The 113,944-nt window shown below is 66.7% G+C and carries 95 protein-coding genes, 4 tRNA genes and 10 pseudogenes (2 of these 109 cut by a window edge); 41 read left to right on the top strand and 68 right to left on the bottom strand.

From position 1 onward, the window contains the following. Positions 1–535, bottom strand: the start of a protein-coding gene (glgC, locus tag F1643_RS04815; protein WP_194911295.1) for a glucose-1-phosphate adenylyltransferase. It extends 737 nt beyond the left edge of the window; the window shows 535 of its 1,272 coding nt (coding positions 1–535); its start codon is at positions 533–535; the stop codon falls past the left edge of the window. A 647-nt stretch (positions 536–1,182) separates the two neighbouring features. Here glgC and F1643_RS04820 point away from each other — a divergent pair. The 3 genes from F1643_RS04820 (at position 1,183) to F1643_RS04830 (ending at position 4,244) form a co-directional block, all read left to right on the top strand. Next, positions 1,183–2,499 (top strand): ammonium transporter, encoded by a 1,317-nt coding sequence (locus F1643_RS04820; protein ID WP_194911297.1) that lies wholly within the window; start codon positions 1,183–1,185, stop codon positions 2,497–2,499. A gap of 201 nt (positions 2,500–2,700) precedes the next feature. After that, the gene (locus F1643_RS04825; RefSeq protein WP_194911299.1) at positions 2,701–3,558 is read left to right on the top strand and encodes a pirin family protein; all 858 of its coding nucleotides are present in this window, start codon (positions 2,701–2,703) and stop codon (positions 3,556–3,558) included. Between the two features lie 140 nt (positions 3,559–3,698). Further along, positions 3,699–4,244, top strand: coding sequence for a hypothetical protein (locus F1643_RS04830; protein WP_194911302.1), 546 nt, complete (start codon positions 3,699–3,701; stop codon positions 4,242–4,244). Between the two features lie 21 nt (positions 4,245–4,265). On the opposite strand, the gene F1643_RS04835 is transcribed toward F1643_RS04830, so the two are convergent. Beyond that, positions 4,266–4,649: a hypothetical protein gene (locus F1643_RS04835; protein WP_194911304.1), complete on the bottom strand. Its 384-nt coding sequence runs from the start codon at positions 4,647–4,649 to the stop codon at positions 4,266–4,268. A gap of 370 nt (positions 4,650–5,019) precedes the next feature. Between F1643_RS04835 and F1643_RS04840 the strand changes: the two genes are divergently transcribed. Then, positions 5,020–8,040, top strand: coding sequence for a GGDEF domain-containing phosphodiesterase (locus tag F1643_RS04840; RefSeq protein WP_194911315.1), 3,021 nt, complete (start codon positions 5,020–5,022; stop codon positions 8,038–8,040). 114 nt (positions 8,041–8,154) lie between these two features. On the opposite strand, the gene F1643_RS04845 is transcribed toward F1643_RS04840, so the two are convergent. Then, positions 8,155–8,571 (bottom strand): hypothetical protein, encoded by a 417-nt coding sequence (locus tag F1643_RS04845; RefSeq protein ID WP_194911318.1) that lies wholly within the window; start codon positions 8,569–8,571, stop codon positions 8,155–8,157. Positions 8,572–8,687: 116 nt separating this feature from the next. Next, positions 8,688–9,602 (bottom strand): pseudouridine-5'-phosphate glycosidase, encoded by a 915-nt coding sequence (locus F1643_RS04850; RefSeq protein WP_194911320.1) that lies wholly within the window; start codon positions 9,600–9,602, stop codon positions 8,688–8,690. Between the two features lie 52 nt (positions 9,603–9,654). Between F1643_RS04850 and F1643_RS04855 the strand changes: the two genes are divergently transcribed. Both F1643_RS04855 and F1643_RS04860 read left to right on the top strand, forming a co-directional pair. Continuing rightward, positions 9,655–10,746, top strand: a complete 1,092-nt coding sequence (locus F1643_RS04855; RefSeq protein ID WP_194911322.1) for a ligase-associated DNA damage response exonuclease — start codon at positions 9,655–9,657, stop codon at positions 10,744–10,746. After that, complete coding sequence (locus F1643_RS04860; RefSeq protein ID WP_194911324.1) at positions 10,743–12,344, top strand: cisplatin damage response ATP-dependent DNA ligase; 1,602 nt, start codon at positions 10,743–10,745, stop codon at positions 12,342–12,344. The genes F1643_RS04855 and F1643_RS04860 overlap by 4 nt, the downstream gene beginning before the upstream one ends. 225 nt (positions 12,345–12,569) lie before the next feature. Here the strand turns inward: F1643_RS04860 and F1643_RS04865 are convergent, their stop codons facing one another. The 3 genes from F1643_RS04865 to F1643_RS04875 all read right to left on the bottom strand — a co-directional run bounded on the left by F1643_RS04865 (position 12,570) and on the right by F1643_RS04875 (position 15,129). After that, complete coding sequence (locus F1643_RS04865) at positions 12,570–13,202, bottom strand: 2OG-Fe(II) oxygenase (protein ID WP_194911326.1); 633 nt, start codon at positions 13,200–13,202, stop codon at positions 12,570–12,572. Between the two features lie 79 nt (positions 13,203–13,281). Beyond that, positions 13,282–13,977: a 2OG-Fe(II) oxygenase gene (locus F1643_RS04870; protein ID WP_255542428.1), complete on the bottom strand. Its 696-nt coding sequence runs from the start codon at positions 13,975–13,977 to the stop codon at positions 13,282–13,284. Positions 13,978–14,151: 174 nt separating this feature from the next. Continuing rightward, positions 14,152–15,129 (bottom strand): mitochondrial fission ELM1 family protein, encoded by a 978-nt coding sequence (locus tag F1643_RS04875; RefSeq protein WP_194911328.1) that lies wholly within the window; start codon positions 15,127–15,129, stop codon positions 14,152–14,154. A gap of 151 nt (positions 15,130–15,280) precedes the next feature. On the opposite strand from F1643_RS04875, the gene F1643_RS04880 reads away from it, so the two are divergent. Further along, positions 15,281–15,850: an Lrp/AsnC family transcriptional regulator gene (locus tag F1643_RS04880; protein ID WP_149228206.1), complete on the top strand. Its 570-nt coding sequence runs from the start codon at positions 15,281–15,283 to the stop codon at positions 15,848–15,850. Between the two features lie 22 nt (positions 15,851–15,872). On the opposite strand, the gene F1643_RS22305 is transcribed toward F1643_RS04880, so the two are convergent. The 3 genes and pseudogenes from F1643_RS22305 to F1643_RS22315 form a co-directional block, all read right to left on the bottom strand. Further along, positions 15,873–16,511: a chromate transporter gene (locus tag F1643_RS22305; protein WP_370540484.1), complete on the bottom strand. Its 639-nt coding sequence runs from the start codon at positions 16,509–16,511 to the stop codon at positions 15,873–15,875. A 197-nt stretch (positions 16,512–16,708) separates the two neighbouring features. Next, positions 16,709–16,900: pseudogene (locus tag F1643_RS24455) on the bottom strand (chromate transporter); the annotation flags it as partial. Positions 16,901–16,922: 22 nt separating this feature from the next. Then, a pseudogene (locus F1643_RS22315) lies at positions 16,923–17,306 on the bottom strand (chromate transporter); the annotation flags it as partial. An 83-nt stretch (positions 17,307–17,389) separates the two neighbouring features. On the opposite strand from F1643_RS22315, the gene F1643_RS04890 reads away from it, so the two are divergent. Next, the gene (locus tag F1643_RS04890) at positions 17,390–18,319 is read left to right on the top strand and encodes a dienelactone hydrolase family protein (protein WP_255542429.1); all 930 of its coding nucleotides are present in this window, start codon (positions 17,390–17,392) and stop codon (positions 18,317–18,319) included. Between the two features lie 182 nt (positions 18,320–18,501). On the opposite strand, the gene greA is transcribed toward F1643_RS04890, so the two are convergent. Together greA and carB are read right to left on the bottom strand one after the other, a co-directional pair. Continuing rightward, positions 18,502–18,975, bottom strand: a complete 474-nt coding sequence (greA, locus tag F1643_RS04895) for a transcription elongation factor GreA (RefSeq protein WP_063633617.1) — start codon at positions 18,973–18,975, stop codon at positions 18,502–18,504. A 96-nt stretch (positions 18,976–19,071) separates the two neighbouring features. After that, a pseudogene (gene carB / locus F1643_RS04900) lies at positions 19,072–22,155 on the bottom strand (carbamoyl-phosphate synthase large subunit). 425 nt (positions 22,156–22,580) lie between these two features. Here carB and F1643_RS04905 point away from each other — a divergent pair. The 5 genes from F1643_RS04905 to F1643_RS04925 all read left to right on the top strand — a co-directional run bounded on the left by F1643_RS04905 (position 22,581) and on the right by F1643_RS04925 (position 25,642). Then, positions 22,581–23,408, top strand: a complete 828-nt coding sequence (locus F1643_RS04905; protein WP_194911330.1) for a hypothetical protein — start codon at positions 22,581–22,583, stop codon at positions 23,406–23,408. A gap of 11 nt (positions 23,409–23,419) precedes the next feature. Next, positions 23,420–23,791 (top strand): hypothetical protein, encoded by a 372-nt coding sequence (locus F1643_RS04910; RefSeq protein WP_194911331.1) that lies wholly within the window; start codon positions 23,420–23,422, stop codon positions 23,789–23,791. A gap of 162 nt (positions 23,792–23,953) precedes the next feature. Then, entirely contained in the window at positions 23,954–24,652 is a 699-nt protein-coding gene (locus tag F1643_RS04915; RefSeq protein ID WP_206692343.1) for a polymorphic toxin type 44 domain-containing protein, read from the top strand. Continuing rightward, positions 24,652–25,080, top strand: a complete 429-nt coding sequence (locus F1643_RS04920) for a DUF5412 family protein (protein ID WP_206692344.1) — start codon at positions 24,652–24,654, stop codon at positions 25,078–25,080. Before F1643_RS04915 ends, F1643_RS04920 begins: the two co-directional genes overlap by 1 nt. A gap of 175 nt (positions 25,081–25,255) precedes the next feature. Next, positions 25,256–25,642 carry a DUF5412 family protein gene (locus F1643_RS04925; protein WP_370540485.1) on the top strand — a complete coding sequence of 129 codons (387 nt, stop codon included), beginning with the start codon at positions 25,256–25,258 and terminating at the stop codon, positions 25,640–25,642. A gap of 122 nt (positions 25,643–25,764) precedes the next feature. Here F1643_RS04925 and F1643_RS04930 read toward each other — a convergent pair whose 3' ends face one another. The 5 genes from F1643_RS04930 to F1643_RS04950 form a co-directional block, all read right to left on the bottom strand. Then, positions 25,765–26,382 (bottom strand): NapC/NirT family cytochrome c, encoded by a 618-nt coding sequence (locus F1643_RS04930; RefSeq protein WP_194911353.1) that lies wholly within the window; start codon positions 26,380–26,382, stop codon positions 25,765–25,767. Beyond that, positions 26,379–26,903: a nitrate reductase cytochrome c-type subunit gene (locus tag F1643_RS04935; protein ID WP_194911355.1), complete on the bottom strand. Its 525-nt coding sequence runs from the start codon at positions 26,901–26,903 to the stop codon at positions 26,379–26,381. Before F1643_RS04935 ends, F1643_RS04930 begins: the two co-directional genes overlap by 4 nt. Before the next feature lie 14 nt (positions 26,904–26,917). Beyond that, on the bottom strand, positions 26,918–29,419 hold the full coding sequence (gene napA / locus F1643_RS04940; RefSeq protein ID WP_194911357.1) for a nitrate reductase catalytic subunit NapA: 2,502 nt from the start codon (positions 29,417–29,419) through the stop codon (positions 26,918–26,920). A 71-nt stretch (positions 29,420–29,490) separates the two neighbouring features. Beyond that, positions 29,491–29,757: a chaperone NapD gene (locus F1643_RS04945; RefSeq protein WP_014246630.1), complete on the bottom strand. Its 267-nt coding sequence runs from the start codon at positions 29,755–29,757 to the stop codon at positions 29,491–29,493. 10 nt (positions 29,758–29,767) lie between these two features. Then, positions 29,768–29,962: a periplasmic nitrate reductase, NapE protein gene (locus F1643_RS04950; protein ID WP_014246631.1), complete on the bottom strand. Its 195-nt coding sequence runs from the start codon at positions 29,960–29,962 to the stop codon at positions 29,768–29,770. 258 nt (positions 29,963–30,220) lie between these two features. Here F1643_RS04950 and F1643_RS04955 point away from each other — a divergent pair, with 258 nt between their 5' ends. Beyond that, a complete protein-coding gene (locus F1643_RS04955; RefSeq protein ID WP_194911359.1) occupies positions 30,221–30,964 on the top strand; it encodes an MgtC/SapB family protein in 744 nt (247 codons plus the stop codon). Positions 30,965–31,044: 80 nt separating this feature from the next. Beyond that, positions 31,045–33,171: a sensor histidine kinase gene (locus F1643_RS04960; RefSeq protein ID WP_194911362.1), complete on the top strand. Its 2,127-nt coding sequence runs from the start codon at positions 31,045–31,047 to the stop codon at positions 33,169–33,171. Here F1643_RS04960 and F1643_RS04965 read toward each other — a convergent pair. The 7 genes from F1643_RS04965 to msrA all read right to left on the bottom strand — a co-directional run bounded on the left by F1643_RS04965 (position 33,165) and on the right by msrA (position 38,475). Beyond that, positions 33,165–33,779 carry a pyridoxamine 5'-phosphate oxidase family protein gene (locus F1643_RS04965; protein ID WP_194911364.1) on the bottom strand — a complete coding sequence of 205 codons (615 nt, stop codon included), beginning with the start codon at positions 33,777–33,779 and terminating at the stop codon, positions 33,165–33,167. The genes F1643_RS04960 and F1643_RS04965 overlap by 7 nt on opposite strands. Then, on the bottom strand, positions 33,776–34,276 hold the full coding sequence (locus F1643_RS04970) for a DinB family protein (RefSeq protein ID WP_194911366.1): 501 nt from the start codon (positions 34,274–34,276) through the stop codon (positions 33,776–33,778). The genes F1643_RS04965 and F1643_RS04970 overlap by 4 nt, the downstream gene beginning before the upstream one ends. Before the next feature lie 216 nt (positions 34,277–34,492). Continuing rightward, positions 34,493–34,915, bottom strand: a complete 423-nt coding sequence (locus F1643_RS04975) for a hypothetical protein (protein ID WP_194911369.1) — start codon at positions 34,913–34,915, stop codon at positions 34,493–34,495. Further along, positions 34,821–35,174 carry a hypothetical protein gene (locus tag F1643_RS21650; protein WP_206692345.1) on the bottom strand — a complete coding sequence of 118 codons (354 nt, stop codon included), beginning with the start codon at positions 35,172–35,174 and terminating at the stop codon, positions 34,821–34,823. Before F1643_RS21650 ends, F1643_RS04975 begins: the two co-directional genes overlap by 95 nt. A 6-nt stretch (positions 35,175–35,180) precedes the next feature. After that, positions 35,181–37,109 carry a DNA translocase FtsK gene (locus F1643_RS04980; RefSeq protein ID WP_194911371.1) on the bottom strand — a complete coding sequence of 643 codons (1,929 nt, stop codon included), beginning with the start codon at positions 37,107–37,109 and terminating at the stop codon, positions 35,181–35,183. Next, complete coding sequence (locus F1643_RS04985) at positions 37,106–37,651, bottom strand: hypothetical protein (protein ID WP_194911373.1); 546 nt, start codon at positions 37,649–37,651, stop codon at positions 37,106–37,108. Before F1643_RS04985 ends, F1643_RS04980 begins: the two co-directional genes overlap by 4 nt. Before the next feature lie 182 nt (positions 37,652–37,833). Further along, complete coding sequence (msrA, locus tag F1643_RS04990) at positions 37,834–38,475, bottom strand: peptide-methionine (S)-S-oxide reductase MsrA (protein ID WP_194911658.1); 642 nt, start codon at positions 38,473–38,475, stop codon at positions 37,834–37,836. Positions 38,476–38,641: 166 nt separating this feature from the next. Between msrA and F1643_RS04995 the strand changes: the two genes are divergently transcribed. Beyond that, entirely contained in the window at positions 38,642–39,103 is a 462-nt protein-coding gene (locus F1643_RS04995) for a hypothetical protein (RefSeq protein WP_194911375.1), read from the top strand. A 13-nt stretch (positions 39,104–39,116) separates the two neighbouring features. On the opposite strand, the gene F1643_RS22320 is transcribed toward F1643_RS04995, so the two are convergent. The 9 genes and pseudogenes from F1643_RS22320 to F1643_RS05030 form a co-directional block, all read right to left on the bottom strand. Next, on the bottom strand, positions 39,117–39,437 hold the full coding sequence (locus tag F1643_RS22320; protein ID WP_370540486.1) for a TrmH family RNA methyltransferase: 321 nt from the start codon (positions 39,435–39,437) through the stop codon (positions 39,117–39,119). A 67-nt stretch (positions 39,438–39,504) separates the two neighbouring features. Continuing rightward, positions 39,505–39,981, bottom strand: a pseudogene (locus tag F1643_RS24460) (TrmH family RNA methyltransferase); the annotation flags it as partial. A gap of 33 nt (positions 39,982–40,014) precedes the next feature. Next, positions 40,015–40,593: a YqaA family protein gene (locus F1643_RS05005; protein ID WP_149228185.1), complete on the bottom strand. Its 579-nt coding sequence runs from the start codon at positions 40,591–40,593 to the stop codon at positions 40,015–40,017. 195 nt (positions 40,594–40,788) lie between these two features. Continuing rightward, a complete protein-coding gene (locus F1643_RS05010; protein ID WP_255542430.1) occupies positions 40,789–41,235 on the bottom strand; it encodes a YgjV family protein in 447 nt (148 codons plus the stop codon). Between the two features lie 434 nt (positions 41,236–41,669). Continuing rightward, positions 41,670–42,062 carry a winged helix-turn-helix domain-containing protein gene (locus tag F1643_RS05015; RefSeq protein ID WP_194911377.1) on the bottom strand — a complete coding sequence of 131 codons (393 nt, stop codon included), beginning with the start codon at positions 42,060–42,062 and terminating at the stop codon, positions 41,670–41,672. 171 nt (positions 42,063–42,233) lie between these two features. Beyond that, positions 42,234–42,767: a glucokinase gene (locus F1643_RS24465; RefSeq protein ID WP_370540473.1), complete on the bottom strand. Its 534-nt coding sequence runs from the start codon at positions 42,765–42,767 to the stop codon at positions 42,234–42,236. After that, positions 42,676–43,203, bottom strand: a complete 528-nt coding sequence (locus F1643_RS24470; protein ID WP_370540474.1) for a glucokinase — start codon at positions 43,201–43,203, stop codon at positions 42,676–42,678. The genes F1643_RS24465 and F1643_RS24470 overlap by 92 nt, the downstream gene beginning before the upstream one ends. Before the next feature lie 90 nt (positions 43,204–43,293). Beyond that, a complete protein-coding gene (gene otsA / locus F1643_RS05025; protein WP_370540475.1) occupies positions 43,294–44,652 on the bottom strand; it encodes an alpha,alpha-trehalose-phosphate synthase (UDP-forming) in 1,359 nt (452 codons plus the stop codon). 584 nt (positions 44,653–45,236) lie between these two features. Next, positions 45,237–46,166: pseudogene (locus F1643_RS05030) on the bottom strand (N-formylglutamate amidohydrolase); the annotation flags it as partial. Positions 46,167–46,349: 183 nt separating this feature from the next. Between F1643_RS05030 and F1643_RS05035 the strand changes: the two are divergent. Then, positions 46,350–46,424: transfer RNA gene (locus F1643_RS05035), tRNA-Val, on the top strand. 59 nt (positions 46,425–46,483) lie between these two features. Here F1643_RS05035 and F1643_RS05040 read toward each other — a convergent pair. From F1643_RS05040 to F1643_RS05055, 4 genes are all read right to left on the bottom strand, one after another. After that, on the bottom strand, positions 46,484–47,125 hold the full coding sequence (locus F1643_RS05040) for a hypothetical protein (protein WP_194911379.1): 642 nt from the start codon (positions 47,123–47,125) through the stop codon (positions 46,484–46,486). Next, positions 47,112–47,942, bottom strand: coding sequence for a hypothetical protein (locus F1643_RS05045; RefSeq protein ID WP_194911382.1), 831 nt, complete (start codon positions 47,940–47,942; stop codon positions 47,112–47,114). Before F1643_RS05045 ends, F1643_RS05040 begins: the two co-directional genes overlap by 14 nt. 183 nt (positions 47,943–48,125) lie before the next feature. Continuing rightward, positions 48,126–48,201 (bottom strand) — tRNA-Ala (locus tag F1643_RS05050). A gap of 160 nt (positions 48,202–48,361) precedes the next feature. Then, complete coding sequence (locus F1643_RS05055) at positions 48,362–48,751, bottom strand: TIGR02300 family protein (protein WP_149228175.1); 390 nt, start codon at positions 48,749–48,751, stop codon at positions 48,362–48,364. Positions 48,752–49,145: 394 nt separating this feature from the next. Here F1643_RS05055 and aroA point away from each other — a divergent pair, with 394 nt between their 5' ends. The 3 genes from aroA (at position 49,146) to rpsA (ending at position 53,119) form a co-directional block, all read left to right on the top strand. Continuing rightward, positions 49,146–50,534, top strand: a complete 1,389-nt coding sequence (aroA, locus tag F1643_RS05060; protein ID WP_194911389.1) for a 3-phosphoshikimate 1-carboxyvinyltransferase — start codon at positions 49,146–49,148, stop codon at positions 50,532–50,534. A 4-nt stretch (positions 50,535–50,538) separates the two neighbouring features. Then, positions 50,539–51,237 carry a (d)CMP kinase gene (cmk, locus tag F1643_RS05065; RefSeq protein ID WP_194911391.1) on the top strand — a complete coding sequence of 233 codons (699 nt, stop codon included), beginning with the start codon at positions 50,539–50,541 and terminating at the stop codon, positions 51,235–51,237. Between the two features lie 175 nt (positions 51,238–51,412). Continuing rightward, on the top strand, positions 51,413–53,119 hold the full coding sequence (gene rpsA, locus F1643_RS05070) for a 30S ribosomal protein S1 (protein ID WP_014246655.1): 1,707 nt from the start codon (positions 51,413–51,415) through the stop codon (positions 53,117–53,119). Positions 53,120–53,240: 121 nt separating this feature from the next. Here rpsA and F1643_RS05075 read toward each other — a convergent pair whose 3' ends face one another. Next, positions 53,241–53,693, bottom strand: a complete 453-nt coding sequence (locus F1643_RS05075; RefSeq protein WP_194911393.1) for a PRC-barrel domain-containing protein — start codon at positions 53,691–53,693, stop codon at positions 53,241–53,243. 750 nt (positions 53,694–54,443) lie between these two features. On the opposite strand from F1643_RS05075, the gene F1643_RS05080 reads away from it, so the two are divergent. The 5 genes from F1643_RS05080 to F1643_RS05100 all read left to right on the top strand — a co-directional run bounded on the left by F1643_RS05080 (position 54,444) and on the right by F1643_RS05100 (position 66,022). Further along, entirely contained in the window at positions 54,444–58,184 is a 3,741-nt protein-coding gene (locus F1643_RS05080; protein ID WP_194911396.1) for a vitamin B12-dependent ribonucleotide reductase, read from the top strand. 261 nt (positions 58,185–58,445) lie between these two features. Further along, positions 58,446–60,707: a bifunctional diguanylate cyclase/phosphodiesterase gene (locus F1643_RS05085; RefSeq protein WP_194911406.1), complete on the top strand. Its 2,262-nt coding sequence runs from the start codon at positions 58,446–58,448 to the stop codon at positions 60,705–60,707. Positions 60,708–61,062: 355 nt separating this feature from the next. Further along, the gene (gene ppdK, locus F1643_RS05090) at positions 61,063–63,756 is read left to right on the top strand and encodes a pyruvate, phosphate dikinase (RefSeq protein WP_194911416.1); all 2,694 of its coding nucleotides are present in this window, start codon (positions 61,063–61,065) and stop codon (positions 63,754–63,756) included. Positions 63,757–64,266: 510 nt separating this feature from the next. Beyond that, positions 64,267–64,923 carry a hypothetical protein gene (locus F1643_RS05095; RefSeq protein ID WP_194911418.1) on the top strand — a complete coding sequence of 219 codons (657 nt, stop codon included), beginning with the start codon at positions 64,267–64,269 and terminating at the stop codon, positions 64,921–64,923. 16 nt (positions 64,924–64,939) lie between these two features. Beyond that, complete coding sequence (locus tag F1643_RS05100) at positions 64,940–66,022, top strand: XRE family transcriptional regulator (protein ID WP_255542446.1); 1,083 nt, start codon at positions 64,940–64,942, stop codon at positions 66,020–66,022. Positions 66,023–66,203: 181 nt separating this feature from the next. Here the strand turns inward: F1643_RS05100 and F1643_RS05105 are convergent, their stop codons facing one another. From F1643_RS05105 to hrpB, 4 genes are all read right to left on the bottom strand, one after another. After that, a complete protein-coding gene (locus F1643_RS05105) occupies positions 66,204–66,377 on the bottom strand; it encodes an antitoxin (RefSeq protein WP_194911429.1) in 174 nt (57 codons plus the stop codon). A gap of 262 nt (positions 66,378–66,639) precedes the next feature. Next, a complete protein-coding gene (locus F1643_RS22330) occupies positions 66,640–66,870 on the bottom strand; it encodes a helix-turn-helix domain-containing protein (protein WP_255542431.1) in 231 nt (76 codons plus the stop codon). A 162-nt stretch (positions 66,871–67,032) separates the two neighbouring features. Continuing rightward, on the bottom strand, positions 67,033–67,395 hold the full coding sequence (locus tag F1643_RS05115) for a DUF6516 family protein (RefSeq protein ID WP_370540476.1): 363 nt from the start codon (positions 67,393–67,395) through the stop codon (positions 67,033–67,035). A gap of 244 nt (positions 67,396–67,639) precedes the next feature. Beyond that, positions 67,640–70,210, bottom strand: coding sequence for an ATP-dependent helicase HrpB (gene hrpB, locus F1643_RS05120; RefSeq protein ID WP_194911440.1), 2,571 nt, complete (start codon positions 70,208–70,210; stop codon positions 67,640–67,642). Between the two features lie 177 nt (positions 70,211–70,387). On the opposite strand from hrpB, the gene F1643_RS05125 reads away from it, so the two are divergent. Then, on the top strand, positions 70,388–70,861 hold the full coding sequence (locus F1643_RS05125) for a ferritin family protein (RefSeq protein WP_194911447.1): 474 nt from the start codon (positions 70,388–70,390) through the stop codon (positions 70,859–70,861). 42 nt (positions 70,862–70,903) lie between these two features. Here the strand turns inward: F1643_RS05125 and F1643_RS05130 are convergent, their stop codons facing one another. The 5 genes from F1643_RS05130 to F1643_RS05145 form a co-directional block, all read right to left on the bottom strand. Beyond that, entirely contained in the window at positions 70,904–71,116 is a 213-nt protein-coding gene (locus tag F1643_RS05130) for a hypothetical protein (protein WP_194911450.1), read from the bottom strand. A 55-nt stretch (positions 71,117–71,171) separates the two neighbouring features. Then, positions 71,172–71,783: a PP2C family protein-serine/threonine phosphatase gene (locus tag F1643_RS22335; protein WP_370540487.1), complete on the bottom strand. Its 612-nt coding sequence runs from the start codon at positions 71,781–71,783 to the stop codon at positions 71,172–71,174. Next, the gene (locus F1643_RS05135) at positions 71,690–72,394 is read right to left on the bottom strand and encodes a PleD family two-component system response regulator (RefSeq protein ID WP_194911452.1); all 705 of its coding nucleotides are present in this window, start codon (positions 72,392–72,394) and stop codon (positions 71,690–71,692) included. Before F1643_RS05135 ends, F1643_RS22335 begins: the two co-directional genes overlap by 94 nt. Positions 72,395–72,416: 22 nt before the next feature. Then, positions 72,417–72,722: an STAS domain-containing protein gene (locus F1643_RS05140; RefSeq protein WP_194911454.1), complete on the bottom strand. Its 306-nt coding sequence runs from the start codon at positions 72,720–72,722 to the stop codon at positions 72,417–72,419. 187 nt (positions 72,723–72,909) lie between these two features. Continuing rightward, complete coding sequence (locus tag F1643_RS05145) at positions 72,910–73,944, bottom strand: hypothetical protein (RefSeq protein ID WP_194911456.1); 1,035 nt, start codon at positions 73,942–73,944, stop codon at positions 72,910–72,912. 275 nt (positions 73,945–74,219) lie between these two features. Here F1643_RS05145 and F1643_RS05150 point away from each other — a divergent pair, with 275 nt between their 5' ends. After that, positions 74,220–74,639 carry an HRDC domain-containing protein gene (locus F1643_RS05150; protein ID WP_194911466.1) on the top strand — a complete coding sequence of 140 codons (420 nt, stop codon included), beginning with the start codon at positions 74,220–74,222 and terminating at the stop codon, positions 74,637–74,639. Positions 74,640–74,829: 190 nt separating this feature from the next. Then, positions 74,830–75,045, top strand: coding sequence for a hypothetical protein (locus F1643_RS05155; RefSeq protein ID WP_194911469.1), 216 nt, complete (start codon positions 74,830–74,832; stop codon positions 75,043–75,045). A 159-nt stretch (positions 75,046–75,204) separates the two neighbouring features. Here F1643_RS05155 and frc read toward each other — a convergent pair. The 8 genes and pseudogenes from frc to mdh all read right to left on the bottom strand — a co-directional run bounded on the left by frc (position 75,205) and on the right by mdh (position 86,275). Next, positions 75,205–76,456: pseudogene (frc, locus tag F1643_RS05160) on the bottom strand (formyl-CoA transferase). Positions 76,457–76,664: 208 nt separating this feature from the next. Next, entirely contained in the window at positions 76,665–77,126 is a 462-nt protein-coding gene (locus F1643_RS05165; RefSeq protein ID WP_194911471.1) for a PAS domain S-box protein, read from the bottom strand. A gap of 483 nt (positions 77,127–77,609) precedes the next feature. Continuing rightward, complete coding sequence (locus F1643_RS05170; RefSeq protein ID WP_194911474.1) at positions 77,610–78,335, bottom strand: hypothetical protein; 726 nt, start codon at positions 78,333–78,335, stop codon at positions 77,610–77,612. 219 nt (positions 78,336–78,554) lie between these two features. After that, positions 78,555–79,816, bottom strand: a pseudogene (gene odhB / locus F1643_RS05175) (2-oxoglutarate dehydrogenase complex dihydrolipoyllysine-residue succinyltransferase). A gap of 40 nt (positions 79,817–79,856) precedes the next feature. Continuing rightward, positions 79,857–82,808, bottom strand: a complete 2,952-nt coding sequence (locus F1643_RS05180) for a 2-oxoglutarate dehydrogenase E1 component (protein WP_194911484.1) — start codon at positions 82,806–82,808, stop codon at positions 79,857–79,859. A 291-nt stretch (positions 82,809–83,099) separates the two neighbouring features. Next, a pseudogene (sucD, locus tag F1643_RS05185) lies at positions 83,100–83,974 on the bottom strand (succinate--CoA ligase subunit alpha). Position 83,975: 1 nt separating this feature from the next. Further along, positions 83,976–85,174: pseudogene (gene sucC / locus F1643_RS05190) on the bottom strand (ADP-forming succinate--CoA ligase subunit beta). A gap of 131 nt (positions 85,175–85,305) precedes the next feature. Then, positions 85,306–86,275: pseudogene (mdh, locus tag F1643_RS05195) on the bottom strand (malate dehydrogenase). 270 nt (positions 86,276–86,545) lie between these two features. Here mdh and F1643_RS05200 point away from each other — a divergent pair. Then, a complete protein-coding gene (locus F1643_RS05200; protein ID WP_194911486.1) occupies positions 86,546–87,040 on the top strand; it encodes a hypothetical protein in 495 nt (164 codons plus the stop codon). 241 nt (positions 87,041–87,281) lie between these two features. Here the strand turns inward: F1643_RS05200 and F1643_RS05205 are convergent, their stop codons facing one another. Then, positions 87,282–88,412: a DUF2336 domain-containing protein gene (locus tag F1643_RS05205; protein WP_206692346.1), complete on the bottom strand. Its 1,131-nt coding sequence runs from the start codon at positions 88,410–88,412 to the stop codon at positions 87,282–87,284. 585 nt (positions 88,413–88,997) lie between these two features. After that, a complete protein-coding gene (locus F1643_RS05210) occupies positions 88,998–90,566 on the bottom strand; it encodes a lysine--tRNA ligase (protein WP_194911488.1) in 1,569 nt (522 codons plus the stop codon). 182 nt (positions 90,567–90,748) lie between these two features. Between F1643_RS05210 and F1643_RS05215 the strand changes: the two genes are divergently transcribed. Continuing rightward, positions 90,749–91,072: a multidrug efflux SMR transporter gene (locus F1643_RS05215; protein ID WP_194911491.1), complete on the top strand. Its 324-nt coding sequence runs from the start codon at positions 90,749–90,751 to the stop codon at positions 91,070–91,072. Here F1643_RS05215 and F1643_RS05220 read toward each other — a convergent pair. The 3 genes from F1643_RS05220 to secA form a co-directional block, all read right to left on the bottom strand. After that, the gene (locus F1643_RS05220; RefSeq protein ID WP_370540477.1) at positions 91,069–93,699 is read right to left on the bottom strand and encodes an EAL domain-containing protein; all 2,631 of its coding nucleotides are present in this window, start codon (positions 93,697–93,699) and stop codon (positions 91,069–91,071) included. The two genes, F1643_RS05215 and F1643_RS05220, sit on opposite strands and share 4 nt — an antisense overlap. 327 nt (positions 93,700–94,026) lie before the next feature. Then, a complete protein-coding gene (gene mscL, locus F1643_RS05225; protein ID WP_194911661.1) occupies positions 94,027–94,482 on the bottom strand; it encodes a large conductance mechanosensitive channel protein MscL in 456 nt (151 codons plus the stop codon). Between the two features lie 245 nt (positions 94,483–94,727). Next, positions 94,728–97,463 carry a preprotein translocase subunit SecA gene (gene secA / locus F1643_RS05230; RefSeq protein ID WP_194911500.1) on the bottom strand — a complete coding sequence of 912 codons (2,736 nt, stop codon included), beginning with the start codon at positions 97,461–97,463 and terminating at the stop codon, positions 94,728–94,730. Positions 97,464–97,933: 470 nt separating this feature from the next. On the opposite strand from secA, the gene F1643_RS05235 reads away from it, so the two are divergent. The 8 genes from F1643_RS05235 to F1643_RS05270 all read left to right on the top strand — a co-directional run bounded on the left by F1643_RS05235 (position 97,934) and on the right by F1643_RS05270 (position 106,631). Then, positions 97,934–98,911, top strand: coding sequence for a peptidylprolyl isomerase (locus F1643_RS05235; protein ID WP_194911502.1), 978 nt, complete (start codon positions 97,934–97,936; stop codon positions 98,909–98,911). A 212-nt stretch (positions 98,912–99,123) separates the two neighbouring features. Beyond that, on the top strand, positions 99,124–100,362 hold the full coding sequence (gene argJ, locus F1643_RS05240) for a bifunctional glutamate N-acetyltransferase/amino-acid acetyltransferase ArgJ (RefSeq protein WP_194911504.1): 1,239 nt from the start codon (positions 99,124–99,126) through the stop codon (positions 100,360–100,362). 19 nt (positions 100,363–100,381) lie between these two features. Then, positions 100,382–100,825 carry a (deoxy)nucleoside triphosphate pyrophosphohydrolase gene (locus tag F1643_RS05245; protein ID WP_063633716.1) on the top strand — a complete coding sequence of 148 codons (444 nt, stop codon included), beginning with the start codon at positions 100,382–100,384 and terminating at the stop codon, positions 100,823–100,825. Between the two features lie 410 nt (positions 100,826–101,235). Then, complete coding sequence (recQ, locus tag F1643_RS05250) at positions 101,236–103,164, top strand: DNA helicase RecQ (RefSeq protein ID WP_194911507.1); 1,929 nt, start codon at positions 101,236–101,238, stop codon at positions 103,162–103,164. Positions 103,165–103,267: 103 nt separating this feature from the next. Beyond that, positions 103,268–103,342 (top strand) — tRNA-Thr (locus F1643_RS05255). 196 nt (positions 103,343–103,538) lie between these two features. After that, positions 103,539–104,078, top strand: coding sequence for an ImmA/IrrE family metallo-endopeptidase (locus F1643_RS05260; protein WP_206692347.1), 540 nt, complete (start codon positions 103,539–103,541; stop codon positions 104,076–104,078). A gap of 18 nt (positions 104,079–104,096) precedes the next feature. Continuing rightward, entirely contained in the window at positions 104,097–105,221 is a 1,125-nt protein-coding gene (locus tag F1643_RS05265; RefSeq protein ID WP_194911510.1) for a hypothetical protein, read from the top strand. 102 nt (positions 105,222–105,323) lie between these two features. Next, complete coding sequence (locus F1643_RS05270; protein ID WP_194911513.1) at positions 105,324–106,631, top strand: IS701 family transposase; 1,308 nt, start codon at positions 105,324–105,326, stop codon at positions 106,629–106,631. A 189-nt stretch (positions 106,632–106,820) separates the two neighbouring features. Here F1643_RS05270 and map read toward each other — a convergent pair whose 3' ends face one another. Together map and sfsA are read right to left on the bottom strand one after the other, a co-directional pair. Continuing rightward, positions 106,821–107,630 (bottom strand): type I methionyl aminopeptidase, encoded by an 810-nt coding sequence (gene map / locus F1643_RS05275; protein ID WP_194911515.1) that lies wholly within the window; start codon positions 107,628–107,630, stop codon positions 106,821–106,823. Positions 107,631–107,686: 56 nt separating this feature from the next. Continuing rightward, on the bottom strand, positions 107,687–108,424 hold the full coding sequence (gene sfsA / locus F1643_RS05280; protein WP_194911665.1) for a DNA/RNA nuclease SfsA: 738 nt from the start codon (positions 108,422–108,424) through the stop codon (positions 107,687–107,689). Positions 108,425–108,490: 66 nt separating this feature from the next. On the opposite strand from sfsA, the gene F1643_RS05285 reads away from it, so the two are divergent. Both F1643_RS05285 and F1643_RS05290 read left to right on the top strand, forming a co-directional pair. Next, a complete protein-coding gene (locus tag F1643_RS05285; protein WP_194911518.1) occupies positions 108,491–109,291 on the top strand; it encodes a molybdopterin-binding protein in 801 nt (266 codons plus the stop codon). 107 nt (positions 109,292–109,398) lie between these two features. After that, the gene (locus tag F1643_RS05290) at positions 109,399–109,644 is read left to right on the top strand and encodes a hypothetical protein (RefSeq protein WP_194911520.1); all 246 of its coding nucleotides are present in this window, start codon (positions 109,399–109,401) and stop codon (positions 109,642–109,644) included. A gap of 46 nt (positions 109,645–109,690) precedes the next feature. On the opposite strand, the gene F1643_RS05295 is transcribed toward F1643_RS05290, so the two are convergent. Continuing rightward, positions 109,691–109,870: a hypothetical protein gene (locus F1643_RS05295; protein WP_014246704.1), complete on the bottom strand. Its 180-nt coding sequence runs from the start codon at positions 109,868–109,870 to the stop codon at positions 109,691–109,693. A 254-nt stretch (positions 109,871–110,124) separates the two neighbouring features. Here F1643_RS05295 and F1643_RS05300 point away from each other — a divergent pair. Next, positions 110,125–110,209: transfer RNA gene (locus F1643_RS05300), tRNA-Leu, on the top strand. A gap of 190 nt (positions 110,210–110,399) precedes the next feature. On the opposite strand, the gene F1643_RS05305 is transcribed toward F1643_RS05300, so the two are convergent. The 5 genes in view from F1643_RS05305 to F1643_RS05325 are tightly spaced (at most 9 nt apart) and all read right to left on the bottom strand, a layout consistent with a single transcriptional unit that may run on beyond the window. Then, the gene (locus F1643_RS05305) at positions 110,400–110,906 is read right to left on the bottom strand and encodes a hypothetical protein (protein ID WP_194911522.1); all 507 of its coding nucleotides are present in this window, start codon (positions 110,904–110,906) and stop codon (positions 110,400–110,402) included. Positions 110,907–110,915: 9 nt separating this feature from the next. Beyond that, positions 110,916–112,532: a terminase TerL endonuclease subunit gene (locus F1643_RS05310; protein WP_206692348.1), complete on the bottom strand. Its 1,617-nt coding sequence runs from the start codon at positions 112,530–112,532 to the stop codon at positions 110,916–110,918. Beyond that, on the bottom strand, positions 112,504–112,908 hold the full coding sequence (locus F1643_RS05315; protein ID WP_194911526.1) for a phage terminase small subunit P27 family: 405 nt from the start codon (positions 112,906–112,908) through the stop codon (positions 112,504–112,506). The genes F1643_RS05310 and F1643_RS05315 overlap by 29 nt, the downstream gene beginning before the upstream one ends. After that, a complete protein-coding gene (locus tag F1643_RS24475; protein ID WP_194911528.1) occupies positions 112,905–113,363 on the bottom strand; it encodes an HNH endonuclease in 459 nt (152 codons plus the stop codon). The genes F1643_RS05315 and F1643_RS24475 overlap by 4 nt, the downstream gene beginning before the upstream one ends. 4 nt (positions 113,364–113,367) lie before the next feature. Further along, positions 113,368–113,944, bottom strand: the 3' portion of a protein-coding gene (locus tag F1643_RS05325) for a hypothetical protein (RefSeq protein WP_194911530.1). It continues 47 nt past the right edge of the window; only the last 577 of its 624 coding nucleotides appear in the window; the start codon falls outside the window, past its right edge — the gene reads right to left on this strand; it ends in the stop codon at positions 113,368–113,370.

Genomic DNA, 113,944 nt, shown 5'->3' on the forward strand with positions numbered 1-113,944 from the left:
CGTCGATGTGCATCACGCCGAAGCCGCTCGCCTGTTCGCGCGGAACCGCGATGCAGGGGACGGTGACGTCGGCCTTGCGGTCGATGTGGTCGAGCAGCAGCGCGCCGTAATCCATCTTGTAGATGTGGTCGCCGGCCAGGATCAGGACATATTCCGGCTCGTGGTCGCGCAGGATGTCCAGGTTCTGGTACACGGCGTCGGCGGTGCCCTGGTACCACTCCGTCTCGCTGACGCGCTGCTGGGCCGGCAGCAGGTCGCAGAACTCGTTCATCTCGCCGCGGAAGACGTTCCAGCCGCGCTGGAGGTGGCGCAGAAGGCTGTGCGACTTGTACTGCGTCAGCACGCCGATGCGGCGGAAGCCGGAATTGACGCAGTTGGACAGCGCGAAGTCGATGATGCGGTACTTGCCGCCGAAATAGGTCGCCGGCTTCGCCCGCCGGTCGGTCAGCTGCTTCAGACGGCTTCCGCGCCCGCCGGCCAGCACCAGCGCCACCGCACGTCGCGGTGCGAGGCGCAGATCGCGTTTGTCGAGCATGGCCGTTACCCCCTTTGTCTTTTTCTTGCGGCCGCTCGGCTGCGGCCTTCCCGATGGAGGCGTTGACGGTGCCACATCTCGCCGCCATGTCCAATAGGCCCGGCGGCGGGTTCGCCTCGGCCTACCCGCCGGATCGCCCGCCCGCCCGCCTAGGCGGAAAGAGGGGCACGCCGTTCGGACTGGATGGAAGAGGTAGAAGGGCTGCCCCATTCCCGCCGCCCACGCGGCAGTGACCGCCGCGTGGGCCGCTTTCTGCACAATTTTTGACCAACTGCCGGAATGACAGCCAGATGGCTGCGCCAAAGCTGCGCATCCGGCCCTTCCATTCGGTCGAAAGCCCGAAAATTGCGGCGGAATGTCGGCTCCGACATCTGCCCATTTCCTGTGCAAACCCACCTTGCGACTCGTAGGGGGGTGCCCGTTCGGGGGTCCTGCGCCGGGACAACCCTGACGATTCCAAGCCGTTTTGGACTGGCACGCTTCTTGTAACGATGGAGGCGTCCTCGGTCCCGTCCGCCGCCCCGTCTTTGCCGGGGACGGGGCGACCGGGACGGGGTCGCCCCAGTGCGGCGTTTGCGCGCGGAATGCCTCCGGTGCCGCGCCGGCCATGCAGGGGTGGGAGCGATTTTGGAGAAAGAGGAGCCTCGATGAACCGTCTGTTCCTTCTGGCCGCACCGATGTTGGCGGTTGCTCTGGGCGCGGTCGGCATGCCGGCCGCAGCCCTTGCCCAGGACGCGGCTGCGGCCGCCCCGGCACCGACGCTCAGCGCGGGCGACACCGCCTGGATGCTGACGGCGACGGCGCTGGTGCTGTTCATGACCATTCCGGGCCTGGCCCTGTTCTACGGCGGCATGGTCCGCAAGAAGAACGTCCTGGCCACGGTGATGCAGAGCTTCGCGATCTGCTGCCTCGTGTCGATCCTCTGGGTCGTGGTGGGCTACAGCCTGGCCTTCAGCGAAGGCAGCCCCTATGTCGGCGGCCTCGGCAAGGCCCTGCTGGCCGGCGTGACCAAGGACAGCCTGTCCGGCGTGATCCCGGAAGCGGTCTTCATCGTCTTCCAGATGACCTTCGCCATCATCACCCCGGCCCTGATCACCGGCGCCTTCGCCGACCGCATGAAGTTCTCCTCCATGCTGGTCTTCACCGCCCTGTGGTCGGTCGTCATCTACGCGCCGATCACCCACTGGGTCTGGGGTCCGGGCGGCTATCTGATGGGTGACGGCGTGCTGGACTATGCCGGCGGCACCGTGGTGCACATCAACGCGGGCGTGGCCGGTCTTGTCGCGGCGCTGGTGCTCGGCAAGCGCAAGGGCTACCCGAACGAGAACTTCGCCCCGCACAACCTGGTCCTGAGCCTGGTCGGCGCGGCCATGCTGTGGGTTGGCTGGTTCGGCTTCAACGCCGGTTCGGCGCTGGCCGCCGACGGCCGTGCGGGCATGGCCATGCTGGTCACGCAGATCGCCGCCGCCTCCGCCGCCCTGGCCTGGATGTTCGCGGAGTGGGTCCTGAAGGGCAAGCCGTCGGTCCTCGGCATCATCTCCGGCGCCGTCGGCGGTCTGGTCGCCATCACCCCGGCCTCCGGCTTCGTCGGCCCGATGGGCGCGCTGGTCATCGGCGTGGTCGCCGGCGTGGTCTGCTACTGGGGCGCCACCGGCCTGAAGCGCGCTCTCGGCTATGACGACTCGCTGGACGCCTTCGGCGTGCACGGCATCGGCGGCATCGTCGGCGCCGTCCTGACCGGCGTCTTCGCCCAGGAAGCCATCGGCGGCACCGCCGGCCTGCTGGAAGGCAACGGCGGTCAGGTCCTCACCCAGGTCTACGGCATCGTCGCCACCATCGTCTACTCGGGCATCGGGTCCTTCGTCCTGCTGAAGGTCATCGACGTGGTGATGGGCCTGCGTGTGGACGAGGATGTGGAGCGCGACGGTCTCGACCTCGCCCTGCACGGCGAAAGCATCCACTAAGAACCCTCCCTTTCCCACGGGTCTCTTCGAAAGGGCCGCCGGACCTCCCGGCGGCCTTTTTCGCGTGCGGGTTCGGGAGTGTCGCCCGGTGATTGTTGCGCCGGCGGAAACGCAGTGGCGCGGGCGGGCCGGCTTCACGGCGGTGCCGCGGCGGACTACCTCTGGTCCATCGACAGCGCTCTTCTTTCGGGAGTCCCCGCCATGTCCACCCAGTCCGCCACCCCCGGTGTCCGTCCGGTCCTCGCCGCCATGGAGGGCATGGCCACCTCCGACGGCGCCGGGGTCAGCATGACCCGCATGCTGGGCACGCCCCGCCTGCGCACGCTCGACCCCTTCCTGATGCTGGACCTGTTCGGGTCCGACCGGCCGACCGACTATCTGGCGGGCTTCCCCGACCATCCCCACCGCGGCTTCGAGACGGTCACCTACATGCTGGCCGGCCGCATGCGCCATGCCGACAACCACGGCCATGAGGGCGTGATCGAGACCGGCGGCGTGCAGTGGATGACCGCCGGCCGCGGCCTGATCCACTCGGAGATGCCGGAGCAGGCCGAGGGGCTGATGCGCGGCTTCCAGCTGTGGATCAACCTGCCGGCCCGGCTGAAGATGACAGAGCCGCGTTACCAGGAGTTTCCGGCCTCCTCCATCCCGGTGGAGCGGCGCGAGGACGGCGCCACCGTCACCGTGATCGCCGGCGACACCGCCCGCGGCACCGCCGGGCCGGTGCGGGCCGAGGCGACCGCCGCGCGCTATTTCGACGTTGCTTTGCCGGCGTCCGCCGCCTTCGTGGAGCCGCTGCCGGCCGGCCACACCGCCTTCCTCGTGCTGTTCGAAGGCACGCTGGACGTCGGCGGCGAAGGACTGCTGTCGGGACCGCGGGTGATCGTTCTGGGCGACGGCGAGCGGGTGGAGGCGACCGCCGGACCCGAGGGGGCGCGCTTCCTGCTGCTGGCCGGCGAGCCGATCGGCGAACCCATCGCCTGGGGCGGTCCCTTCGTCATGAACACGCGCGAAGAGGTGATGCAGGCCTTCCGCGACTTCGAGGAAGGGCGCATCTGATGTGCATCTGACCGCCGGATGCCGCGCGCCTGCCCGTCCTTCGGGGCCGGCGCGCGGCATCTCGTGCCTTGCACCCCCGCCATCCCCGGTTATCATGGCGCATTCAGTGTTAATACGAACGATGTCGGGGAGCCGGGGCGATGCGTGCAAAGGGTCTGATGGGTGGCTTCAGGGCGGTTGTCGCCACGGGACTTCTGGCGCTGTCGCTAGCCGGGGGGATCTTTGCCTCCACACCGGCGGCGGCCGTGGACTTCTCCAAGGCGGCGGCCGATTTCGGGCCGGAGGGCGCCTGGACCAACCAGTGCGACATCGACCGGATGACCGACAGCAAGACCTGCCGGCTGATGATCTATCGCCTGTTCGACGACGGGAAGGATGTCGGCTTCATCGCGCTCAGCGTCATCCCGACCGGCAACGACTTCCACCTGTTCCTGACCACCAGCCAGGGGCTGGTCGACCGCTGCGCCATCCGCGTCGACCGCCAGCCGCGCATCGAATCGCATGTCGCGACGCTGAACATGTGCATGTTCCCGAACTTCGTGTCCGGCCGCGTCGCCGACCAGTTCCGCAACGGCTCGACCATCCTGGTCCGCGTCAGCTCGCCGCGCCTGGGCAAGCGCGACATCGATTTCCCGCTGAACGGCTTCTCCCGCACCTTCGAGGAGATGCAGCGCAGCCTGCAGTGAGCGGGGCTGCGCCGCGCCCTCTCACCCCGGCAGCCGTTCGCCGGTCACGCCCAGCACCTTCACCGCCAGACCGCGCGGAGTCGACACGCTGTCGGGCAGGATGTCGCCCGGCGTCGTCGACAGCCGCAGGATCGCCGGATAGCTCTCCGCCCGCGCGAACAGGCCCTGGGCCAATTCCGCCGGCAGATCGTCCAGCACGTCCAGCCGGCCGATCAGCAGCCCGTGGCTCTTGGCGTGGACGCTGCGCAGGGCGTGGCCGCCGTCCTCGTAGGTCTTGCGGCTGATCGACAGCATCGTTTCCGCCAACTCGTCGAAAAGCCGGGCTTCATCGGGGCCGGGGTTTTCGACCGACGGCGTATAGGGCAGGGGCGCCTGGGGCTGGGGCTTGGCGGTGGCGGCTGACACGGACGGAGTCTCCCGGATGGGGAAAGAACGGGTGTGGCCGGAAGAACAGCCGCGGTCGTCCCCCGTTCCGCCACTCCGGTTCCGCAGCGGTGCGCCGATACCGGAGCAGGAGTCTTTCTCCATGAGTTCAGAATGATGATCATTGCGAAACATAAAGATCACAAATATCAGTGCGCACTTGGTGCGTGATGAGTCTGAGAAGAGTCCAATCAAAAATAGCAATTAACCATTACAATGCGGGTTCGCTCTATCGAAGATCTGTGGTGCCCGGATGATGGCTGCGCCTATCCTTTGGTAACGAAGAACCGTCACCATCCGGCGGCGTCACGGCCGACGGAGCGCGTTGCGGGGAGTCGATCGAGGGGTTCCCATGACCGGTTGGCCCGTTACCTGGATTCGCGGCTGCGCCCTGCTGCTGATGCTGCTGGGGATGGCCGCCTCGTCCCTGCCGGTGGCGGGGCGGGCGACGGCGCCGAACCGGACCGTGCTGGTGCTGCATTCATACCACCAGGGCTACGAATGGACCGACCATCAGGCTGCCGGCATCGCCAAGGAACTGGCGGCCTCGGCGCCCAACGCGATCACGATCCCCTATCACCTGGATTGGAAGCGCTTTCCGGATGCAAGCGGGCTTGAGCGGTTGCGGGCGCTGATCGGCCATCGGCACCCCAGAGGCACAGTCGACGCCATCATCGCCACCGACGACGCCGCGCTGGCCTTCGCGGTCGATTTGCGGCGGGAGATTCATGGGCCGGTGCCGCTGGTGCATGGCGGCGTGATCGGCGCCTCGGCCCGCCTGCTGACGGAGGGCGAATCGAATGTGATCGGGGTGACCGAAGCCAAGGACGTCGAAGGCACGCTGCGCATGGCGATGGCGGCCAATCCCGGACTGCGCCGCCTGTTCATCCTGCGCGACCACACGGAGTCGGGAACGGCACTGGACCTGGAGATCGATGCCCTTGCCGCCGCCGGCCGCCTTCCCGCCGGGCTGGAGCGGCAGATCCTGCCCGACCTGCCCTTCGCCCGGCTGGAGGAGCGGCTGGCGACCCTGCCGCCGGACAGCGCCGTGCTGCTGGGAACCTACGCGACCGACCGCGACGGTCTGGTCCTGCCGCCCGAGCAGTTCCTGGAACTGATGAGCGAGAAGAGCAGCGCGCCGATCTACGGCCTGCAGGAGTATCTGCTGGGCCGCGGCATCGCCGGCGGCAGCCTGCTGAGCGCGCTGGAGCACGGACGCGCGGTCGGTGCGGTGGCCGCGGCGATCGTGAACGGCAGATCCATCGCCTCCCTGCCGGCGGAGCGGCCGGAATCCGTCGTCCGGGCGATGGATTACCGGCAGGTGGAGCGCCATCGACTCGATCTGTCGCGGGTGGGGCCGCTCGACCGGTTGGTCAACAAGCCCTTCTCCTTCCTGGAGAGCTACCGCTGGCTGGTGGTGACGGTCGGCATCGTCATCGTGGTGCTGACGGTCATGGTGCTGGTCCTGTCCTTCGCGCTGCGCCAGCGCCGGGCGGCCGAGGCGGCCCTGCTGCAGAGCAATCTGGCGCTCAGCCAGTCGCGCCGGGATCTGCAGGCGAGGCTGGAGGAACTGACCGCCAGCAAGGAGGCTCTGCGCGAACGCGAAAGGCGGATGCGGCTGGTGGCGGAGGCGTCGCGCGACATCATCTGGACCTGGGACATCGAGGCCGACCGCCGCGTTCTGTCCGGCCGGGTGGTCGAACTGCTGGGCGTGGACTCCCTCAGCATCGATTCGCTGGCGGCCTGGTTCGACCGCATCCACGTGGAAGACCGTGACCAGGCGGAGGAGGCGCTGCGGCGCCACCTGTCCGGCGAGCTGCCGGAATACCGGACGGAATACCGGGTCCGCCACCGCGACGGCAGCTACCTGTGGCTCTACGCCACCGGCAAGGCTCTGTTCGACGACCAGGGCAAGCCGGTGATGATGGCCGGATCCTACACCGACATCACGGCGGAGAAGCGGCAGCAGGACTGGCTGGACCATCTGGCCCATTTCGATCCGCTGACCGGCCTGCCGAACAGGCTGACGCTGGAACAGCATGTCGACCGGCTGATCGCCGACGACAAGGCTTCCGGCCACGCCCGGCCGCTGGCTCTGCTGTTCCTCGACATGGACAATTTCAAGTTCATCAACGACAGCTTCGGCCACAAGGCGGGCGACGAGCTGTTGATGGCGCTCGGCCTGCGCGTCCGCCGGGGAGTGGGGGAGGGGCCGTTCATCGCCAGGCTGGGCGGCGACGAGTTCGTCGTGGTGGTTCATGGCAGCGAGGCCGGCGAACCGGCCGACATGGCGCAGCGGCTGGAACAGGCGCTGGCCGCCCCCTTCCTGGTCGAAGGGCAGCATTTCTTCGTCACCTGCAGCGTCGGGATCGCCCGCTACCCCTGGGACGGACGTTGCTTCGACGATCTGCTGCAGAACGCCGACACCGCCATGTACCGGGCCAAGGACAGCGGGCGCGGGCGCATCTGCACCTTCACCCCCGACATGAACCGCCGGGTGGTGGAGCGTGTGCGGCTGCTCAGCCGGGCGCGGCTGGCCTTCGACCGCCAGTCCTTCAGCCTGCAGTACCAGCCGCAGGTGGCGACGGCCGACGGCCGGATCCACGGCTTCGAGGCGCTGATCCGCTGGACCGATGCGGAGCTGGGGCCGGTTTCCCCCGACCGCTTCATTCCGGTGTGCGAGGATTCGGGCCTGATCGTCCCGCTCGGCCTGTGGGTGCTGGAGACCGCCTGCGTCGAGGCGGTGGGGCCGGCCCTCCGCGGCATCGGAAGCATCACGATGAGCGTCAACATGTCGGCGGTGCAGCTTGCGCAGAACGACTTCGTGCCGCGGGTGCTGGAGGTGCTGGAGCGCACCGGACTGCCGCCGAACCGGCTGGAGCTGGAAATCACCGAGTCGCAGATGATCGGATCGCTGGACGCCGCCATCGACAAGCTGAACGCGCTGCGGCAGGCCGGGGTGCACATCGCACTGGACGATTTCGGCACCGGCTATTCGTCGCTGACCTATCTGCGGACCTTGCCGATCAGCACGCTGAAACTCGACAAGGCCTTCATCGACGATGTCCATCGCCGCTCCGACGCGCGCAGCATGGTGTCGTCCATCTCGCGCATCGCCCATGACCTGAGCCGCAGCGTGGTGGCGGAGGGGGTGGAGGAACTGGCCCAGTGGGAGGCGCTGTCGCGGATGGGCTGCGACCTGATCCAGGGCTATTTCGTCAGCCGGCCGCTGCCGGCCGACCGCATCGACGGCTTCCTGGCCGCCTGGGAGGAGCGGCGGGCGTCATTGCCCATCGTCTCCCGCGACGACGTGGTGGTCGGGATGTCCTGCGCCGGGACGAACCGGCAGCAGAACAGCCGGGAGCCGGTTTGACCGGAGGCTGAGCGTCGTCTTGCCGGCCGATGTTCGCCAACGGAAATCGCCCCGCAGGAGGACTGCGGGGCGATTTTCCCGAAAGCGGGGCTTGTCTGGCCGGATCGTCCGGGATCAGTGCCGGGTGCGGGCCGGGGTGACGTAGACGCCGTCCCAATCGACGCCGAACAGGGCGTCGTCGCCGGCCTCTTCGACCAGATCGTCGTACTCGTGGGCTTCGATCAGCCCGAAGATGGACGCGGTGCCGGAGGCGTCCAGATCGCAGGTCACCACATGGCCGTTCACCTCGACCGAGGTGAAGAACACTTCCGGCAGCTCCATGCTGTCCAGGTCGGCGGTGACGGCGCTCTCGATCTCGTGGATGGTGCGGGAGGAGAGGGAGACCCGGAGCTTCGCCGCCTGGGAGGCCCAGACGATGCGCTTCACGTGGGCCGGCTCCTTCATCTCCGCGACGCCCGGCGCCTCGTCGCCTTGGCCGGCCATCGCGATCATCCGGGAAACCAGGGTCGAGGTGCTGCTGGGTGCGCGCATGAAAGCCTCCGCTCGTTCGATGACGACAGATTTGCGCGCAGGCGGTTAACGGGGTCTTAAGCCGGAACCGCGGCTAAAGCCTTACCTCCGCTGAGGTATGGCCTATCCATTCGGTTCTAGGGAGTGGCGAGGGCGGCGGCGACCCCGGCCGCGACCCGCGCATTGTTGCGGATCAGCGCGACGTTGGCGGTCAGGCTGCGCCCGCCGGTGATGCGCTCCAGCGCCGCCAGCAGATGGGGAGTGATGTCCTTTCCCTTGATTTCCTTGGCTTCCGCGTCGGCCAGCGCCTGGGCGACGGCGGCTTCCATGGCGTCGGCGTCCAGCTCGTCGGCGGGCGGGATCGGGTTCGCCAGCAGCACGCCGCCGTCCAGGCCAAGATGCCATTTCGCGCGCAGGATGTCCGCCACCGCGGTCACGTTGTCACAGCGATGATCGACGGGCAGGCCGCTGCGGCGGCTGTAGAAGGCCGGGAATTCGTGCGTGCCGAAGCCCAGCACCGGGACTCCGCGGGTCTCCAGCACCTCCAGCGTCTTGGGCAGGTCGAGGATCGACTTGGCTCCGGCGCAGACCACGCAGACCGACGTGCGCGCCAGCTCGTCGAGGTCGGCGGAGATGTCGAAGCTGGACTCCGCCCCGCGGTGGACGCCGCCGATGCCGCCGGTGGCGAAGACGGATATGCCGGCCAACCGCGCCCCGATCATCGTCGCCGCCACCGTGGTCGCCCCCAGCGCCCGGGTCGCGATGGCGACGGGCAGATCGCGCCGGCTCAGCTTGCGCACGGCATGGCCGCCGGTCGCCAGCCGCTCCAGCGCCTCGTCGTCCAGGCCGATTCGGATGCGCCCGTCCATCACCGCGATGGTGGCGGGGATCGCCCCGGCGGCCCGCACCTCCGCCTCCAGCGCGCGGGCGGTCTCCAGGTTGCGGGGGTAGGGCATGCCGTGGGAGATCACCGTCGATTCCAGCGCCACCACCGGGCGCTTTCCGGCAAGCGCGTCGGCGACCTCGGGGGTGGGCAGCAGGATCGGGTGCATGCGCTGTGTCTCCGCTGTTGGGGGCCGGTTGGAGCGCCCTATATTAGGACGCATGTCCGCTGCACACCAATCCAATCAGGCTGGGTCCAATCCAGATCGTCCGCACCCCGACAGGTGGATCAAGGTCCTTCCCGAGGGGCTCTATGTCGAGCCGGGAGGCTTCTACATCGACCCGGTGCGTCCGGTGGAGCGCGCGGTCGTCACCCACGGCCATTCCGACCATGCGAGGCCGGGCAACCGCCATGTGCTGGCGACTCCGGGCACGCTCGCCATCATGCGCCAGCGGATGGGCGCAGGCGTGGGGGGAAGCCTGCAAGCGCTGGAGTATGGCGAGGAGTTGACCATCGGCGACGTCAGGGTGCGGCTGGTGCCGGCCGGCCATGTGCTGGGCAGCGCCCAGGTGGTGCTGGAGCATGCCGGGTCGCGGGTCGTCGTGTCGGGCGACTACAAGCGCCGCCTCGACCGCACCTGCGCCCCGTTCGAGCCGGTGCCATGCGACGTCTTCGTCACCGAGGCGACCTTCGGCCTGCCGGTGTTCCGCCACCCGCCGGATCTGGGCGAGGTGGGGAAGCTGCTGCATTCGATGGCGCTGTTCCCCGAGCGCAGCCATGTCGTCGGCGTCTATGCGCTGGGCAAATGCCAGCGGCTGATCACGCTGCTGCGGGCGGCGGGGTATGACCGGCCCATCTGGCTGCATGGCGCGCTGGAGCCGCTGTGCCGGCTCTATGGCGAATGGGGAGTGGAGTTGGGGGAGCTGCGGCCGGCCACGGTGGCGGCGAAGGAGGACTTGAAGGGCGCCCTGGTGCTGGCCCCGCCGGCAGCGGTGGCCGACCGCTGGGCGCGGCGGCTGGCCGATCCGGTGGTGGCGGTGGCGTCGGGATGGATGCGGGTGCGCCAGCGCGCCCGCCAGCGCGGGGTGGAGTTGCCGCTGGTCATCTCCGACCATGCCGACTGGGACGAGCTGTGCCGGACGCTGGAGGATGTCGGCGCGCCGGAAGTCTGGGTGACCCATGGCCGCGAGGAGGCGCTGGTCCATTACGCCACCAGCCGCGGCATCCGCGCCCGCGCGCTGGCCCTGATCGGCTTCGAGGATGAGGATTCGGAAGGGATTTCGGAGAAGGCCGGGGAAGGAGAGGCGCCGTGAACCGCTTTGCCGCGCTGATCGACGCGCTGGTCTTCATGCCGTCGCGCAACGGCAAGATCCGCCTGCTGGTCGAGCATTTCGCCACTGCGCCCGACCCCGAGCGCGGCTGGGCGCTGGCGGCGCTGACCGGGGCCCTGAGCTTCCGCGAGGCCAAGCCGGCGGCAATCCGCGAACTGGCGGCGACGCGGGTCGATCCGGAGCTGCTGGCGCTGTCCTACGACTATGTCGGCGATCTGGCGGAGACGGTGGCGCTGATCTGGCCGGAGCGGCCCGCCATTTGGGCCGAACGCGCCAACAGCCTGCCGCCCAGCCTGGACGAGGTGGTTGAGGGATTGCAGGCCGCCAAGCGCGGGCAGGTGATGGGGCTGGTGGAGGGCTGGCTCGACACGCTCGACTCGTCGGGGCGTTTTGCCCTGCTGAAGCTGATCACCGGGGCGCTGCGCATCGGAGTGTCGGCGCGGCTCGCCAAGACGGCACTGGCGGAATGGGGCAAGGCGGCCCGGCCGGAGGTGAGCGTGGATGACGTGGAGGAGGTCTGGCACGGGCTGACCGCACCCTATACGGAGCTGTTCGCCTGGCTGGAGGGGCGGGCGGAGCAGCCGGCCAGCGGGTCCGGCGCCGGGTTCCGGCCGATGATGCTGTCCCACCCGCTGGAGGAGGAGGACCGCGCCGCGCTCGACCCCGCCGCCTATGCCGCCGAATGGAAATGGGACGGCATCCGCGTGCAGCTGGTGGCGCGCGGCGGAGAGCGGCGGCTCTACAGCCGCACCGGCGACGACGTGTCCGGCGCCTTTCCCGACATCGTCGATCACTTGAGCTTCGACGCGGTGCTGGACGGCGAGCTGCTGGTGGCGCGCGACGGGGTGGTGGCGCCCTTCAACGATCTGCAGCAGCGCCTCAACCGCAAGACGGTGACGGCGCAGATGCTGCGCGACGGGCCGGCCTGGGTGCGGCTCTACGACATCCTGTTCGACGGCGGGGAGGATTTGCGCGGCCTGTCCTTCGTCGAACGCCGCGCCCGGCTGGAGCGCTGGTTCGGGGCGGTGCAGCCGCGGCGGATGGATCTGTCGCCGCTGGTGCCGTTCGGCGGCTGGGACGAGCTGGTGGCGATGCGCGAGGGCGCGCGGGAGAACGGCATCGAGGGGCTGATGCTGAAGCGGCGCGACAGCGCCTATCTGGCCGGGCGGCCGAAGGGGCCGTGGTTCAAGTGGAAGCGCGGGGCGCTGACGCTCGACACCGTGATGATGTACGCCCAGCGCGGCCATGGGAAGCGGTCGAGCTATTATTCCGACTACACCTTCGGCGTCTGGCGCGGCGAGGAGCTGGTGCCGGTCGGCAAGGCCTATTCCGGCTTCACCGATGCCGAGCTGATCGAACTGGACCGCTGGGTGCGCAACCACACCACCCGCCGCTACGGCCCGGTGCGCGAGGTGGAGGCCGGGCTGGTGCTGGAGGTCGCCTTCGACAGCGTGCATCCGTCCAACCGGCACAAGAGCGGGCTGGCGATGCGCTTCCCGCGCGTCCACCGCATCCGCTGGGACAAGCCGGCGCAGGAGGCGGACAGGCTGGAGACGCTGGCGGCGATGGTGGTGGGGTGAGGGTGGATTCTAGGGGGCGTTAGACCCCCACCTAACCTCCCCCGCCGGGCGGGGGAGGGACTGCCGCCGCTCCGCCGGTTAAGCACCTACCCCCTCCCCCGCCCAGCTTTCGCACAAAGCTTTGCTTTGTGCTGACGCGGCAGGCGGACCGTAGGTCCGCTGAGAGCGGGGGAGGGTTGGGGTGGGGGCATTCAGCGGGCGCTCAACAGTCAGAAACAGCCCCCCTCAATACCCCTTCGCCTGTCCGCCGAAGACGCCCTTGGCCCAGGCGCCGATGCGGTGGCGCCACTGTTCGTGCCAGATGTAGACGCTACCCTTGACCCAGTTCATCTGGATCGCGCGGCGCTGGCCTTCGAAGGGATAATGGCCGTGCCAGGAGGTGTCGCTGCGGCGGAAGCACATCAGGGTGCCTTCCTCCGGCGGGACCTCGGCGGCGTAATCCTCCAGGTTTTCGGAGCGCAGGATGCGCAGGCGCCCGCCGGTGGCCTCCCAGGGCGGGTTCATGTAGATCAGCACCGTGACGACCTTGCTGGCCGAATCCGGGTGGATCTTGCCGTCGGTCGGCCGGCACATGCCGCGCGCCGTGAACATCGTCGGATAGTCCGACAGGTCGAGCCCGAACTTGTCGGAAAACGCTTTGCAGACCTCCGGCCCCTTCAGTTCGGCGATCAGCCGGTCGAAGCTCGGCCCCTGGGGGAAGACGCCCAGCGGGATGGAGCCGGGCTTGTCGACCTTGGGATAGTCGCGGTGCAGATCCTCGAGAAATTCCCGCTTCACGAAGCCGGGAACGCACAGGAAGTCGTAGGGGTCATGCTGCAGAGGGGTGGCGCGGAACTTGTCCAGATCGAGCATGGACATGGGTAGAGAACTCCCAACGAGCGTGCCGATGGTGGCATTGCCCCCCAAAAACCGGCGTCACTTAAACACGACGGAAGTTTTATGCAATAGGTTTGTCAGGGAAGCAGAGTTCCTGCCGCGCCCGCCATTCGGGGCCGACATAGTTGACGATGATCGACTTGCGCACGCCGTCGATCGGACGTTTCTCGAACCCATGCCAGGTATTGCTTGCGGGGATGAAGATCAGGCCTTCATTGAAGGCGTAGGGCGCGCGGGCGACCACCGTCCGCGTCTCGTCCAGCACGTCGGTGCCCCAGTGCGAGCAGTTCGGACCCTTCGAGAGATAGATCAGCATCGTGAACTTCTTGACGCCGATGTCGGTGTGCGGCTCCAGCCAGAAGCCGTCGGTGTCCTGGCAATATTCGATGCGCAGGCTGGTGCCGGACAGGTCGACGTTGCAGGTGCGCTGGATCGCCTCCACCACCGGACGGCCCTGGAAAGCCTGGGCGACCGTCTCGCACACCGCGTATTTCGCCCGGTTCTCTTCCCCGAAATAGGTGCGCGACGCGTTGTTGGTCTCGCGCTTGCCGTAGGTGTCGGATACCCGCGGCGGCCCCCAGGGCAGGTCGGCGATGGCGTCGGCGGCGTCCTCCGGCAGGGCTTCGGACAGCAGCCAATGCTTGTACGGCGTCTCGGACAGCCGGCTGCGCTCCAGGCAGCGCAGGAAGGAGGCCGAAACGGTGTCGGCGGTGGTGGTCGTGGCGAGCGTGTCGGCGGCGGTCATGGCGGTAGTCATGGCGGCGATTGATCCGGAAGGAAGGACGGCCCCCGACCGGCCTGACGGAGGGCGGTCGGTTTGCCAGCGCTTATGGCATGGTCCGTCCCCGAACTCCGCAGGCAAAGGATCGCGCCGAAGGGGTGCGCGCATTGGTCGCGCCGCCCCATCTTGCCGCCGCACTCCGCCGGCCCGTTACGCCAGACCGTGCCGCTTCCTGTGCGCGGGCAGGCGGCGCATCACCTCCTCGGCGACGATCCGCGTCTCGTCCATCGGCTGATAGGTCCAATGGTCGAGCGAGCCGTCGAAGGGCCGGGTGATGCCGTCCTGGTACAGGCCGTCATGGAAGGCACGGAACTTGGGCGACCCGCCATCCAGCTCGATCACATAGACCGGCTTGCCGGTCGAACAGGCCTCCGACGTCATCGACACGCTGTCGCAGGTCACCACCACCGCGTCGGCGAGGCCGAGATAGGCGAAATAGGGATTCTCGCCGGTGCCGTCCCACACCTCCGCCGGCAGGCCGGACAGGCGGGCGCGCAGGATCGCCTCGTTGTCGGCGCCGGTGCGGCGCGACGGGGTGACCATCAGCCCGGCGCCGTGGGTGCGCGTCAGGTTGGCCAGCCGCTCGGCCACGTCGCCCATGATGGTGGGCGTCAGGCGGTAGACGCCGTTGTCGCCGCCGATCAGCACGGCGATGCGCGGATGCGGCAGATGGGCCAGACGCGGGGCGAAGCGTTCGGCCGCGCCGGCCAGGATGGCGGGCGTCACCCGGTGCAGCGCGCCGCGCGTCACCAGCACGTTGTCGGCGCGCAGCTTGTCGTGGCGCGGCACGACGACCAGATCGAAATGCCGCGGGTTCATCACCGGATCCTGGATCTGGACGGTGAAGGTCCGCCCGCGCGACTGGCGGCGCACCGCCAGCGAGACGGCGATGGACTGCCGGCCGGTGCCGATCAGGAGGTCGGGCCAGGGCGGCTCCACCGGATCGCCCTTGGGGCCGGCGGCGAAGCGGTTGCCGATGCGCCAGTAGGGGGTCAGCTGGCGCCAGGGGGTGCGCAGGCGGACACGCTTGATCACCGGCGTCAGGCCCAGCGCCTCGGCCAGCCCGATGCACTGGTTTTCCATGCCGGCCTTGCCGTCCGACACGACCCAGCAGGTCAAGGATTGCATGAGAGCTCGGATCGTTGGGCTGCGGAGGGGATTGCGGCGAAATGACCGCTATCCGGGTTGCTCGCCCTTGCGGGGGTTTCGGTCTTGGCGTAGACACCATGCCCGTGTAATATCCTTTCTCCAAATCATCCCCGGAGCGACCGAGTAAACCATGCGGCGGGTCAAACTCGACCGAATTGACCGTCGGATTCTGCGCGATCTGCAGAACGACGGCCGGATGACCAACGTGGAGCTTGCCCGACGTGCCGGCATCTCCGCTCCGCCCTGCCTGCGCCGCGTCCGCGCGCTGGAGGAGGCGGGATTCATCCGTGGCTATCACGCCGACGTCAACCCCGATGCACTGGGGTTCGGCGTCACGGTGTTCGCCCAGGTCGGCCTCAGCAGCCAGGCCGAAGCGGACCTAAAGAAATTCGAGGAGCTCGTCAACAGCTGGCCGCTCGTGCGTGAGTGCAACATGCTGGCCGGCGAATATGACTTCGTGCTGAAGATCGTGGCGGAGGACTGGGACGACTACCAGCGCTTCCTGACGACCAAGCTGACGTCGGCGCCCAACGTCGCCCATGTGAAGTCGGCCTTGTCGATCCGCACCAGCAAGCACACCCCCGGCGTTCCCATCGACGTCGATTCGCCCGACATCCCGGAAGGGACCGAGGACGACGAGGACGAGGATTTCGTCGAGGACGAGGCCGAGACGCCGCCCGCCCGCGCCACCCGGCGCTGAACGGGCAAGGCGTCAAGGCCTTCTACAGGGAAGATGCGGCGAGCGCCTGGAGCAGGCCCGCCGCGGCTCCCCCCAGGACCACCCAGTGGATCGCCACGCCGCGCCGGGTCAGGGCGTAGAGCGCGGCCAGCATGATCGTCCAGGCCCAGATCAGGCTTCCCGTGCCGTGCTGCCCGTCCGGCAGCAGCACCGCCATCCCCAGATAGACGCCCAGGTTCAGGATCACCCCCACCACCGCCGCGGCGATGGCGGCCAGCGCCCCCGCGGCCAGACGGTTGTGGATCAGCCGCTCCACATAGGGGGCTCCGGCGAAGATGAACAGGAAGCAGGGCAGGAAGGTGACGTAGGTCGTCAGCGCCGCCCCCAGCGTTCCCGCCACCTCCGGCGACAGCGCGCCCGGCCGGTTCCAGCCGGCGAAGAAGCCGACATACTGCGTCACCAGGATCAGCGGCCCCGGCGTCGTCTCGGCCAGGGCCAGCCCGTCGACCATCTCGCGCGGGTCGAGCCAGCCATAGGACTCCACCGCCTGCCCGGCGATGTAGGGCAGCACGGCATAGGCGCCGCCGAAGGTGACGAAGGCCGCCTTGGTGAACAGCGCCGCGATGCCGCGCCAGGGATCGGTTCCGAAGGCCAGCAGCACCGCCCCACCGGCACCGCCCACAGCAGGACGAACAGCGTCGCCAGGACCAGCAGCCGGCCGGGCTTGGGCGCCGGCTCCGCCGCGTCTTCCATGGCATCGCCGTCCGCCACCGGATGCGGGTGGGCGAACCAGTGGCGGCCGGTCCGCGCCGCGACGCCGCCGACCACCGCCGCGGCGCCGATGACCAGCGGGAAGGGCAGGTTCAGCGCGAACAGGGCGAGGAAGGCAGCGCCGGCCATCGCCACCGCTGCCGGTCCCTTCAGCGTGCGGCGGCCCATCCGCCAGACCGCGGCGACGATGATCGCCACCACCGCCGGCTTGATGCCGTCGAACAGCGCGCCGACCAGCCCGGTGTCGCCATGGGCGGCGGCGATCCAGGACAGGGCCAGCAGGACAAGGGCGCCCGGCAGAACGAAACAGCCCGCCCGCCACCAGCCCGCCGCGCACCCCGTGCAGCCGCCAGCCGATGTAGGTGGCGAGCTGCTGCGCCTCCGGTCCCGGCAGCAGCATGCAGAAGTTCAGCGCGTGCAGGAATCGCGTCTGGTCGATCCAGCGGCGGCGGTCGACCAGCTCGCTCTGCATCATGGCGATCTGCCCGGCCGGTCCGCCGAAGCTGGTCAGCCCCAGCCGCAGCCAGTAGAGGCAGAAGGCGCCGAAGGCAGGGATCGCGGCCGACGGCGGCGGAGCGGGCGGGGAAGCGGGCGGGGGCGGGGCGGGGACGTCGGTCATGGGGCCGCAGCCTAGCGCAAACGGGACCGCAACGCAGTGTCCACCATCGGGCAGGGCAGCCGCCGGAGACAATTGAGGGGCGGGCATGGCCTTCCGCGGCGCCGGGGTCTAATATTGCAACCGCGAGCGCCGCCGCCGTGGCCGGCGCAGGGTGTCGGGGACGCAGGAGAATGAAGGCTTCCACCCGCGGTCGCGCGGCTGTGTTGGGTGCGGCGCTGTGTGCCGGCATCGGGGTGCTCGCCGCCGGGAGTTTGACCGTTGCGGGGCCGGTCCAGGCCGCGGTCGGCGTGCACGCCGAGGAGATCGTCCGCTTTCCGTCCACCGATGGCGACCTGACCGGCGGGGCGCCGACGATGCTGAGCGGCCGGCTCCTGCGTCCTTCGGGCACCGGCCCGCATCCGGCGGTGGTCATGCTGCACGGCTGCGGCGGCCTCTATGCCCGCAACGGCCGGGTGTCGCCGCGCCACGTCTGGTGGGCGACCCACCTGCAGCGCCAGGGCTACGAGGTGCTGATGGTCGACAGTTTCGGCCCGCGCGACGTGGACGAGGTCTGCACCACAGCGCTGAAGGACCGCACCGTCCGCGCCACGGTGGAGCGCAAGCGCGACGCCTGGGGCGCGCTGGCCTTCCTGCGCAAGCGGCCGGAGGTGGACCATGACCGCATCGGCCTGATCGGCTGGTCGCAGGGGGCGGGCACGGTGCTGGCCGCCTACGGCGCCGGTGAAGACGGGCCGGCGGGATCGGAAGCCGGTGGTTTCCGCGCCGCCGTGGCCTTCTATCCCGGTTGCCGGGCGCCGCTGAGCGACGAGGACTGGCAGCCCGACGGTCCGCTTCTGCTGCTGGTCGGCGACAAGGACGACTGGACCCCGCCGCAGAACTGCGTCGAATTGTCCGGGCGCGAGGGGCGTGAAGGAGCGGATGGAACTGGTGGTCTATCCGACGCCTACCACGGCTTCGACGCGCCCGACGCCCCGGTGCGCAAGCGCAAGGACCTCGCCACCGCACCCGATGGAACCGCCCATGTCGGCACGAACGAAGACGCCCGCTCGGATGCGATCCGGCGGGTGACGGAGTTCTTCAGGGATAAGCTGCGGGGGTGAGGGGGGCTTTGATCGCCCTCTCCCGCCCCGGGAGAGGGAGGGGACCCGCCGCGAAGCGGTGGGGAGGGTGAGGGGTGATCCAAGAAACCAAAAGCATATGGTTCCTTGGACTACCCCTCACCCTTCCCATGCTGCGCATGGGCCCCTTCCCTCTCCCGGGGCGGGAGAGGGAGAGTAAAAAATCAGCGGAACTCGACCGAAACGATCTCGTACAGCTTGGAGCCGCCGGGGGTGGAGACCTCCACGCTGTCGCCGACGGACTTGTTGATCAGGGCGCGGGCCAGCGGCGCCTGGATCGACAGCAGGCGGTTCTTGATGTCGCTCTCGTCCTGGCCGACGATCTGGTAGGTCGTCTCCTCGTCCGTATCCTGGTCGGCGAGCGTCACGGTCGCACCGAACTTCACGGTGTTGCCCGTCAGCTTGGCCGGGTCGATGACCTCGGCACGGCTGATCTTGTCCTCAAGCTCCAGCACGCGGCCTTCGATGAAGCTCTGACGTTCGCGCGCCGCGTGATACTCGGCGTTTTCCGAAAGGTCGCCATGTTCGCGGGCTTCCGCGATGGCTTTGATGACCGCCGGGCGTTCGGTGATCTTAAGGTGCTTCAATTCCTCCTGGAGGCGGTTGAAGCCCGCCGCTGTCATCGGAACTTTTTCCATGTTCGGTCCATCACCGCTTGCAGTCGTTCGACCTGTCCAAAGCGACATCAAGGACGAAGACGGCGCGGAGGAGGTCCGCCGCGCCGTCGTCCGTCCTTAATACGATCCGCTAAGGTACGACTGCAACGGGGCGACTTCAAGGCTGCCGTTCCGAAGTGCGGCAATCGCTTCCACCGCCGCGCGTGCGCCCGCCACGGTGGTGTAATACGGAATGTTGTAGGTCAGCGCAGTGCGGCGCAGGCTGAAGCTGTCGGACAGCGCCTGGGCGCCTTCCGTGGTGTTGATGACCAGATGCACGTCGCCGTTGATCATGGCATCGACGATGTGCGGCTGGCCTTCGACCACCTTGTTGATGGTTTCCGCCGGGACGCCGGCATCGCTCAGCACCTTGGCGGTGCCCGACGTGGCGAGGATGCGGAAGCCCATGTCGTGCAGCTTCTGGCAGATCACCGCCAGCGCCGGCTTGTCGCGGTCCTTGACCGAGACGAAGACGCTGCCCTTGACCGGCAGGGTGACGCCGGCGCCGAGCTGCGCCTTGGCGAAGGCGAGCGCGAAGTTGTGGTCGAGGCCATGACCTCGCCCGTCGACTTCATCTCCGGCCCCAGCACGATGTCGACGCCGGGGAAGCGGGCGAAGGGGAAGACCGCTTCCTTGACCGCGGTGTGCGGCGGGGGTCGGGCCGTTCAGGGTGAAGGCGGACAGCTTCTCGCCGGCCATGACGCGGGCGGCGATCTTGGCGATGGCGGTGCCGGTGGCCTTGGCGACGAAGGGCACCGTGCGGCTGGCGCGCGGGTTGACCTCCAGGATGTAGACGGTGCCGTCCTTGACCGCGAACTGCACGTTCATCAGCCCGACCACTTCAGCGCATGGGCGAGCGCGTCCGACTGGCGGTTGATCTCGGCGACGGTGTCGGCCGGCAGCGTGTAGGGCGGAAGGGCGCAGGCGCTGTCGCCGGAATGGATGCCGGCCTCCTCGATGTGCTCCATCACGCCGGCGACGTAGACGTCGGTGCCGTCGCAGACGACGTCGACGTCGACCTCGATGGCGTCCTGCAGGTAGCTGTCGATCAGCACCGGGTTCTTGCCCGACACCTGCACCGCGGTGCCCATGTAGCGCTGGAGCCCGGCCATGTCGTGGACGATCTCCATCGCCCGGCCGCCCAGCACGTAGGACGGACGGATGACGACCGGGAAGCCGATGCGGCTGGCGACGGCCTCCGCCTCTTCCAGCGAGCGGGCGAGGCCGTTGGCCGGCTGCTTCAGGTTCAGCTCATGCAGCAGCTTCTGGAAGCGCTCGCGGTCCTCGGCCAGATCGATGGCGTCGGGCGAGGTGCCCAGGATCGGAATGCCGGCGGCTTCCAGCGCGGCGGCGAGCTTCAGCGGGGTCTGGCCGCCGAACTGCACGATGCAGCCCAGGACATTGCCCTTGCGCTGCTCGACCCGCACCAGCTCCACCACGTCCTCGGCCGTCAGCGGCTCGAAATACAGGCGGTCGGCGGTGTCGTAGTCGGTGGAGACGGTTTCCGGGTTGCAGTTGACCATGATGGTCTCGATGCCGGCCTCCTGCAGGGCGTAGACGGCATGGACGCAGCAATAGTCGAACTCGATGCCCTGGCCGATGCGGTTCGGGCCGCCGCCGAGGATGACGACCTTGCGCTTGTCGGTCGGCTCCGACTCGCACTCCGCCTCGCCGGTCCCGTCGGTCTCGTAGGTCGAGTACATGTAGGGGGTGGCAGACGCGAATTCGGCGGCGCAGGTGTCGATGCGCTTGTAGACCGGGGTGACGCCGGCCATGCGGCGGGCCGCGGCGACCGCGGCCTCGCTGGTCTTGGCCAGCTCGGCCAGACGGGCGTCGGAGAAGCCCATCTGCTTCAGCTTCAGCAGCCGGCCTTGTCGGTCGGCAGGCCGCCGTCGCGGATCGCCGCCTCACGGTCGGTGATCTCCTTGATCTGCTCCAGGAACCACGGGTCGTACTTGGAGACGGCCTGCACCTCGTCCACGGTGAAGCCGTGGCGGAAGGCCTGGGCGATGACCAGCAGGCGGTCGGGCGTGGGAGTGGCGAGCGCGCCGCGGATGGCGGTGCGGTCCGGGTTGTCATCCCCGCCGATCTTCACCTCGTTGAAGCCGGTCAGGCCGGTCTCCATCGAGCGCAGCGCCTTCTGCACCGACTCCTGGAAGGTGCGGCCGATCGACATCGCCTCGCCCACCGACTTCATCGAGGTGGTCAGCAGCGGCTCCGAGCCCTTGAACTTCTCGAAGGTGAAGCGCGGCATCTTGGTGACGACGTAGTCGATCGTCGGCTCGAAGCTCGCGGGCGTGGTGCCGGTGATGTCGTTGGTCAGCTCGTCCAGGCGGTAGCCGACGGCCAGCTTGGCGGCGATCTTGGCGATCGGGAAGCCGGTGGCCTTCGACGCCAGCGCCGAGGAGCGCGACACGCGCGGGTTCATCTCGATGACGATCAGGCGGCCGTTGGCCGGGTTGACCGCGAACTGCACGTTCGAGCCGCCGGTGTCCACGCCGATCTCGCGCAGCACGGCGATCGAGGCGTCGCGCATGATCTGGTATTCTTTGTCGGTCAGCGTCAGCGACGGCGCCACCGTGATCGAGTCGCCGGTGTGGACGCCCATCGGGTCGATGTTCTCGATGGCGCAGACGATGATGCAGTTGTCGGCGCCGTCGCGCACGACCTCCATCTCATACTCTTTCCAGCCCAGCACCGATTCCTCGATCAGCACCTCGCCGACCGGGCTGGCGCGCAGGCCGCCGCGCACGATGTCCTCGAACTCCGCCCGGTTGTAGGCGATGCCGCCGCCGGTGCCGGCCAGGGTGAAGCTGGGACGGATGATCGCCGGCAGCCCGACGAACTCCAGCGCGTCCATCGCCTCGGTCAGGGTGCGGACCATGCGCGACTTGGGCGATTCGAGGCCCAGCTTGTCCATGGCGTCGCGGAACAGGATGCGGTCCTCGGCCTTGGCGATGACGTCGCGCTTGGCGCCGATCATCTCCACGCCGAGCCGCTCCAGCGTGCCGTCGTCGGACAGCGCCATCGCCGTGTTCAGCGCGGTCTGGCCGCCCATGGTCGGCAAGAGGGCGTCGGGACGCTCCTTCTCCAGGATCTTGGCGACGACGGCCGGGGTGATCGGCTCGATGTAGGTGGCGTCGGCCAGACCGGGGTCGTCATGATGGTGGCCGGGTTGGAGTTGACGAGGATGACCCGGTAGCCTTCCTCGCGCAGCGCCTTGCAGGCCTGGACGCCGGAATAATCGAACTCGCATGCCTGTCCGATGACGATCGGACCCGCGCCGATGATGCAGATGGATTTGATGTCGGTGCGTTTGGGGCATGGGTCCGCTTCTCTGAAGTGTGGTCAGCCGAAAACCCCCCGGCGCCGGAGGACCGGAGACGGAGAGCGGGGATGGGCATGTCGTGCAAGGCCCCCTTATAGGGGGTTCGGGGCCGGGGGGGAAGGGGTGGCATGGATGTCACCCTCGCATGACTGAATCTCGGGCACGGCACTGCCGCCCCATGCGGGTCTTGAACCGGGCGGGAAAGGGACGCATCAATTCCCCTTCTCCCGTCTCGCATACCCTTTGGAGATACGCCCCGATGAGCCACGCATTCGCCAAGGACAGCCGCGCCTGCGCCGCCTGCGTCTCGTGGGGCGGGGAACGCGCGCTGTCGGAGGACAACACGCTGGTCTACGTCGCCCGCCACGGGGTGGAGGGCGAATGCCGCACCGCCAGCAGCCAGGACTACCGCCGCATCACCAAGGGCTATCACACCTGCAGCGCCTGGGCGCCGCTGCCGATGCTGAAGAAGCATGGCGGGCGGATCGGGCACACGGCGGCCGGCCAGGCGCATGCGCCGGTCACCGCCGCGGCCTCGCGGCCGATGCCGCCGGTGTCCCAGCCGGTGCCGGCCGCCGCCGCCTTCGCCGACGCGCCGGTCGCCACGCCGGTGCTCGACGTGCCGCCGCCGCCCTGCCGCGCCGACCTGATCGACGTGGAGCAGTCGCCGCAGGTCCGCGTGCTCTACACCCATTGGCTCCGGCTGAAGCGCAAGCGCCGCATGCCGCTGGCGGTCGAGATCGACACCGCCCAGGTGCGCGAGAGCGTGCCGCGCATCGCCCTGATGGAGCCGACCGCCGACGGCAGCGACTTCGTCTACAAATCCTGCGGCCGCGCCCTGCAACGCCGGCTGGACGGGCGGCCGACGACGCGGCGGGTGACGGAGTGCCATCCCGAACAGGCGGCGCGGCGCTGGCTGTCCGACCTGCGCCTTTGCCTGGAGAGCGGCGAGCCGCGCTGCCTGCTGGTGCGCGACGACCCGATGCTGCCGGGGGCGAAGTTCGTCGAGCTGCTGCTGCCGCTCGCCGATGTGGAGGGCGGTCCGGCGACGCGGGTGCTGGCCTACCGCCATGTGCCGGGCGGCTGAGGGAGGCTGCGATGAGCGACGGGCAGAAGGACGGAGCACCGCAGAATGGGCCGGGGCCGGAAATCGTCGGCGTCTGGCCGGCGGCGGTGTGGATCGTCGTCGGCGCCGGGCATTACCTGAACGACCCCGACCATTTCGCCGGCTGGAAGGGGGCGCTGTACTTCGTGCTGGGCACCGGCGTGGTGGCGCTGGTCGGCGGCATCGCCAGCCTGTCGGCCCGGCGCACCGTCGCCGGCATCCAGGAGCGACTGCTGAAGGAGGTCCGCCACCGCCGCGATTGGGCGAGCTGGTGGGTGGCGCTGGGTTTGCGCGGGCTGATCGGACTGGGCGAGGCGGTGCTGGTGACGCTGCTGGCGCTGTGGGCGGTGGCGATGCTGGGGTAGGCGGAGGGAAATCCTAATTCTGATCAGGAGAACGGGCAGTTCTTCAGATGTTGAGATTTGAATTTATGTCTGGACAAAGAGGTGTTGTGTAAATAATCCTATTCCAGGTGTGTTGTGATGGGGGCGGGCGTTATGTCCGGTCAACGGACAAAGGCATCGGCATTGGATGCTCTGCACGCGATGATGCGGGATCCGCGTTATTGGAATGCTGCGGATCCGGAGCGTGAGCGATGGATTGCGAAGGTGACGCGCGGGTTTGACGCGCTATATCCTGATAATTCCCGCCATGACTTTGCCGGACGTCCGAACGATAGGGCGGAGCATGGCGTTACAGTTCATGTCAACGAATACGTCCGAACTGTAAGCGGTGAGGATGTGCTCGTTTCAGAACATGAGCGCGGTTGGCCGTCCGGCAGCGGTCACGCTCAATCTCATGGTTACAGTCCGGGAAATGGCGTGCCGAAAGCTCCGCCGGGTGTGGATATCGATAAGAACATAAGGGAGGCGGAGAATCATTGGGCGCATACTGTCGTGGGTGATTTGTGGTTTTACGACCAAGTAAGGAATTATGGTCCATGGGATTATAAGAGGATATCGAGAGAATATGAGGAATTTGGAAATTTCCATTATGGCGCCGTCGGCGCCGCGATGGGGTATTCACTGGATACTCTTCAAAGAATGGCTGGCTGGTATCAAGTGAAAAACGGAAATAGTGATCCATCATGGGGGCTGGCGCCCAGTAAATTTGAAGCCTATCTTGGGATCGGAGGGCGCGCACCATTTGGAGATGATCCTGTCGATTATAATGATGTGGCGAGGGGTTATGAATATTATCTAATAAAATATCGATGGGGAAAGTGATGTTCAGCAGAATTGGTAAAATATGGCGTTGGATATGTGCTCTATTGATATTACTGATATCGGCTCCGATTATTGTTTTCGTGGCGGGGTATGTGTATGTCGAATATTTTTTTAATTTATGCGAGGTTGAGGAGTTTAGCAAAACACCCTCGCCAAACGGGAAAATGTCTGTAGTCATCTATTCAATCGACTGTGGTGCGGCAACCAAGTTTAACAGACGGGCAAGCTTGGCTCCAGCAAACAGGGACTTTGATCCGAAGATTGGCAAGCAATTCCTTCATGTACGGGGTGAGCACGACTTCCATGTCAGATGGATCGATGCGGCAACCGTTGAAATCACCGCCTCCGATGCCGCCGCTGCCTTCGGCGAGGGAAACATCGTTCAGAGAGAAAGCGCCATGGATGGAGTCGCCATTTCCTATCGGTGACACTATCTGTGTCGATAGGTGCATGCCATGCTGGAAAGTAAAAGGGATATATTCTTGCAAAAATGCTGACAAAATTTCTCTGATTCTGAGCTAACTATTTGGGTAAAAACACAACGCAGAGTGTAAATAGAAGAGTATGATTAAAAAATTGCAAATAAAGAGATCAATATTGGTTGTGGTTGGCGCGTTGCTAGGTATGCCGATATTGATATACACAATATTTTTCATCTATATCGCTTTTTTCTTCGATATGTGCCGAGTTGATAATCTTGGGGGGCGACCATCGCCAGATGGAAAGGTGTCAGTGGTCATCTATTCAGTCGATTGTGGTGCAACAACAGGCTTCAACACCCGGGCAACCTTTGCCCCGGCAAATCGGAAGTTCGATCCGGATGGCAGCAAGCAGTTCCTGTATGTGCGAGGACAGCATGACTTCCATGTCAGATGGATCGATGCGGCAACCGTTGAAATCACTGCCGCCAATGCCGCCGCTGCCTTCGGCGAGGGAAACATCGTTCAGAGAGAAAACTCCATGAATGGAGTCGTCATTTCCTATCGATGACGCCGTTGGTGTCGACAGGAGGCCGGCGGTGCGGTGGGCGGTTCGATAGCCTGAAAGGTTTCCCGTGAAACGCAAACAGCCCCGCTCCTTCCGGAGACGGGGCTGTTGCAGCAACTAGGGCCTCACTTCTGGCTGGTCTTCATGGTCCAGCCGGGCTCCACGCCGTGCATGTCGGGCAGGCGGTGGGCGATGCCCTTGTGGCAGTCGATGCAGGTGTTCTGGCCGGTGAACAGGTAGGTCTCGTGCATGTTCGCCGCGCGCGGGTTCTGCTTGGTGATGTCCATCGAATCGGCGCTGTGGCAGTTGCGGCATTCCAGCGAGTTGTTGGACTTCAGCCGCGCCCATTCGTGCTCGGCCAGTTCGCGGCGCTTCTCCTGGAACTTCTCGCGGGTGTCGATGGTGCCGAAGATCTTGCCCCAGACCTCCTTGGATGCCTGCATCTTGCGGGCGATCTTGTCGGTCCATTCATGCGGGACGTGGCAGTCGGGGCAGCTGGCGCGCACGCCCGACCGGTTGGTGAAGTGGATGGTCTGCTTCAGCTCCTCATAGGGATTGTCGCGCATCTCGTGGCAGCTGATGCAGAAGGCTTCCTTGTTGGTCGCCTCCAGCGCGGTGTTGAAGCCGCCCCAGAAGAGGACGCCGGCGATGAAGCCGCCCAGCGTCAGGAAGCCCAGGCTGAAGTGGACGCTGGGGCGGGCGAACAGCCGCCACAGGCACGTAAAGGCGGATCGGATCGTCATTTCTTGCCGCCTTGGGCATGGCCCAGGACCGAGTCGAAGTCGCGGAAGCTGTTGGGAACGATGGGCTGCGCGTCCGTCTGCTGGACGTGGCACTGGGTGCAGAAGTAGCGGCGCGCCGCCACCGTGCCCAGCGTCTGGCCGTCACGGTCCTGGAAATGGGTGACCGACAGCATCGGCGCCTGCGAGCCGGCCGTGTTGCGGCGGTCGTGGCAGGTCAGGCACTTGTTGATGTTCAGGTCGATCTGGTAGTCGCGGATGGCATGCGGGATCAGCGGCGGCTGGTCGGCGTAGTTGCGCACGCGCTTCTGGTCGTCGGTGATCTCGCGGTGGGTCGCCTCGGCCGGGACATCCAGCGTGATCGGATGGTTGGTGGAGGGGACGACGATCCCCCCCACGGTGCCGGTGCCGCCGGTTGCGGCAACCGGCTTGTCGGCGGCGACAACACCGGAGGTGACGCCGATGGTCAGGGCCGGGACGCCGGCCAGAAGGGCCAGCGCGGCGATCAGGAAACGGGTCTTCATGATGCCGGCACTCCTCAGGCGTTCACGACTGGCGTGATCTTGACCGCGCATTTCTTGTAGTCGGTCTGTTTGCTGATGGGATCGGTGGCGTCGAGCGTCACCTTGTTGATGAGGACCGTGTGGTCGAAGAAGGGGACGAAGACGAGGCCGCGCGGCGGCTTGTTGCGTCCGCGCGTCTCGACCCGGACCCTAACCTCGCCGCGCCGCGAGGTGATGCGCACCTCCTGTCCGCGCCGGACGTTCAGGTCCTTGGCGTCGTCGGGGTGCATGAACACCACGGCGTTGGGGAAGGACTTGCGCAGCTCCGGCACGCGGAGCGTCATCGATCCGCTGTGCCAATGCTCGATCACGCGGCCGGTCGACAGCCAGAACGGGTAGTCGGCGTCGGGCGCTTCGGCCGGCGGCTCGTAGGGCAGGGCGAAGACATTGGCCTTGCCGTCCTTGTTGCCGTAGAAGCGCATGCCCTCGCCGGCCTTCACGTAGGGGTCGGAGCCCTCGCGGTAGCGCCACTTGGTCTCCTTGCCGTCCACCACCGGCCAGCGCAGGCCGCGCTCCTGGTGGTAGAGGTCGAAGGGCGCCAGATCGTGGCCGTGGCCGCGGCCGAAGGCGGCATATTCCTCGAACAGGCCCTTCTGGACGTAGAAGCCGGCGTCCTTGGCCTCCTGGTTGTTGTAGTTCGGGTCGAGGTCGGACAGCGGGAAGCGGTCGACCTGACCGTTGCGGAACAGCACGTCGTAGAGGCTCTTGCCGCGGTATTCCGGCTTCTTGTTCAGGAGTTCTTCCGGCCACACCTCCTCGATGCGGAAGCGCTTGGAGAACTCCATGATCTGCCACAGGTCGGACTTGGCACCGTCCGGCGCGTCGACCAGCTGGCGCCACAGCTGGGTGCGGCGTTCGGCGTTGCCGTAGCCGCCCTCCTTCTCCACCCACATGGCGGTGGGCAGGATCAGGTCGGCGGCCAACGCCGTCACGGTGGGGTAGGGATCGGAAACGACGACGAAGTTCTCCGGGTTGCGGTAGCCGGGGAAGGTCTCCTTCGCCGTGTTCGGGGCCGTCTGCATGTTGTTGTTGCACATGACCCAGTAGGCGTTGAGCTTGCCGTCCTTGAGCATGCGGTCCTGCAGAACGGCGTGGTAGCCGATCTTGTCGGGGATGGTCCCCTCCGGCAGCTTCCAGATCTCCTCGGCGTGTTTGCGGTGCTCGGGGTTGGTCACCACCATGTCGGCGGGCAGCCGGTGGGCGAAGGTGCCGACCTCGCGCGCGGTACCGCAGGCGGACGGTTGGCCGGTCAGCGAGAAGGGACCGTTGCCGGGCTGGGAGATTTTGCCGGTCAGCAGGTGGATGTTGTAGACGAGGTTGTTGGCCCAGACGCCGCGGACATGCTGGTTGAAGCCCATGGTCCAGAAGGACACGACCTTCACCTTCGGGTCGGCATACAGCTCGGCCAGCGCCTCCAGCCGGTTCTTCGGCACGCCCGACAGCTCATGCGCCTTGTCCAGCGTGTAGGGCTCGACGAACTTGGCGAACTCGTCGAAGCTGATCGGGTCGGAGTCGTTGGCCTTGGCAGCGTTCTTCGCCTTCTGCTCCAGCGCATGTTCCGGACGCAGGCCATAGCCGATGTCGTCGCGGCCGCGCTTGAAGTTGCAGTGCTTCTCGATGAACTCCTTGTTCACCCGGCCGGTCTTGATGATGTGGTTGGCGATGTAGTTCAGGATCGCCAGGTCGGAACCGGGGGTGAAGACCAGGCCGATGTCGGCGAGGTCGAAGCTGCGGTGCTCGAAGGTCGACAGGACGGCGACCTTGCAGTCAGGATGGCTGAGACGGCGGTCGGTGACGCGCGTCCACAGGATGGGGTGCATCTCCGCCATGTTGGAGCCCCACAGCACGAAGGCGTCGGCCTGCTCCATGTCGTCGTAGCAGCCCATCGGCTCGTCCATGCCGAAGGTCCGCATGAAGCCGGCCACCGCCGACGCCATGCAGTGGCGGGCGTTCGGGTCCAGGTTGTTGGAGCGCAGGCCGGCCTTCATCAGCTTGGAGGCGGCATAGCCCTCGTAGATGGTCCACTGGCCGGAGCCGAACATGCCGACGGCGGTCGGACCCTTCTTCTTCAGGGTCTCCTTCCACTTCTGCGCCATGATGTCGAAGGCGGCGTCCCAGCCGATCGGCTGGAACTCGCCGTCCTTGTCGTACTTGCCGTCCTTCATGCGCAGCAGCGGCTGGTTCAGCCGGTCCTCGCCGTACATGATCTTGGACAAGAAATAGCCCTTCACACAGTTCAGGCCGCGGTTCACCTCGGCCTTCACGTCGCCGTGGGTGGCGACCACGCGGCCGTCCTTGACGCCGACCATCACGCCGCAGCCGGTGCCGCAGAACCGGCAGGGGGCCTTGGACCAGTTCAGCTTGGCGCCCTCGCCGGTGAGGATGTTGGCGGCCGATGCGGGCAACGAGATTCCGGCCGCCGCGGCGGCGGCAGCGGCGGCTTGCGCCTTCAGGTAATCGCGGCGGGACAGGAACATGCGATGGACTCCAGTCTTGGAGGAATTTCGTTCGGAATGGGCGGATGCGGCGCGCCTGGACGGCTGTGCCGTCAGGCTGCGTCGATCGCGTCCGCGGGTTCGTAGTGGTGGTAGACCATGGTCGTGGTGTGCACGCCGGGCACGGCGTTCAGCTGGGCGATGCGGTCCACCACCTCGGCGGCGCTGGCGGTGACCAGCGTCACGACGGCCTTGCCGTTCTCCGATGCGCACCACTCCAGCCCGGCGACGGCGTTCGCCGCCTCGCGCACCGCCTCGGTGCGGTCGGGGCTGTGCTGGATGACGAGGCTGGAGATGTGGACTTCGGGGGCGCGGGGCATGTCGGAAGACTCAGTGGGTGAGGAGCTGGTACATCCAGATCGAGAAGCCGTAGGCCGACACGGAGCCGATGGCGATCAGCGGCCAGACCAGGAAGGCGAGCCACAGGAACATCAGTCCCTCGGCCCGGCGGGTCGGAGCCGGATCGGATTCGGTCGCGATCCGATCGGACGGATGGGACAGGACGGGGGAACTGGTGGGCCTCATGGCTGCACTCTCGGTCGGTGCGGGAACGGATCGACCGATACCAAGGTATGGTCCTTAGGTACCGGTTTTCGGCCCTTAGTATCGATACTTTGGAGCGGTCTGGAATTGACACAGGTCAAGCGGGGCTGTTCACGCCTGTGACGGAATGGCGCGGCGGACCCGCCAGTCGCGCCGCGCAGGCGTTCCGGCCCGGACCGCGCTAGACTGGAGCCGGGCCTTGTGGAAAGGCCTGAGGCGTTGGTTCGGGATGGGATGGCCATGGATTTGCTGCGCTCCTACTGGTCGCCGGCCGAACTGGTGACCAACGGGCTGATTCTTCTGCATCTGTTGGGAGCGTTGGCGGTCGGGCTGCTGCTGGGGTACGAGCGCAGCTATCACGGGCGGGCGGCGGGAATGCGGACCTATGGGCTGGTCTGCCTGGCGTCGGCCGCGCTGACGGTGGTCAACGCCTATCCCGCCATGTGGTACGGGGGCATGGGGTTTCAGGGCGGGCCGCAGAGTGTTGCCGGGGCCGGCGACCCGACGCGGGTGATCCAGGGCATCGTCACCGGCATCGGATTCCTCGGCGCAGGCGTGATCATGCGCGAGGGGCTGTCGATTCGCGGCCTGTCCACCGCAGCGTCGATCTGGGCGACCTCAGCCATCGGCATCATCATCGGGCTTGGCTTCTACGCCGTCGCCATCGCCGCCGCGCTGCTGACCATCCTGGTGATGAGCCTGCTGCGGCCGATCGAGCGGCTGCTGCCGCACCGCTCGGTGGTCCATCTGACGCTGGTCTTTCCCCGCGACAAGGCGCCGCCGCCGGACGAGTTGCGGGCACAGGTGGCCCGCCATGGGTTCGAAGTGGTCGACTGGGCCTTCCACCTCGCCAATGGCAGCGGCCAGTTCGAATGCCAGCTGGTTCTGCAGGGCAAGGGCGACCTCGACCCGATGATACTGGTCGCGGCGCTCGCCTCGACAGACGCCCTGGTGGAGTTCAAGTTGTCGCCCTCGCGCATCTGACAAGGGTCGGGCAAAGGCGGGGATGGAATGCATATGTGCTTAATCTTTTCCTAAAACTTTAGCTTTATCGAAGCTGTACGATGACCAAGGATGCGATGAACGGCGGCGTGAGCGGCCGGTGGATGGAAAGCCGGCGCGGCAGCCTGCCGGCCATCCGCAGTCGCACCCTGGCGGGACGCGGGCCGTCCTGTCTTCTACCCGGTTTTTTGCGTCTGCTTCTTGGCGCGGCCCTGCTTTGGCTCTGCGCATCGGGCGCAGCATCAGCGGCGGCGCCAGTGGAGCCGCTGCGGCTGGAATCGTCCACCGCCGGCGCCACGCTGGCCGGCCATTTCGCCCGGCTGGTCGATCCTGAGCGCAAGCTGGACTTCGCCGACATCCTGAAGGCCGACGCCGCCGGAGGCATGGAGCCGCGCAGCGATTTCCGCGGCGCCGGCCAGACCCGCGACATCCATTGGTACCGGTTTGATTTGCTGCGCGCGCCGGGCGCTCCCGCGGACTGGATCCTGGAGATGGGCGAGGCCTACATCGACCATCTCGACCTGTTCGTTCCGAAATCGATGGCGGCGGCATCGATGGCGGCGGACGGACGGCCGCAAAATCCGGACGCCTACCGGCTGGTCCGTCTGGGGGATTTCGTGCCCTTCAGCCAGCGGCCGATGAAGACGCGGCTGCACGCCCTGCCACTGACCCTGCCGGAAGGGCGGCCGGTCTCGCTCTATCTGCGAGTCGATTCGATCAGCGCCATCCGCCTGTCCGCCCGGATGTGGACGCCGGCGGCCTATGTCGGCCACCAGACGCCCGACCTGCTGTTCCAGGGCCTGTTCCTCGGCGTGCTGGGCATCCTGACGCTGGGATACGTCGCGTTGGGGCTGCTTCTGCGCGACGGGGCGCTGCTGGCCTACACCGGCTATGTCGCCACCGTCTTCTTCTATTACCTGTTCGCCAACGGCACCGCCGCCACCCTGCTGCCGGACATGCCGGGCTGGTTCATCAACATGATGGTGGGCAGCAGCGGCTTCCTGGGCTTCGCCGCGGCGCTGATGATGTGGGTCCATATCCTCGACCTGCGGAGCCGGGCGCCGCGGCTGCGCCGCTGTTACCAGGGGCTGGCGCTGCTCGCCGTGCTGATGCTGCCGACGACTGTGTCGCCGCTCTATGCCCTGACCAATCCGGTGGTGACGGTGTCGGCGCTGGTCGTGGTGGTGATCGCGCTGGTGCTGACTGCGCGCATGGCCTGGCTGAACCCCGGCGACCTCAGCCCGCGCTTCTATCTGGCCAGCACGCTGGTCTCGCTCGCCGGCCTGCTGCTGACCCAGATGTCGCTGCGCGGCGTGCTGCCGGCCGATTTCGCCGTCGCCGATCCCTACCAGATCTCCTCAATGGTGGCGGTGCTGGTGCTGGGCGTCGGTCTGGCCCTGCGCATCGGCCGCCTGCAGTCCGAGCGTCTGCGCGCCCGCGAGGAGTCGGCCTTCGCCACCAAGCGGGCGGAGGAGCAGCGCACCTTCGTCGCCATGCTGTCGCACGAGTTCCGCACCCCGCTCGCCTCCATCGACAGTGCGGCGCAGATGATCGAGCTGTCCGGGGCGGTCACGGCGCCGGCGGCGCTGACCCGGCTGGAGCGCATCCGCAACACCACCCGCAAGATGGTCGAGCTGGTGGAGCTGTTCCTGTCCTCCGACGCGCTGGACCAGGGGGCGCTGGCGCTGAAGCCGGAACCGGTGGCGCTGGGCCAGTTGATGGAAGAGGCGCTGGGCGGCCTGACGGGGACGGAGGCGGAGGACCGGCTGGAGATGACGGTGGAGACGCCGGACCACCCGCTGCTGGTCGACGCGCCCTTCCTGGGGGTGGCGATCGGCAACCTCGTGCAGAACGCCCTGCGCTACTCGCCCCCGGAGGCGCCGGTGCGGGTGACGGCCGGCTATGATGCGGCCGGGGATGGAGGGGAAATCGTCATCCGCGTCGCCGATCGCGGGCTCGGCATGGCGCCCGAGGAGGTGGAGCGGATCGGCTCCATCTATTTCCGCGCCTCCTCCTCGCGCGGGACGAAGGGCACCGGGCTGGGGCTCTATATGGCGAAGAAGATCGTTGCCGCCCATGGCGGCACCCTGACGGTGGAGAGCACGCGCGAGGAAGGCTCCGTCTTCACCATCCGGTTGCCGGATGATGGCGGGCAGGCGTCCGCCGCCGCCCGTCTCGCGGCTCAGTAAAGCGTCTTGGGGATCCGCTCCGCCAGAGAACGGTCATAGGCGTCGCCGCCCTCGCGCCCGGCGCTGGCCTCCGCCAGCAGCGACCCCACCGAGGGCAGGCTGGCGCGTGGCAGTTGCACCGCCGGATCCCACAGGTGGGAACGCAGCAGGGCGCGGGAGCACTGGAAGAACACCGTCTCGATGGTCACCACCAGCACCGATTTCGGCGCCTTGCCGTCGACGGCGAAGCTTTCGCACAGCACTTGGTCGGTGTCGATCACCGCGCGGCCGTTGATGCGCAGGGTCTCGTTCAGCCCAGGCACCAGGAACAGCAGCCCGACGCGAGGATCGGCCAGGATGTTGCGCAGGCTGTCGATGCGGTTGTTGCCGCGGCGGTCGGGGATCAGCAGGGTGCGGTCGTCCGCCACCCGGACGAAGCCCGGTTCGTCGCCGCGCGGCGAGGCGTCCAGCCCGCCCGGCCCGCTGGTGGCGAGTACGAAGAAGGGCGACGCTTCGATCAGCGCGCGGTAGCCGGGGGTCAGCGCCGGCACCTCCTTGGCGATGGAGGCGGCGACCGGTTCGCCATAGAGGGCTTCCAGCGCGGCGAGGTCGGTGATGGGGCGGCTCATTTCGACTCCAGCAGGAAATAGACGAAGTCGATGGACGGGGCTTCCAGCGCGAACTGGCTCAACAGGCCGTGGGCCTGCCCGCGATGGTGGGTCTGGTGGTTGAAGACGTGGGTCAGCACCTGGGCGAAGGGCAACTCGTGGGCCGTGCCCGCCATGCTGCGGTAGGAGAGGACCGACTCGAACCGCTCATCCGGGGTGGCCGCCAGCACGCGCAGGATGCGCTCGTCCTCCGCCTCGCGGGCGGCGCGGAGGCCGGCGAAATCGTCGCAGAGGATTTCATCGAGCGCCGAGGGCTTCGGCCCGGCGCCCTCGATCCGCTCCAGCCAAACCCGGTCGGCGACCAGGATGTGGTTCAGCGTGCCGCACATCGACCGGAAGAAGGCGCCGCGGTCCTCGCGGAACTGCGCGTCGGACAGCTGGGCCGCGGCGTCGTACAGGCGGCGGTTGGCCCAGAGGTTGTAGCGGGCGAGGGTCTCGAAATGCCGCTTGGGGTCCATGAGCGCTCCAATTCTTCCGGCCTGTCGCGACTATCGTAAATCGCATGCCGCGGATCCGCTTGAAAATCGCGCGGACAATGATAATCTCTTCAACGTGAGTTTCTTCAGGCAACTCCCCTGCCCCCGTCATAATGGGGGCGACGGTCCAGTGACCTGCCCCGCTTGTGGATTCACGAGCGGGGCGGAGGGGTTTGTAGAGAGACTATAACCTCCAGATTATGTTTCAAATGGAATAGGCTGATAGGATTTCCTGGCCTTGAGCTTTGCTGCGTCAAGGATTTCTTTGTGCTCTTCCTTAAAAGAGCGTGTACCTTCCCGAATTTTCCTGATCTTATCAAGCGCGACAATCGCGTAAGGATAGTTTGTTATGTATTGAGCGCCTTCTTTTCCTTCAAAAAGGTTTCTCATCTTTCCAGTGATTACAGTGTTCAATAAACGGTAAAGTTCTGGGTCGCCTCGTTCAATGGCAACTTTTGCATAATAGTCAACAAGCCGCAGAGCTTGGGGGCATCCTGGTTCTTGCCGGTCCCACTGGGAAATCAGGTCAATGCCTTGAGTGAAGCTCTGGTAAAAAAAGCGCTTCTTCAGCCTTCTTCTGTTGTTGGAGAAAAAACCGGTTTTGTTGTCGTTGCTGAACATAGCCGGAGTAGATGACGACAATCAGCGTCAGTGACCCAAACACGGGACCGAAGTGACCACCGAAGAAGTCTCCTTGTGGTCCATACTCCGCCAACCCCTTGTCAGAGCCAGTCGCCGTGAAGTAGGCGGCAATGGCATGCCCCAAAATTGCTGTGGTGACGAAGACAAGGACTATACATAAAGTAACGACCGCATTGTAAATACGGTCGTTACTCGGTTCAAACATGTCCTGCTCGGATTTTGAGCATTCAGATGGCATGCGCGTTCAAACCCCCGCGCGCTTGGCCGACAGGCCGGCGTGGGACAGCAGGACTTCGCGCTTGCCCTGGTGGTTGGCCGGGCCGACGACGCGCTCGGTCTCCATCCGCTCCACCAGACGGGCGGCGCGGTTGTAGCCGATCTGCAGCTGGCGCTGGATGAAGCTGACCGACACCTTGCCCTCGCGCACCACCAGGTTGACGGCCTGCATGTAGAGGTCGTCGCCGGTCGCAGCCGAACCGCCGTCCTCGTCCTCCACCGCGGCGGCTTCCTCCTCCTCCTCGGTGATGGCTGTGACGTAGTTGGGGGCGCCCTGCGCCTTGACGTACTGGACGATCTCCTCGACCTCCGAATCGGAGACGAAGGGGCCGTGGACGCGGGTGATGCGGCCGCCGCCCTGCATGTACAGCATGTCGCCCTGGCCCAGCAGCTGCTCCGCCCCGGCCTCGCCCAGGATGGTGCGGCTGTCGATCTTGCTGGTGACCTGGAAGCTGATGCGGGTCGGGAAGTTGGCCTTGATGGTGCCGGTGATGACGTCGACCGACGGACGCTGCGTCGCCATGATCAGGTGGATGCCGGCGGCGCGCGCCATCTGGGCGAGGCGCTGGATCGCCGCCTCGATCTCCTTGCCGGCGACCAGCATCAGGTCGGCCATCTCGTCGACGATCACGACGATGTAGGGCAGGGGCGTCGGTTCCGAGGGAGTCAGGTCGAAGACGTTTTCCGGCTCCCCCGGCGCCGGGGCGCGGCGGGGCATCTTCTCGCCATTGGCGATCATCTCGGCCATGCGGGCGTTGTAGCCCTCGATGTTGCGGACGCCGAGCTTGGACATCGCCTCGTAGCGGCTTTCCATCTCGCGCACGGCCCAGCGCAATGCCACCACCGCCTTCTTGGGATCGGTGACGACGGGGGTCAGCAGATGCGGGATGCCGTCATAGACCGACAGCTCCAGCATCTTGGGATCGACCATGATGAAGCGGCAGCGCTCCGGCGGCAGCCGGTAGAGCAGCGACAGGATCATGGTGTTGATCGCCACCGACTTGCCCGAGCCGGTGGTGCCGGCGACCAGCAGGTGCGGCATGCGGGCGAGGTCGGCCACCACCGGCTCGCCGCTGATGTCCTTGCCCAGCGCGATGGCGAGCTGCGCCGTGGTGTTGCGGAAGGCGTCGTGGTCGAAGCTCTCGCGCAGGTAGACCATCTCGCGCACCGGGTTCGGCAGCTCGACGCCGATGACGCTGCGGCCGGGGACGATGGCGATGCGGGCGGTCACCACGCTCATGGAGCGGGCGATGTCGTCGGTCAGGTTGATGACGGTCGCCGACTTGGTGCCGGGCGCCGGCTCGAACTCGTAGAGGGTGACGACCGGGCCGGGACGAACGTCCATGATCTCGCCGCGGACGCGGAAGTTCTTCAGGACGGTTTCCAGCATCCGCGCATTGCGGGCCAGCACCGATTCGTCATGCTGCTGGACCGGGCGCGGCGGCGGGTTCTGCAGCAGTGCGACGGCGGGCAGCGAATAGACCGCGGGATAGTCCACCGGCTCCGCGGGAGCGGCCGGGGCGGCCTGCGGCGCGGCCGGGGCGGGCGCGCAGGGGCTTGCCGCTTCCGGCGCCGGCGCAGCTTCACACGGGGGTGCGGCGGGCGCTTCGGCCTCCGCCGGGTCGCGCGCCTCGTAAGCCCACTCGACGCCGGACAGGAAGGCGAAGCCGGCGACCACCGCCAGCGCCTCGTCCGACAGGTTGGTGGAATAGACGGTGCCGGCGCGCGGGGTGCCGGGCAGAACCTCGACATCCCACATCACGCGGCCGTCGGGGCGCGGGTTGGGCACGAGGTTGAAGGGGCGGCCGTTCAGCGCGCACCACAGATTGAACTCGTCGGCGGTCACCACGCCCGCCTGGGTGGGCGGGGCGGCGAGATGCGGCATACGCGGGGTCATGCCGAGGCTCCCGGCTTCTGAACGGTGAGGGGGACTGGACCGGAGGAGGAGCCGCCCGGCCCCGGGGAGTATACTGGGGGGCGGGCCGCCAGTTCGCGCGGCGTCATCTCGTAGGCGGCGACCAGCAGCTTGTCGATGCCGACCCCGTCGCTGGACATCGGCAGGACCAGCCGTTCGAAGCTGCGGCTGCGGCCGCCGAAGACGGCGGTGTGGATACGGGCGACGGGCAGCCGTTCGCGGCGCACCGTCTCGTATTCCGGCTGCAGCACGGCGCGCTGTTCCGGCGGCAGATCGTCCAGCGTGGCGCCCAGACGCGACTGGCCGAAGGCCGCGACCAGCGCCTTGCCGTAATAGGAATAGACGAAGGTGCCGGATTCCTCCCCGATCACCTCGAACACGACGATGTTGTCCTTCCACGGCCGCAGATCGGCCGGGGAGATGCTGCTGGGGACCGGCGGCCGGCCGGCGACGGATTTGGTGAGCCAGAATTCGAGCAGGCCGCTGAGGGACGGCGTCGCCAGCTCGGTTCTTTCCTTGGTCATGACAATCGCAGCTGGACGGGCGGCGCTCCCGCGGAGGTAACGCCGCCGGAGCTTTCAAGAGCCGCCGGAACCATACCCGCAAGGGCCGGTGCGGCGCAACCGCGAGGGCCAAGCCCGGCGGGTGTGCCGTAACCCGGCATTTACTGGCCGACTTTTACCGGCCGGCTCTTACCTGCGCTTCATCACGCGGCGCAGGTGACGCCGGTGCCGCCAAGCCCGCAATAGCCGTTGGGGTTCTTGGCAAGATACTGCTGGTGGTAGCCTTCCGCGAAGTAGAAGGGCGGGGCTTCGCGGATCTCGGTGGTGATCGGGCCGTAACCCGCCTGGGCCAGCCGGTCCTGATAGGCCGCCAGCGTCGCCTCCGCCGCCGCTTTCTGGGCGGGGCTGTGGGTGTAGACGGCGGAACGGTACTGGGTGCCGACGTCGTTGCCCTGGCGCATGCCCTGAGTCGGGTCGTGCGATTCCCAGAAGACGCGCAGCAGGTCCTCGACCGTCACCATGGCCGGGTCGTAGACCACGCGCACCGCCTCGGTATGGCCGGTGCGGCCGGAGCAGACCTCCTCATAGGTCGGATTCGGGGTGTGGCCGCCCTGATAGCCGACGGCGGTCACCCAGATGCCGGGAACCTGCCAGAACTTGCGCTCCGCCCCCCAGAAGCAGCCGAGCCCGAGGTCGATGACCTCCAGCCCGGGCGGGTAGGGCGGGGCGAGGCGGTGGCCGTTGACGTGATGCCGGTCGGGCACCGGAACGGGTTGGCTGCGGCCGGGCAGCGCCTCCTCCGGCGTCGGCAGCGTCGGCGGCTTGCGCATGAAATGCCCCAGCATGGTCGGGTCTCCCATCAATAGCGATCCGTTGGAGGGACCCCTTATGTCGGGTCACGGCCCGGCCGCGGCAAGATGGCGCAGGGTTGGCCGACTGCACCGGGACCTTCGGGCGTTTCCCTGCGTTTGACCCTGTGAGCCAGGAGGAACTTGAGAAAGGAGAGTCACCATGGCGAGCACCACCGACGACCGCCTCGTCGAATCGCTGATCGAGCATGGCCGCCGCAACGGCAACCGCCTGAGCGCCGAGGCGCTGGGCGGCATCCTGCCCGTGGACACCATGACGCCGGAGGAAACCGCGGCGGTGATCGAGCGGGTCGAGGCGGCCGGTGTCGAGGTCGAACTCGACGACTCGCGCCTGATGCGGGGCCGTCCCAACCCGGCATCGGCCCGGCAGACCGGCGAGTACCGCCGCGGCGACGGCGTGGTGGACATGGCCAGCCCGGCGGCGCCGGCGGTCTCGGCGCCGGGTGCCGTGCCGTCGCGTCATGGCTGGGCCGACGACGTCGGGACCGGACATGCAGGCCATCACCATGGCGCCGCGCCGACCTGGACGCGCAACGGGGTGGAACTGCTGCCGTTGGCGTCGGTCGCCGTGGTCGCGCTCTTGCTGATCCTGATGCTCGGGTAACGCTGGAGCGCCTTCAGCCCGTCGCCATGGCGTGGATGAGGATGGCGGCGGTGGCGGCGACGTTCAGCGACTGGACGCGCCCGCTGCCGGGGATGGTCAGCACCGCCTCGCAGGCCGCCAGCGTGGCCGGCGGGATGCCATCCTCCTCGTTGCCCAGGATGACGGCGGGCGGTTTGGCAGTCTGCATCTTTGAATTGGGGGAGGCGCGCCAGCCGGTCAGCGCGCCGGCATCGACGGTCGGACGGGTCTGGTCCAGCGCCGTGCCGAAGACCCGGTGGCTGGTGCGCAGCCGCTTCAGCAGGGCGGGCAATGCGGGGGCGCGTTCCAGCGTCACCCACTCGAACCCGCCCTCCCGCCACGCGGTAGGCGGCCTCCGACGGCAGGGCCTGGCCGGGATGGTCGGAGACCAGCACGCGCGGCAGGCCGAAGAAGGCGGCGGTGCGCAGGATGGCGCCCAGATTGTGCGGGTTGCCGACCCCGTCGAGGATCAGCAGCGGCTCGCCCGCGCGGCGCGCGGCCTCCGGATCGAACAGCGGCACGCTGCGCGGCGCCATCAGCGCCACCACCCCGCCATGCAGGACGGTGCCGGCGACCTTCGCCAACTCCTCGCCTTCCACCATGCGGTAGGGCCTGCGGGCGGCCGCCATCGCCTTGCAGAAGGCCCCGACCGCCGGTTTCAGCCGCTCGTCGAAGAACAGGCGCTCGACCCGCTCCGGCTCGTGGGCGAACAGGGCGGAGACGGCGGCCAGCCCGGCGACGCGGAACAGCTTGCGCGATTCGGTGGGCTCCGGGGTGGGCGGAGCGGACGGGGCGGCGGGCCTGGCGTGGGGGTGGGAGCGGGAGCGGCTGGGATGGGGCGGGCGCCCGCGCGGAGGCATGGAGGTCCTGTCTGTCGGAAGTAGGGCGGCGGGTTACAGCAGCTTCACCACCAGGAAGCCGCCGATCAGCGCCACCGCGAACACGCTGGTAACGAGCGTCAGCCGCTTCTCGATGAAGGCGCGGATCGGCGGGCCGAAGAAGTACAGCAGGGCCGCGACCAGATAGAAGCGCATCGACCGCGAGATGATCGAGGCGCCGATGAACACCCACAGCGGCAGATGGGCCACGCCGGCGGTGATGGTCAGCAGCTTGTAGGGGATGGGCGTCATGCCCTTGATGATCAGGATCTCCGCCCCGTACTCGACGAAGGTGTGGCGCAGCTGCTCGAACTTGTCGGTCAGGTGGTAGAACTCGATGACCCAGCGGCCGATGGTCTCGTACAGGAAATAGCCGATCATGTAGCCGGCGATGCCGCCGACCACCGAGGCCAGCGTGCAGATCGTCGCCAGTTTGAAGGCCGACTTGCGGTTGGCGATGACCATCGGCACCAGCAGCAGGTCCGGCGGCAGCGGGAAGAAGGAGCTTTCGGCGAAGGACACCCCGGCCAGCCATTTGGTCGAATCCTTCGACGCGGCCTTGGCCATGGTCCAGTCGTAAAGACGCTTCAGCATGAATGGGCTGCCCTTCGTCGCTGCCGTTGCGGTGCGCCGTAAGGCGCCTGTTGCAATGCACCTCGCGGCGCATGAGGCTCCTTATTAGGCGGGAGCGTGCCGGTGCGCCAGTGCCCAATTCGATCGCCCCCGGACAGGCAGGACCCATCCGGAGGCGTTAGCCCGGTCATGCGAGGCGGCTTCAGGCCGGTATCGTCAGGCGGCGGCAAGACCCTTCGGCGTCGCATTGGCGTTCGCCGTGGCGACCGCTGCCGGAGCGGCCCTGCGGCGCTCGCCGCGCAGGCGCAGCAGGTTGGCGGCGGCGCTGAAGGCGTCCGAGGCCATGGCGAAGGGCGACATCACCAGCGCGTTGTGGCTGATCCAGAAGGCGCCGGCCACCAGCAGCAACAGGCGCATGCGCACCGCGTCCGACTGCCAGCGCGCCAGGGTGGAGAAGGTGATGCCCAGGCTGGACAGCGCCGATGGCAGGCCCGACCAGGTGAAGACGGCGATCGTCGCGATGGCCGGCACCGTGGCGGCGAAGGCCGCGGTCTGCCAGCGGTTGCGCCCCTCCGGCATCGCCGCCAGGGCCTGCGTCACCACCAGCAGGCACAGCGCCGCCGCGGTGTGGGCGCCCAGCAGCACATAGTGGATGATGAACATCAGGTTGGTCGCCGCCTGCCCCGGCCAGCAGGGCGCGGCGCTTCTTCATCAGCGGCCACAGGCACGAACCGGCGAAGGCCGCAGCACCGAAGGCATCGGCGGCGGTGACGGGCAGGGGGAGGGACAGCATGGCGGCGGTGGCTCGGGAGGGGGGCTGAAGGGCGCAAGGGGGCCCTTGCGGTGCCGCGGAGGCGGCCCGTTCGGGTGGGGTGGCGGATGGCATGCTGGGAAAAGGTCTGTTGCCGATCGGTCACGCTGGGACCAAGCTGCAACGGAACCATATCTACGGCGCGGCGCCCCGCCGCACCACCGGGCTTCACGGTGCCCAGGGCTGCGCCGCGCGCATGGAAGAAAAAGCGGACATCAGCACTTGGCGGAGCTTCGACGATAACTTGAAGCGGCCAAGCCGATGACTTGACTGGCAAATCAAGCGGTCAGCCGGCCGGCGGCGTCCCGTCCCCGTCCGTGGGTTGCCCGTCCTCGGGCTGTTCTTCCTTCAGCATCTCGTCCAGCCAGCGCAGGTGCGGTTCGGCGGCCTTGCGGGCCTCCTCCTGCATGCGGCGGTAGCGGGCGACCACCTCCTGCCCCAGCGGAGTCAGGCCGGCGCCGCCACCCTCGCGGCCACCGACGCTGGTGCGGATCACCGGCTCGCGGAAGGCCGTGTTCATCGTCTCCACCAGGAACCAGGCCCGCCGGAAGGTCATGTCCAGGGACCGCGCCGCGGCGGAGATGGAGCCGGTGCGGTCGATGGCCTCCAGCAACGCGATCTTGCCGGGGCCGATGGCGCCCGACGGGTGCATGAAGCGGACGCGAAGGTCGGTGGACATGGCGTTTGTCGGGGGCTTTCCGGTGGGATGGCGTTCCGATGGGATCCGAACAAGGATCGGAACAACCATGTGGGGACGATCCCACCGGTTCAAGCGACAAGTGGCGCAATAGGGGCAACCGCCGATGGGCGCGCGATTGGTCGCACCCTCCGGCGTATCCTTGTCCGGTGCCTATTCCGCCCCGGCGGCCTCGGCGAGGCCCAGGAAGGCGGGCAGCTCGTGGGTGACGACATAGGTGGGGATCGGCGCCAGGAAGTCGCGCATGCGGCCCTTCTCGGCGAAGCGCTTGCGGAAGCGGGAATGGGCGAACAGCGTTCCCAGCCTGGGCACGATGCCGCCGGCGATGTAGACGCCGCCCGCGCGCCCAGCGTCAAGGCGAGGTTGCCGGCGACGGTGCCCAGCATGGCGCAGAACATCTCCACCGCCTCCACGCAATGGGGCTCGGTCCCGGCCAGCGCATTGTCGGTGATCCGGGCGGGGGTGAGGGCGGCCGGTTCGCGCCCGTCGAGGATCGACAGGGCGTTGTAGAGGTTGACGAGGCCCGGCCCCGACAGCACCCCGCTCGGCCGAGACATGGTCGAAGCCCTTGCGCAGCTGGCCCAGCACGGCGCTCTCACGGTCGCTGATCGGTGCCATGGTGACATGGCCGCCCTCGCCCGACAGCGCCGTCCAGCGGCCGTTCGCCCCCGGCACCAGCCCCGACACGCCCAGCCGCTGCCCGGCCCCAGCACGGCGACGACGGCCCCCGGCTGCGGAGTCCCCTCGCCGACCTGCCGGCGGTCCTCCTCGCCGAGGCGCGGCACCGACAGTGCGACGGCGGTGAAGTCGTTGATGACGACCAGCCCCTCCAGCCCCAAGCGTCGCGCACCCGGCCAACGGAGAATTGCCAGACCAGATTGGTCATGGCGATGTGGTCGCCGGTGACCGGCCCGGCCACCGCGAAGGCGCCGCGCCGCGGCCGGCCCGGCGTGCCCGGCGACGCCAGCCCGACCGCCGCAAGGTAGGCGGTGGCCGCATCCTCGATCGAGGCATAATCGGCACAGCGCAGCACCCGCGCCTCGCGCACCATCCGGCCGTCGATCAGGCCGAAGCGCGCGTTGGTGGCACCGATGTCTGCGACGAGGATGGGAGAGGCGGCCATGGGTCCGAACCTGCGCTGCTGGTGGGCCGAGCGGATGCTCAGGTGACCGGAAAGTCATACGGTGCACGGGTCAGCGCGTCCACATAGCTTTCACGCCACCAGCTGATGTCGTGGGCGCCGCAGCGTCCGCATCAAGGCGGCGTGGCGTTCCTTGCGCTCGCCCAGCGGCATGGTCAGCGCCCGCTGCAGAGCGTCGCCGACGCCCTCGATGTCGAAAGGGTTGACGATCAGCGCCTCGCCCATCTCATGCGCGGCGCCGGCGAACTGCGACAGCACCAGCACGCCCGGATTGTCGGCGTCCTGGCAGGCGACATACTCCTTGGCCACCAGATTCATGCCGTCGCGCAGCGGCGTCACCAGCCCCACATTCGCCAGCCGGTAGAAGCCCGCCAGCACGCGCTGGCCGAAGCTGCGGTTCAAATAGCGGATCGGCTGCCAGTCGAACTCGGCGAAGCGGCCGTTGATACGGCCGGCCATCTCCGACAACTCGCGGCGGATGGCGATGTATTCCGGCACGTCCTCGCGGCTCGGCGGGGCGACCTGCAGGAAGGACACGCGGTTGCAATGCTCCGGATAGCTTTCCAGAAGCTGTTCGAAGGCGGCGAAGCGCTGCGGCAGGCCCTTGGAATAGTCCAGCCGGTCGACGCCGATGATCAGCCGGCGGCCGACCAGGCTTTCGCGCAACCGTTCGGCCTGGCGCGAGCGGCCGGCGGTGCGGGCGAGGCTTTCCAGCGCCTCGGTGTCGATGCTGATGGGGAAAACCTTCGCCATCAGGGTGCGGCCGAAGGCGCGGATCACGGCGCTGCCATAGGCGCCGCGCTGCTCCACCGTGCCGTCGGTCTCGGTGCGGATGTAGTCGCAGAAGCCGCGCAGGTCGGTGGCGGTGTGGAAGCCGACCAGATCATAGGCGCACAGCTCGCGGATCAGGTCGCGATGGTTGGGCAGGGCGGTCAGCAGTTCCGGCGGCGGGAAGGGCGTGTGCAGGAAGAAGCCCATGCGCTGCGAACAGCCGCGGCGGCGCAACTCGTCGCCGAAGGGGATCAGGTGATAGTCGTGGACCCAGATCATGTCGTCGGCGCGAAGCAGAGGCTCCAGCCTGTCGGCGAAATAGGCGTTGACCCGCTCATACCCCTCGCGCGTCCGCCGGTTCACCGAGATCAGGCCCAGCCTGTAATGGAACAGCGGCCATAAGGTCTGGTTGGCGAAGCCGTTGTAATATTCCTCATGGTCGCGGCGGCCGAGATCGAGCGTGGCGTAGGTCAGTTTCCCGGCATCGGTCCGGGTCGGTTCGGCCTGGGACTCGCCGTCGACGACGTTTCCGCTCCAGCCGAACCAGATGCCTCCGGTCTTCTTCAGGGCCGCCAGGATGGCGACGGCGAGACCGCCGGCCGCCTGCTTGCCCTCTTCCATCAGGGCCACCCGGTTGGATACGACGACGAGCCTGCTCACGATGTTCTTCTCCTTATTGGCCGCCGGCAGGGCGTTCCGCAGCCCGCAAACCGGACCGCCTCGGCGGATACCCGGCATTGGACCACTCTGAAACGACCGTCGGCGGGCTTGGTTCCGGGCGCCTGCCGTCAAGCTCAAGACAGCGGTCCCAAGGTCCGGCCGCTTCCTGTCCCTTCGGTCATGCCCTTGCACGAAGGGTCATGCTGCACTGCGGCGAACGTCTCTGGCCTATATCCGCTTCGCGATACCTCTGTTGCAGGTTAACGTGATGTAATGCATGAGAAATTCTTTTTGCTCTTGAAGCCGGCCGGGGGCGCGTTCATATTGTGCAGTGCGGCAATGGTCACGCCTCGGCGTGGACGTTGGCGTAACGCACTTCTTGGGCGTTTCCTCCCTAGACTGAAGGCCGCGGGTTCGCCCGCGGCCCTTTTTTTGCGCGAAGGCAGGGCTGGGGGGCAGTGCCGAGCGGAAGCTTGGCCATGAGGGAATAGCGGGAAACTGTGGCAAGGACGGGGCAATGGCCCTGAAATGGCCCCCAACCGTGGATGCCGGACGCCCGCGGCGTCAGCGCGGTCCAGGCCGTGGGGCGGCAGCAGGCCCAGCGTGTCGACCAGTTCGGTCATGTGGCGGGCCAGAACGTTCAGGTAGGGCAGGCGGGTCAGGGCCGCCTCGTCCATGTAGAGGTCGCGGGCGATCTCGATCTGCAGGGCGTGGATGCCCTGGCGCGGCCGGCCGTAGTGGCGGGTGGTGTAGCCGCCGGCATAGGGATTGTTGCGGCTGACGGCATAGCCGAGCCCGCGCAGGAACTCCTCCGCCGCATCGATCACCGCAGGCGCGCAGGCGTTGCCGTAACAGTCGCCCAGCACGATCTCGGGATGGTTGCCGCCCCGCCCGCCGCCTTTCCCGGTGGCGGCGGTGCTGGCCGACGGCATCGAATGGCAATCGATCAGCAGGGCGTGGCCGAAGGCGTCGCGGGTGTCGTCCACCAGCCGGCGCAGGGCGTTGTGGTAGGGGGTGTAGCAGCGGCTGACGCGGTCCAGCGCCTCGGCGAAGCGCAGCTTGCCCCGGTAGATGTCCTCGCCGTTGGCGACCACGCGGGCGATGGTGCCCAGCCCCGCCGCAACGCGGGGCGATCGGGTGTTGACGTAGGCCGGCAGCGGATCGGCGAACATCTCCGGGTCCAGCTCGTAGGCTTCGCGGTTGACGTCCAGATAGGCGCGCGGGAACAGGGCGCGGATCAGCGGCACGCCAAGGCCGGGAGCGAAGGCGAAGATCTCGTCGACGAAACAGTCCTCGGACTTGCGCAGCGCCCGGGCGTCCAGCCGGGATGAGGCGAGGAAGGCGGCGGAATAGGCGTTCCCGCTGTGCGGCGAGGCCAGGACGAGCGGCAGCCTCTGGCTCTGCGGGGCCAGGATGTCGAAGGCTGGGGCATCTGCGGCCGGAATCCCGGCCTTGTCGGGGGCCGGACCGGCGCCGGCACCGGCATCGCGTTGCGCGTCGAAGGAGGCGTCCATGGTTCAATGATGTAATGGACAGCCGGGCCTTTTGTCACGGGAACGCCCGCCGCCCTGCCGCCGTCCGGCAAAAAAAAAGCGCAAGGACTCATGAAAGGGCTTGCGCGTCCGCGCCGAGGTCGGTATACACCCGCCCACGCCGGACGGAACGACGCCACGCGCTCCTCCGCCGGTCGCTACAGTGGGCGGTTAGCTCAGCGGGAGAGCACTACGTTGACATCGTAGGGGTCACTGGTTCAATCCCAGTACCGCCCACCATTCTGAAGGCCGCGAACCGGAACGGGTTCGCGCCTTCGCCGTTTTGGGTCGGGTGTTCCTCAGCGTCGGGAAGGGGCTTTCAGCTGGGTTTGCGCGTTGACGTGGAAGCGTTCGACGCGAGCGGTGAGCGCATCCCGATTGCCCAGTTCGACCAGATCGATCGTTTCTCCATAGATCAGGACGCCGGCGTTCACGTCCTCGTATGCGGTTCCGCTGGCTGTCCAATGCCCGACTTTGACGACCACGTCCCGGTGCCAGGCGAAGTTTTCATCCTCACGGTCACTGCTGTTCTGCAGGATGTAGAGGCGCAGTTCGCTGCGGCAGTCTTCGGGTGATGGGAAACGGTCCGGCTTGGGTTCCCAGTCGCCCCCGCTCCGGTTTTTTTCCTGCGCAAGGCCGGTATCCGACACCACGTCAATGTAGAGCAGGCGACTGCCGCGCTGTGCGCGATCCTCTCCCTGCTCCGCCTCGAAGCCGATCATGCTGAATGGCAGAGCATCCCACATCCACCGACGCGGGTCCTCGATCTTCTGGTCCGGCTGATCGAACTGATACTCGATCCAGCTTGGAATGAAGCCGAGCTGTTCGCGGATTTCTGCCACGATGTGCAGGATCCGCTTCTGGTATCCCCAGAGCAGCCGGTACGCCCGGCGGACGTCTGCAAGCGCCGCCGTCAGGTCATTGCAGTCAGAATCGGTCATGGAATATTCCATCTAGAAAGAAGTTTGAACAGGTGCGCATTTCGCCTTGGAAGCCGAGAGGCGGAAGGTCCGGCCGGCGGAAATGGCCGGTGGCAAACGGGTTATTCAAAGTCGACCAGGGCATTTTTCGCATGTCGCCGAGCCAGCATGGATCTGTCAGCCTTACGCCGTGCCGGATGAGTCCACTGCCGATGTCTTCCAGCAGCCTGTTCTGTTCTGGCCGGTCATGTGACAGTACCTTCCCGATCAGGAGATACAGGTCTCGCCATGAGGCGTATCCAAGATCGAAAGTCTCCGGACGGTCGTCGAACTCACCGTGGGAAAGAGCGGCCAGCCGGTTCAGCGTGTCTCGTTTCAATCCTTCCAACTCACGCTTCGGATTGCGGAGTCCTGACACGGCCAGGACGGATATGGGCCGTCCATCGGCAAACTTGTGGCGGGCCGTCCACCATTCATCGGCAAGCTGGTCGCCATACTGGCTCAGCGTCTCGTCGTGCCGCTTGGCCTCAATTATCAGAATCCGGTCATCGAACTCGATTACGAGGTCAGGTTCGGTTGATCTGCGGGTGACCGCGGGAGCAGTGGCCTTGGGCCATGTCCAGAGTGGCCAGAAGGCGATTGACCCGACAGACGCCGGGAGGCCGGATGCAGGAGGGTGCAGGGGCCAGAGCGAAGGATCGAAAAGGATTGCGATGAGTTGATGGTCCGGAAGATAGGCGAGCCGCTCGAAGACCGTCGACGTTAAACCGTCCTCCAGGAGCTTTGCGTTTCCTTCCGCATCGTAGCGGAGCTTTCCATGTAGTTTTGCGTGCAGCATGCGAATGCCTGCATTCCGAAATTTCTCTCATCCCATGGTAGAGGGGAGCGGCATGAAAATCTATTGATTAGGGAGGGTGTTCATGCCGCTGCTTATCATGCGGGAATAAGGCACTGATTGCAGTTCAAGCCGTGCAGAAAAATACAAAAGGCCCGGCAGTCGCCTGCCGAGCCTTTGGTGTATTGGTGGAGCCAAGGAGGATCGAACTCCTGACCTCTACAATGCCATTGTAGCGCTCTCCCAGCTGAGCTATGGCCCCTTAACTCTGGGGGCCGGTCGTTTCCGTCCGGCCTTGGTGGAGCGGGATAATAGTCAGGCGGCGGAGTGATGCAAGCGGAAAATCGACCGTTTCGCGCTTTTTTTCACCGGCACTCCCGCCGCTCCCGACAACGTTCCCGTCCCACCGGGAAGGGCGCCGGTCAGCGCTCCTCCTCGTCCTCGCCCTCGACGTCGACGACCTCGTCCATGTCGTCCTCGCCCAGCTCCGACGTGTCCTCGATCAGGACATCGTCCTCATCGTCGGCAGTGTCGTCGGTCTCCTCGATGTCCTCGACGGACATGTCGTCCTCGACATCCTCCAGCTCCGGAGTCTCGGCCTCGGTCTCGGCCTCCTCCTCGTCCTCGGCCACCACCGCCACCTTCTTGGTGTCGTCGGCCGGGGCCGGGCGGGCCTTGCGGGACTTCAGCAGGGCCTCGGGATCGAATTGCGCACCGCAGCTCGGGCAGACCGGCGGGTCCTTGCGCATGTCGTAATAGCGAGCGCCACAGCTCGGGCAGATGCGCTTGACGCCCCATTCGGGTTTGGCCACGCCAGTGTCCTCCGTCACATAAATCAGGGGGGTTCTCAAGAGGCGCCCTTTGCCACGGCCAGAGGCGCTTGTCAAAAAAAAGATGCCGGAACGGCGGCGCGGCCGGATGCCGCCGGTGCGCAGGCGCCGCGGGAAAGAGGTATCCCGCCCGGGCAGGGGTTGCCTTTACAGGGCGTTAACCATAACTGGCTAGAACGGACCTGCACACCGTGCAACTCCTCCACTTGGTTTCCTCCTTGAACTCGGGGCCGCCTTCGGGCGGCCTCTTTTCGTTTGTGCCCGGCCGGCATCCGGAAGGGCGGGGGATGGAGTCCGGCCCTCTCGCATCGCGACGGGGGCTGTGATAGGAACGCGGCCACAACCGCTTCACGTTCCGATCCGAAGGACCCGTCCCATGACGCAGGCCCCCGTCACGCAGACCCCCGTCACGCAGGTGAAGCCGCTGCGCTCCGCCGCCACCGGCGCGATCCAGGGCAGCATCCGCGTGCCCGGCGACAAGTCGATCTCGCACCGGTCGCTGATGCTGGGCGCCATCGCCGTGGGCGAGACGGTGATCCACGGCCTGCTGGAGGGAGAGGACGTCCTGCACACCGCGGCGGCCATGCGCCTGCTGGGCGCCCAGGCGGAGCGGGAAGACGACGGCCAGGGGGCGGGCGTCTGGCGCGTGCGCGGCGTCGGGCTGGGCGCGCTGCAGGAGCCGGCGCAGGTGCTGGACATGGGCAACAGCGGCACCGCCGCCCGCCTGCTGATGGGGCTGGTCGCCGGCCACCCGATCACCTGCGTCTTCACCGGCGACGCCTCGCTGAACAAGCGCCCGATGGCCCGCGTCACCAAGCCGCTGGAGGAGATGGGCGCCCGCTTCGTCGGCCGCTCCGGCGGCCGGCTGCCGCTGACCGTGGTCGGCAGCGGCGATCTGGTCCCGATCACCTACCGGCTGCCGGTGGCGTCGGCCCAGGTGAAGTCGGCGATCCTGCTGGCCGGGCTCAACACCGCCGGCGCCACCACGGTGATCGAGGCGGAGCCGACGCGCGACCACACCGAACTGATGCTGCGCCATTTCGGCGCTACCGTGACGACCGAGCGGCTGGAGGACGGCTCCCTCGCCGTCACCGTCACCGGCCAGCCGGAACTGAGCGGGCGGACCATCCATGTGCCGGCCGACCCCAGCAGCGCCGCCTTCCCGGCGGTCGCCGCCCTGCTGCGGCCGGGCTCGGAACTGCTGCTGAACGACGTCGGCATGAACCCGCGCCGCACCGGTCTTTATGACACGCTGGTGGAGATGGGCGCCGACATCGCCTTCGAGAACCGTCGCGACCAGGCGGGGGAGCCGGTGGCCGACCTGCGGGTGAAGTACAGCGCCCTCAAGGGTGTGGTGGTGCCGGCCGACCGCGCGCCGAGCATGATCGACGAGTACCCGGTCCTGGCCGCCGCCGCCGCCTGTGCCGAGGGCACCACGGTGATGCTGGGCCTGAAGGAACTGCGGGTGAAGGAGAGCGACCGCCTCGCCATGGTGGCGGAAGGCCTGACCCGCTGCGGCGTGTCGGTGGAGGTCGGCGCCGACGACAGCCTGACGGTGCACGGCACCGGGGGCACGGGGAAGGGGCCGAAGGGCGGCGCCACCGTCGCCACCGCCATGGACCACCGCATCGCCATGAGCTTCCTGGTGCTGGGCATGGCGTCGGAACAGCCGATTTCGGTGGACGACGGCGCCTTCATCGACACCAGCTTCCCCGGCTTCGTCGGGCTGATGAACGGGCTGGGCGCGAAGATCGGCGAGGCGTGAGGCGATGACGCAGCCGCTATCCAACCAGGAGACCCCGGCCAAGGCGGTCGTCGTCGCCATCGACGGCCCGGCCGCCAGCGGCAAGGGCACCCTGTCGCAGCGCATCGCCGACGCCTTCGGCTTCGCCCATCTCGACACCGGCGTGCTGTACCGCGCGGTCGGCGTGTCGGTGCTGCGGGCCGGCGGCGATCCGGCCGACAACGCCGCGGCGGCGCGGGCGGCCTATGAGCTGCACCCCGAACACCCGATCCTGCAGGAGGTGGCGCTGCGCACCGACGAGGCGGCGCAGGCGGCCAGCAAGGTGGCGGCGGTGCCGGAGGTGCGGGCGGCGCTTCTCGACTTCCAGCGGCGCTTCGCGGCCCATCCGCCGGGCGGCGCGCCAGGGGCGGTTCTGGACGGGCGCGACATCGGAACGGTGGTCTGCCCGGATGCCCAGGCCAAACTGTTCGTTACCGCTTCGGTGGAGGTCCGGGCCGAACGGCGACTCAAGGAGTTGCAGAGACGAGGGATTCCGGCTATATCCTCCGATGTCCTGGAGGACATGAAGGCTCGTGATGCGCGTGACAGCCAGAGAGCGGTAGCCCCGCTCCGTCCGGCTGTCGACGCTTTTGTGCTTGATACCTCCGCTCTCGATGCCGATCAGGTGTTCTCGATGGCGGTCGCTCACATCGGCTCGAAGACCGGTCTGAAGCCAGCGGCGTGACGTCGCGGTTCCGGCGGTCGGAAGCGGCGCGGGCGGGTCGGACGCCCTCCACGGAAAACCATCAACCAAGTCGCCGGGCGTGGTGCCCGGCGCGGCGGTTCGGTCGAGGTCCCACCCGTTTTGCCGCGGGAGGGACCGGAACGGGGCTGCTTTCGCGCCACCTTTAGGAGTTTCAATGGCACAGTCACTGGCCCGCACGGTCGAAAAGGAAAGCTTCGCGTCTCTTCTCGAAGAGTCGCTGGGCGCGGCCGAGTCGCTCGAAGGCACGGTCGTCAAGGGACGCGTCGTCGCCGTCGAGAACGACATGGTCACCATCGACGTCGGTCTGAAGTCGGAAGGCCGCGTCGCGCTGAAGGAATTCGCCGTTGCCGGCCAGCCGCCCGAGCTGAAGGCGGGCGACACCGTCGAGGTCTACCTCGAGCGGATGGAAGACAAGAACGGCGAAGCGATGCTGAGCCGTGAGAAGGCGAAGCGCGAAGAGGCCTGGGCCCTGCTGGAGAAGTCGTTCAACGACCAGACCCGCGTCACCGGCGTCATCTTCGGCCGCGTCAAGGGCGGCTTCACGGTCGACCTGTCGGGCGCCGTGGCCTTCCTGCCGGGCAGCCAGGTCGACATCCGTCCGGTCCGCGACATCTCCCCGCTGCTGGGCACCCCGCAGCCGTTCCAGATCCTGAAGATGGACCGCTCGCGCGGCAACATCGTCGTGTCGCGCCGCGCCGTGCTCGAAGAGAGCCGTGCGGAGGCCCGTTCGGAGCTGGTGGCCAACCTCAAGGAAGGCCAGATCCTCCAGGGCGTCGTCAAGAACATCACCGACTACGGTGCGTTCGTCGACCTGGGCGGCGTGGACGGCCTGCTGCACGTCACCGACATCGCGTGGCGCCGCATCAACCATCCGTCGGAAGCCCTGCAGATCGGCCAGACCGTCACGGTCCAGGTCATCCGCTTCAACCCGGAGACCCAGCGCATCAGCCTCGGCATGAAGCAGCTGGAAGCCGATCCGTGGGAAGGCGTCGAAGCCAAGTACCCGGTCAGCGCCAAGTTCAAGGGCCGCGTCACCAACATCACCGACTACGGCGCCTTCGTGGAGCTGGAGCCGGGGATCGAGGGCCTGGTCCACGTTTCGGAAATGTCCTGGACCAAGAAGAACGTCCATCCGGGCAAGATCGTGTCGACTTCGCAGGAAGTCGAGGTCATGGTCCTGGACGTCGATCCGCAGAAGCGCCGCATCAGCCTCGGCCTGAAGCAGTGCCTGGACAACCCGTGGGAGACCTTCACCGACAAGTTCGGTCCGGGCACCGAGCTGGAAGGCGAAGTCAAGAACATCACCGAGTTCGGTCTGTTCGTCGGCCTGCCGGGCGACATCGACGGCATGGTCCACATGTCCGATCTCGACTGGAACAAGTCGGGTGAAGAGGCGATCGCCGAGTACAAGAAGGGCGACCGCGTCAAGGTCAAGGTTCTCGACGTCGACGTCGAGAAGGAGCGCATCAGCCTCGGCATCAAGCAGCTGGCGAACGACCCGTTCGAGGCTGCTACCGCCGGTCTGAAGAAGAACGAGGTCGTGACCTGCACCGTGACGCAGGTGACGGACGGCGGCATCGAAGTGGCCGTCGGCGAGGGCTACACCGGCTTCATCCGCAAGTCGGACCTGTCCCGCGAGCGTTCCGAACAGCGCCCGGACCGTTTCGCCGTCGGCGAGAAGGTCGACGCCAAGGTCACCCAGATCGACCGCGCTTCCCGCCGCATCTCGCTGTCCATCAAGGCCCGCGAGATGGAGGAAGAGAAGCAGGCGATGGCCGAGTTCGGTTCGTCCGACTCGGGCGCCTCGCTGGGCGACATCCTGGGCGCCGCTCTGAAGCGCAAGCAGCAGAACGACGAGTGATCGCCTGACGCCGTTCTCCCTCACAACACTGTGGGGGAGGGGGCTCGCGATCTCCCGGAAGGGTAAGAGAAAGGCCGCGTCCCGCTTGGGGCGCGGCCTTTTTCGTTGGTCGATCCGGTTGCTACCGCCGCGGCTCCGGGCTTCGGGTCAGGGAGGTGATGCTGTCGTCGTAGCGGAATTCGGGCATGTCGCGGACGCTGGCGGCGGTCACGTCGCGGAGTTGGATCGCCTCGGTGCCGGTGCGGATGTCGGCCAGGGTCAGGTCGGCCGCAATGTCCTTGCCGCCGAAGCCCAGGATGCCGCCGGAGTGGATGACGATGTATTGGGCCTCGCCCTTGTCGTCGAGGATCACGTCGGTGACGGTGCCGATCTTCGACCCGTCCGCTCCCACGACGCCGCGGTTCATCAGCTGGTCGACGCTGGGACCGGTCTTGCGCTCCACCGCGGCGCCGACGACCGGAGTCGAGCCGTTGACGATCACCGTCTGGGCTCTCGAATCCGGTGGGGTCGCAATGCCGACCAGCAGTGTCAGCGCAGGCAGTGCCAACCACATCTTGTGCGTGATCTTCAGCATGGGTGCCTCTCCTCCCCCAGACCCACGACGGAGTCGCCTCTGCTCCAGGGTCTTCAACCGGAGGCTCGGGGAATAGTTGCGGGGGGGCGGCTTCTGCCCCTCTTCCGTGTCTCGACCCTGGGCCGACAGCGGCGACTCGGGGGCTGACGCGGCCGGCTTTTCGAGTCGCTCCCGGGATTCCGCTGCTTTGCCTCGAGTCGCGACACAGCGAATCGGTGGTGGGTCGAACAGGCCACAGGCAACAATATGTTGATTTCCGCCGCAACGAAGCACTGGCGGACGGCGGTGTTTTGCGCTCTAATCGGGGCGTGGCGCCGTCCGGTCCAACATGGGCGGTGATTCGAGTGCCTACAGTTTGTGCCTCGCGGTCGCGATGCGGCCCACCACCGCCACCGAAAAATTTCTTGGCAGGCGGGAACAGGATCCCCGGTCACGGGTTGAACACCGCAGGATCAAGGTTTTGAGGGGTTCAGTGATGTCAACCACAATATCTAGCAGAGTGGGGCTTGCTTGCCCCGGTCGCGCTGGCTAGGATGCCGCCCACGTGACCCGGCCGGCTTGAGCGGCGGCCCCGGTCGGCAACGCAGCGGCGACGGCAGGCAGTCGGGCATCGTGCTCCTGTCTGTACGGCGCCATCTGCATTGCCGGGCCGGACGGCGGACAGGACCGCCGGCCGCTTTTCGGGACGGGTCGCACCACATTTCCATTCGAGTCCGCCGCGGCGGGCTCCAAGCAGGGGACAGTCTCATCATGCGGATCGAGCGTCGTTTCACGCACGAAGGTCAGGACGCCTACGCCAGCCTCGGCTTCCGCCAGGCGACCAGCGAGATCCGCAACCCGGATGGTACGATCGTCTTCCAGCAGACCGGCATCGAGGTGCCGGACAACTTCTCGCAGGTCGCCAGCGACATCCTGGCCCAGAAGTATTTCCGCAAGGCCGGCGTTCCCGCCGCGCTCCGCGCCGTGGAGGAGAACACCGTTCCGTCCTGGCTGTGGCGCAAGGAAGCCGACCAGGAGAAGCTGGCCGCACTGCCGAAGGAGAAGCGCTTCGTCGGTGAGCATTCGGCCAAGCAGGTGTTCGACCGTCTGGCCGGCACCTGGACCTATTGGGGCTGGAAGGGCGGCTATTTCGACACCGAAGCCGACGCCCGCACCTTCTTCGACGAGATGCGCTTCATGCTGGCCGCCCAGATGGCGGCCCCGAACAGCCCGCAGTGGTTCAACACCGGCCTGCACTGGGCCTACGGCATCGACGGCCCGAGCCAGGGCCACTTCTACGTCGATTTCAAGACCGGCCTGCTGACCTCCTCCGCCTCGGCCTACGAGCACCCGCAGCCGCACGCCTGCTTCATCCAGTCCGTCGCCGACGATCTGGTGAACGAGGGTGGCATCATGGACCTGTGGGTGCGTGAGGCCCGCCTGTTCAAGTACGGCTCGGGCACCGGCTCCAACTTCTCCCGCCTGCGCGGCGAGGGCGAGAAGCTGGCCGGCGGCGGCAAGTCGTCGGGCCTGATGAGCTTCCTGAAGATCGGCGACCGCGCTGCCGGCGCCATCAAGTCGGGCGGCACCACCCGGCGTGCGGCCAAGATGGTCACGGTGGACATGGACCACCCGGACATCGAAGGCTACATCGACTGGAAGGTGAACGAGGAGCAGAAGGTCGCGGCGCTCGTGACCGGCTCCAAGATCTGCCAGAAGCACCTGACGGCGGTGATGGCCGCCGCCCAGTCGGGCCTGGACCCGAAGGAGAACAAGGAGCTGAAGAAGGCGATCCTCGCTGCCCGCAAGGATCAGGTGTCGGAGAACTACATCCAGCGCGTGATCCAGTTCGCCGGCCAGGGCTTCGCCTCCATCGAGTTCAAGACCTACAACACCGACTGGGATTCGGAAGCCTACCTGACGGTCTCCGGGCAGAACTCCAACAACTCCGTGCGCATCTCCAACGAGTTCGTGCAGGCGGTGCTGGACGATGCCGACTGGAACCTGATCGGCCGCACGAACGGCAAGGTGGTGAAGACCGTCCGTGCCCGCGACCTGTGGGACAAGGTCGGCTACGCCGCCTGGGCCTGCGCCGATCCGGGCGTTCAGTTCGACAGCACCATCAACGAGTGGCACACCTGCCCGGCCTCGGGGCGCATCAACGCCTCGAACCCGTGCTCGGAGTACATGTTCCTCGACGACACCGCCTGCAATCTGGCGTCGCTGAACCTGATGTCGTTCCGTCTGAAGGACGGTTCCTTCGACGTCGAGGCGTTCGAGCATGCCTGCCGGCTGTGGACCGTCGTGCTGGAAATCTCCGTGCTGATGGCGCAGTTCCCGTCGAAGGAAATCGCCCAGCTCTCCTATGAGTTCCGCACGCTGGGCCTGGGCTTCGCCAATCTCGGCGGCCTGCTGATGGCGTCGGGCCTGTCCTACGACTCGGACGAGGGCCGCGCCTACTGCGCCGGCATCTCCGCCGTCATGACCGGCGTCGCCTATGCCACCTCGGCCGAGATGGCGCAGGAACTGGGCACCTTCCCGGGCTTCGAGGCCAACCGCGACCACATGCTGCGGGTCATCCGCAACCATCGCCGCGCCGCCAACGGCGAGATGAACGGCTATGAGGGGCTGGCGGTCGAGCCGGTGCCCTTCGTCGCCGACCTCTGCCCGGACCAGGAACTGGCGCTCGCCGCCGTCCGCGTGTGGGACGAGGCGCTGGAACTGGGCGAGGCCCACGGCTACCGCAACGCCCAGGCCACCGTGGTCGCCCCGACCGGCACCATCGGCCTGGTGATGGACTGCGACACCACCGGCATCGAGCCGGACTTCGCCCTGGTGAAGTTCAAGAAGCTGGCCGGCGGCGGCTATTTCAAGATCGTCAACCGGCTGGTGCCGGAGGCGCTGAAGACGCTCGGCTACACCCCGGAGCAGATCGAGGAGATCGCGCTCTACGCGGTCGGCCACGGCACGCTGAAGACCGCGCCGGGCGTGAACCACGAGTCGCTGAAGGCCAAGGGCTTCACCGACGAGCTGCTGGAGCGTCTGGAAGGCAACCTCGCCACCGCCTTCGACATCAAGTTCGTCTTCAACCGCTGGACCATCGGCGCCGACTTCTGCACCCAGACGCTGGGCATCCCGCCCGAGACGCTGGACGCTCCGGGCTTCGACCTGCTGAGCCACATCGGCTTCACCAAGGCGCAGATCGAGCAGGCCAACACCTTCTGCTGCGGCGCCATGACGCTGGAAGGCGCGCCCTTCCTCAAGGACGAGCACCTGTCGGTGTTCGACTGCGCCAACCCCTGCGGCCGCATCGGCAAGCGCTTCCTGTCCTGGGAATCGCACATCACGATGATGGCGGCGGCGCAGCCCTTCATCTCCGGCGCCATCTCCAAGACCATCAACATGCCGAACACGGCGACGGTCGACGAGTGCAAGGACGCCTACCTGATGTCCTGGCGCCTGGGCCTGAAGGCGAACGCGCTGTACCGCGACGGCTCCAAGCTGAGCCAGCCGCTGCAGGCCGCCCTGCTCGACGACGAGGAGGATGGCGAGGCGGTCGAGGCGATGATCGAGGCGCCGGCCGCGATCCGCGCCCAGATGGTCACCGAGCGCATCGTCGAGAAGGTGATCGAGCGGGTGGTGGAGCGGAAGAGCAGCTCGCGCGAGCGTCTGCCGCACCGCCGCAAGGGCTACACCCAGAAGGCCAATGTCGGCGGCCACAAGGTGTACCTGCGCACCGGCGAGTATGAGGACGGCCGCCTGGGCGAGATCTTCATCGACATGCACAAGGAAGGCGCCGCCTTCCGGTCGCTGATGAACAACTTCGCCATCGCGGTGTCGATCGGCCTGCAGTACGGCGTGCCGCTGGAGGAGTTCGTGGAGGCCTTCACCTTCACGCGCTTCGAGCCGTCGGGCATGGTGACCGGCAACGACACCATCAAGATGGCGACCTCGGTCATCGACTACATCTTCCGCGAGATCGCCATCTCCTACCTGAACCGCACCGATCTGGCGCACGCCACGCCGGAGGATCTGGTGCCCTTCACGGTGGGCAGCGGCGACAAGCAGGGCGACCTGCCGGATACCCAGGTGCAGCCGTCCGACATCGTCCGCCGCATCGCGTCGACCGGCTATGTCCGCAACAACCTGCGCGTCCTGCATGGTGGCCAGACCCAGCGGGCCAGCGCCGCGGCGGCCTTCGCCGCCACCGGTACCGACACCGCAGCCGTCAGCGCCACCGCGTCGGCCGGCACGCATGGGGCGGCCCAGGCTGCCATGGTGGCCAGCCCGGCGGTTGCCGCCGCCACCGTCCAGGGCCATGTCGCCGCCACCGCGGCCACCGGCACGGCCTATGGCGGCAGCACCAGCGACCAGCGCTTCGACCGCATCCGCGAGGCCCGCGCCCGTGGCTATGAGGGCGATCCCTGCGGCGAGTGCGGCAACATGACCCTGGTCCGCAACGGCACCTGCCTGAAGTGCGACAGCTGCGGGTCGACCACCGGCTGCAGCTGAGTCTTTCCCCGGGCGGCACTCCGTCGGAGTGCCATGGGGTGATGGACGATGAAAGGGGAGGGAGCGGGAGACCGCTTCCTCCTCTTTGCTTGTGTGCGAACGGATCCACGCATCACTGCTTGGAATCATTCCGGTGTGCTTGTGCCAGCAGGGTCCGAATGCGACGAGCGCTTGACCGCGCAGCGTGTGTTCATGTTAGCTGATTCTCCCGGGAGCGCCGGCGCGGCGTTCCCCGAAGGAAGTCCGGGGGGATCAGGGGTCATGGATTCGGCCGGGGCCGCGCTGGACGACCGTCTGCCGTCCGATCGCCTTTTGCGGGTGACCGCTGCGCAATGGAGTGCGGCGCTGGTTTGGACCGGGCCCGACGGAACCATCGTCGGCGCCAATCCGGCTTTCGCCCGCCTTGCCGGCTGTCCGCTCGACGGCATGATCGGCCGGTCGTTGCCCGCGCTGCTCGACACCGGCGGACGCGACTGGCGGACGATTTGGGACGGGGTGCAGGGCGACCGTCCGCCGCCCGGCAGCGGCGCCCTCTGCATTCCGCGCCGCGATCCGGTCCCGGTCGATCTGCACTGGCAGCATTTGGCCGACGGTGCCGACTCCCTGGTTCTGTGCGAGATGCGCGGCTTCGACGAGCGCGAGCGGGCGGAGGCGGTTGCCCGCCTGCAGCAGGACGTGCTGGAATTGGTGGCCGCCGGCCGGTCGCTGAAGCAGGTTCTGGACTTCCTGTGCCGGCAGGTGGAGGCCTGTGCGCCGGAGGTCGCCTGTTCGGTGATGCTGCGCGACGACGAAAACCGCATGCGGGTGGCCGCCGCCCCGTCTCTGCCCGGCGCCTACGCCGCCGCCATCGACGGGCTGCCCATCGAACCGGACGTTGGAACCTGCGGCACCGCGATGAGCCGGGGCGAAGCGGTCATGTGTGCCGACATTGCCACCGATCCCTATTGGGCGTCCCGCCGGGAGTTGCCGCTGGCCCACGGGTTGGCTGCGTGCTGGTCCAATCCGATCAAGGGACGAAGTGCCCGGATACTGGGCAGCTTCGCGCTCTATTACCGCGAGCCGCGTCCCGCCGCCCCCTTCCACCGGCGGCTGGTGGAGGCCTGCGTGCATTTGTGCGCGCTGGCCATCGAGCATGACCGGGCGCGGGCGGAGATCAACCGGTTGGCCTATTTCGACACGCTGACCGGGCTGCCCAATCGCCAGCTTCTGGCCGACCGTGCCACCGCGGCGCTGGCGCTGGCCGGACGCACGCGCCAGCCGGTAACGCTGATGTTCCTGGACGTCGACCGCTTCAAGACCATCAACGATTCGCTGGGGCATGCGGTCGGCGACCAGCTGCTGGTGGAGGTGGCGAACCGGCTGCGGCGCCTGTTCATCGAGGGGGACACGCTGGCCCGGCCGGGCGGGGACGAGTTCGTGGCATTGCTGCCGGGCTGCGACGCGGCCCATGCCTCGCTGCTGGCCGAGCGGGTGCTCGCCAGCCTGTCGGCGCCGCTGACGGTGGCCGACCTGACGCTGACCCCCACCGCCAGCATCGGCATCGCCGTCCATCCCGACGACGGGATGGATTTCGACACGCTGCTGCGTCAGGCCGACGCGGCGATGTACCGGGCCAAGCAGGCCGGCCGCAACCGCTGCCATTTCTTCCGCCGCGACATGAACGAACAGGCGGTGCGCCGGCTGGAGATGGAGGCGGCGCTGCGCGAGGCGCTGGACCGGCAGGAGAATGGCCCACGGGAAGATGCGGCAGGAGAGGCGCCGTTCGAACTGCATTACCAGCCGCAGGTCCGGCTGAAGCCGCACCGCCTGCACCGGGTGGAGGCGCTGATCCGCTGGACCCACCCGCGCTGGGGGGCGGTATCGCCGATGGAGTTCGTGCCGCTGGCCGAGGAATGCGGACTGATCGACCGGCTGGACAGCTGGGTGCTGGAGACATCGGTCGCGCAGCTCGGCCGCTGGCGCGCCGCCGGGGTGCCGGTGCCGGGGCTGGCGGTCAACGTCTCGGCGGTCCGCTTCGCCCGCGGCGATCTGCCGGACCAGGTGCGCGCCGCGCTGGCCGCCAACGGCATCCCGGCGAACGACCTGACGCTGGAGATCACCGAACGGCTGATGATGACGGAGGAGGTTGGGGCGCACGATGCGCTGGATGCCCTGCACGCGCTGGGCGTCACCCTGTCGATCGACGATTTCGGCACCGGCTATTCCTCCTTGAGCTACCTGAAGCGCTTCCCCGTCGGCGAGCTGAAGATCGACCGCAGCTTCGTCAAGGAGTTGGACATCGACGCCGCCAACCGGCCGCTGGTGCGCGCCATCATCCAGATCGGCGAGGCGCTGGGCCTGACCGTCGTGGCCGAAGGGGTGGAGCGCGAGGCCCAGCACCGCATGCTGGAGGCGGAAGGCTGCTCCATCGGCCAGGGATACCGCTTCGCCCGGCCGATGCCGGCCGATGCGCTGGTGCGCTGGCTGGCCGGGGAAGGCAAGCACTGGGTGGAGTGTCCGGCCGACGCCTGCTTCAGCATCTGAAACATTTGCGGAGGAAACGGTCCCGTTTTTCTTTGGATTTACGGGGTACTTCGGCCGCAATTCACCATCCGGATCGGTGCTTATGCGGATCCGCCGGAGTAATGGGGATCCGGCCAATACGATATAGTCGCAACGCTCCTTTGCCGGCGAAGCGCAGGTCATCACGTTCTAGACCACGCGACTGTCTTGTGTCCCAACGTTTGGGGCGATAGAAGGTCCACTCAGCGGCATGTGCGGTCAAGCAAACTGACCACGGTGTCCCGCTGAGCGGATCAGACCCGCCCGGCGGACCGCCTGTGGAGCATAAGGGGAGCACCCGCACGCCGGACGACCATGGGGCGAGAGGAATTCCGCGATGGCGAGCCAGGGTGAATCCAAGTGGGTCTACAGCTTCGGGGCCGGTGCCACCGAAGGACGGGCCGATATGAAGAACCTGCTGGGCGGCAAGGGCGCCAATCTGGCCGAGATGGCCAATCTTGGCCTGCCCGTTCCGCCGGGCTTCACGATCACCACCGAGCTGTGCACCTATTTCTACGCCAACGGCCGCTCCTATCCGCCGGAGCTGACGACGCAGGTCAAGGCCGCGGTCGAGCGGCTGGAACAGGCGATGGACGCCAAGTTCGGCGACCCGGCCAACCCGCTGCTGGTGTCGGTCCGCTCCGGCGCCCGCGCGTCGATGCCCGGCATGATGGACACCGTCCTGAACCTGGGCCTGAACGACGCGACCGCCGCCGGCCTCGCCAAGCGGTCGGGCGACGGCCGCTTCGCCTACGACAGCTACCGCCGCTTCATCCAGATGTATTCCAACGTCGTGCTCGACGTTGAGCATCACCATTTCGAGGACATCCTCGACAACCACAAGCGCGACAAGTCCTACAACCTCGACACCGACCTGTCGGCCGAGGATTGGCAGGCGGTGATCGAGGACTACAAGAAGGCGGTCGAGCGCGAGCTGGGCAAGCCTTTCCCGCAGGATGTGCAGGAGCAGCTGTGGGGTGCCATCGGCGCCGTCTTCGGCTCCTGGATGAACGCCCGCGCCATCACCTACCGCAAGCTGCACGACATCCCGGCCGACTGGGGCACCGCGGTCAACGTGCAGTGCATGGTCTTCGGCAACATGGGCAACGACTGCGCCACCGGCGTGGCCTTCACCCGCAACCCGTCGACCGGCGAGAACGCCTTCTACGGCGAGTATCTGGTCAACGCCCAGGGTGAGGACGTCGTCGCCGGCATCCGCACGCCGCAGCACCTGACCGTCGCCGGCAAGATCGCCAACAAGTCCGACCTCCCCGCCATGGAGGAGGTGATGCCGGAGGTGTTCAACCAGCTGAACGAGGTCCGCCTCAAGCTGGAAAAGCACTACCGCGACATGCAGGACATCGAGTTCACGGTCCAGCAGAACAAGCTGTTCATGCTGCAGACCCGCAACGGCAAGCGCACCGCCCCGGCGGCACTGAAGATCGCCGTCGATCTGGCGAACGAAGGCGTCATCGACCAGAACGAGGCGGTCCGCCGCATCGATCCGGCCTCGCTCGACCAGCTGCTGCACCCGACGCTGGACCCCAAGGCCGACCGCAAGGTGATCGCCAAGGGCCTGCCGGCCTCCCCCGGCGCCGCATCCGGCAAGGTGGTGTTCACCGCCGACGAGGCCGAGCAGATGGCCGGCAAGGGCGAGTCGGTGATCCTCTGCCGCATCGAGACCTCGCCCGAGGACATCCACGGCATGCACGCCGCCCGCGGCATCCTGACCAGCCGCGGCGGCATGACCAGCCACGCGGCGGTGGTGGCCCGCGGCATGGGCCGTGCCTGCGTGTCGGGCGCCGGCGACCTGCGCATCGACTACAAGACCAAGCAGATGTCGGTCCGCGGTGTCGCCGTGAAGGAAGGTGACATCCTGACCATCGACGGCTCCACCGGCGAGGTGATGCTGGGCGAGGTGCCGACGATCCAGCCGGAACTGTCGGGCGACTTCGCCACCCTGATGGGCTGGGCCGACGGCATCCGCCGGATGAAGGTCCGCGCCAACGCCGAAACCCCGCTGGACGCCCGCACCGCGCGGAAGTTCGGCGCCGAGGGCATCGGCCTGTCGCGCACCGAGCACATGTTCTTCGACCCGGAGCGCATCCTGGCCGTCCGCGAGATGATCCTGGCGGAAAGCGAGGAAGGCCGCCGCAAGGCGCTCGCCAAGCTGGAGCCCTTCCAGAAGAAGGACTTCGTCGAGCTGTTCACGATCATGGCCGGCCTGCCGGTGACGATCCGCCTGCTCGACCCGCCGCTGCACGAGTTCCTGCCGAACACCGAAGAGGACATGGCGGAGGTCGCGGCGGCCACCGGCACCGATCCGCTGCGGGTGCGCCACCGCACCATCCAGTTGCATGAAGCGAACCCGATGCTGGGCCATCGCGGCTGCCGTCTGGGCATCTCGTACCCCGAGATTTACGAGATGCAGGCCCGCGCCATCTTCGCCGCCGCCGCCGAGGTCGCAAAGACCACCGGCGAAGCCGTCATTCCCGAAGTGATGATCCCGCTGATCATCACGAAGAAGGAGTTCGACATCCTCAAGGCGGTGATCGACCGCGCCGCCGAGCAGGTGAAGGCCGAGACCGGCGTGACGGTGGAGTATCTGACCGGCACGATGATCGAGATCCCGCGCGCGGCTCTGAAGGCCGGCGAGATCGCCGAGTCGGCCGAGTTCTTCAGCTACGGCACCAACGACCTGACCCAGACCACGCTGGGCCTGTCGCGCGACGACGCCGGCAGCTTCCTGCCGGAGTACCAGCGCCAGGGCATCCTGGAGCAGGACCCGTTCCAGTCGCTGGACGTCACCGGCGTCGGCGAACTGGTGGAGATCGCCACCGAGCGTGGCCGCAAGGTCCGTCCGGACATCAAGCTGGGCATCTGCGGCGAGCATGGCGGCGACCCGGCCTCGATCTCCTTCTGCGAGAAGGTCGGGCTGACCTATGTCTCCTGCTCGCCCTACCGCGTGCCGATCGCCCGCCTCGCCGCCGCCCAGGCCGCACTGCACAGCGACACGGTCAAGCGCGACTGAGCCGGTTTAGGTAGCTGAAACAACTTCGGCCCTCTTCCCGCAAGGAAGGGGGCCGTTTCGTTTTGGGGGCGGAGGTGGGCGGGTGGAACAGCGTGGAACAGGTTTCGGGGGACTGTTCACTGTTCCATCCGGGGCGCCCGACAAGGCCTGCGGCGGTCGGATGGAACGTTTGGAACAGGTTGGAACGGTTTTCCGGGGGCTGTTCACTGTTCCATCCGGCGGGGCGGGTGCGCGGGAGGATGGGCGCACGGGGGCGTGGCACCATCGGCGATGCATGCAGGACACTCCTCGGGTGGTTGAGGCTTATAGTCCTATCATGAATGGTGGTTGGTGGTAAGGGGGCGTGGGAAAGGCGTGGCGGCTTGTTATCTGCTCTTGGGGTAATGGCGAAGGCCGGGATTCGAGATTGCCGAGGAAAGCGGTGGCTAGGCGTTGAGGGAGATAGCGGTTGACGGCCTCACTTCATTTTTATAACCTACTTGTAGGTAAGAAAAATGAAGTGAGTGCATTATGGAACCTGCGTCTGGCTTACCATCTTGTACCGTTTACAAGGGCGCAGCCGCCCGGCAAAAGCTCCGCGAAATGTCAGTTCCAATTGAACTGCTGATCGAAGCGGCACAGCAGGGGTTTGTTGAGCGCATGAACGCCGAACTTCCGTTCGACCCTGTTACCGCTCCCGGTACAGACGCATGGCGATACCCTGTTCGGGTGTTGCGCAAGGCGCTGATGGAACTTGGGTGGCGCATTGACAACCCGCGGAACCTCCCTTTGGCAATTTCCGACGAGAAGAAGATTAATGTTACGGTTAGCAGCGGAGATGAGTTCACCGGCTTAGAGGGCGTACGGCAACCGCGCAGCAAAAACCCTAAGGGTGTGCTGATGGAGGAGGCTATTGCCCGGAACACGAGGCAATACGATCTGTTTCCAGGCAGCTTACCCATTGCTGTTCAAAAATTTGACCAAACGGTCAAGCACAAGACGTGGGTGTTTCTTATCTACATCACTGACGAAGAGATCCGCGCCGAGTTATCTCTCCCGAGTTCTATGGACGAAACCGACCATGTAAACCGATGGGCCGAAAGAATCCTGATTCCGGTGTCATTGCCTGATGCCGAAGTTAAAGGTGAGCCTAACTTTGATGAAGGACCGGATATTCGTCGGTTGTAACTCCGAAGATCTAGACATGAATGGTGATAGGTTGCGCGTGGCTCGTCAAAGGCGAGCTATGACGAAGAAGCATCTAGCAGAAATGATGTCGGTGACGCCACGCACGATCACCGGATGGGAGGCTGATGAGTATCCGCCTGACGAGCGTCATTTAAGGAAGTTATCAGACGTACTTGGCTTCCCGGTTTCCTTTTTTGACTTGGATGATACCGCCAAAACAATGACAGAGGCAGTGAGCTTCCGGTCGTTAACAAAGAAGACTGCCGGTCAGCGCGATGCAGTGCTCGCCATGTGCGATATTGCGAAGGATGTGGCAACCTGGATTGCAGAGCGGTTTGGCGTTCCCACGCCAGCGGTTCCAGACCTGCGCGATGAAGATCCAATTATTGCTGCAACTTTGTTGCGGCGTGAATGGGGTCTGGGAAATAGACCAATTAAAAGCATGGTGCATCTACTTGAGGCAAAAGGAGTTCGAGTCTTCTCTCTTGTAGAAAATTGCCGGGAAGTGGATGCTTGCTCATTTTGGTCAGACGGCGTGCCGTTTGTAATGCTGAATACAGATACATCGAACGAGAGATGTAGATTTGATATGGCGCATGAGCTTGGGCATTTAGTTCTGCACAAGCACGCTGCCCCAACTGGGCGGGCAGCCGAAAATGAGGCAAATGCATTTGCATCTGAATTTCTAATGCCAGAATCGAGTGTTCGGGCAATTAACGTAGATTATTGGTCGATACGCACCCTTATTGAGAAGAAAAGACTATGGAATGTGTCTGCGCTAGCGCTTGCATATCGACTTCATCATCTAGGGCTGATGTCGGAGTGGCATTTCAAATCATTGAATATTGAGCTTGGGCGTAGAGGGTACAAAAGCAAGGAGCCGGATGGCTCTCCAAAAGAGCAATCTGACGTGTTTGATACTGTCCTGAGGGTTATGAGGGAAAGAGGAATTAGTCTCCGGTTCGCAGCTAACGAGATGTCAATTCCAGAGGCTGAACTGATTGGATTGCTGTATGGACTTGCCAAAGTGCCTATAGACGGCTTTGCAAGGCAAGCGGCGGAGCAGAGAAGCGGAGCTCATCTACGCGTCGTGAAGTGAGCATGTAGCATGATGCTAAGAGCCTGAAGGTGCTCCCCCATGGTGGCCGACTCCATGAGCCGGTGTGGAGCATGAAGGATATCGCCCTCGCCATCGACGCGGGGGCGGAGCCTCTGAAGAAGTGCAAGCCGTAGAAGGCTGCGGATCGCGATCAGATCGGCAATGGCAACCGGAACAAGGATTACTTTAACGTCGGCGCAGGATGCTCATCCACCGTGCCCCAGCTGTTGAGCCAGTCGGCAACATCGCGCATAGGAATCGTCTGACCGGCGGCAACCTGTGCCCGCGCTTCGGCAATGGCACGTGTCAGCGCATCGTCATTGGTCGATTCGAATGCGGTCGCAAGCTCAGCCATGGGGCAGCTCCATCAGTGAATATATGCAGAGGCCGTGAGTTGGTCCATACAAAGCAACCGCAGGGCAGAACTCCGAGCTCAGGTTAACGGATCACACCAAATAAGCGAGCCGTGTCACTCCGAATCCGAACCAGCATTCCTCGGGGTTGTTGATCCAGCTTGATCGCAGCCGTGAACGTTTACTATCCGCTCGCAAAAAATTAACCTGAGTTCGGAGCCCTTAACCAGACGTGAGCGACCTCCCTATAGACAGGGCCGCTCCTTACTCCGCGGCCACGGCCATCGGTACCACCCGGCAAGTCCCGCGCACCAGATCGACGTCGATCTCCGCCGCGACCAGTTCCGGCCGGATGCTCATGCCGTCGCGGACCAGTCGCACCAGACCGTGCTTCGCCAAGTCTTGCAGAGCGCGGGAGACGTTGGGCTGGGCGCGGTTGGCGAGTTGGGCGAGACGGGAGACCGTTTCCGGGCGTTCGGTGGCGATCAATTGCATCAACGCCCGATTGGCCGGGGGTCAACACGCCGAGAAGGCCGGACACCGACTCGCCATCCGTCACCGAGTGCACTGGGGGAACCGGGCGGGTGCCCTGGGCGACCGCCAGCATCTCGTCGCGCAAATCATGCAAGGTCCGCATCGCCGGTCCCTCCTTCGTCGTCATCCTCGGTGTCCTCCATCGTGATGGTCAGCGCGACCACCCGCCGTTCGGCAGGCGCGCTCCGTCGCCGCGAAGAAATCGGTCAGCAGCGCGTCCGCTCCGGTGAAGGCGTAGGGAACCGGATCGGCCACACGGCCATAACGGTGCTCATGGTCGAAGCGGGTTTCCCAGCCGACTCCGTGCGCGTTGTCGAAGCCCATCAGGCGAGTGCCGTCCACATCGTGCAGGGTCAGCGAATAACGCAATCCCGTGGGGCTTCTCCGCAGTGACCGGCGTTCGCCAGACGCGAAACCGCAGGCTCCAACCATTCTCCAGCCAGTAGCGCCGCCGGTGATATCCGAGGAGGCGCTCAATCGCTTCATCAACCATATATCACCCACCAATATACCCTTCAATATGGGGTCATTGTATATCGCGGAAAGATATAGGGGCAATGGTCGATGGGAGAGAGGGTGGACGGGCGCGCTTTGGCGCGCCGCCAAGGGGCATGCTGCCCCTTCGCAATCCCCTGGCAAAGGCTGGCGCCTTTGCGGCCCCCTCACCCTGACCCTCTCCCCAGGGGGGAGAGGGAAAGTTTGCGGAGGGGAGAGGGGTGGGGGCGGGCCGTTACCGCCCCCTCGGCTTCGCCCTGGCGGTCGGCTCGGCTTCCAGCGGGTTGTCGGGCCAGTAGTGTTTCGGGTACTGGCCCTTCAAATCCGCCTTCACCGCCTTGTAGGCGTTGGCCCAGAAGCTCGCGAGGTCGCGGGTGACCTGGACCGGGCGGCGGGCGGGGGACAGCAGGTGCAGCAGAAGCGGAACCCGGCCGCCGGCGATGCGCGGGGTCTGGGCCAAGCCGAACATCTCCTGCAGGCGCACCGCCAGAACCGGCTCCTCGCCGTCATAGTCGATGGGGATGCGGGAGCCGCTCGGCACCTCGACATGGGTCGGGGCCTCGGCGTCCAGGCGGGTCCGCAACTCCCAGGGCAGCAGGGCGCGCAGGGCGCTCGACAGGTCGATGCGCTCCAGATGGGCGCGGCGCGACACGCCGTCGAGGAAGGGGGCCAGCCACTCCTCCAGCCCGTCCATCAGGGCCGCGTCGGACAGGTCGGGCCAGACGTCGCCCTCCCGCGCGCGCAGGAACATCACGCGGGTGCGCCATTTGCGCAGCTCGTCGGTCCAGGGCAGGCAGGCGGGGCCGAGGGCGCGGATGCCCTCGATCATCGCGGCGGTCATCGCGTCGGCCGGCGGCTTGGCCAGCTTCTCGTCCTTCAGGATCAGAGCGAACAGCATGCGGCGGCGGCGCGCCAGCACCATCTGCTCGCGGGCGTCCCAGGCGACGATGGTCTCGCTGCGGATGTCGTCGGCGAAGCTCTCCTCCAGATCGGCCAGCGTGACCGGGGCGGCCAGGAAGATGCGCGAGTCGCGGGCGGCGCCGTCGAGGTCGGCGATGGCGAGCCAATCCTCGGCCGACAGAGGCTCGGCCTCCTGGAAATAGGCGCCGCGACCGCCCGACAGGCGATACTGCGCGGCAACGCCGCCGGGCTGGCCGCCGCCCTGACCACCGGATCGGCGCTGGCCGATGCGGTCGGGATAGGCGAGCGCCACCAGAATACCGACGGCGTTCGAGTCCATCGCGTCGTCGTCGCGCACGCCGAGCTGGCGGCGCCACTGCCGCGCCTGCTTCACCGCCTGCTGGGCGCCGCCGCGGTCGACGCTGAGGCCGCGCGCCGCACCATGGCCGCCGCGCTCCTCGCCGCGCAGCAGGTCGACGCGCAGGCGCAGGTCGGCGTCGCGGAAGCCGGGCTGGGAGCGGACGATGTCGCGCTCGCCGAGCAGGGCCGCGACCAGACAGGCGAGCGCGCCCTGGCCCATCGCCTTGCCGGCCAGCATCATGTGGGCCAGACGCGGATGCACGCCGAAGCCGGCCATGCGGCGGCCGTGCGGGGTGATCGCACCCGCCCGGTCGAGCGCGCCGAGGCCGGTCAGCAGCTCGCGCGCCTGGGCCATCGCCGCAGCCGGCGGCTGGTCGAGCCAGGACAGGCTGGCGGGGTCGGAGACTCCCCACACCGCAAGCTCCAGCGCCAGCGGGGCGAGGTCGGCGTCGGCGATCTCCGGCGTGGTGAAGGGGGCCAGCGCCTTGTGCGTCGCCTCCGGCCACAGGCGGTAACAGACGCCGGGCTCCAGACGGCCGGCGCGGCCGCGGCGCTGCTCGGCGGAGGCTTGGCTGACCTTCACCGTCGCCAGACGGGTCATGCCGCCGCGCGGGTCGAAACGCGGAACCCGCATCAGCCCGCTGTCCACCACGATGCGGATGCCCTCGATGGTCAGGCTGGTCTCGGCGATGGAGGTCGCCAGCACGATCTTGCGCTGGCCGGGCGGGGTGGGGGAGATGGCGCGGTCCTGCGCCTCAGCCGACAGGTCGCCATAGAGCGGGGCGATGATGGTGTTCGGGCCGAGGTCGGATTGGTCGAGCAGGGACTGCACGCGGCGGATCTCGCCGACGCCGGGCAGGAAGACCAGGGCGTTGCCGGGCTCCTCGCGCAGGGCGCGGCGGACGGCGGCGGCCACCGCGTCCTCGATGCGGGTGCCCTGTGATGGGGCGTCGAGGTGGCGGGTCTCGACGGGGTAGGCGCGGCCCTCGCTGGTCACCATGGCGGCGGGGCCGTGGGAGTCGGTCAGCAGGGTGGCAACCGGGGCGGCGTCCAGCGTCGCCGACATCACGACGAGGCGCAGGTCGTCGCGCAGCGCGCCGCGCGCCTCCTGCACCAGGGCAAGGGCGAGGTCGCTGTCGATGCCGCGCTCGTGGAACTCGTCGAACAGGACGGCGCCGACGGCGGGAAGCTCCGGGTCCTCCTGCAGTTGGCGCAGGAACAGGCCGTCGGTCACCACCTCGATCCGGGTCTTCGGGCCGACTTTTGTGTCCAGGCGGACGCGGTAGCCGACGGTCTCGCCCACCGCCTCCCCCAGCATCGACGCCATCCGGCGGGCGGCGGCGCGGGCGGCGAGGCGCCGCGGCTCCAGCACCAGGATCTTGCGGCCCTTCAGCCACGCCGCCTCCAGCAGGGCCAGCGGCACCCGCGTGGTCTTGCCGGCGCCGGGCGGCGCCTGCAGCACGGCGGTGCCGCGGCGGTCCAGCGCCTCCAGCAGAACGGGCAGGACGGGATCGATGGGCAGGGTTGGGAAGGCGGGCTTGCTCATGAGGGGGAGTCTGCTGCCGCGAACCGGGGCGAAAGGCAATGGATTTCGCGAGGCGGACGGGGCGGCGCGCGCCAAAAGGTCGCAGGGGCGGGGGAGGGGGCGAGGGTGCGCGACCGATGACCGCAAAAACTGTATGGTTTTGGAGTCGTCGGGTTTATTCGCTCGTCAAAGGGATCCATGACCGATATCCACGATGCCGCCCTGTTCCTCGCCCACGCCTGCGCGCTGGAGGAGGACGCCGCCAACCGCTTCGCCGACCTGTCGGAGACGATGAAGACCTATGGCAACCAGGAGGTCGCGGCCTTCTTCGGCCAGATGGCGAAATTCTCGCGCATGCATCTGGCCGAGGCGCGGGAACGGTCGGGCTTCCGCCAAATCCCGGACCTGAAGCCGGAAGACTTCCAGTGGCCGGACGGCGACAGCCCGGAAGCGGCCTCCATGGAAGGCTCGCACTATCTGATGACGGTGGAATACGCGCTGGAACTGGCGCTGGAGAGCGAAAAGCGCGGGCAGGCCTTCTACGCCGAGGTGGCGAAGACCACCACCGATTCGGAAGTCCGCATGATGGCCGAGGAGTTCGCCGCCGAAGAGGCCGAGCATGTCGCCCAGCTGGAGGTGTGGGCCAAGCGCTATCCGGCTTTGCAGGCGTGATGAACAAGTAAGGAAGGGGGCGTTGGCTGCCCCCTTCCCTGATCACTTTGACAGGGCGGACCAGTCGATCTCGTACACCTTGTCGGCCGGCTTGTAGGTCTTGAAGGCGGCGATCACGTCGTCGACGCTGACGTCGCCCGGCACATTCTGGATTTCATAGACGACCGAGCTGCCGCTGGTCGGGCCGACGTCGGCGTTGCGGTGGGCCTGCGAGACCAGCCCTTCGCCGGCCTTCTTGATCATGATGGAAGCCATGCATCCGTCTCCTGTTGCGACTCGCCCGACCGCAAAACCATAAACAAAAAGTGGTTTAACCGGAAGGCGGAAAGAGGCGGTCCGGCGTATCCTGCCGGGCGATCCACAGGGCGGTCAAATCGTCGCACAGCCGGGTGCCGAACCGCTCGGTGAAGCGGGTCATCACCCAAAGTAGCGGCCAAGCCGGCGCTTCCGCCAGTGCCAGCGCCACCAGTTCGGCGAGCCCGTCGTCGCCCAGCATGGCGTCGTCGGCGTCTTGCGCCTCCGTCATGGCGTCGGAATAGAGGAACAGCGCATCGCCGTCATGGAAGGGAGCGGAGCGGGTGACGTAGTCGGCCTCCTCCAGGATCCCGAGGGGCAGGCCGGACGAATCGAGCACGCTCAGCCCGCCGGCCCTCGCCAGCAGCGGCGGCGGCGAGCCGGCGCCCGCATAGTGCAGGCGGTCGCTGCCGCGGTCGATCACGCCGTAGAAGGCGGTGGCGAACTGGCCGGGCGCCAGGATGGCGGACAGGCGCTGGTTCAGGTTGGTCAGAAGCCGTGCCGGTTCCGCCAGCTCCTCCGCCGTCTGGCGGGTCAGCAGGGTGTGGAGCCGGAAGGCGTTGATCGCCGCGGCGATGCCGTGCCCCGACAGGTCGGCGATGAAGACGCCGATCCGTTCGGCATCGATCTCGAACGCGGTCCAGAAATCGCCGCCGACCTCGTCGGAGGTTTCGAACACCGGCGCGATGGCCAAGCGATGGCGGTCCGCCAGCGCTTCCAGCCACAGCGGCTCCGGTGCCAGCGAAAGCTGCATCGCCCGCGCCTGGCCCAGATCCTGGCCGACCCGCTCGCGAAGGCGCGCAGTTCCTGCACCATCGACCGGCGTTCCAGATGATAGCGGACGCGGGCGATGCATTCGCCGGGATTGACCGGCTTGCCCAGCAGGTCGGTCGCGCCGGCCTGAAAGCACAGGGTCCGCATCTGGTCGGTCATCTGGGCGCCCTGCACCAGGATGGGCAGGTCGTGCCAGCGCGGATTGCTCCGCAACTCCCGGCACAGGGCGAGGAGGTCGTCGGCACAGGCAAGGTCGGCGTCCATCACCAGCAGGTCGGGGTCGAAGGCGCCGATGCAGGACAGCAACTCCGGCCCGCTGGAGACGCAGGCGATCCGCGTGATGCCGGCCCAATGCAGGAACCGGCTCAGGATGCGCTGGTCATACAGGCTGTCGTCGGCGATCAGCACCTTCCGATCGCCCAGCGGCTGGCCGAGATCCAGCGCGTAGAGCTGTCCCGAAGCCATCGGATCCGCCCCGCCGTGCCGGTCAGGCCGAAACCGGGAAGATCCCGTGCAGGTTGGCCGCGCGGAAGACGCGGTGGACCTGATCGCGCGCACCTTGCATCGCCAGCCGCAGATCCTTGCGGCGGGCCGTGTCGTGCGCGATGAAGAAGACGCCCAATCCCGTGGAGTCGACGAACTCGAGATCCGACAGGTCGAAGACCACCCGGTGTCCGGCCGGCCGGTCCATCGCCGCGATCACCGACCGGAAGGCATTGTGGTCGGTGAAGGTCATGCGGCCGCTCAGACGGATCTCGGTAAGATCGTGGACATCGCTGACGGTGAAATCCATCGGTGCTTTCCCCTTTGCTCCTGGTCCGCAGCGGAGTTGCGGTTTTCACCTGCACTTGCTGCGCTGCGGAATGTTAGGCGGAGGGGATGTCATTTTGATGATGGAGCGACCGAAAAGCTGCATTCGATACGACGCCGCTCAACTTATTTGTGTTCCATGCATTGAATTTTCCGAGGAGAACGTTCGATCAGGGCAGGGACGCGGACTCGCTTACGGCCTTCCGGTGGGACACAGTCCTCTCCAAGTCCGAGGCAGGGATCACCCGGCCGGGCATGCGGTCGGGCTGGGCGCCGGCGACCGCCCCGGCGATGCCGCCGGTCAGCCAGGCCGAGAAGGCGTTGCGTCCGGTGGCGCCGGCCTCGCGGTTGGCGCAGGCGGGGGTGGCCTCCATCTCGTCGTCCTGCCCGGCGGCATGGTTCCACAGCGGCAAGGGAGCGGCGGCGGGCTCGGCTGCGGGCTCGGCGGCCGATGCGGTGGGGATCAGGCCGGTGGAGCGCGGGGCGGGGCGGCTGTGCACCTCGATCAGGGCGACGCGGATGCCCGCGGCCCAGGCGCGGTCGATGAAGGCGCGCACCTGCCGTGCCGTGGCGGAGCTGCCGGTAACGGCGTCGGGCGTGCCGCCGGTCAGCCATGCCGCCGGGGTGGGTCCGCAGCCGCGCCGGTACTGTAGCGCCACCTGATCCTGCACATGGGTCTGACCGCGGTAAAGGCGCATCAGGCCCTGGCCATAGCGCTCCAACTCGTCGATCGGGCCGCGGCTGGCGGTCAGCAGGCTGCGGTCGATCAGGATCAGCGTCGGCTTCACGGCGATCAGCCGGTCGAGCAGCGGCTCGAAATCGGCGAACTGGGCCTGCCGGTGGACGATGCGCAGGAATTCCAGGTTCGGCACGCCGCGCTTGGCGGCAAGCTCCGCCATGCCGCGCTCGTCCAGGGTGGCGTCGCGCAGCGCGGTATCGCCCAGCGCCACCACCGACACCGAGTCGGGATTCCGCGCCGCCCGGTCGGCCTGCGCATCGATGCGGTTCAGATTGTACCAGGCGAAGGGCTGGTCGTAGAGCAGGGTGCCGGTCCACAGTACCGCCAGCACCGCCAATCCCCCCAACGCCAGCGGCGCCAGCAGCAGCCCGGCACCCAGCGTCCGCCAGCGGCTGCGGCCGCGTCGCGGTTCCGTAGCGGGGTGTTCGGCGGTGGATTGGGGGGCTTGCGGTTCCGGATCGGCCATCGGTGGGCTCCACGGCGGTGATGACACGGGTGTTCGGGGCAGGGCGATCAGGCGGCGGGCGGTCGCATCGGGCGCTTGGCGCGCCGGGTGAGCGGCCGGCTTCTCCCACAACGCGCGGAGGAGGGAAATCGTCCTGCGGAAATTGGGGGTATCCCCAAGGGGCCGGAACACCCCTGCGGCAGGGTCGCCGTTTGCCGAATGCACCGATCCTGTGTAGGATTCCGGCCCGACAGGACGGCCTCACAGCAGGATTGGCCCTCACAGCAGGATTGGCGATGAGCACCGAAATCCGCACCTTCACCATTCCCGACGCCACCGCCGAGGAGGCGCAGACGCATCTCTCCTCCTTTCTGCGGACGGTGGAGGTCCAGCGCATCGACACCGCCTACGCCGATGGCGGGTGGCGCGTGCTGGTGCTGTTCACCGACCTCCGCCGCAAGGAGGAATCGCAGCAGATCGAAGCTGCCATCGCCGCTGCGCTGAACGGCTGGCGCGACAAGGCCGCGGCCCAGGCCGGGGTGACGCGCGACGCCGTGCTGTCGGACGATCTGGTGCAGGAGATCGCCCGCTTCGCCCCGACGACCGAGCATGAGCTGTCGATCATCATGAATGCCCGCGGCCTGGGCGCCGCGCCCCATGGCGGCGAGATCGTGCAGGTGGTGCGCTCCACGCTGGACCTGCTGATCGACGACTGATCGACGACTGATCGGCGGACCGGCGGCGTCCTATCCGCTTCGGTCGGACGGGCCACACCCAAAAGCTGTGCCTGCCCTGCCGTAAGCGTCAGTTGGAGCCTGCGCCCTCCCGTGCCAGGATCGCACCTTCGCGATGTAATCACCGGGTGAGGCGGTTGTGGCTTCGAAGGATACTCCGAAGGCTCGTGCCGTGGCAGGGGGTGGGATTTCGGACTACCGGAAGCCCGACTACCGCAAGATGGCGCATGAACTGGCGCAGCTGGGCGCGGAAGCGGCCAACCGTGCCCGTGCGACCGGCAACGGCCATTACGCCCGGCTGGCCCGTACCCTGACCAACCGCGCCGGCGAGATCCTGGATGATCTGGACCGCGCCGGGAAGGCGTGGCGTCAGGGGCAGGAGTTGTGAAAAAGAAAACGGCGCCCGGATGGGGCGCCGTTTTTATTTGTGGGGAGAGTGGTTGTCTCGCCCCCACCCCGACCCTCCCCCGCCCTCGGCCGGCCAAAGGCCGGTCCGATCGCGGGGGAGGGAGGAAGTGCCGTCATGGAAGAGCGGCGGCAGTCCGCCTCAGACCACCTTGGCCTGGTGCATGGCGGCGATCTGGTCCTTGCTGTAGCCGAGTTGGGCCAGCACCTCGTCGGTGTGCTCGCCGAGCAGCGGGGAGCCGGTGACCTCCACCGTCATGTCGGAGAACTTGATCGGGCTGCCGACCGTCAGGTACTTGCCGCGCTGCTTGTGGTCGACCTCCACCACCGTGCCGCTGGCGCGCAGCGACGGGTCGTTGGCGATCTCCTTCATCGACAGCACCGGCGCGCACGGGATGTCGTACTTGCGCAGGATGTCGACCGCCTCGAAACTTGGTCTTGTCCTTCAGCCAATCCTCGATGATCGCGAAGATGTCGAAGATCTTGTCCTGACGGGCCAGCGCCGTGTTGTAGGCCGGATCGTCGATCCACTCCTCGCGGCCCAGCGCCTTGCAGATCGGCGCCCAGGCATGGCCCTGGATGGTGAAGTAGATGTAGGCGTTGGGATCGGTCTCCCAGCCCTTGCACTTCAGCACCCAGCCCGGCTGGCCGCCGCCGCCGGCATTGCCGCCGCGCGGAACCACGTCGGAGAACTTGCCGTGCGGGTACTGCGGGTATTCCTCCAGATAGCCGACGCGGTCCAGGCGCTGCTGGTCGCGCAGCTTGACGCGGCAGAGGTTCAGCACGCTGTCCTGCATCGACACGGCGACCTTCTGGCCCTTGCCGGTCTTGGTGCGGGCCATCAGGGCGGTCAGGATGCCGATGGCGAGGTGCATGCCGGTGTTGCTGTCGCCGAGAGCGGCGGCGGACACGGTCGGCGGGCCGTCCCAGAAACCGGTGGTGGAGGCCGCACCGCCGGCGCACTGGGCGACGTTCTCATAGACCTTCAGGTCCTGGTAATGGTGGCCATCGCTGAAGCCCTTGACCGAGGCGACGATCATGCCGGGATTCAGTTCCTTGATGCGGTCCCAGCTGAAGCCCATGCGGTCGAGCGCGCCGGGGCCGAAATTCTCCACCAGGACGTCGGATTCCTTGATCAGACGCTCCAGGACTTCCTTGCCCTCGGCGGTCTTGGTGTCCAGGGTGAGGGAGCGCTTGTTGCTGTTCAGCATGGTGAAATAGAGCGCATCGGCATCGGGGATGTCGCGCAGCTGGCTGCGGGTGACGTCGCCGGCGCCCGGACGTTCGACCTTGATCACGTCCGCGCCGTACCAGGCCAGAAGCTGCGTGCAGGCGGGGCCGGCCTGCACATGGGTGAAGTCGATGATCTTGATGCCTTCGAGCGGCTTGGTCATGACTGCAACACTCCCTTTATTCGCGTTGTTTACGTTTGTCCCGTGGACGTGTTTCTGCTTGCTCTGCTGTCCGGCCGGCCGACGCCCGAAGAATTGGGGCGCCAAGGCCGGTGGCCGGCCGGTGTTCGATGTCCGCCGAAATCCAATGGCCGAAATCCAATGGCCGAATCCGGCGGGTCTGGTTGGGGGGCTGGATCGATGGACCGGATCAGCCGGCCGCGGTCGCGACCGCCTCGAGTTCGGCAAGGCGGCGGCGCAGCTTCCGCTCTTCGGTCCAGCGGTCGGTTTCGTCCCGCACCACGGCGACGATGCCGGTCACCGCACCGTCGGTCCCGCGCAACAGCGCGACGGTGAAGGCGATCGACAGGCTGTGCCCGTCCTTGTGGACCGCCGGGACCCGCAGAAGATCGTGCCCGTAACGGGTTTCGCCCGTGGCCATGGTCTTCCCGTAGCCGTCCCAGTGGCGCTGCCGCTGGCGTTCCGGAATGATGATGTCGAGCGACTTTCCCATCGCTTCGTCAGGCGTGAAGCCGAACATCCGCTCCGCCGCCGCATTCCACAGGGTGATGGCGCCGGCCGGATCGGACACGATGACCGCATCCCCGATCACCGACACCAGCTGCTCGCAATCAACAACCGCGGGAGAACCCGCTGCTGCCGTCTGTTCCATGTCGATCTCCTTGGCGCTCGCCCCCTCTTGGATTGGGCGCCGGGGGAGCCGGTGCGTCATGGCCGGAAAGCCGCGCCGCACTGACATTATCGATACGGTATACCAGATGCCACCGACCATGCAAGAGGATTTGAGTGCGGTGCGAACTGTCATTGTGACGAACAGATAGCCGTTCCGGGAGGGGAGCGTCGGGCCCGGAATCGACGGCGCATGGCCGCGACGCAGCCGCTCTTGCACACAGGGTCAAAGGCATGGAATCGCGGCGACGGCGCCTACCGGGTGGGCGCCGTTCCGCTGATGGAAATGGGATGGGAAAGGCCGGGCTGGCCGACCGGTGCCGCTAAACCGGAAAGCGGGAGGGGACGGCCATCGACCGGCGGGGCCGGGACTTCGTGGCGCAGAGCATCTCCCGTGCCCGACGGGGCCGGAATGCTCTGCGTGGAACCACGGTCACGGACGCGCAACCACAGGAGAGACGGCGGATCAGCCGACCAGATCGAAGAAGGGCATCGAGGCGTATTTGCTGGTCTTGATGTTGGCGACCACCTTGTCCTGCGAATGGCCGCCGCCGGCCAGAGTCGCCGGCAGCTTGATCACCTTGCCGACCGCCTTGGACGACTTGCTGATCGGATCCCATTGCAGGTTGAAGTTGACGATCTGCTTCTCGACGGCCGGCAGGTTTTCCTGATGCACGCGGACATAGGGGCCGTGGATGATGCCGCCGCGCACCATCTTCGACACGGTCGGCGCATTGAAGGCGCAGCAGGGCAACCCTTCCTCCACCGCGACGATGGTGGCGATGGCGCCGCCCAGCGAATGGCCGCAAAGGATGGGGTTCGCCTTCTTGATGAGGACCTTCGCCTGTTCCAGCAGAAGCTTGGCGGCGCGGATGCCGGCCGGCAGGCTTTCGATGGTGTAGAGGGCGATGTCGGTCTTCAGGTTCTTGCCGCCGGCCATCTGGCCGGAGGTGCTGCTGCCGACCGCCGTGCCGCGATAGGCGATGATGTACTGGTCGGAGTGCTTTTCCTGATAGACGGCGCCGAAGAATCCGACATCGGTGTCCTCATGGGTGAAGATCACCTGGAATCCGGGCGGGGAGCGCCGCGCCCCTTCCGCCTTGTTGAAGGCAGCCGCGTCGTTGCCCCGGCCCTTCTGGAAGTTATAGACCGTGTTCGAGGCAACGGCCAGATCGAGGATATTGACCGGCATGGCGGCGCTCTTAAGTGGTAATTGGGTTTTTGAGACAATACTGGCACGCAAGGACTGTCAACAGACCGGAACGATTGTTATCGGTGAAAGATCTTCCAATCCGGTTGTATCGCCCAAAAAGAAAAGGGCGCCTCGCGGCGCCCCTTCAGGGGTCCAAGGGCCGTCGCCCTTGGCGGGTGGGTCAAGGGAGGACCGAAGCCCTCCCTTGCCTCTTTCAGATCAGACGTCCAGCAGCAGGCGGCGCGGATCCTCGATCAGCTCCTTGATGCGGACGAGGAAGGTGACCGCTTCCTTGCCGTCGATGATGCGGTGGTCGTAGGACAGCGCCAGATACATCATCGGGCGGACCTCGATCTTGCCGCCGATGACGACCGCGCGGTCCATCGTCTTGTGCATGCCGAGGATGGCGGACTGCGGCGGTTGATGATCGGAGTCGACATCAGCGAGCCGTAGACGCCACCGTTGGAGATGGTGAAGGTGCCCCCGGTCAGTTCGTCCATCGACAGCTTGCCGTCGCGGCCCTTCTTGCCGAGAGCGGCGATGGTGCCCTCGACGCCGGCGAAGTCCAGCTTGTCGGCGTCGCGGACGACCGGAACCACCAGACCCTGCGGCGTGCCGACGGCGACGCCGATGTCATAGTAGTTCTTGTAGACGATGTCGGTGCCGTCGATCTCGGCATTGACGGCCGGGATCTCCTTCAGGGCCTGGACGGCGGCCTTGACGAAGAAGGACATGAAGCCGAGCCGCACCTTGTGGCGCTTCTCGAAATAATCCTTGTACTCGGCGCGCAGCGCGATCGCCGCCGACATGTCCACCTCGTTGAAGGTGGTCAGCATGGCGGCGGAGTTCTGGGCCTCCTTCAGACGCTCGGCGATGCGCTGGCGCAGGCGGGTCATGCGGACGCGCTCTTCCTGCGCGGCCCGCGGACGGTCGCCCTGGGTGCCGGCGGCCCACACCATCTTCGGCGCCGGGGCCGCGGCCGGAGCGGCCGGCTTGGCGGCCGGGGCGGGGGCGGCCAGCACGTCACCCTTGGTCACGCGGCCATCCTTGCCCGAACCGGCGATGGACGAGCCGTCGATGCCCTTCTCGTCCGCCAGCTTGCGGGCGGCCGGGCCGGAAGCGGCCAGGTTGCCCCCCGGAGCAGTGGCGGCGGCGGCGGCCGGGGCCGGGGTCGGGGCGGCGGCCGGAGCAGCGGCCGGGGCGGCGGCGGGAGCGGCAGCCGCCGGGGCGGCGCCGGCGCCGGCGCCCTCGTTGATGACGCCCAGCAGGGCGCCGACCTCGACGTTCGCACCTTCCGCGGCGACGATTTCCGCCAGCACGCCGGCGGCCGACGCGTTCACCTCAAGCGTGACCTTGTCGGTCTCCAGCTCGACCAGCGCCTCGTCCATGGCGACGGCCTCGCCGGCCTTCTTCAGCCAGCGGGCGACCGTCGCCTCGGAGACGGACTCACCCAGCGTGGGGACCTTGATGTCGGTAGCCATTTGTTTTCCTCGTTCGTCTTCTTGTTCGCTTGGGTGATGGTCAGCGGACCGTCAGGGCTTCGTCCAGGAGCTTGGCCTGCTCCTGGTTGTGGCGCTTCAGCAGGCCGGTCGCCGGCGAGGCGGTGGCCGGGCGGCCGACATAGGACGGTCGGGCGGCCTTGTGGCCGACGTCCTTCAGCACGGCTTCCAGGCGGCGGTCGGCGAAGAACCAGGCGCCCTGGTTCTCCGGCTCTTCCTGGCACCAGACCAGCTCGGCGTTCGGATACTTGGCGAACTCGGCCGCCAGCGCATCCTTCGGGAACGGGTAGAGCTGTTCCAGGCGGAGGATGACGACGTCCTTGATGCCGCGGCTCATGCGCTCCTGCAGCAGGTCGTAATAGACCTTGCCGGAGCAGACGACGATGCGGCGGATCTTGTCGTTGGCGGCCAGATCGTTCGCGGTCTCGCCCAGCACGCGGTGGAAGCTGCTGCCCGGACCCATCTCCGACAGGTCGGAGATGCACAGCTTGTGGCGCAGCAGCGACTTCGGCGTGAACAGAACCAGCGGCTTGCGGAAGCTGCGGCGGATCTGGCGGCGGAAGACGTGGAACAGGTTGGCCGGCGTCGTCACGTTGCAGATCTGCCAGTTGTCCTCGGCGCACATCTGCAGGAAGCGTTCCGGACGGGCCGACGAGTGCTCCGGACCCTGGCCCTCGTAGCCGTGCGGCAGCAGCATCACCAGGCCGGACATGCGCAGCCACTTGGACTCGCCCGACGAGATGAACTGGTCGATGATGGTCTGCGCGGTGTTGGCGAAGTCGCCGAACTGCGCTTCCCACAGGACCAGATTGTGCGGCTCGGCCAGCGAATAGCCGTACTCGTAGCCGACGACGGCGGCTTCCGACAGCGGGCTGTCATGGACCTCGAAGGTCGCCTGATCCGGGCTGACGTGGCAGAGCGGGATGTACTTCTCTTCGGTGTTCTGGTCGTACATCACCGCATGGCGGTGCGAGAAGGTGCCGCGGCCGGAATCCTGGCCCGACAGGCGCACGCCGGTGCCTTCGGCCACCAGCGTGGCGTAGGCCAGCGCCTCGGCGGTTGCCCAGTCGATGCCTTCGCCCGATTCGAGCGTCTTCTTCTTGGCTTCCAGCTGGCGCGCGATCTTGGAGTTGATCGCGAAGTCCTTCGGATACTCGCAGAGCTTGAAGCCGATCTGCTTCAGCCTGTCGATGTCCACGCCGGTCTCGCCGCGGTGGGCGGTGTCGGCGCCCTGCGCCTGCAGGCCGGCCCACTTGCCTTCCAGCCAGTCGGCCTTGTTCGGCTTGTAGGTGCTGGACGCCTCGAACTCACCCTCCAGCTTCTTCATGAAGTCCTGGGTGATCTGGTCGCCCTCGGCCTGGGTGATGACGTTCTCGCTCACCAGCTGCCTGGCATACAGCTCGCGCGTGGTCGCGTGGGCGCGGATGTTCTTGTACATGATGGGCTGGGTGAAGCCCGGCTCGTCGCCCTCGTTGTGGCCGTGGCGGCGGTAGCAGACCATGTCGATCACGACGTCCCGCTTGAACTTCTGGCGGAACTCGATGGCGATGCGGCTGACATGGACGACGGCTTCGGGATCGTCGCCGTTCACGTGGAAGATCGGCGCCTGCACCATCTTGGCCATGTCGGAGCAGTACACGCCCGACCGCGAATAGGTCGGGTTGGTGGTGAAGCCGATCTGGTTGTTGATGATGAAGTGCATGGTGCCGCCGGTGCGGTAGCCGCGCAGCTCCGACAGGCCCAGCGTCTCGGCCACGATGCCCTGGCCGGCGAAGGCGGCGTCGCCGTGGATCAGCACGCCCATCACCTGCTCGCGCTCCAGGTCGCGGCGCTGCTGCTGCTTGGCGCGCACCTTGCCCAGCACGACCGGGTTGACCCATTCCAGGTGGGACGGGTTGGCGGTCAGCGACAGGTGGACGATGTTGCCGTTGAAGTCGCGGTCCGACGAGGTGCCGAGATGGTACTTCACGTCGCCCGAACCCTGCACGTCCTGCGGGCTCGACGGGTTGCCCTGGAACTCCGAGAAGACGGCGGAGAAGGGCTTGCCCATGAAGTTGGTCAGCACGTTCAGACGGCCGCGGTGGGCCATGCCGACGACAACCTCCTTCAGGCCGAGCTGGCCGCCGCGCTTCAGGATCTGCTCCAGCGCGGGGATCATCGACTCGCCGCCCTCAAGGCCGAAGCGCTTGGTGCCGGTGTATTTCAGCTGCAGGAACTTCTCGAAGCCCTCGGCCGCGGTCAGCCGCTCCAGGATGGCGCGCTTGCCGTTCACCGTGAAGTCGGTGTGGTTGCGGCCGCCCTCGATGCGCTCCTGGATCCAGGCCTTCTCTTCCGGGTCCTGGATGTGCATGAACTCGACGCCGATCGTCCCGCAATAGGTCTTGTGCAGGATTTCGAGGATCTGGCGCAGGGTCGCCGTTTCCAGGCCGAGCGAGTAGTTCAGGAAGATCGGACGGTCGAGGTCGCCCGGGCCGAAGCCGTAGGTCGCCGGATCCAGTTCCGGGTGCGGCTCGCGCTTTTCCAGGCCCAGCGGGTCGAAATGCGCGTTCATGTGGCCGCGGACGCGGAAGACGCGGATCAGCATCAGGGCGCGGATGCTGTCCAGCGTGGCGGCACGCAGCTGCTGCGGGCTGATGCCGCCATAGACCTGCTGGGCGTGGGCCAGCATGGCGCCGTTGGCCGGGCCGTTCATCGCGGCGGCGGCACCGTTGGCCGCGCCGTTGGGGGCGCCGACGATGAAGCTCTCGGCGACCGGATCGCGCTTGGCCTTGGGGTCTTCCAGATCGGACACGGTCCAGGACGCGCCGCGCAGCTCGTCCAGGACGGCGCGCGAATCCTCGTCCAGATCCTGGAAGAAGCTGTTCCAGCTGGGATCGACGGCGGCCGGGTTGGACAGATAGCTGGCATAGAGTTCGGCGACGTAACCGGCGTTCGAGCCGAAGAGGAACGAGGTCTGTTCCAGATTTGCCGACATGGTTTCACCTCGGGCGTGGACCCGGGTCCCTGTGGGAGAATTTCGTAGGATGAAGGGGACGGGGTTGGATCCCCATGTGCAAACGCCGACGGGTGAGCGCCGACGACGAAGGCCGGCGGCGCGAAAGACGCTCCGTCGACGCTTGCATATGGGTCCCCAGGACCGTCCGTCCAAGAGGGCCGCCCGGAGGGGTGAGGGGCGGCGGGCGGGACACCGCGGCGTCCCACCCGTCTTCCTCTCCTCAAAGGCGCGAGGCCGCGGACGTCTCCGTGAGGGGACGCCCGCAGACCATCAGCCCTTGAACACCTTCAGCATGGTGGAGCCCAGGCTGGCGGGGCTGTCGGCGACGGCGATGCCGACCGACTTCATGAAGTCGATCTTGAAGTCGGCGGTGTCGTTGCCGCCGGAGATCACCGCGCCGGCATGGCCCATGCGGCGGCCCGGAGGAGCCGTGCGGCCGGCGATGAAGCCGACGACCGGCTTCTTGGTGCCCGAGGCCTTGATGAACTCGGCGCCGCGGACTTCGGCGTCGCCGCCGATCTCGCCGATCATGATGATGCCCTCGGTCTCCGGGTCCTTCACGAACAGCTCCAGGCTGTCGACGAAGTTGGTGCCGTTGACCGGGTCGCCGCCGATGCCGATGCAGGTGGTCTGCCCCAGGCCCGCCGCCGTGGTCTGCGCGACGGCCTCATAAGTCAGCGTGCCGGAGCGGGACACGATGCCGATCTTGCCGCGCTTGTGGATGTGGCCCGGCATGATGCCGATCTTGCACTCGTCCGGCGTGATGATGCCGGGGCAGTTCGGCCGATCAGGCGGGTCTTGGAGCCGTCGAGCGCGCGCTTGACGCGGACCATGTCCAGCACCGGGATGCCTTCGGTGATGCAGACCACCAGCGGGATCTCGGCGTCGATCGCTTCCAGGATCGCGTCGGCCGCAAACGGCGGCGGCACGTAGATCACGCTGGCGTTGGCACCGGTCTTCTCCACCGCTTCCGACACGGTGTCGAAGATCGGCAGGTCGAGGTGCTTGGCGCCGCCCTTACCGGGCGTGACGCCGCCGACCATCTTGGTGCCGTAGGCGATGGCCTGCTCGGAGTGGAAGGTGCCCTGGGCTCCGGTGAAGCCCTGGCAGATCACCTTCGTGTTCTTATCGACGAGAACAGCCATGTTACGCGGCCTCCTTCACGGCCTTGACCACCTTTTCGGCGGCATCGGCGAGGTTGTCGGCCGAGAGGATCGGCAGGCCGGATTCGGCCAGGATCTTCTTGCCCAGATCGACGTTGGTGCCTTCCAGGCGCACCACCAGCGGAACGTGCAGGTGCACTTCGCGCGCCGCGGCGACCACGCCCTCGGCGATCACGTCGCAGCGCATGATGCCGCCGAAGATGTTGACCAGGATGCCTTCGACGTTGCTGTCGGACAGGATCAGCTTGAAGGCCGCGGTGACGCGCTCCTTCGTGGCGCCGCCGCCGACGTCGAGGAAGTTGGCCGGCTCGCCGCCATACAGCTTGATGATGTCCATGGTGGCCATCGCCAGGCCGGCGCCGTTCACCATGCAGCCGATGTTGCCGTCGAGCTTGACGTAGTTGAGGCTGTGCTTGGCCGCCTCGATCTCCGCCGGGTCTTCCTCGGCCTCGTCGCGCAGCTCTTCCACGTCCTTGTGACGGAACAGCGCGTTGTCGTCGAAGTTCATCTTGGCGTCGAGCGCCAGGATGTCGCCCGAGCCCGGTGACGATCAGCGGGTTGATCTCGACGATGGCGCAATCCAGGTCCACGAAGGCCTGATAGGCGGCCTGGATGAACTTGGCGGCGGCGCCGAACCTGCTTGCCTTCCAGGCCCAGCGCGAAGGCGACCTTGCGGGTGTGGTAGCCCTGGATGCCGGTGGCCGGGTCGACGGCGACCTTGACGATCTTCTCCGGCGTGTTGTGGGCGACCTCCTCGATCTCCATGCCGCCTTCGGTCGAGGCCATGATCGTCACGCGGCCGGTGGCGCGGTCGATCAGCATGCCGAGATACAGCTCGCGCTTGATGTCGGCGCCTTCCTCGATGTAGAGGCGCTTGACCTCGCGGCCTTCCGCGCCGGTCTGCTTCGTCACGAGGACGTGGTTCAGCATCTCGGCGGCGTTCTTGCCGACTTCCTCGATCGACTTGACGACGCGGACGCCGCCCTTGCCCTCGGGGTTGTCCTTGAAGCGCCCGGCGCCGCGGCCACCGGCGTGGATCTGGGACTTCACGACCCAGACCGGACCGCCGAGTTCACGGGCGACCGTCTCGGCCTCCTGCGGGGTGTAGGCAACGCCGCCGCGGGGAACCGCGACGCCGTACTTCTTCAGCAGGCTTTTCGCCTGGTACTCATGGATGTTCATCGGGCGTCCATCTGTTTTTTGGTTCGGCTGACGAGAACGGGTCGACTGAAGGACAAGACGGGGCGCACCACCGGCGGCCACCCGGCCCGGATATGGGCCGGGCGGACGCCGGAGACCGCGCGATCCGTTCCTTAGGAAGCGGCCTTTTCGGCGTCCAGCTTCTTGACGACGTCGACCAGCGTCTTCACCGCGTCGACGGAGTTCTGGAACATCGCCTTCTCTTCGTCGTTCAGCTCGATCTCGATGATCTTCTCGACGCCGCCGGCGCCGATGATCGTCGGGACGCCGACGTAGAGGTCGTCCTGGCCGTACTGGCCGCTCAGGTGGGCGGCGACCGGGAGAACGCGCTTCTGGTCCTTGAGGTAGGACTCGGCCATCTGGATGGCGGACGCGGCCGGGGCGTAGAAGGCCGAACCGGTCTTCAGCAGCTTGACGATCTCGGCGCCGCCGTCACGGGTGCGCTGAACGATGGCGTCCAGCTTCTCCTGCGTGGTCCAGCCCATCTTGACCAGATCGGGCAGCGGGATGCCGGCGACGGTGGAGTAGCGCACCAGCGGGACCATGGTGTCGCCGTGGCCGCCCAGCACGAAGGCGGTGACGTCCTCGACCGACACGTTGAACTCTTCGGCCAGGAAGTAGCGGAAGCGGGCCGAGTCGAGCACGCCGGCCATGCCGACCACGCGCTCCGGCGGCAGGCCGGACGCCTGCTGCAGCACCCACCACCATCACGTCGAGCGGGTTGGTGATGACGATGACGAAGGCGTTCGGGGCGTACTTGCCGATGGCCTCGCCGACGGTCTTGCAGACGCCGCTGTTGATGCCGATCAGGTCGTCGCGGCTCATGCCCGGCTTGCGCGGGATGCCGGCGGTGACGATCACGACGTCGGCACCCTCGATGACCGAGTAGTCGTTGCCGCCGGTCAGGCTGGCATTGAAGCCCTCGACCGGGGAGGTTTCGGCGAGATCCAGCGCCTTGCCGGCCGGCATGCCTTCGGCGATGTCGAACAGGACGACGTCGCCCAGTTCCTTCTGAGCAGCGAGCAGAGCCAGCGTGCCGCCAATCTGGCCGGCACCGACGAGCGCAATCTTCTTGCGAGCCATGGAGCGTTCCCTAAAACGTTTGAGCGTCCCCCATTCAGCGGGAGACTAGAACCGTTGGTCATTCTAACGTCTTAGGGATCCAGCGCCCCGAGATTTCGGAAGCGTAGGTAGCGCGTTTTGTCGCGGAGGGCAAGCATCACCGCAAGCGGGGCATTGCAGCTTTGCGTCGCACCCCCGATGATCCTTTCCAACGGCCGGAGCGTTCGGCTTTATACGTATGGTTCGCGTCCGGTCCTTACCTTGTTCGAATATGGTCGAAGGAGAGCGCAGATGGCCAAGCTCGTGGCCCGTTTCATTCCCGGTCTGACCATGTCGCTGGCGCTCGGCGCCGGCATCGCCGGTGCCCTGGTTGCCGGCGGCGCCCAGGCGCAGACGGTGGGCGATTATGGTGCCGCCATCGCCGCCGCACCGATCACCGACGCGGCGGCGGAAACCAGCGTCGCCTATTGCCAGCCGCTGACCAACTACGTCTACACCTCGATCCCCGCCGACCAGCGGTCCAACTGGGTGCTGCCGCTGGTGGCGCTCGACGGGTCGCAGTCGGCCGAGATGGCGGCCAAGCGCGAGGCCTGCCTGAAAGTCCGCCAGCAGGCGCTGATCGCCTTCGACGCCGGCACCGGCGAGCAGATCGTCACCCCGGCCGAGGCGATGGAAGGACCGACCGACCGCGGCCCCTATTACAAGGAGGTCTCGCCCGACACCCCGGTGCCGCAGACCGGCCGCGCCACGCCGCGCCAGCCGATGCCGCGCGGGGGCGTGCAGTAAGGGTTTGGGGTGTAGGGGGCTTGATACACTTGCCCCCACCCTGACCCTCCCCCGCTGGGCGCTACGGGATGCACACATCTCGCATCTGCGAAAGAGCAGCAGCCTTTGGTGGCGAATAGCCCCTCTCCCCTTGCGGGGCTTTCCTCAACGCTAAGCTGCACGCCTTCCCGCAAGCGCGAGATGTGTGCTTCCCGTAGCGCTGGGCGGGGGAGGGAATCAACGCTCGCCGGCACGATCAAGCTTACGGCCCGATGCCGTAGCGTTCCAAATGGCGGGCCATCTCGGCGGGGGACAGCGGGAAGCCGCTGCCCTGCCGGGCGTTCAGCATGGCGCGCGGGTGGATGCCGGCGGCGCGGGCCTGGATCTGCATGGCGCAGCGCATCGACAGGCCGGCACGCCAGACCAGCGCGGTGACCGCCTGCGGATCGTGGGAGTCCAGGATCAGCTCCACGACCTCCGGCGCCACGCGGGCGCGGAGCGTCAGCGCCGCCCGAACGAATCCGGCCTCGTTCCACGACATCGCGTCGCCCAGCGCGGTTTCGTCCAGCTTGCCCAGCCGGTGCAGGCGGACGGCGCGGCGTTCCGGCGCTTCGGCCGATTCGGGCGCTTCGGCCCAGTCGATGCGGCGGCGGGTGGCGGCGGCGATCTCCGCCACCGTGGCGTCGTCGAAATCGGGACGGCGGCGCAGTTGCTCCACCACCGCCAGATCGACGAAATCCGCCAGCCGCAACGCCAGCCGGCGGGGCAGGGCGGGGCGGCGGGCCAGCATTTCCCGCCAGTCGGGGTGGTGGGCGGACTGCTCCACCAGCGTTTCCAGCGTCGGTTCTGCGATCACCGCCCCGCTGTTGTCCAGCAGGATGCCGGTCGCCTCGGCATGGCCGCTGCCGGCGATGGCGTCGGAGAGGGCGGCACCGATGCTGTGGCGCCGGGCGATGGCCGACAATGCCCAACCGGCTGGGGCGGCGGCGACGATGTCCAGCAGATCCTCGTCGCTGAGCGCGGCGCAGCAGCGCAGCACCGGCTCGGCCACCGATTGTTCGACGTCGCGTGCCAGCGTCGCCACCACCGATGGGGGCGCGCAGGCGATGTCCTTGATCGCGGTCGCCAGCGCCTCGCGCACCCGGACGATGTGGTCGCGGGCCAGCTGTTCCAGTGCACGCACGGCGACGGTGCTGACGGTGTCGGCCCCGCCCGGCGGCAGGTCGGGCAACAGGCGGCAGAGCTTGCGGGCCAGCGTGGAGCGAACATCGGCATCGCCCATGCCCGCCAGCCGCGACTCGACCAGCACGTCGCCGACCTGACGGGCGATGCTGCGGCCGGGCTGTGCGGGCGGCGGTGTGGTGTCCGGCGAATCGGCGAACAGGTAGTCCATCAACTCGGGCGCGACTCCGCCGTCCGTCTCCGGCGGGAGATCGGGGGAGGATCGGGATAGGGAACGCCGGGCTGTCACCGGACCGGGGACCTTCGGTTTGCGCCGCCGCTCAGGGGAGGCGAGGGCGGCGGTGGGAGCATCCACACCATCGAAGCGCCGCCCTGGTTAACGGGTCCCTAATACGGCTACGGTCGAGCCCGTGACATCCTGCGCATTGGTGGGGACATACCTTCCCGGCGCAGCCAAAAAAAGGGCCGCAGCCCATGCGGGCGCGGCCTTTAGTCTAGGGAGGAAACGCACTGCAAAATGCAGTAACGAGGCGGAGTGTACGGCCACAGCCGTGTTAGCGGTACCACGGTTTTCGAATTGGTGCGGTGCGACATCCGCATAGCGCGGTATGGAATAAGGCTTGGTTCGCCTGACGGATGGGCGGAAATGCAGTATTCCGCCCATTTCATGAGCAGAACGGGAGTCGAACGTCAGACGAACGATCAATTTGGAAAATGATAACGTTCGCAGTGGTTCGTAAACGAAAAAGGGAGCGCCTTTCGACGCCCCCTTTTCATCCGAATGGAAAGGACGGGATCAGGCCGCCAGCTTCTCGCGGATCAGCGCCTTGGTCTCGTCGATGCCGTAGAGCTGGATGAAGGAGCCCATGCGCGGACCGGTGGTCTGCCCGAGCAGCACCTCGTACAGCGCCTGGAACCACGCCCGCAGTTCGGTGAAGCCGTGCTCCTTGCCAACGGCGAACACCTCGTTCTGGATGGTGTCGGCGCGGGCGTCGGCCGGCAGGCTGTCCAGCTTGGCCAGCAGGTCCTGCAGGGCGGCGCGCTCGGCGTCGGTGGGCGCGCGGAACCGCTTGGTCGGCTTCACCTGATCCTGGTAGTAGCGCACGGCATAGCCGACCATGCTGTCCAGGAAGGGGCTGTTCTCCGGCGTGGCGTCCGGCGCGTAGCGGCGGATGAAGCCCCACATGGTATCCTTGGTCTCGGCATTCGCCGCGCCCGCCAGATTGAGCAGCAGGTTGAACGACACGTCGGAACGCACGGCCGGCGGCTTGCCGTTGTGGATGTGCCAGGCCGGGTTCTCCAGCTTCTTCGCCGGCTCCTCGCCATGGACCTTGTCGACGAAGGTCAGATACTCGTCGACGGCGCGCGGGATGACGTCGAAGTAGAGGCGCTTGGCCGACTTCGGCTTCTGGAACATGTAGAGGGCGAGGCTTTCCGGCGGCGCGTAGGCCAGCCATTCCTCCATCGTCAGGCCGTTGCCCTTCGACTTGGAGATCTTCTGGCCCTTGTCGTCGAGGAACAGCTCGTAATTGAATCCCTCCGGCGGGGTGCCGCCGAGGATCTTGCAGATCTTGCCGGCGAGATCGGCCGATGGGATCAGGTCCTTGCCGTACATCTCGTAGTCGACGCCCAGGCCGAACCAGCGCATGCCCCAGTCGGGTTTCCACTGCAGCTTCACATGGCCGCCGGTGACCGGCAGCTCCACCGTCTTGCCGTCCTCGTCCTGGAAGACGATGGTGCCGGCATCGACGTTGCGCTCCAGCATCGGCACCTGCAGCACCCGCCCGGTGGAGGGGGAGACCGGCAGGAAGGGGCTGTAGGTCGCCTGACGCTCGGCGCCGAGGGTGGGCAGCATCACCGCCATCACCTCGTCGTAATGGCGCAGGATGCCGAGCAGCGCCTCGTCGAAGCGGCCGGACTTGTACCAGTCGGTGGAGGACTGGAACTCGTACTCGAAGCCGAAGCTGTCGAGGAAGGCGCGCAGCCGGGCGTTGTTGTGGGCGCCGAAGCTGTCATGGGTGCCGAAGGGGTCCGGCACCTGGGTCAGCGGCTTGCCCAGGTTGGCCGCCACCATCTCCTTGTTGGGGATGTTGTCGGGGACCTTGCGCAGCCCGTCCATGTCGTCCGAGAAGCAGAACAGCCTGGTCGGAATGTCGCTCATGGTCTGGAAGGCGTGGCGCACCATGCTGGTGCGCGCCACCTCGCCGAAGGTGCCGAGATGCGGCAGGCCCGAGGGACCATAGCCGGTCTCGAACAGGACATAGCCTTTGGCGGGCGGCGCTTTCGCGAAGCGCGCGACCAGTTTGCGCGCCTCCTCGAACGGCCATGCCTTCGCCTGCAACGCCAGATCCCGTTCGCCGGTCATCGTCGGACCCTTTCGAAACCAGATAGATAAAGTCAAGGAATGAGGGCAAAGACCCTAGGGCTCGGCGGGCGTGGCGTCAACCGTGGGTGTCTGGCGTGGGGCTCTTGCAGCGTGCCTGCGCGCGGTCCATCCTGCGCCGCCTGCGGGATCGGCTTTGCGGGTATGGGCGGGGTGTCGAGGCGATGAGCTGGCTGTACCTGGGGGTGGCGATCCTGTTCGAGATCGTCGGCACCTCCGCGATGAAGATGTCTGACGGCATGACGCGGCTCGGCCCCGCAGCGGTGGTGGTGCTGTGCTATGGCGTCGCCTTCGTGCTGCTGGCCAAGGCGTTGCGCAGCATCGAGGTCGGCATCGCCTACGCCATCTGGTCGGCGGCGGGAACGGCGGCCATCGCCGCCATCGGCGTGTTCGTGTTCGGGGAATCGCTGACGGTGATGAAGGTGGTGGGCATCGCCCTGATCGTCGCCGGGGTGATCAGCCTGCATGTGGCGAACGGGACGGCCTAAACGCCGACCTTGAACGGGTTCACCTGCCGGGCGGCGCGTTCCACCGCGTCGGCCGGACCGGGGCGGCCGAGGAAATAGCCCTGGGCGACGTCGCAGTTCAGCTGGCGCAGGGCCTCCAGCGTTTCGGCATCCTCCACGCCCTCCGCCACGGCGGTCAGGTTCAGGCCGTGGGCCATCTGGATGACGGCGGCGGTGATCTTGGCGCTGTCGTGATTGCTGGTGAGGTCGGCGACGAAGCTGCGGTCGATCTTCAGCTTGTCCACCGCCAGGCGGCCGATATAGGACAGGTTGGAATAGCCGGTGCCGAAATCGTCGATCGACACCTGCACGCCCATCGCCTTGATCCGGCGCAGATTGTCCATCACCAGGTCGGTGTTCCGGATCAGCATCGATTCGGTCAGTTCCAGTTCCAGCAGCAGCGGGTCCAGCCCGCTGTCGGCCAGTGCCCGGGTGACGGTGCGGACGAGATCGCTGCGCTGGAGCTGCAGGGCCGACAGGTTGACCGCGACCGACAGCGACAGGCCGCGGGCGTGCCATGCCGCCGCCTGCCGGCAGGCCTCCGCCAGGACCCAGGCGCCGATGGGAACGATCAGGCCGCTGTCCTCGGCGATGGGGATGAAGGCGCCGGGCGGGATCATGCCCTTGTCGGGATGGTTCCAGCGCAGGAGGGCTTCCGCTCCGATCACGACGCCGGTCTCCAGGCTGACCTGCGGCTGGTAGTGGACCAGGAACTCCCCCCGTTCCAGCGCGCGGCGCAGGCCGCTGCGGGTGGAGAGATGGGCCACCGCTTCGGCGTTCATCGCCTCGGCATAGAAGCGGTGGGTGTCGCGGCCGGCGGCCTTGGCGTGGTGCAGGGCGGTGTCGGCATTCTTCAGCAGGGTGGCGAAGTCCTTGCCGTCGGCCGGGGCCAGCGCGACGCCGGAGGACAGGGTGACGGTCAGCTCGTGCCCGTCGATCTGGAAGGGGGCCGCCATCGCCTCGTGCAGGGAGGCGACCGTTTCCACCACGGCGTCGCCGTCGGGCAGGCCGGATAGCAGCAGGATGAACTCGTCGCCGCCGCTGCGGCTGACCGTGTCGGTGTCGCGCACCGCGGCCTTCAGCCGCTCCGCCGTGGCGCGCAGCAGGGCGTCGCCCACGGCGTGGCCCAGGCTGTCGTTCACCGTCTTGAAGCGGTCGAGCCCGCAGGCGACCAACGCCACCAGCCGCCCGTTGCGCTCCGCCCGCGCCAGCGCCTGTTCGGTGCGGTCCTGCAGCAGCAGCCGGTTGGGCAGCAGGGTCAGCACGTCGTGGCGCGCCAGATACTCCACCCGTTCCTGTGCCGCCTTGCGCTCGGTGATGTCGCGCACGACGACCAGCAGGCGGCGGTCGTTGCCGTCCACGGTGGCGCGCCGCATGCTGACCTCCACCCAGAACAGGGTGCCGTCCAGCCGGCGGGCATGCCATTCGAACAGCTGCGGTTCGCCGCCGGACGTCTTGCGGATCCAGGCCGCCGCCTCGTCCCGCGTGTAGGGCGGCAGGCCGGAGCTGAGCATCCCGACATGGATGTCCGACAGCGGCGTGTCGCCGATGCGGTACATCTCCGCCATCCGGCGGTTGACCTCCAGGATGGCGCCGCTGTCGAGGTCGTGGATGAAGATGGCGTCGGTGACGCTGTCGAAGATGGTGCGGACGCGCTCCTCGCTGGAGGTCAGGGCGGCGACCGCGGTGCGCAGGCTCTCCGTCTTGCTTTCCACCTGCCGGCGCAGCAGCAGCACCCAGACCAGCGCACCGATGCCCAGCACCGCGAGCCCCGCCAGCAGCTTGAGCAGCAGGTCGATCAGTCCGGGGCTGACTCCGCCCAGGCTGCGGCCGACCCAGCGCTGCTCGATCGCCTTGCGCTCCTCCGGGGCGATGCGGGCGAAGCCGTCGGAGATCAGGCGGTGAAGCGCCGCCTCGCCCTTGCGGACCGCCCAGCGCAGTTCGCCGGTGTAGAGCGGGTCGGTGTAGCGGAAGCGCCCCTGCACCCCGCGCTTGGTCATGTAGTAGTTGGCCGACGGGTCGTCCATGCAGAAGACCCGCGTCTCCTGCCGGGCGGCGGCGTCAACCATCACCTCGAAGCCGGGGTAGCGCTGGAAGGCGGTGATGCCCTGGTCGGTCAGCCATTCGGCGCAGAAATCGCCGTCCTTGACCCCGACGGTGAAGGCGCGCAGCGACTCCACCCCGATGATCCCGCTGAGGTCGCTGCTGAACCAGATCGGCACGTCGACGCGGGCGTAGGGGGTGGAGAAGTCGTAGAGCACATCGCGCGCGCCGTTGCGGAAGATGGTCTCGATCACGTCGGCGGCGCCGGTGTCGATCGCGTGGCGCGCCAGTATCCAGTCGCTCGGCATCATCCGCACCGGAATGCCTGTCTTCTGCGACCACAGCGCCCACAGGTCCTTCACGATTCCGACATGGGTGCCGTCGGCGTTGCGGAAGCTGTAGGGCGGGTAATTGTCGTCCAGCGCCACCCGGATCTCGGCCGGGCGCGGTCCCGCATCGGGTGCCGGCGCGGTGGTGGGGGCAGCGAGGTGATCGCCGCCGCCGGGCCGCCGGCCATCAGCAGGACGGCGAGCAGGCGCAAGGCGGCGCGGCCACCGGCAAGACACCGGCCTCCGAAGGGCCGGCCCGCAGATCGTCCATGACGGGCGGTCCGCGGAGCGAGGCTCATCCTCGGGTACCGGCGCGGAGGACGGGCGGGAAGCGGTGGACGGGCATTGGCATCGCTCTGGCCGGGACATCGTGGCGATGGAGGAACCGGCGCCGTCATCCGGCAGCCACCGTCCCGCTTCCGCCACTTCGCCGGAGAGGGTAGCCCGTTCACCCCGCATCGGCAACGGGGGGTTCCGATCATGCCGTGACAAACACCCCGTTCCGGGGAGGGCACCCCTTTGGAGTCACGGCGGCGCCGGCGGAGGGGCCGCCAGGGGGCGCCGTCAGGACGGGCGGCCGGGGGACGGATCCCGGCCGTCTGCGGCGTCCTTCGACCGGGCGCGCAGGGCGTCGCGGATTTCCTCCAGCAGCTGTTCCTGCCGCGGTGGCGTCTTCGGCACTTCCCTGTGCAGGATGTGCAGCCGGTTGACCTGCCGGACGATCAGGAACAGGGCGCCGGAGACGATCAGGAAATTGATGCAGGCGTTGATGAAGCGGCCGTAATTGACGGTGGCCGCGCCAGCCGCCTCGGCCGCCTGCAGGGAGTCGTAATGGCCGCCCGACAGGCTGAAGAAATAGTTGGAGAAGTCGATGCCGCCCATGACCCAGCCGATCGGCGGCATCAGGATGTCCTTCACCAGGGAATTGACGATTCCCGTAAAGGCCGCACCGATGATGATGCCGACGGCCAGCTCCACGACATTGCCGCGGCTGATGAATTTCTTGAACTCTTCCAACATGGCGTCCCATTTCTCCGTGGTCACGCAGAGGAAACGGGGTGGGGAGGGGTTGGTTTCAATGGGGGAGTGCATGCTGGAATTGCCCCCACCCTAACCCTCCCCCGCTGGGCGGGGGAGGGGATAACTCCCTCCCTTGCGATCGGACCGGCCTTCGGCCGGCCGAGAGCGGGGGAGGGAAGGGGCCCGCGGCGAAGCCGTGGGAAGGGTGGGGGCAACGCGCGGGCACGTCCCCCCGCCGATCCCCCTTACGCCATGCGCCCGTGGCAGTGCTTGAACTTCTTGCCGGAGCCGCAGGGGCAGGCGGCGTTGCGCGGAGTGTTTTCCATCACCTCGGCCGGCAGGGGCCGGTCTTCCGGCGTCCCGGCGAGCGAGGAGGCGCGGACCATGCCGGCCGGCAGGGCTTCATCTTCGCCGGCACCCAGGCCCGCCATCGCCAGCGCCGGGTCCATGCGGCCCTCGTGCATCTCCTGCATCTGGCGGGCGAACAGCTCCTCCTGCGACGGGGCCATGCGGATTTCGACATGCATCAGGATGGTGGTGACCTGCTCGCGCAGGGTCATCAGCATGGTGTCGAACAGCTCGAAGGCCTCGCGCTTGTATTCGTTCAGCGGATCCTTCTGGGCATAGGCGCGCAGGTTGATGCCCTGGCGGAGATGGTCGAGCTGGAGGAGGTGGTCCTTCCATTCCTGGTCCAGGATCTGGAGCAGGATGCTCTTCTCCACATGCCGCATCGTCTCGGCGCCGTAGGCCTCCTCCTTCTCCGCATATTTGCGGTCGGCGGCCTCGCGCACGCGCTCCTCGATCTCCGGCTCGGCGATGCCCTCTTCCTTGGCCCACTCCTGGACCGGCAGGTCCATGCCCAGCACGCGGTTCACCCCCTCGTGCAGGCCGTCGATGTCCCATTGCTCGGAGTAGCTGTTGGCCGGAATGGCGGTCGACACCATGTTGGCGATGATCTGGTGGCGCATCTCGCGGATTTCCTCCGCGATGTCCTCGCTTTCCATCACCTCGTGGCGCTGTTCATAGACGACCTTGCGCTGGTCGTTCATGACGTTGTCGAACTTCAGCAGGTTCTTGCGGACCTCGAAGTGATGCGCCTCGACCTTCTGCTGCGCCTTTTCCAGCGCCTTGTTGATCCAGGGATGGATGATCGCCTCGCCCTCCTTCAGGCCGAGACGCTGGAGCATGCTGTCCATCCGCTCCGACCCGAAGATGCGCATCAGGTCGTCTTCCAGCGACAGGAAGAACTTCGAGGTGCCGGGATCGCCCTGGCGGCCGGAACGGCCGCGCAGCTGGTTGTCGATGCGGCGGCTTTCGTGGCGCTCGGTGCCGACGACGTAGAGGCCGCCGGCCTGCTTGACCGTCTCGCGCGCCTCGGCGATCTCCGCCTCGATCTGCTTGATCCGGGCCTCGCGCTCCGGGCCTTCGGGCACATCGGCCAGTTCGACCTCGATCCGCATCTGGAGATTGCCGCCCAGCTGGATGTCGGTGCCGCGGCCGGCCATGTTGGTGGCGACGGTCACCGCCCCGGCGCGGCCGGCCTGGGCCACGATGTAGGCTTCCTGCTCGTGGTGGCGGGCGTTCAGGACGTTGTGCGGGATGCCGCGCTTGGTCAGCAGCTCCGACAGCAGTTCCGACTTCTCGATCGAGGTGGTGCCGACCAGGACCGGCTGGCCGCGCTTGCGCGCGTCCTCGATCAGGTCGGTCATCGCGTGGTACTTCTCGGTCGCGGTGCGGTAGACCTCGTCGTCATGGTCGATGCGCTTGACCGGCACGTTGGTCGGCATGTCGACGACTTCGAGGCCGTAGATCTCGCCGAACTCCGCCGCCTCGGTCAGCGCGGTGCCGGTCATGCCGGCCAGCTTCGGATAGATGCGGAAGTAGTTCTGGAAGGTGATGGAGGCCAGCGTCTGGTTCTCGCGCTGGATCGTCACCTTCTCCTTGGCCTCCAGCGCCTGGTGCAGGCCTTCGGAGAAGCGGCGGCCTTCCATCATGCGGCCGGTGAACTCGTCGATGATGACGACCTTGTCGTCCTTGACGATGTAGTCCTTGTCGCGCTGGAACAGCATGTGGGCGCGCAGCGCCTGCTGCGAATGATGGACCAGCGCGACGTTCTGGATGTCGTAGAGCCCGCCGGTCTTCAGCAGCCCGGCCTCGCCCAGCAGCTGCTCCATATGCTCCTGGCCGGCTTCGGTGAAGCTGACGGTGCGGTGCTTCTCGTCCTTCTCGTAATCCTCGGGAACCAGCATCGGGATCAGCCGGTCGACCTGGACATACATCTCGGACGAGTCGGTGGACGGGCCGGAGATGATCAGCGGCGTGCGCGCCTCGTCGATCAGGATCGAGTCGACCTCGTCGACGATGGCGAAGTTGAAGGGGCGCTGGACCAGTTCCTCCAGCCGGAACTTCATGTTGTCGCGCAGATAGTCGAAGCCGAACTCGTTGTTCGTGCCGTAGGTGATGTCGGCGGCATAGGCGGCGCGGCGCTCGTCGTCGTCCAGGCCGTGGACGATGCAGCCGGTCGTCAGGCCGAGGAAGCCGTAGACCCGCGCCATCCAGCCGCTGTCGCGCGAGGCGAGGTAGTCGTTCACGGTGACGACGTGGACGCCCTTGCCTTCCAGCGCGTTCAGGTAGACGGCCAGCGTGGCGACCAGGGTCTTGCCTTCGCCGGTGCGCATCTCCGCGATCTTGCCGCTGTGCAGCACCATGCCGCCCATCAGCTGCACGTCGAAATGGCGCTGGCCCAGCACGCGCTTGGCCGCCTCGCGCACGGTGGCGAAGGCGTCGGGCAGGATGTCGTCCAGCGTCTCGCCCTTGGCCAGCCGGTCGCGCAGCCAGTCGGTGCGACCCTTCAGCTGGTCGTCGGTCAGCGCCGCGACCGACGGCTCCAGCGCGTTGATCTGAGCCACGGTCTTGTGCAGCGCCTTGACCGCGCGCGTGTTGGCGGTGCCGAAAATCTTGCGGGCGAGAGCGCCGAACATGAAAACCTCGGGAGTAAAGCGGAATGCGGGCCAGTCTATCGACGGGTCTCACATAGGACTATGGCAAGGCCCTGTCAACGAGACCGGGCAGGTGGAGCCTTCCTGCGGCATTCCGCGAAGCGGGCAGTGCCTGCGCCATTCCTGGCCCCGGTGGCCCGCTGCGGGCATGACGGAACCATGAAATCACATCCAGAAAGCGGGAAGGCGGCTGACGGGAGGGTTCGGGGCTGGTATTGCCGGGTGCGGGGCACAGGTCGTTGGAGAGGCTCATGGCCGCCGGATCCGCTGCGGGATCCCCAGCGGGACCCAAGCGCACCCCTTGCCCCGCGCGGGCTAGCCATGCTTAATCCCCTGCGGAATCGGGCGCGGAGCGGCGGATGGCTCCGATGCCGCAGGCCATGCGAACCGGGCTCCGACCCATCGGCCGCCCACTTGTCGCAAAGCATCCGCCGGAAGGAAACAGACACGCCATGGTTCAACGAGTGTTCCGCACTGCGCTCCTGTCGGTTGCCGCCTGTGGCATCGCGCTGGCCGCCAATGCCCAGACGCCGGCTCCCGCCACCCCCGCGCCGGCCACGCCGGCCCCGGCCGCCTCGGCTCCGGCCGCGCCGGCTGCTCCGGCCGATCCGGTGGTCGCCCGCGTCAACGGCGAGGAGCTGCACAAGTCGGACGTCTCCCGCATGGTCTCGCAACTGCCGCCCCAGGTGCAGCAGATGCCGATCGAGATGATCTATCCGGCGGTGATCGACCAGCTGGTCAGCGGCAAGCTGGTCTCCTCGGCCGGCTACAAGGCCGGTCTGGCCGATTCGGCCGAGGTCAAGGACGAGATCAAGCGCGCCGAGGAGCGCGCGGTGCAGCGCGCCTATATCCAGAAGGAGATCAAGGCCCGCATCACCCCCGACGCGATGCAGAAGGCCTATCAGGATTTCCTGAAGGAGAACCCGGCGCAGGAGGAGGTCAAGGCCGCCCACATCCTGGTCGAGAAGGAAGACGAGGCCAAGGCCATCATCGCCCAGCTGAAGAAGGGTGGCGATTTCGCCAAGCTGGCCAAGGAGAAGTCCAAGGATGCCGCCGCGGCGGCCCAGGGCGGCGATCTCGGCTACTTCACCAAGGATGCGATGGTCGAGCCCTTCGCCAACGCCGCCTTCGCCATGAAGCCGGGCGAGATCAGCAAGGAGCCGGTCAAGACCCAGTTCGGCTATCACATCATCAAGGTCGAGGATAAGCGCGCCCAGCCGCAGCCGACGCTCGACGAGGTGAAGCCGCAGCTGGAGCAGACGCTGTCGAAGGACATCGTCACCGCGCTGGTCGAGGAGCTGCGCGGCAAGGCGACGATCGAGACCTTCCAGCTGGACGGCTCGCCGATGCCGAAGGAAGAGCCGGCCGCCGCTCCGGCGACCCCGGCCCCGGCCGCTCCCGCCACCCCGGCGGAGCCGACGAAGAAGTAAGGGGACGGGGGCGCCGTATTGCCCCCACCCCGACCCTCCCTCGCTCTCGGCCGGCCGAAGGCCGGTCCGATCGCGGGGGAGGGAGTAAGTGCTTGTGCGGGAGAGTGGCGGCAGTCCCTCCCCCGCCCAGCGGGGGAGGTTAGGTGGGGGCAAGCGTCTCCACTCCTACCCCTCTCCACATGCCACCACTCCCCACCACGGGAATCCCCTCCATGGCCACGACCCTCTCCCCCTTGGCTCCCGCCAGCTTCCCGACGTTGCCGCCCATCGCGGGCGTGCGCATCGCCACGGCGAACAGCGGCATCCGATACAAGGGCCGCGACGATCTGCTGCTGGCCGTGCTGGATCCCGGCACCAGCGTGGCGGGCGTGCTGACCCGGTCGCTGACCTGCTCGGCCCCGGTGATCTGGTGCCGCGACAGCCTGCCCAAGGGCCAGGCCCGCGCCGTGGTGGTGAATGCCGGCAACGCCAACGCCTTCACCGGCAAGGCGGGCGACGCCACCGTGCAGGCGACCGTCGCCGCCGCCGCCGAGCTGGCCGGCTGCGCCCCGGACGAGGTCTATATCGCCTCGACCGGCGTGATCGGCATCCCGCTGGCTGCCGACGCGATCGGCAAGTGCCTGGCGCCGATGGCTCCGACCCTCGCCGCCGATTCGGCCGCGTGGGAGAAGGCCGCCCGCGCCATCATGACCACCGACACCTTCCCGAAGGGCGCGGTGCGCACCGCCACCATCGGCGGCACGACGGTGACCATCGCCGGTTTCGCCAAGGGATCGGGCATGATCGCGCCGGACATGGCGACGATGCTGGGCTTCGTCTTCACCGACGCCGCCATCGCCGCCACCGCGCTGCAGGACATGCTGTCGGAATTCACCGAGCGCACCTTCAACGCCATCACGGTGGACGGCGACACCTCGACCAGCGACACGCTGCTGCTGTTCGCGACGGGCAAGGCCGGCAACGCCCCGGTGTCGAGCGCCGATGCCGCCGAGCTGGCGGAGTTCCGCGCCGCGTTGGAGGATCTGCTGCTCGATCTGGCGCTGCAGGTGGTGCGTGACGGCGAGGGGGCGACCAAGTTCATCGCGATCACCGTGCGCGGCGCCGACAGCGACGCCGCCGCCAAGCGCATCGGCATGACCGTGGCGAACTCGCCGCTGGTCAAGACCGCGGTGGCCGGCGAGGACGCCAACTGGGGCCGCATCGTCGCCGCCATCGGCCGCGCCGGCGAGCGCGCCGACCGCGACCTGATCAAGATCACCGTCGGCGGCACCCTGATCTGCGCCGACGGGATGGAGGTCCCCGGCTATGACGAGACGCCGGTCGCCACCCACATGAAGGGCAAGGAGATCGACATCGACATCGACCTCGGCCTGGGCAAGGGCACGGCGAAGGTGTGGACCTGCGACCTGACGCACGGCTACATCGACATCAACGGCAGCTACCGGAGCTGACCGGCATCGGAGTCGAGTGATGACCGCCTGTTTCGATCCCAGCTCCACCCCCGCTCGCGGCTCGCTGCCGGTTCTGATGGTGGTCGCGGTGGCGCTCGTCGATGCCGACGGGCGCGTGCTGCTGGCCCAGCGCCCGCCCGGCAAATCGCTGGCCGGGCTATGGGAGTTTCCCGGCGGCAAGGTCGATGCCGGGGAAACGCCGGAAGCCGCGCTGGTGCGCGAGCTGAAGGAGGAGTTGGGCATCGACACGGCGGCAAGCTGCCTCGCGCCCTTCACCTTCGCGTCCCACAGCTACGAGAGCTTCCACCTGCTGATGCCGCTCTATGTCTGCCGGGTATGGGAGGGCGACGTGATGCCGCAGGAGGGGCAGAAACTCGCCTGGGTCTACCCGAACCGGATGGGCGATTACCCGATGCCGCCGGCCGACGTGCCGCTGGTGGCGATGCTGCGGGATCTGCTGTAGGGGCCAATACCGCGCGTTGAAAATCGGGCCGCGCGACTGTATATTTTTCGGAGGTGGCCGGCGGGTGCTGCTACACCCGCCGGCACGCTCCCGGTGCTTAGCGACGGATCAGGCGGATTTCGATCCGCCATCGCCGCCACTGGAGCACCAGGAAGAAGGGCATCTTCTTCATGCCAGCTTCCTCTCTGAAACGGCGGATGGCCTATTCCATCCGCCGTTTTCAGTTTACACGCGGACGATGAGCGGGCGCCACCCTTTCACACCAATGTGTGGTGGAGCCGGCGAGGGTCCGACCTTTGTTCCCGGGTGTGGCCCTTTGCGGCTTTGCCCTGGGGGCGATCTGTGCCACATGATGGGGCGTTGAGACGACAAGCCGGAATTCCGGCACCACTTTCCTGAACCGCATCGGCGTGGATTCGTTGTTTTCCTACAGCAACCGGGATGCGTCGGACGACGCCTCCGGTCAACGGCCGGCCACGGCGCTCGACGCGCTGCGGACGGTGTTCGGCTACGACTCCTTCCGCGGCCAGCAGGCCGACATCATCGACCATGTGGTGCGCGGCGGCGACGCGCTGGTGCTGATGCCCACCGGCGGCGGCAAGTCGCTGTGCTACCAAATCCCGGCGCTGGTGCGCGACGGCGTAACGGTGGTGGTCTCGCCGCTGATCGCCCTGATGCGCGATCAGGTGACGGCGCTGCGGGAGCTTGGCGTGCGCGCCGCCTTCCTCAACTCCTCCCTCGGCCCGGCCGAGGCGCGGGAGGTGGAGAGGGCGATGGTGCAGGGCGAGATCGACCTCGTCTATGTCGCACCCGAACGGCTGGTGACGCCGCGCTTCCTCGACCTGCTCGACCGCACCCGTCTGGCGCTGTTCGCGCTGGACGAGGCGCATTGCGTGTCGCAGTGGGGGCATGACTTCCGGCCGGAATATCTGCAGCTGTCGATCCTGCACGAACGCCACCCGATGGTGCCGCGCATCGCGCTGACCGCGACCGCCGACGTGCAGACCCGCGCCGAGATCAAGGACAAGCTGGGCCTGACCGACGCCCGCGTCTTCCTGTCCAGCTTCGACCGGCCCAACATCACCTACCGCGTGGTGCCGAAGAAGAGCGAGCGCCAGCAGATGCTGGCTTTCCTGCGCGAGAACCACCCGGAAGACGCCGGCATCGTCTATTGCATGTCGCGCAACAAGGTGGAGGAGGTCGCCGCCTGGCTGAACCAACAAGGTCGCGAGGCTCTGCCCTACCATGCCGGGCTGCCGGCCGACGTGCGCGAGGCCAACCAGGACCGCTTCATCAAGAGCGAGGGTCTGGTGATGGTCGCCACGGTGGCCTTCGGCATGGGCATCGACAAGCCGAACGTCCGCTTCGTCTGCCATCTCGACCCGCCCAAGAGCCTGGAAGCCTATTACCAGGAGACCGGCCGCGCCGGCCGCGACGGCCTGCCCGCAAACGCCTGGATGGCCTACGGCATGGCCGACGTGGTGATGCTGCGCCAGATGCTGGAACAGTCGGAGGCCGGCGACAGCCACCGCCGGGTGGAGCGCGGCAAGCTGGAGGCCCTGCTGGGCTTCTGCGAGACGTCGGACTGCCGCCGCCAGGTGCTGCTGAACTATTTCAACGAGACGCTGCCGGAGCCCTGCGGCAACTGCGACACCTGCCTGGACCCGGTCGAGACCTGGGACGGCACCGTCGCCGCGCAGAAGGCGCTGTCGGCGGTCTACCGCACCGGGCAGCGCTATGGCGCCGGCCACCTGATCGACGTTCTGGTCGGCAACGCCACCGAGAAGGTGGTTCAGCAGCAGCATGACCGGCTGAAGACCTTCGCCGTCGGCAAGGACTTGAGCAAGGTCGAATGGCAGTCGGTCTACCGCCAGCTGGTGGCGACCGGGCTGCTGACCGTCGATCTGGAGGGCTATGGCGGCTTCCGCCTGACCGATGCCGGCGTCGCCGTCATCAAGGGCCAGCGCGTGGTGAAGCTGCGCAAGGACCCTGTGCTGGAACGCCGCCGCGGCGTCCACGACGCGCTGCGCCGCCACACCGCGCGGGGCGGATCGGTCGGCGGTGGATCGAGCGGGGAGGGCGTGTCGCGCTCCGGCGCCCGCGGTGCGCTGTCGGCGGCCGACGACGCGCTGTGGCATGCGCTGAAGGACTGCCGGACGGCGCTGGCGAAGGCGCAGAGCGTGCCGCCCTATGTGATCTTCCACGACAGCACGCTGTTGGAGATGGTGGCCCAGCGCCCCCGCGACCACGCCGCCTTCGCCCATCTGCCGGGGGTGGGCGGCCGCAAGCTGGAACGCTACGCCGACGCCTTCCTGGAGGTGATCCGGCAGCACGGGTGAGGCAGTCGGGCGCATGGCGGGGTTGAGGGAAGGCGGTCGATTTTTCCGAAATTCACCGCTTGCATCCCGCGAAACACCTCGCTATGTTCCGCGCCACAACGACGCCGCAGTAGCTCAGGGGTAGAGCAACTGATTCGTAATCAGTAGGTCCGGGGTTCAAATCCCTGTTGCGGCACCAGTTTTTTCGGCGGAGACGCTGATCGCTGCCAGTGCCCTCGAAAGAGGGCGCTGGTTTTTGCGCATCTAAAGGATGCATCTGGCATGTGTGTGCTGAGTGAGTCTCGTCGACGGAGCTTTTATTCCTGTTTTGTTTGCTATTGCATATCCAATAGCGTAAATTGGATTTGTTCTGGATCATACGGTCAGTTGTGCATATGACTATGCGGACCTACGCTCCACCGATTGAGTCTGGCCTGAACAAAGCATCTGTAGATCGCTTTGCAGCCAACATTGCGAACCAAGTTGGATATGTATCAGGGCAGCCATTAGAGCCGGTCGTTCAGAAATTGGGCGGTCGCATCGCGGTTCGTAATTTTTGGGAAATGGACAGTTTGGGTTCAGGTTCCATTCGCATCAATGAGCCTGGCGACTTTGAGATATATGTTGCAGCGCATACTGGCCCTGTCCGTGATCGTTTTACAATTGCCCATGAACTGGGGCATTACATTCTTCATTACCTTTGGCCCCGATCTCAAGGACGTGTGATTGGCCCAACCGAAGCACAGCGCTATGGCTCTGGGCGCGTAGAGTGGGAGGCTAATTGGTTTGCTGCTGGCTTTTTGATGCCGGCCGAAAGTTTTAATAGTGAATTCCATAACAGTGGTGGAAATTTACCTTACTTATCAGAACGCTTTGGCGTCTCCATGGAGGCGGCTCGTATTCGCGCCCAGTCCTTAGGGCTGATGGCAGGATAATTATGGTTTGAGGCTAGAATGGATATGTTCAAGTCCACACTCAGGCTTTTCCTGAGTGTGGATATTGTTGGTTCTACTGCATTCAAGCAAGGGCAAGCTCTGAAGTCGAAGGGCGATGCTGCCAACAAGACTTCGGTACCGGCCGAGGCGTGGTTCTCTCCTATTGCCCAGTTTTACCGGGAGGTTGAGCGTGCCTTTTCCAAGGAATGGAGTACGTATGTCGAAGAGATTGCTCCCAAGCATGGTTGGCCCGTTGGTAGCTCTCCGGAATTTTGGAAGAGTGCGGGTGATGAGCTTTTATATGTAAAGGTTTTGTCTGACCATCGTGAAGCGTACGCATGTGTGCATGCATGGATGCGAGCGATTAATACCTATCGTGCGGTTTTTCAAACACATTTCCCAAGCTTGGATCTAAAAACATCAGCCTGGATTGCTGGTTTTCCAGTGCATAATGCTGAAGTTGCGTTTAGTTCTGCGGTCGAAAAAGCATCCGTTCTTCAGGATGATGATGATCCCGTTTTCACAAACTTTCAGCTTTTGCATCAATACTATATGCGTGGGAAAGATGCGGGCGTGACAAGAGATTTCATCGGTCCTGCAATCGATACAGGATTCCGATTGTCGTCATTGGCAACACCAAGGAAAATGACGGTATCTATAGACTTGGTGCTTTTGCTGATTAGCGCTTTGCGAATGCAGCCGCCAAAGCTAGGTTATGAAGATCTAAGATTTTTCTATGAAGGACGAGTGCCATTAAAGGGGGTCCTAGGGGGTACTCCATATCCTGTATTTTGGGTTGATATGCGCGCAGAAAACCCATTAGAGATCGCAGAAGACAACCTAAAAGGAAATAAACCACTGGACTCGGACGGTGTAAAGCGGTTTTGCGAGGCCTTTATTGATGCTCATCCTGACCATGTTTTCGTTCCATATATAGCGAACAATGCAGATATATATTTCAGTAAGGTGCCTGATCATCATCGACAGAGATTAGAAAAACTTCAGGATTATTGGGAGAAGGAAGGAGAAAAAAGAAAGGTTGAGGAGCAGTCTGCCTTTGTAAAAGAGGGAGGCGAAGAGCTTACCCAAGAAGGTGAAGACAAGTTTCTATCGGAAATAAGCCTGTCAGAAATCAACTTTTAGATATTTAAATAGAGATCGCTTAGTTCTACTGTGTCATAAAACTTGGACTGTGACAGAGGTTGGTTGTAATAAGGGGATTCATGCTTCGTTCAGAGAGGCGGTATGGATCCCCTTGGCACCGCAGACGGCATCGAATCACGGTTCGTGGCGTATGTCGAGCGCCTGGCGGCGGCTTTGGGTCATGCTGATCGCGCGGCGCCGTTTCGTTCCTATTGCACCGGATTGATCCTTCCAGGCGACCGCAAGAGCGTCGAGCCGATGGCCGCGCGGGTGGAGCCGGGACGTGTCGGCGCCGCCCATCAGTCCTTGCACCATTTTGTTGCCAAGGCGGCCTGGGACGATGCCGCTGTGCTGGCCGGGGTGCGCGATCTGGTTTTGCCGGCGCTGTTGGAACGCGGCCCGGTCCGCGCCTGGATCATCGACGACACTGGCATGCCGAAGAAGGGGCGCCATTCCGTTGGCGTGACGCGCCAGTACTGCGGCCAGATCGGCAAGCAGGACAATTGCCAAGTCGCCGTGTCGCTGTCGCTGGCAACCGACCACGCCAGCCTTCCCGTCGCCTTCCGGCTGTACCTACCGGAGACATGGGCCAGCGACGCGGAGCGCCGGGCGCGGACCGGCGTCCCGGACGGGGTCCTCTTCCAGACCAAGCCCGCCATCGCGCTGGACCAGATCCACGCGGCCATGGCGGCGGGTCTGCCGCCGGGCGTGGTCCTGATGGATGCAGGCTACGGCAACGACACCGCCCTGCGCGAAGGCGTGACCGCGCTGGGGCTGACTTACGTCGCCGGAGTTCAGTCCTCGCTGACCGTCTGGCCGCCCGGTGTGGAACCACTGCCGCCCAAGCCGTGGAGCGGCAAGGGGCGGCCGCCGAAGCTCATGCGCCGTGCCCCTGGACATGAACCGATCTCGGTAAAGGCTCTGGCCGAAGGGCTGGCGCCGGAGGCTTGGCGCTCCGTGACGTGGCGGGAAGGCACGAACGCGCCGCTGGCCTCCCGGTTCGCCGCTGTTCGCGTTCACGCCGCGCACCGCGACGAGGAGCGGGCGGAGCGTCGCCCGGAGGAGTGGCTGCTGATCGAATGGCCCGAGGACGAAGAGAAGCCGACCAAGTCCTGGTTGTCGACGCTGCCGGAGACAATGTCGCTCGACGCCTTGGTGGAAACCGCCAAGTTGCGGTGGCGCATCGAACGCGATTACCTCGAGCTCAAACAGGAACTCGGCCTCGGCCATTATGAGGGCCGGGGCTGGCGCGGATTCCACCATCACGCAACGCTGTGCATCGCCGCCTACGGATTCCTGATCGGGGAACGGGCGGCGTTTTCCCCCTCAGGACCACCTCGCTCCGGGTGCCTCCAAGCGCCTGACCTTCCCAAAAGCTCCCGACTCCGCGGGGCCGCCGCCGCGCCCTGAGCGCCACGTCCCGACGTCCATCGCCACCCTGCGCATCGCAATCGCCAGAATGCTCCCCAGAACCCTCCAGCGATGTCCATGCTGCCATCAATTGCGCACTTTATGACACAGTAGAATTAGCGCCTTGGGGTGCATTGGGCGCCGCATCCCCCGACACGGCGCCCGCCACTCACCCCATACCCCTCAGCCTCACTCCACCGCGTAAGGCGGCTTCGTGTACCCCGCCGGCGAGAGCGTGAAGATCTCCGCGCCGTCCGCCGTCACGCCGATGGAATGCTCGAACTGGGCGGACAGGGACTTGTCCTTGGTCACGGCGGTCCAGCCGTCGCCCAGGATCTTCACGTCCGGACGGCCGGTGTTGATCATCGGCTCGATGGTGAAGATCATGCCTTCCTTCAACACCAGACCCTCGCCCGGCTTGCCGTAATGCAGGACCGACGGCGGCTCGTGGAAGACACGACCGACGCCGTGGCCGCAGAAATCGCGCACCACCGAGAAGCGGTGGGATTCGGCGAAGGTCTGGATGGCGTGGCCGATGTCGCCCAGCGTGGCGCCCGGCTTCACCGCGGCGATGCCGATCATCAGCGCGTCATAGGTGACCTCGACCAGCTTGCGCGCCTTCACGCCGACATCGCCGCACAGATACATGCGGCTGCTGTCGCCGTACCAACCGTCGACGATCGGGGTGACGTCGATGTTCAGGATGTCGCCGTCGACCAGCCGCTTGTCGCCCGGGATGCCGTGGCAGACGACATGGTTGACCGAGATGCAGTTGGCGCGCGGGAAGCCGCGATAGCCCAGCGGGGCGGGAATGCCGCCATGGTCGCGGATGAACTGCTCCAGCAGTCGGTCGAGTTCGCCCGTGGTGACGCCCGGCTGCACATAGGGGACGATGTAGTCCAGAGCCAGCGCGGCCAGCCGGCCGGCCTTGCGCATGCCTTCGAATCCCTCCGGACCATGAAGACGGACGCGGTTGGATTCGACGTGATCCTGTTCCAAGACGAAAGCCCCTATGCCAAGTAACCGAAAGCCCGATGCCGAAACCCGCCGCGGCACTAAAGCCGGATCGGAAGCGGCCGGTCCAATTCAATCGATTCGGGGGTGATCGCGCAAGACCAACACAGCGCCTCCACTCCCGAATCCAGCGCGCGGCGCAGGCCGTCATGATAGGCCGGGTCGAGATCGGCCGCCGTGCGGAAATGGGAACAATCGCCGCGCTGGACAAGGTAGAGCATGACCGCCCTGCAGCCCTGCGCCACCATCGCCGCCATCTCCTCCAGATGCTTGGCGCCGCGGGCGGTGACGCAGTCCGGGAATTCGGCGGCGTCAGCATGGGGACCGTCGGGGCGGCGGAGGTGGACGTTCTTCACCTCGACATAGGTGTGTGGACGGGCGCCGGGCTTGGCCGGATCGTCCTCCAGCAGCACGTCGATTCGGCTGTTGCGGCCGTATTTCACCTCGCGCCGCAGCCGGTCGTAGCCGGCCAGCTCGGGGATGGTGCCGGCGGCGATCGCGGCGGCCACCAGCGCGTTGGGATGGCCGGTGTTGACGCCGACCAACCCCTCGCCCCAGGGGGCGGCGGCCTCCACCAGTTCCAGCGTATAGGCCAGCTTGCGGTTGGGATTGTCGGAGCGCGACAGCCAGACGGCGGAGCCGGGAATGTTCAGCCCGATCATGCTGCCGGAATTGGGGACATGCGCCGTCACCTCCACCCCGTCCAATAGGACATCGGCAAGGAACCGCTTGTAGCGGCGGATCAGGCGGCCTTGAAGAAGGGGGGTGGGAAAGCGCATCTTGGCGGCGACGCTACCCTTGGCCTTCCCGCTCGACAAGAGCGTTCCACGGAGACCCCCACCGCCATGACGTCCGAGACCGCAGAAAATCCGGTTGCCGCAAACCCGACCGCCGCAAATCCCACTGCCGCCGTCCTGGTGATCGGCAACGAGATCCTGTCGGGCCGCACCAAGGACGCCAACCTCGGCCACATCGCAGAGAAGCTGACGGAGATCGGCGTGCGGCTGCGCGAGGCCCGCGTGGTGCCGGATGTGGAGGAGGAGGTCGTCGCTGCGGTCAACGCACTACGCGCCCGCTACACCTATGTCTTCACCACCGGCGGCATCGGTCCGACCCACGACGACATCACCGCCGCCTGCGTCGCCAAGGCTTTCGACGTGGCGCTGGAGCGCAACCCGGAGGCCGTCGCCCGGCTGGAGCGACATTACGCCGCCGGCCAGCTGAACGAGGCGCGGCTGCGCATGGCCAATGTCCCGGCCGGCGGCATCCTGATCGACAACCCGATCAGCCAGGCGCCCGGCTTCCAGATCGGCAACGTCTTCGTCATGGCCGGCGTGCCCAACATCATGCGGGCGATGCTGGACGGCCTCCTGCCGCGGCTGGCCGGCGGGCCGGCGCTGCATGCCCGTACCGTTGCGTGCGAGTTGGGGGAGGGGGTGATCGCCGCCGATCTGTCGGACTTGCAGGATCGCCATCCGAATCTCGAGATCGGCAGCTATCCTTACTTCCGCAACGGCTTCTTCGGCGTCAGCCTGGTTCTGCGCGGCACCGACGAGGTGGAGGTGGCGGCGGCGGCCGATGAACTGGCGGCCATCATCAGCCGACTGGGCGGCACGCCGACCATCACCGTTGGTACGAAAGGGTAATGCGCCGCTATTACAGGAGCTAGGTCGGCGGATCGATTGTCCCGGACCGATTCGGTCCTACATTAGCCTCTTACCATTCAGCCCTGTGTTTGCCGGGAGGCTCCGCCATGAAGAGCTTTGAGAAAGCGGCGTTGCTGTTCCTTCTGCGCCATCTGGTCGCAGGCATCGCCGGTGCGGTGGTGTTGGCGAGCGGTCTCTTGTGGTTCGACGTCGCCAGGCTGGCGACGCTGATCGGCAACAGCGAATACGGGATCACCGCGACCGTCATGCTCTATGCCGGTCTGATGCTGACCTTCGGCAGCGTGTCGATGGGAATCGGCATCATGACGATGAACGAGGACACCCGCCCCTGAAGCTCTCCGGAGCATTTTGCCGGCTGGCCGTTCGGAATGGCTGCGCTCAGAAATTGGCGCCGAACGGCCCGAAGCGGTCATAAATCCACACGAGCGCCACGATCGCCGCCAGCCAGAGCGCTGCGTTGCGCAGCACGACTCCGCGGTTCCGGCGAAGGGCCGCCGGCACCACCAGAACGGCCACCATAAGAAGCGCCACCAGCGACAGCCAGTTCGTCTCGCTCACGCCGCATCCTCCCTTTCCCCGGCCCCGGTCGGGGCATTTCCCACAGTTGCGCTTCCTTCGATATGGGAATGCCTGCGGTTTTGCGAAGCCCCCTTGACCCGCAGCCCCGCGATTGTCTAAGTCATGACCACGGAACGGTGCGTTGCATAACAAGGTATGCAATCTGCGCGGGCAGCGCGGGGCCGTTCCGTCGACATGAGCTTTGCAGTCATGTTCCGGTCGCCTGACCGGTCTATGATGGCAGAGTCCGGGGCGCGGGCGTGGCGAAACCGGTAGACGCAAGGGACTTAAAATCCCTCACCCTTAGGTATGCGGGTTCGAGTCCCGCCGCCCGCACCATCTTGAAAAGAAACAGTTTTTCCCGCTTGTTGCGGGAGGCCTTGGGAAGGGTGGGCCGTTCTAGGACCCACCCAGGACCCACGGGAATCGTCTCGGGCCTCAGGCTGAGGCGACCTTACCCAGCCGGAACAGTAACTGCTGCGTTTCCCGACCGACTCTGCTCATGCATAGTAAGCGGAAATGCTGTCTCTCATTTTCCCAAGCTTTTCAGGTAAATGTCGGCTTTTGTTAGAAATCTCATGATCAAAGTGTAAAGCGATATCTCTTGGCCGTTGAAATCTATAAACAGAGATTTTTCACCATCAACTCCGCCGATATCCCACCAATCATCGTCTTCCCATTCATGTTCTCTTTCAACTGACTGTTTGATGTTTGAGTTTCTAGGATGCTTTGCTCCGTTCGCAATTCTCCTGAGTTCATCCCACTCAGGGCATGCAGCCTTCATCTTTGTTTTCTCGGACTCAAAATCATTTTGGTTTAACCCAAGATCTCTCGTGTGCAGCCAGTCAAATGTGTGGTTTCCAAAAAGAACGGCTGCAATCAAATCATCGTTATTCCTCGTCTCTTCGTATCTCTTAGCAAAACGACGACATGCGTCCAACATGTCACGGGCTTTTACGAAGCCGAGATGCCCTGGAACTGAATTCATTTGGAAACCTCCATTCTTTGAATGCACGTTTCCAAGATAATCAATCATTGTAAAGCTCTACACGGACAACACCCCATCCCGCCGGCTGTCGCTCTCATAGACGCTGGGGCCGGTTTCGCCGGCAAGGATGCGCCCCACGGCCATGGCCGCACCAACGGCGCCGTCAATCCGGCCGGTGCTGCGATCCTTGCTGAACTTCTCGTTCTCCGCGTCGTCCCGCACGGCCCGGATGTTGGCGAAGCACATGCGCAGGATCGGGTTTCCACCGTGGCGGAACTGTCCGCCCAGGATGGCGCGCTTCAGCTCCTTCACCGGGGCGGCCATGCTGGCGAAACCCTGCCCGAACTCGGCAACCTCCAACCGCTCCCGTTGCAGCGCCGCGGTGACGGCGGTGCTGTTCCATCGGTCGATGGCGACTTCTTGAAGGTCGTACCGCTTCCCCAGCGCCACCACATGGGCGATCACCGCGGCGTGGTCGACGCGATTTCCCTCCGTCACGGTCAGCAGCCCGTCCCGCTCCCAGCGCACATAATCGGCCCGGTCCTTCTCCGCCTTCTGTGCCAGCGTCGCCGCCGGCAGGAAGAACATGGGCAAGACGTCATAGGTTCGGTTGTCGTCGCTCCCATCCGGGAACACCGCGACCACGGCGGTCAGATCCTCCACACTCGACAGGTCGACGCCAACCCAGCACGCCCGGCCTTCCAGATCGGCCGGCGGCGTCATCGGTTCGGCCCGGTCGTAGAGCGTCAGGTCCACCCACGGATTGGCCGCGCCGTCCTGCCAGATGTTCAGGTGGAAGCGCTTGAAGTCGGCTAGGTCGGCGGGGAAGTGCTCGATCCGCCGCGCCTTGATGCGCAGCTCGTCCATCGACAGGAAGCCGGCGGCCAGCGCCGGGTTCGCCGCGTGCCATTCCCGCTCGTCCTGCCAATCGGCCTCGGGATCGGCGGCGAAAATGATCGGTGCGAAGGTCGGGTCTTCCACCTCTCCCCGGGCAACCGCAAGGCTGTAGCCCCAGAGATCGAAGGCCAGGCCGCCCTGTCCTTCGCCGGCCGTCGAGATGACGACGGTCAACGGCTCGTCCCGCTTGACCATGGAGTCGCGCACGACGTTGAACAGCTTGCGCCCTTCAGCCGTCGGCCACGCATGGATTTCGTCCGCCAGGAAGAAGGAGGCGTTCATGCCGTGCTTGCTGTAAGCCTCGGACGAAATGGCCTTCAGCACGCCCCGCGTCCGCCGGTGGTTCAGCAGCTTGCGCGACTCCACCGGGGCCACGCGCTGCAACAGGATGCGATCCTGTTTGATCATCTCCATCGAGTGCTTGAAGGCGATGCCCGCGTTCTCCCGGTCGGCGGCGGCCTGGATCACCTGTCCGCCAGCTTCGGCTTCCGGCCCCATGAAGTGCGCCAGCGCCAGCGCAGAGGCGAGCGTCGTCTTGGCGTTGCCACGCGGGATCCAGATGCAGGCCAGACGCACCAGCCGCCGGCCGTCGCGCGTGCTGGGGCCGTAGATGCGCCGGATGATCGCCTCTTGGAACGGGTTCAGCACGAACCGGTTGCCGGCGTGCTTCCCTTCCCACAGGCGCAGCATGCGGACGAACCGGCAGATGCGATCCGCCCGGCCGGACGGGTCCGGGTAGAGCGCCGGATCAGGACAGAAGGTCGGAGTCCCAACCACCGTTGTCATCCTCGTTTTCGCCCCCCTTCATGCCCCGCCGATGGGGCGTCAACCCCAGCTCGGCAGCCAGCAAACGGCCCTCGCGCATGGCGGCCTGTTGCATCCTGAAGGCGGGGTGGGGTTTCGGGCCGGTATCGCTCTTGATGATGCGGCCTTCCGTCGCCATGAGTTCTTCGCACTCGCGAACCTGCCCGACGGCGACGCAATAACTCTCAAGCGTTGCAAGGACATCATCAGCCAAAAGCTTCCGACCGTGCAGCTCCTTCGCCGCGCGCTTCCATTCCTTTTTCGCGTGCTGGGGGAGCCAGGACGGCGGCGGCGGACACCGCTTCGCCGGACGTTCGGCCTCCACCGGGGCGGACTTCCGGCCCTTCATAAGAGAAAATCCCATTTTCCCGGAGAGTGCGCGCAAGACCCCCCACCGGTCCCGACCCCCTCGGACGGAAATTCCGACCCCCCTATCCCCCCAGGCGCGGGGGCGGGGGTGCCGCCCGAACCCGGCCGCCAACCCCCCCGATCCGGCCCCATGCTCTTGGCGTTGTGGCAGCGCTCGCACATGGGTTGCCAGTTGGATCGGTCCCAGAACAGGCGCTGGTCTCCCTTGTGGGGCGTCCGATGGTCCACCCTGGTAGCGGGGGCGCCACAGCCGCACAGGCGGTTCTCAGGGCGCCCCAGGAACGACTTGGCCGCCTTCTCCCACGCCTTGGTGTAGCCGCGTTGCCGGGCGGTTCCCCGGCGGGCGTCGTAGTCCTTGGCGCACAGGGGGCAGCGGCGGCCCGTGTAGGACGGGTGTCCGGGGTGGTGGCAGTGCTTGGGCGGGGCGCTGGGCATGGCCTCACCCTCCCATCGGGATCTGACGGTAGGGCTGCAACAGCCCCTCCACCTCGGGCGGGAGGGTGGCGGCGCCGGCCGGTGCGCCAACCCAATATTCGGTGCGTCCCACACCGTCGGTTTCTTCGGCCTTCACCAGCGGGTCGCGGTCCCGCTCGTGCCACCAGTTCCGCACCAGCATGATGGCCGCGCGCTCCAGGTCCTCGGGCAGGGTACGGCCGGGATCGCCGGGCAGCACATAGCCGGCGGTGTAGGTCGCCACGATCCGCCCGGCCCGCCACATCCGGCGGGTGTCCGGGCCGGTCAGCCGGTAGGCCAAGCCGGCGGCGCCGTCCACCTCGAAACCATCCGGCGGCAACTGCGCCCCGCCCTCCAAGAGCGACGCAACCGACAGCACAGGCCAGCGGGACAGGCTGACCGACTCTGCCGGGCCGGTCAGCCAAACCGACTCCCGCACAGTCTCCGCGGCGAAGGACCGGCGGCACCAATGCTCGATGGCGGCGGTTGCTCTGTCGATCGACAGGGCGAACCAACCATCATCGCCCGCGCCGGTCTCCCGCAGCTCGGCCTTGGTCGCGTCC

It is taken from the genome of Azospirillum sp. INR13 (assembly GCF_015390205.1).
Taxonomy (GTDB): domain Bacteria; phylum Pseudomonadota; class Alphaproteobacteria; order Azospirillales; family Azospirillaceae; genus Azospirillum.

Bases quoted from the DNA above. Each gene is read 5' to 3' on its own strand.
- sfsA (WP_194911665.1), bottom strand. From the start codon at position 108,424: ATGCGCTTTCCCACCCCCCTTCTTCAAGGCCGCCTGATCCGCCGCTAC.
- F1643_RS04970 (WP_194911366.1), bottom strand. From the start codon at position 34,276: ATGGACCCCAAGCGGCATTTCGAGACCCTCGCCCGCTACAACCTCTGG.
- mscL (WP_194911661.1), bottom strand. From the start codon at position 94,482: ATGTTGGAAGAGTTCAAGAAATTCATCAGCCGCGGCAATGTCGTGGAG.
- F1643_RS05265 (WP_194911510.1), top strand. From the start codon at position 104,097: ATGGATATGTTCAAGTCCACACTCAGGCTTTTCCTGAGTGTGGATATT.
- F1643_RS05010 (WP_255542430.1), bottom strand. From the start codon at position 41,235: ATGTTCATCATCCACTATGTGCTGCTGGGCGCCCACACCGCGGCGGCG.
- F1643_RS04950 (WP_014246631.1), bottom strand. From the start codon at position 29,962: ATGAGGCCCACCAGTTCCCCCGTCCTGTCCCATCCGTCCGATCGGATC.
- F1643_RS05045 (WP_194911382.1), bottom strand. From the start codon at position 47,942: ATGCTGCACGCAAAACTACATGGAAAGCTCCGCTACGATGCGGAAGGA.
- F1643_RS04870 (WP_255542428.1), bottom strand. From the start codon at position 13,977: ATGACTACCGCCATGACCGCCGCCGACACGCTCGCCACGACCACCACC.
- F1643_RS04980 (WP_194911371.1), bottom strand. From the start codon at position 37,109: ATGACCCCGCGTATGCCGCATCTCGCCGCCCCGCCCACCCAGGCGGGC.
- F1643_RS04975 (WP_194911369.1), bottom strand. From the start codon at position 34,915: ATGTTCAGCAACGACAACAAAACCGGTTTTTTCTCCAACAACAGAAGA.
- secA (WP_194911500.1), bottom strand. From the start codon at position 97,463: ATGTTCGGCGCTCTCGCCCGCAAGATTTTCGGCACCGCCAACACGCGC.
- F1643_RS04830 (WP_194911302.1), top strand. From the start codon at position 3,699: ATGCGTGCAAAGGGTCTGATGGGTGGCTTCAGGGCGGTTGTCGCCACG.
- F1643_RS05150 (WP_194911466.1), top strand. From the start codon at position 74,220: ATGAGCACCGAAATCCGCACCTTCACCATTCCCGACGCCACCGCCGAG.
- F1643_RS04850 (WP_194911320.1), bottom strand. From the start codon at position 9,602: ATGCACCCGATCCTGCTGCCCACCCCCGAGGTCGCCGACGCGCTTGCC.
- F1643_RS05205 (WP_206692346.1), bottom strand. From the start codon at position 88,412: ATGGACTACCTGTTCGCCGATTCGCCGGACACCACACCGCCGCCCGCA.
- F1643_RS04995 (WP_194911375.1), top strand. From the start codon at position 38,642: ATGGCGAGCACCACCGACGACCGCCTCGTCGAATCGCTGATCGAGCAT.
- F1643_RS05145 (WP_194911456.1), bottom strand. From the start codon at position 73,944: ATGGCCGATCCGGAACCGCAAGCCCCCCAATCCACCGCCGAACACCCC.
- F1643_RS05140 (WP_194911454.1), bottom strand. From the start codon at position 72,722: ATGGATTTCACCGTCAGCGATGTCCACGATCTTACCGAGATCCGTCTG.
- F1643_RS05260 (WP_206692347.1), top strand. From the start codon at position 103,539: ATGACTATGCGGACCTACGCTCCACCGATTGAGTCTGGCCTGAACAAA.
- F1643_RS05085 (WP_194911406.1), top strand. From the start codon at position 58,446: ATGGATTCGGCCGGGGCCGCGCTGGACGACCGTCTGCCGTCCGATCGC.
- F1643_RS05315 (WP_194911526.1), bottom strand. From the start codon at position 112,908: ATGAAGGGCCGGAAGTCCGCCCCGGTGGAGGCCGAACGTCCGGCGAAG.
- F1643_RS05125 (WP_194911447.1), top strand. From the start codon at position 70,388: ATGACCGATATCCACGATGCCGCCCTGTTCCTCGCCCACGCCTGCGCG.
- F1643_RS04935 (WP_194911355.1), bottom strand. From the start codon at position 26,903: ATGAAGACCCGTTTCCTGATCGCCGCGCTGGCCCTTCTGGCCGGCGTC.
- F1643_RS04845 (WP_194911318.1), bottom strand. From the start codon at position 8,571: ATGCGCGCACCCAGCAGCACCTCGACCCTGGTTTCCCGGATGATCGCG.
- rpsA (WP_014246655.1), top strand. From the start codon at position 51,413: ATGGCACAGTCACTGGCCCGCACGGTCGAAAAGGAAAGCTTCGCGTCT.
- F1643_RS05215 (WP_194911491.1), top strand. From the start codon at position 90,749: ATGAGCTGGCTGTACCTGGGGGTGGCGATCCTGTTCGAGATCGTCGGC.
- F1643_RS24470 (WP_370540474.1), bottom strand. From the start codon at position 43,203: ATGGCCGCCTCTCCCATCCTCGTCGCAGACATCGGTGCCACCAACGCG.
- F1643_RS04875 (WP_194911328.1), bottom strand. From the start codon at position 15,129: ATGCAATCCTTGACCTGCTGGGTCGTGTCGGACGGCAAGGCCGGCATG.
- ppdK (WP_194911416.1), top strand. From the start codon at position 61,063: ATGGCGAGCCAGGGTGAATCCAAGTGGGTCTACAGCTTCGGGGCCGGT.
- F1643_RS22330 (WP_255542431.1), bottom strand. From the start codon at position 66,870: ATGCAATTGATCGCCACCGAACGCCCGGAAACGGTCTCCCGTCTCGCC.
- F1643_RS05235 (WP_194911502.1), top strand. From the start codon at position 97,934: ATGGTTCAACGAGTGTTCCGCACTGCGCTCCTGTCGGTTGCCGCCTGT.
- argJ (WP_194911504.1), top strand. From the start codon at position 99,124: ATGGCCACGACCCTCTCCCCCTTGGCTCCCGCCAGCTTCCCGACGTTG.
- F1643_RS05210 (WP_194911488.1), bottom strand. From the start codon at position 90,566: ATGACCGGCGAACGGGATCTGGCGTTGCAGGCGAAGGCATGGCCGTTC.
- F1643_RS04820 (WP_194911297.1), top strand. From the start codon at position 1,183: ATGAACCGTCTGTTCCTTCTGGCCGCACCGATGTTGGCGGTTGCTCTG.
- F1643_RS05080 (WP_194911396.1), top strand. From the start codon at position 54,444: ATGCGGATCGAGCGTCGTTTCACGCACGAAGGTCAGGACGCCTACGCC.
- F1643_RS05015 (WP_194911377.1), bottom strand. From the start codon at position 42,062: ATGTCCACCGACCTTCGCGTCCGCTTCATGCACCCGTCGGGCGCCATC.
- F1643_RS05100 (WP_255542446.1), top strand. From the start codon at position 64,940: ATGAATGGTGATAGGTTGCGCGTGGCTCGTCAAAGGCGAGCTATGACG.
- F1643_RS05245 (WP_063633716.1), top strand. From the start codon at position 100,382: ATGACCGCCTGTTTCGATCCCAGCTCCACCCCCGCTCGCGGCTCGCTG.
- F1643_RS04960 (WP_194911362.1), top strand. From the start codon at position 31,045: ATGACCAAGGATGCGATGAACGGCGGCGTGAGCGGCCGGTGGATGGAA.
- F1643_RS05170 (WP_194911474.1), bottom strand. From the start codon at position 78,335: ATGCCGGTCAATATCCTCGATCTGGCCGTTGCCTCGAACACGGTCTAT.
- F1643_RS05180 (WP_194911484.1), bottom strand. From the start codon at position 82,808: ATGTCGGCAAATCTGGAACAGACCTCGTTCCTCTTCGGCTCGAACGCC.
- greA (WP_063633617.1), bottom strand. From the start codon at position 18,975: ATGGAAAAAGTTCCGATGACAGCGGCGGGCTTCAACCGCCTCCAGGAG.
- F1643_RS04965 (WP_194911364.1), bottom strand. From the start codon at position 33,779: ATGAGCCGCCCCATCACCGACCTCGCCGCGCTGGAAGCCCTCTATGGC.
- F1643_RS05040 (WP_194911379.1), bottom strand. From the start codon at position 47,125: ATGACCGATTCTGACTGCAATGACCTGACGGCGGCGCTTGCAGACGTC.
- F1643_RS04880 (WP_149228206.1), top strand. From the start codon at position 15,281: ATGCGGCGGGTCAAACTCGACCGAATTGACCGTCGGATTCTGCGCGAT.
- F1643_RS04910 (WP_194911331.1), top strand. From the start codon at position 23,420: ATGAGCGACGGGCAGAAGGACGGAGCACCGCAGAATGGGCCGGGGCCG.
- F1643_RS05075 (WP_194911393.1), bottom strand. From the start codon at position 53,693: ATGCTGAAGATCACGCACAAGATGTGGTTGGCACTGCCTGCGCTGACA.
- F1643_RS04865 (WP_194911326.1), bottom strand. From the start codon at position 13,202: ATGTCCATGCTCGATCTGGACAAGTTCCGCGCCACCCCTCTGCAGCAT.
- F1643_RS24475 (WP_194911528.1), bottom strand. From the start codon at position 113,363: ATGCCCAGCGCCCCGCCCAAGCACTGCCACCACCCCGGACACCCGTCC.
- F1643_RS05270 (WP_194911513.1), top strand. From the start codon at position 105,324: ATGGATCCCCTTGGCACCGCAGACGGCATCGAATCACGGTTCGTGGCG.
- F1643_RS04945 (WP_014246630.1), bottom strand. From the start codon at position 29,757: ATGCCCCGCGCCCCCGAAGTCCACATCTCCAGCCTCGTCATCCAGCAC.
- F1643_RS05095 (WP_194911418.1), top strand. From the start codon at position 64,267: ATGGAACCTGCGTCTGGCTTACCATCTTGTACCGTTTACAAGGGCGCA.
- F1643_RS05165 (WP_194911471.1), bottom strand. From the start codon at position 77,126: ATGGAACAGACGGCAGCAGCGGGTTCTCCCGCGGTTGTTGATTGCGAG.
- F1643_RS04890 (WP_255542429.1), top strand. From the start codon at position 17,390: ATGAAGGCTTCCACCCGCGGTCGCGCGGCTGTGTTGGGTGCGGCGCTG.
- F1643_RS05005 (WP_149228185.1), bottom strand. From the start codon at position 40,593: ATGCTGAAGCGTCTTTACGACTGGACCATGGCCAAGGCCGCGTCGAAG.
- F1643_RS05135 (WP_194911452.1), bottom strand. From the start codon at position 72,394: ATGGCTTCGGGACAGCTCTACGCGCTGGATCTCGGCCAGCCGCTGGGC.
- F1643_RS05290 (WP_194911520.1), top strand. From the start codon at position 109,399: ATGAAGAGCTTTGAGAAAGCGGCGTTGCTGTTCCTTCTGCGCCATCTG.
- F1643_RS05105 (WP_194911429.1), bottom strand. From the start codon at position 66,377: ATGGCTGAGCTTGCGACCGCATTCGAATCGACCAATGACGATGCGCTG.
- F1643_RS05130 (WP_194911450.1), bottom strand. From the start codon at position 71,116: ATGGCTTCCATCATGATCAAGAAGGCCGGCGAAGGGCTGGTCTCGCAG.
- F1643_RS05115 (WP_370540476.1), bottom strand. From the start codon at position 67,395: ATGAAGCGATTGAGCGCCTCCTCGGATATCACCGGCGGCGCTACTGGC.
- napA (WP_194911357.1), bottom strand. From the start codon at position 29,419: ATGTTCCTGTCCCGCCGCGATTACCTGAAGGCGCAAGCCGCCGCTGCC.
- F1643_RS04905 (WP_194911330.1), top strand. From the start codon at position 22,581: ATGAGCCACGCATTCGCCAAGGACAGCCGCGCCTGCGCCGCCTGCGTC.
- F1643_RS04930 (WP_194911353.1), bottom strand. From the start codon at position 26,382: ATGACGATCCGATCCGCCTTTACGTGCCTGTGGCGGCTGTTCGCCCGC.
- F1643_RS04825 (WP_194911299.1), top strand. From the start codon at position 2,701: ATGTCCACCCAGTCCGCCACCCCCGGTGTCCGTCCGGTCCTCGCCGCC.
- aroA (WP_194911389.1), top strand. From the start codon at position 49,146: ATGACGCAGGCCCCCGTCACGCAGACCCCCGTCACGCAGGTGAAGCCG.
- F1643_RS04955 (WP_194911359.1), top strand. From the start codon at position 30,221: ATGGATTTGCTGCGCTCCTACTGGTCGCCGGCCGAACTGGTGACCAAC.
- F1643_RS04985 (WP_194911373.1), bottom strand. From the start codon at position 37,651: ATGACCAAGGAAAGAACCGAGCTGGCGACGCCGTCCCTCAGCGGCCTG.
- F1643_RS05285 (WP_194911518.1), top strand. From the start codon at position 108,491: ATGACGTCCGAGACCGCAGAAAATCCGGTTGCCGCAAACCCGACCGCC.
- F1643_RS05200 (WP_194911486.1), top strand. From the start codon at position 86,546: ATGGCCAAGCTCGTGGCCCGTTTCATTCCCGGTCTGACCATGTCGCTG.
- F1643_RS05305 (WP_194911522.1), bottom strand. From the start codon at position 110,906: ATGATTGATTATCTTGGAAACGTGCATTCAAAGAATGGAGGTTTCCAA.
- msrA (WP_194911658.1), bottom strand. From the start codon at position 38,475: ATGCTGGGGCATTTCATGCGCAAGCCGCCGACGCTGCCGACGCCGGAG.
- cmk (WP_194911391.1), top strand. From the start codon at position 50,539: ATGACGCAGCCGCTATCCAACCAGGAGACCCCGGCCAAGGCGGTCGTC.
- F1643_RS04855 (WP_194911322.1), top strand. From the start codon at position 9,655: ATGTCCGCTGCACACCAATCCAATCAGGCTGGGTCCAATCCAGATCGT.
- F1643_RS04840 (WP_194911315.1), top strand. From the start codon at position 5,020: ATGACCGGTTGGCCCGTTACCTGGATTCGCGGCTGCGCCCTGCTGCTG.
- hrpB (WP_194911440.1), bottom strand. From the start codon at position 70,210: ATGAGCAAGCCCGCCTTCCCAACCCTGCCCATCGATCCCGTCCTGCCC.
- F1643_RS21650 (WP_206692345.1), bottom strand. From the start codon at position 35,174: ATGCCATCTGAATGCTCAAAATCCGAGCAGGACATGTTTGAACCGAGT.
- F1643_RS04920 (WP_206692344.1), top strand. From the start codon at position 24,652: ATGTTCAGCAGAATTGGTAAAATATGGCGTTGGATATGTGCTCTATTG.